General features: G+C 63.3%; 113 protein-coding genes, 3 tRNA genes, 1 other RNA gene, 1 pseudogene and 1 riboswitch (1 of these 119 running past the window's edge). Of the genes and pseudogenes, 61 read left to right on the top strand and 57 right to left on the bottom strand.

From position 1 onward, the window contains the following. Nucleotides 1–199, top strand: partial view of a TetR/AcrR family transcriptional regulator gene (locus GTP55_RS21840; protein WP_161046941.1) — the final stretch only. The gene continues 356 nt to the left of window position 1, outside the view; 199 of the gene's 555 nt are visible here — the last part of the coding sequence; its start codon lies beyond the left edge, outside the window; its stop codon occupies nt 197–199. A gap of 6 nt (nt 200–205) precedes the next feature. Here the strand turns inward: GTP55_RS21840 and GTP55_RS21835 are convergent, their stop codons facing one another. The 3 genes from GTP55_RS21835 to GTP55_RS21825 are packed head-to-tail and all read right to left on the bottom strand — an operon-like array spanning nt 206 to nt 3,419. After that, nucleotides 206–1,000, bottom strand: coding sequence for a response regulator (locus GTP55_RS21835; RefSeq protein WP_161046940.1), 795 nt, complete (start codon nt 998–1,000; stop codon nt 206–208). Then, the gene (locus tag GTP55_RS21830) at nt 997–2,694 is read right to left on the bottom strand and encodes a hybrid sensor histidine kinase/response regulator (protein WP_161046939.1); all 1,698 of its coding nucleotides are present in this window, start codon (nt 2,692–2,694) and stop codon (nt 997–999) included. Before GTP55_RS21830 ends, GTP55_RS21835 begins: the two co-directional genes overlap by 4 nt. Beyond that, on the bottom strand, nt 2,691–3,419 hold the full coding sequence (locus GTP55_RS21825; protein ID WP_161046938.1) for a Crp/Fnr family transcriptional regulator: 729 nt from the start codon (nt 3,417–3,419) through the stop codon (nt 2,691–2,693). Before GTP55_RS21825 ends, GTP55_RS21830 begins: the two co-directional genes overlap by 4 nt. 252 nt (nt 3,420–3,671) lie before the next feature. Here GTP55_RS21825 and GTP55_RS21820 point away from each other — a divergent pair, with 252 nt between their 5' ends. Together GTP55_RS21820 and GTP55_RS21815 are read left to right on the top strand one after the other, a co-directional pair. Then, on the top strand, nt 3,672–4,058 hold the full coding sequence (locus tag GTP55_RS21820) for a BPSL0067 family protein (protein ID WP_161046937.1): 387 nt from the start codon (nt 3,672–3,674) through the stop codon (nt 4,056–4,058). 1 nt (nt 4,059) lies between these two features. Next, nucleotides 4,060–4,500, top strand: coding sequence for an STY0301 family protein (locus GTP55_RS21815; protein ID WP_161046936.1), 441 nt, complete (start codon nt 4,060–4,062; stop codon nt 4,498–4,500). 15 nt (nt 4,501–4,515) lie between these two features. Here the strand turns inward: GTP55_RS21815 and GTP55_RS21810 are convergent, their stop codons facing one another. From GTP55_RS21810 to GTP55_RS21760, 11 genes are all read right to left on the bottom strand, one after another. After that, nucleotides 4,516–6,114, bottom strand: coding sequence for an OmpA family protein (locus GTP55_RS21810; RefSeq protein WP_161046935.1), 1,599 nt, complete (start codon nt 6,112–6,114; stop codon nt 4,516–4,518). Nucleotides 6,115–6,259: 145 nt separating this feature from the next. After that, nucleotides 6,260–6,335: transfer RNA gene (locus GTP55_RS21805), tRNA-Lys, on the bottom strand. A gap of 29 nt (nt 6,336–6,364) precedes the next feature. Then, a tRNA-Lys gene (locus GTP55_RS21800) sits at nt 6,365–6,440 on the bottom strand. Between the two features lie 58 nt (nt 6,441–6,498). Next, on the bottom strand, nt 6,499–7,254 hold the full coding sequence (ybgF, locus tag GTP55_RS21795) for a tol-pal system protein YbgF (RefSeq protein ID WP_161046934.1): 756 nt from the start codon (nt 7,252–7,254) through the stop codon (nt 6,499–6,501). Between the two features lie 107 nt (nt 7,255–7,361). Continuing rightward, nucleotides 7,362–7,895 carry a peptidoglycan-associated lipoprotein Pal gene (pal, locus tag GTP55_RS21790; protein ID WP_161046933.1) on the bottom strand — a complete coding sequence of 178 codons (534 nt, stop codon included), beginning with the start codon at nt 7,893–7,895 and terminating at the stop codon, nt 7,362–7,364. Between the two features lie 27 nt (nt 7,896–7,922). Further along, nucleotides 7,923–9,188, bottom strand: a complete 1,266-nt coding sequence (gene tolB, locus GTP55_RS21785; RefSeq protein ID WP_161046932.1) for a Tol-Pal system beta propeller repeat protein TolB — start codon at nt 9,186–9,188, stop codon at nt 7,923–7,925. Nucleotide 9,189: 1 nt separating this feature from the next. Then, complete coding sequence (gene tolA / locus GTP55_RS21780; RefSeq protein ID WP_161046931.1) at nt 9,190–10,131, bottom strand: cell envelope integrity protein TolA; 942 nt, start codon at nt 10,129–10,131, stop codon at nt 9,190–9,192. A gap of 15 nt (nt 10,132–10,146) precedes the next feature. Continuing rightward, entirely contained in the window at nt 10,147–10,584 is a 438-nt protein-coding gene (locus GTP55_RS21775) for an ExbD/TolR family protein (RefSeq protein ID WP_161046930.1), read from the bottom strand. Between the two features lie 5 nt (nt 10,585–10,589). After that, nucleotides 10,590–11,282 (bottom strand): protein TolQ, encoded by a 693-nt coding sequence (gene tolQ, locus GTP55_RS21770; RefSeq protein WP_161046929.1) that lies wholly within the window; start codon nt 11,280–11,282, stop codon nt 10,590–10,592. Between the two features lie 6 nt (nt 11,283–11,288). Continuing rightward, nucleotides 11,289–11,711 (bottom strand): tol-pal system-associated acyl-CoA thioesterase, encoded by a 423-nt coding sequence (gene ybgC / locus GTP55_RS21765; RefSeq protein WP_161046928.1) that lies wholly within the window; start codon nt 11,709–11,711, stop codon nt 11,289–11,291. A gap of 204 nt (nt 11,712–11,915) precedes the next feature. Further along, complete coding sequence (locus GTP55_RS21760; protein WP_161046927.1) at nt 11,916–12,662, bottom strand: SDR family NAD(P)-dependent oxidoreductase; 747 nt, start codon at nt 12,660–12,662, stop codon at nt 11,916–11,918. A gap of 130 nt (nt 12,663–12,792) precedes the next feature. Continuing rightward, nucleotides 12,793–12,929, top strand: a riboswitch (ZMP/ZTP riboswitch). 94 nt (nt 12,930–13,023) lie between these two features. Here GTP55_RS21760 and glyA point away from each other — a divergent pair. From glyA to GTP55_RS21710, 10 genes are all read left to right on the top strand, one after another. Further along, complete coding sequence (gene glyA / locus GTP55_RS21755) at nt 13,024–14,271, top strand: serine hydroxymethyltransferase (RefSeq protein WP_154368008.1); 1,248 nt, start codon at nt 13,024–13,026, stop codon at nt 14,269–14,271. Nucleotides 14,272–14,327: 56 nt separating this feature from the next. Continuing rightward, nucleotides 14,328–14,786, top strand: a complete 459-nt coding sequence (gene nrdR, locus GTP55_RS21750) for a transcriptional regulator NrdR (protein WP_161046926.1) — start codon at nt 14,328–14,330, stop codon at nt 14,784–14,786. 108 nt (nt 14,787–14,894) lie between these two features. Next, nucleotides 14,895–15,437 (top strand): type IV pilus modification protein PilV, encoded by a 543-nt coding sequence (gene pilV, locus GTP55_RS21745; protein ID WP_371868393.1) that lies wholly within the window; start codon nt 14,895–14,897, stop codon nt 15,435–15,437. Next, nucleotides 15,434–16,309: a PilW family protein gene (locus GTP55_RS21740; RefSeq protein WP_161046925.1), complete on the top strand. Its 876-nt coding sequence runs from the start codon at nt 15,434–15,436 to the stop codon at nt 16,307–16,309. The genes pilV and GTP55_RS21740 overlap by 4 nt, the downstream gene beginning before the upstream one ends. 24 nt (nt 16,310–16,333) lie before the next feature. Further along, a complete protein-coding gene (locus GTP55_RS21735; protein WP_371868399.1) occupies nt 16,334–16,897 on the top strand; it encodes a pilus assembly PilX family protein in 564 nt (187 codons plus the stop codon). Nucleotides 16,898–17,016: 119 nt separating this feature from the next. Next, nucleotides 17,017–19,008, top strand: coding sequence for a pilus assembly protein (locus GTP55_RS21730; protein ID WP_161046923.1), 1,992 nt, complete (start codon nt 17,017–17,019; stop codon nt 19,006–19,008). After that, nucleotides 19,005–19,451 (top strand): type IV pilin protein, encoded by a 447-nt coding sequence (locus GTP55_RS21725; protein ID WP_161046922.1) that lies wholly within the window; start codon nt 19,005–19,007, stop codon nt 19,449–19,451. Before GTP55_RS21730 ends, GTP55_RS21725 begins: the two co-directional genes overlap by 4 nt. Further along, nucleotides 19,448–19,984: a GspH/FimT family pseudopilin gene (locus tag GTP55_RS21720; RefSeq protein WP_229258095.1), complete on the top strand. Its 537-nt coding sequence runs from the start codon at nt 19,448–19,450 to the stop codon at nt 19,982–19,984. The genes GTP55_RS21725 and GTP55_RS21720 overlap by 4 nt, the downstream gene beginning before the upstream one ends. Nucleotides 19,985–20,055: 71 nt before the next feature. Beyond that, nucleotides 20,056–21,123 carry a bifunctional diaminohydroxyphosphoribosylaminopyrimidine deaminase/5-amino-6-(5-phosphoribosylamino)uracil reductase RibD gene (ribD, locus tag GTP55_RS21715; protein WP_202423821.1) on the top strand — a complete coding sequence of 356 codons (1,068 nt, stop codon included), beginning with the start codon at nt 20,056–20,058 and terminating at the stop codon, nt 21,121–21,123. An 8-nt stretch (nt 21,124–21,131) separates the two neighbouring features. Then, entirely contained in the window at nt 21,132–21,767 is a 636-nt protein-coding gene (locus GTP55_RS21710; protein ID WP_161046919.1) for a riboflavin synthase, read from the top strand. Here GTP55_RS21710 and GTP55_RS21705 read toward each other — a convergent pair whose 3' ends face one another. Together GTP55_RS21705 and GTP55_RS21700 are read right to left on the bottom strand one after the other, a co-directional pair. Further along, entirely contained in the window at nt 21,768–23,261 is a 1,494-nt protein-coding gene (locus GTP55_RS21705; protein WP_229258094.1) for a mannitol dehydrogenase family protein, read from the bottom strand. Then, entirely contained in the window at nt 23,258–23,515 is a 258-nt protein-coding gene (locus tag GTP55_RS21700) for a SemiSWEET transporter (RefSeq protein ID WP_161046917.1), read from the bottom strand. The genes GTP55_RS21705 and GTP55_RS21700 overlap by 4 nt, the downstream gene beginning before the upstream one ends. Nucleotides 23,516–23,651: 136 nt before the next feature. Between GTP55_RS21700 and GTP55_RS21695 the strand changes: the two genes are divergently transcribed. Next, nucleotides 23,652–24,761 carry an ROK family transcriptional regulator gene (locus tag GTP55_RS21695; RefSeq protein ID WP_229258093.1) on the top strand — a complete coding sequence of 370 codons (1,110 nt, stop codon included), beginning with the start codon at nt 23,652–23,654 and terminating at the stop codon, nt 24,759–24,761. On the opposite strand, the gene GTP55_RS21690 is transcribed toward GTP55_RS21695, so the two are convergent. Beyond that, nucleotides 24,736–25,146: a c-type cytochrome gene (locus tag GTP55_RS21690; RefSeq protein WP_161046915.1), complete on the bottom strand. Its 411-nt coding sequence runs from the start codon at nt 25,144–25,146 to the stop codon at nt 24,736–24,738. The genes GTP55_RS21695 and GTP55_RS21690 overlap by 26 nt on opposite strands. Before the next feature lie 209 nt (nt 25,147–25,355). Between GTP55_RS21690 and ribBA the strand changes: the two genes are divergently transcribed. The 4 genes from ribBA to GTP55_RS29920 all read left to right on the top strand — a co-directional run bounded on the left by ribBA (nt 25,356) and on the right by GTP55_RS29920 (nt 28,273). After that, the gene (gene ribBA / locus GTP55_RS21685; RefSeq protein WP_110849840.1) at nt 25,356–26,465 is read left to right on the top strand and encodes a bifunctional 3,4-dihydroxy-2-butanone-4-phosphate synthase/GTP cyclohydrolase II; all 1,110 of its coding nucleotides are present in this window, start codon (nt 25,356–25,358) and stop codon (nt 26,463–26,465) included. A 24-nt stretch (nt 26,466–26,489) separates the two neighbouring features. After that, a complete protein-coding gene (gene ribH, locus GTP55_RS21680; RefSeq protein ID WP_161046914.1) occupies nt 26,490–26,978 on the top strand; it encodes a 6,7-dimethyl-8-ribityllumazine synthase in 489 nt (162 codons plus the stop codon). A gap of 27 nt (nt 26,979–27,005) precedes the next feature. Then, complete coding sequence (gene nusB / locus GTP55_RS21675; RefSeq protein ID WP_110849838.1) at nt 27,006–27,476, top strand: transcription antitermination factor NusB; 471 nt, start codon at nt 27,006–27,008, stop codon at nt 27,474–27,476. 398 nt (nt 27,477–27,874) lie between these two features. Then, nucleotides 27,875–28,273, top strand: coding sequence for a hypothetical protein (locus GTP55_RS29920; RefSeq protein ID WP_161046913.1), 399 nt, complete (start codon nt 27,875–27,877; stop codon nt 28,271–28,273). A 53-nt stretch (nt 28,274–28,326) separates the two neighbouring features. On the opposite strand, the gene GTP55_RS21665 is transcribed toward GTP55_RS29920, so the two are convergent. Beyond that, complete coding sequence (locus GTP55_RS21665; protein ID WP_161046912.1) at nt 28,327–29,220, bottom strand: transglycosylase SLT domain-containing protein; 894 nt, start codon at nt 29,218–29,220, stop codon at nt 28,327–28,329. Nucleotides 29,221–29,706: 486 nt separating this feature from the next. On the opposite strand from GTP55_RS21665, the gene ubiD reads away from it, so the two are divergent. The 6 genes from ubiD (at nt 29,707) to GTP55_RS21635 (ending at nt 36,076) form a co-directional block, all read left to right on the top strand. Next, the gene (gene ubiD, locus GTP55_RS21660) at nt 29,707–31,191 is read left to right on the top strand and encodes a 4-hydroxy-3-polyprenylbenzoate decarboxylase (RefSeq protein WP_161046911.1); all 1,485 of its coding nucleotides are present in this window, start codon (nt 29,707–29,709) and stop codon (nt 31,189–31,191) included. Nucleotides 31,192–31,206: 15 nt separating this feature from the next. Continuing rightward, nucleotides 31,207–31,305: signal recognition particle sRNA small type (ffs, locus tag GTP55_RS21655), an RNA gene on the top strand. Nucleotides 31,306–31,413: 108 nt separating this feature from the next. Continuing rightward, nucleotides 31,414–33,906 (top strand): DNA polymerase III subunit gamma/tau, encoded by a 2,493-nt coding sequence (gene dnaX, locus GTP55_RS21650; protein ID WP_161046910.1) that lies wholly within the window; start codon nt 31,414–31,416, stop codon nt 33,904–33,906. 35 nt (nt 33,907–33,941) lie between these two features. Beyond that, nucleotides 33,942–34,268 carry a YbaB/EbfC family nucleoid-associated protein gene (locus tag GTP55_RS21645; protein ID WP_110849834.1) on the top strand — a complete coding sequence of 109 codons (327 nt, stop codon included), beginning with the start codon at nt 33,942–33,944 and terminating at the stop codon, nt 34,266–34,268. A gap of 6 nt (nt 34,269–34,274) precedes the next feature. Further along, a complete protein-coding gene (gene recR / locus GTP55_RS21640) occupies nt 34,275–34,865 on the top strand; it encodes a recombination mediator RecR (RefSeq protein ID WP_110849833.1) in 591 nt (196 codons plus the stop codon). After that, the gene (locus GTP55_RS21635; RefSeq protein ID WP_161046909.1) at nt 34,862–36,076 is read left to right on the top strand and encodes a CaiB/BaiF CoA transferase family protein; all 1,215 of its coding nucleotides are present in this window, start codon (nt 34,862–34,864) and stop codon (nt 36,074–36,076) included. Before recR ends, GTP55_RS21635 begins: the two co-directional genes overlap by 4 nt. 22 nt (nt 36,077–36,098) lie before the next feature. Here the strand turns inward: GTP55_RS21635 and GTP55_RS21630 are convergent, their stop codons facing one another. Next, nucleotides 36,099–38,237, bottom strand: coding sequence for a putative bifunctional diguanylate cyclase/phosphodiesterase (locus tag GTP55_RS21630; protein ID WP_161046908.1), 2,139 nt, complete (start codon nt 38,235–38,237; stop codon nt 36,099–36,101). 2 nt (nt 38,238–38,239) lie between these two features. Then, a complete protein-coding gene (locus tag GTP55_RS21625; RefSeq protein WP_161046907.1) occupies nt 38,240–41,095 on the bottom strand; it encodes a response regulator in 2,856 nt (951 codons plus the stop codon). Between the two features lie 131 nt (nt 41,096–41,226). Here GTP55_RS21625 and GTP55_RS21620 point away from each other — a divergent pair, with 131 nt between their 5' ends. After that, nucleotides 41,227–42,432: a glycosyltransferase gene (locus GTP55_RS21620; RefSeq protein ID WP_161046906.1), complete on the top strand. Its 1,206-nt coding sequence runs from the start codon at nt 41,227–41,229 to the stop codon at nt 42,430–42,432. A gap of 53 nt (nt 42,433–42,485) precedes the next feature. Here the strand turns inward: GTP55_RS21620 and GTP55_RS21615 are convergent, their stop codons facing one another. The 7 genes from GTP55_RS21615 to GTP55_RS21585 all read right to left on the bottom strand — a co-directional run bounded on the left by GTP55_RS21615 (nt 42,486) and on the right by GTP55_RS21585 (nt 49,720). Further along, a complete protein-coding gene (locus GTP55_RS21615) occupies nt 42,486–43,403 on the bottom strand; it encodes a PEP-CTERM sorting domain-containing protein (protein WP_161046905.1) in 918 nt (305 codons plus the stop codon). A 225-nt stretch (nt 43,404–43,628) separates the two neighbouring features. Continuing rightward, nucleotides 43,629–44,546 (bottom strand): PEP-CTERM sorting domain-containing protein, encoded by a 918-nt coding sequence (locus GTP55_RS21610; RefSeq protein ID WP_161046904.1) that lies wholly within the window; start codon nt 44,544–44,546, stop codon nt 43,629–43,631. 142 nt (nt 44,547–44,688) lie between these two features. Beyond that, complete coding sequence (locus GTP55_RS21605; RefSeq protein WP_161046903.1) at nt 44,689–45,363, bottom strand: DapH/DapD/GlmU-related protein; 675 nt, start codon at nt 45,361–45,363, stop codon at nt 44,689–44,691. Next, nucleotides 45,363–46,463 carry a nitroreductase family protein gene (locus GTP55_RS21600; protein WP_161046902.1) on the bottom strand — a complete coding sequence of 367 codons (1,101 nt, stop codon included), beginning with the start codon at nt 46,461–46,463 and terminating at the stop codon, nt 45,363–45,365. Before GTP55_RS21600 ends, GTP55_RS21605 begins: the two co-directional genes overlap by 1 nt. After that, the gene (locus tag GTP55_RS21595; RefSeq protein WP_161046901.1) at nt 46,460–47,329 is read right to left on the bottom strand and encodes a ThiF family adenylyltransferase; all 870 of its coding nucleotides are present in this window, start codon (nt 47,327–47,329) and stop codon (nt 46,460–46,462) included. The genes GTP55_RS21600 and GTP55_RS21595 overlap by 4 nt, the downstream gene beginning before the upstream one ends. A gap of 115 nt (nt 47,330–47,444) precedes the next feature. Beyond that, nucleotides 47,445–47,645: a YbdD/YjiX family protein gene (locus GTP55_RS21590; RefSeq protein WP_110849929.1), complete on the bottom strand. Its 201-nt coding sequence runs from the start codon at nt 47,643–47,645 to the stop codon at nt 47,445–47,447. Further along, entirely contained in the window at nt 47,645–49,720 is a 2,076-nt protein-coding gene (locus GTP55_RS21585) for a carbon starvation CstA family protein (protein ID WP_161046900.1), read from the bottom strand. Before GTP55_RS21585 ends, GTP55_RS21590 begins: the two co-directional genes overlap by 1 nt. A 172-nt stretch (nt 49,721–49,892) precedes the next feature. Between GTP55_RS21585 and GTP55_RS21580 the strand changes: the two genes are divergently transcribed. From GTP55_RS21580 to GTP55_RS21560, 5 genes are all read left to right on the top strand, one after another. Then, nucleotides 49,893–51,254, top strand: coding sequence for a cache domain-containing protein (locus GTP55_RS21580; protein WP_161046899.1), 1,362 nt, complete (start codon nt 49,893–49,895; stop codon nt 51,252–51,254). Next, nucleotides 51,251–51,868 carry a response regulator gene (locus GTP55_RS21575; protein WP_161046898.1) on the top strand — a complete coding sequence of 206 codons (618 nt, stop codon included), beginning with the start codon at nt 51,251–51,253 and terminating at the stop codon, nt 51,866–51,868. Before GTP55_RS21580 ends, GTP55_RS21575 begins: the two co-directional genes overlap by 4 nt. Nucleotides 51,869–52,089: 221 nt before the next feature. Continuing rightward, nucleotides 52,090–53,259 (top strand): EAL and HDOD domain-containing protein, encoded by a 1,170-nt coding sequence (locus tag GTP55_RS21570; protein ID WP_161046897.1) that lies wholly within the window; start codon nt 52,090–52,092, stop codon nt 53,257–53,259. 3 nt (nt 53,260–53,262) lie between these two features. Next, nucleotides 53,263–55,347 (top strand): putative bifunctional diguanylate cyclase/phosphodiesterase, encoded by a 2,085-nt coding sequence (locus GTP55_RS21565; RefSeq protein WP_161046896.1) that lies wholly within the window; start codon nt 53,263–53,265, stop codon nt 55,345–55,347. A gap of 41 nt (nt 55,348–55,388) precedes the next feature. Continuing rightward, a tRNA-Ser gene (locus GTP55_RS21560) sits at nt 55,389–55,478 on the top strand. A 192-nt stretch (nt 55,479–55,670) separates the two neighbouring features. Here the strand turns inward: GTP55_RS21560 and GTP55_RS21555 are convergent. The 6 genes and pseudogenes from GTP55_RS21555 to GTP55_RS21530 form a co-directional block, all read right to left on the bottom strand. Next, a complete protein-coding gene (locus GTP55_RS21555) occupies nt 55,671–56,045 on the bottom strand; it encodes a hypothetical protein (protein WP_161046895.1) in 375 nt (124 codons plus the stop codon). 55 nt (nt 56,046–56,100) lie between these two features. Further along, nucleotides 56,101–57,228 (bottom strand): SGNH/GDSL hydrolase family protein, encoded by a 1,128-nt coding sequence (locus GTP55_RS21550; RefSeq protein ID WP_161046894.1) that lies wholly within the window; start codon nt 57,226–57,228, stop codon nt 56,101–56,103. Between the two features lie 7 nt (nt 57,229–57,235). Continuing rightward, entirely contained in the window at nt 57,236–57,664 is a 429-nt protein-coding gene (locus tag GTP55_RS21545) for a hypothetical protein (RefSeq protein ID WP_161046893.1), read from the bottom strand. 54 nt (nt 57,665–57,718) lie between these two features. Further along, nucleotides 57,719–58,804: pseudogene (locus GTP55_RS21540) on the bottom strand (porin). A 17-nt stretch (nt 58,805–58,821) separates the two neighbouring features. Then, nucleotides 58,822–59,730 (bottom strand): LysR family transcriptional regulator, encoded by a 909-nt coding sequence (locus GTP55_RS21535; protein WP_161046892.1) that lies wholly within the window; start codon nt 59,728–59,730, stop codon nt 58,822–58,824. Nucleotides 59,731–59,811: 81 nt separating this feature from the next. Beyond that, nucleotides 59,812–60,765 carry a 2-hydroxyacid dehydrogenase gene (locus GTP55_RS21530; protein WP_161046891.1) on the bottom strand — a complete coding sequence of 318 codons (954 nt, stop codon included), beginning with the start codon at nt 60,763–60,765 and terminating at the stop codon, nt 59,812–59,814. A gap of 213 nt (nt 60,766–60,978) precedes the next feature. Here GTP55_RS21530 and GTP55_RS21525 point away from each other — a divergent pair, with 213 nt between their 5' ends. The 5 genes from GTP55_RS21525 to GTP55_RS21505 all read left to right on the top strand — a co-directional run bounded on the left by GTP55_RS21525 (nt 60,979) and on the right by GTP55_RS21505 (nt 66,521). Continuing rightward, nucleotides 60,979–62,370: an MFS transporter gene (locus tag GTP55_RS21525; RefSeq protein WP_161046890.1), complete on the top strand. Its 1,392-nt coding sequence runs from the start codon at nt 60,979–60,981 to the stop codon at nt 62,368–62,370. A 91-nt stretch (nt 62,371–62,461) separates the two neighbouring features. Then, complete coding sequence (gene paoA / locus GTP55_RS21520) at nt 62,462–63,115, top strand: aldehyde dehydrogenase iron-sulfur subunit PaoA (protein ID WP_161046889.1); 654 nt, start codon at nt 62,462–62,464, stop codon at nt 63,113–63,115. Then, entirely contained in the window at nt 63,112–64,065 is a 954-nt protein-coding gene (locus tag GTP55_RS21515) for an FAD binding domain-containing protein (RefSeq protein WP_161046888.1), read from the top strand. Before paoA ends, GTP55_RS21515 begins: the two co-directional genes overlap by 4 nt. Before the next feature lie 5 nt (nt 64,066–64,070). Then, a complete protein-coding gene (gene paoC, locus GTP55_RS21510) occupies nt 64,071–66,263 on the top strand; it encodes an aldehyde oxidoreductase molybdenum-binding subunit PaoC (protein ID WP_161046887.1) in 2,193 nt (730 codons plus the stop codon). 42 nt (nt 66,264–66,305) lie between these two features. Then, complete coding sequence (locus GTP55_RS21505; RefSeq protein WP_110848643.1) at nt 66,306–66,521, top strand: hypothetical protein; 216 nt, start codon at nt 66,306–66,308, stop codon at nt 66,519–66,521. 3 nt (nt 66,522–66,524) lie between these two features. Here GTP55_RS21505 and GTP55_RS21500 read toward each other — a convergent pair whose 3' ends face one another. Beyond that, nucleotides 66,525–67,724, bottom strand: coding sequence for a serine hydrolase domain-containing protein (locus GTP55_RS21500; protein ID WP_161046886.1), 1,200 nt, complete (start codon nt 67,722–67,724; stop codon nt 66,525–66,527). A gap of 2 nt (nt 67,725–67,726) precedes the next feature. Then, a complete protein-coding gene (locus tag GTP55_RS21495) occupies nt 67,727–68,866 on the bottom strand; it encodes an aminotransferase class I/II-fold pyridoxal phosphate-dependent enzyme (RefSeq protein ID WP_161046885.1) in 1,140 nt (379 codons plus the stop codon). A 53-nt stretch (nt 68,867–68,919) separates the two neighbouring features. Between GTP55_RS21495 and GTP55_RS21490 the strand changes: the two genes are divergently transcribed. The 6 genes from GTP55_RS21490 to GTP55_RS21465 all read left to right on the top strand — a co-directional run bounded on the left by GTP55_RS21490 (nt 68,920) and on the right by GTP55_RS21465 (nt 75,867). Then, complete coding sequence (locus GTP55_RS21490) at nt 68,920–72,393, top strand: DUF748 domain-containing protein (protein WP_161046884.1); 3,474 nt, start codon at nt 68,920–68,922, stop codon at nt 72,391–72,393. Nucleotide 72,394: 1 nt separating this feature from the next. Further along, a complete protein-coding gene (locus tag GTP55_RS21485) occupies nt 72,395–73,249 on the top strand; it encodes an EamA family transporter (RefSeq protein ID WP_161046883.1) in 855 nt (284 codons plus the stop codon). 55 nt (nt 73,250–73,304) lie between these two features. Further along, nucleotides 73,305–73,577, top strand: a complete 273-nt coding sequence (locus GTP55_RS21480; protein ID WP_161046882.1) for a hypothetical protein — start codon at nt 73,305–73,307, stop codon at nt 73,575–73,577. Between the two features lie 60 nt (nt 73,578–73,637). Beyond that, the gene (locus GTP55_RS21475; protein WP_161046881.1) at nt 73,638–73,955 is read left to right on the top strand and encodes a hypothetical protein; all 318 of its coding nucleotides are present in this window, start codon (nt 73,638–73,640) and stop codon (nt 73,953–73,955) included. Nucleotides 73,956–74,052: 97 nt separating this feature from the next. Further along, nucleotides 74,053–75,252, top strand: a complete 1,200-nt coding sequence (gene alaC, locus GTP55_RS21470; protein WP_161046880.1) for an alanine transaminase — start codon at nt 74,053–74,055, stop codon at nt 75,250–75,252. Between the two features lie 87 nt (nt 75,253–75,339). Next, on the top strand, nt 75,340–75,867 hold the full coding sequence (locus GTP55_RS21465; protein ID WP_161046879.1) for a hypothetical protein: 528 nt from the start codon (nt 75,340–75,342) through the stop codon (nt 75,865–75,867). Here GTP55_RS21465 and GTP55_RS21460 read toward each other — a convergent pair. After that, the gene (locus tag GTP55_RS21460; protein WP_161046878.1) at nt 75,864–76,880 is read right to left on the bottom strand and encodes a zinc-binding alcohol dehydrogenase family protein; all 1,017 of its coding nucleotides are present in this window, start codon (nt 76,878–76,880) and stop codon (nt 75,864–75,866) included. The two genes, GTP55_RS21465 and GTP55_RS21460, sit on opposite strands and share 4 nt — an antisense overlap. A gap of 98 nt (nt 76,881–76,978) precedes the next feature. Here GTP55_RS21460 and GTP55_RS21455 point away from each other — a divergent pair, with 98 nt between their 5' ends. Both GTP55_RS21455 and GTP55_RS21450 read left to right on the top strand, forming a co-directional pair. Next, nucleotides 76,979–77,878: a LysR family transcriptional regulator gene (locus tag GTP55_RS21455; protein ID WP_161046877.1), complete on the top strand. Its 900-nt coding sequence runs from the start codon at nt 76,979–76,981 to the stop codon at nt 77,876–77,878. Between the two features lie 86 nt (nt 77,879–77,964). Next, the gene (locus GTP55_RS21450; RefSeq protein WP_161046876.1) at nt 77,965–79,041 is read left to right on the top strand and encodes an AI-2E family transporter; all 1,077 of its coding nucleotides are present in this window, start codon (nt 77,965–77,967) and stop codon (nt 79,039–79,041) included. Nucleotides 79,042–79,113: 72 nt separating this feature from the next. On the opposite strand, the gene GTP55_RS21445 is transcribed toward GTP55_RS21450, so the two are convergent. Continuing rightward, a complete protein-coding gene (locus GTP55_RS21445) occupies nt 79,114–79,344 on the bottom strand; it encodes a hypothetical protein (protein WP_110848631.1) in 231 nt (76 codons plus the stop codon). Between the two features lie 167 nt (nt 79,345–79,511). On the opposite strand from GTP55_RS21445, the gene GTP55_RS21440 reads away from it, so the two are divergent. The 3 genes from GTP55_RS21440 to GTP55_RS21430 are packed head-to-tail and all read left to right on the top strand — an operon-like array spanning nt 79,512 to nt 81,922. Next, nucleotides 79,512–80,198, top strand: coding sequence for a phosphatase PAP2 family protein (locus GTP55_RS21440; RefSeq protein WP_161046875.1), 687 nt, complete (start codon nt 79,512–79,514; stop codon nt 80,196–80,198). Nucleotides 80,199–80,203: 5 nt separating this feature from the next. After that, nucleotides 80,204–81,094, top strand: coding sequence for a diacylglycerol/lipid kinase family protein (locus GTP55_RS21435; protein WP_161046874.1), 891 nt, complete (start codon nt 80,204–80,206; stop codon nt 81,092–81,094). A 9-nt stretch (nt 81,095–81,103) separates the two neighbouring features. Further along, nucleotides 81,104–81,922: a metallophosphoesterase family protein gene (locus tag GTP55_RS21430; protein WP_161046873.1), complete on the top strand. Its 819-nt coding sequence runs from the start codon at nt 81,104–81,106 to the stop codon at nt 81,920–81,922. Between the two features lie 9 nt (nt 81,923–81,931). On the opposite strand, the gene cls is transcribed toward GTP55_RS21430, so the two are convergent. Together cls and GTP55_RS21420 are read right to left on the bottom strand one after the other, a co-directional pair. Further along, entirely contained in the window at nt 81,932–83,323 is a 1,392-nt protein-coding gene (cls, locus tag GTP55_RS21425) for a cardiolipin synthase (RefSeq protein ID WP_161046872.1), read from the bottom strand. Further along, entirely contained in the window at nt 83,320–85,359 is a 2,040-nt protein-coding gene (locus tag GTP55_RS21420; protein ID WP_161046871.1) for a site-specific recombinase, read from the bottom strand. Before GTP55_RS21420 ends, cls begins: the two co-directional genes overlap by 4 nt. 175 nt (nt 85,360–85,534) lie before the next feature. On the opposite strand from GTP55_RS21420, the gene GTP55_RS21415 reads away from it, so the two are divergent. Continuing rightward, nucleotides 85,535–86,602, top strand: a complete 1,068-nt coding sequence (locus GTP55_RS21415) for a porin (RefSeq protein WP_161046870.1) — start codon at nt 85,535–85,537, stop codon at nt 86,600–86,602. Between the two features lie 10 nt (nt 86,603–86,612). Here the strand turns inward: GTP55_RS21415 and GTP55_RS21410 are convergent, their stop codons facing one another. The 3 genes from GTP55_RS21410 to GTP55_RS21400 form a co-directional block, all read right to left on the bottom strand. Beyond that, nucleotides 86,613–87,140, bottom strand: coding sequence for a DUF3617 domain-containing protein (locus GTP55_RS21410; protein ID WP_161046869.1), 528 nt, complete (start codon nt 87,138–87,140; stop codon nt 86,613–86,615). Nucleotides 87,141–87,203: 63 nt separating this feature from the next. Then, a complete protein-coding gene (locus tag GTP55_RS21405; RefSeq protein ID WP_019921959.1) occupies nt 87,204–87,350 on the bottom strand; it encodes a lmo0937 family membrane protein in 147 nt (48 codons plus the stop codon). A 79-nt stretch (nt 87,351–87,429) separates the two neighbouring features. Next, nucleotides 87,430–88,041, bottom strand: coding sequence for a glycine zipper 2TM domain-containing protein (locus GTP55_RS21400; RefSeq protein WP_161046868.1), 612 nt, complete (start codon nt 88,039–88,041; stop codon nt 87,430–87,432). A gap of 122 nt (nt 88,042–88,163) precedes the next feature. Between GTP55_RS21400 and GTP55_RS21395 the strand changes: the two genes are divergently transcribed. Continuing rightward, the gene (locus GTP55_RS21395; protein ID WP_161046867.1) at nt 88,164–88,883 is read left to right on the top strand and encodes a Crp/Fnr family transcriptional regulator; all 720 of its coding nucleotides are present in this window, start codon (nt 88,164–88,166) and stop codon (nt 88,881–88,883) included. A 70-nt stretch (nt 88,884–88,953) separates the two neighbouring features. Here GTP55_RS21395 and GTP55_RS21390 read toward each other — a convergent pair whose 3' ends face one another. Further along, complete coding sequence (locus GTP55_RS21390; RefSeq protein WP_154368736.1) at nt 88,954–89,178, bottom strand: YMGG-like glycine zipper-containing protein; 225 nt, start codon at nt 89,176–89,178, stop codon at nt 88,954–88,956. A gap of 107 nt (nt 89,179–89,285) precedes the next feature. Beyond that, the gene (locus GTP55_RS21385; protein WP_161046866.1) at nt 89,286–91,220 is read right to left on the bottom strand and encodes an AsmA family protein; all 1,935 of its coding nucleotides are present in this window, start codon (nt 91,218–91,220) and stop codon (nt 89,286–89,288) included. A 125-nt stretch (nt 91,221–91,345) separates the two neighbouring features. Between GTP55_RS21385 and GTP55_RS21380 the strand changes: the two genes are divergently transcribed. The 7 genes from GTP55_RS21380 to GTP55_RS21350 all read left to right on the top strand — a co-directional run bounded on the left by GTP55_RS21380 (nt 91,346) and on the right by GTP55_RS21350 (nt 95,628). Next, nucleotides 91,346–91,729 carry a DUF4398 domain-containing protein gene (locus tag GTP55_RS21380; protein ID WP_371868392.1) on the top strand — a complete coding sequence of 128 codons (384 nt, stop codon included), beginning with the start codon at nt 91,346–91,348 and terminating at the stop codon, nt 91,727–91,729. A gap of 31 nt (nt 91,730–91,760) precedes the next feature. After that, nucleotides 91,761–92,675, top strand: coding sequence for an OmpA family protein (locus GTP55_RS21375; protein WP_161046865.1), 915 nt, complete (start codon nt 91,761–91,763; stop codon nt 92,673–92,675). A gap of 82 nt (nt 92,676–92,757) precedes the next feature. Further along, a complete protein-coding gene (locus tag GTP55_RS21370; RefSeq protein WP_161046864.1) occupies nt 92,758–93,303 on the top strand; it encodes a ferritin-like domain-containing protein in 546 nt (181 codons plus the stop codon). A 61-nt stretch (nt 93,304–93,364) separates the two neighbouring features. Then, complete coding sequence (locus GTP55_RS21365) at nt 93,365–93,667, top strand: ElaB/YgaM/YqjD family protein (protein WP_161046863.1); 303 nt, start codon at nt 93,365–93,367, stop codon at nt 93,665–93,667. A 6-nt stretch (nt 93,668–93,673) separates the two neighbouring features. After that, a complete protein-coding gene (locus tag GTP55_RS21360) occupies nt 93,674–94,057 on the top strand; it encodes a phage holin family protein (RefSeq protein ID WP_371868391.1) in 384 nt (127 codons plus the stop codon). Between the two features lie 9 nt (nt 94,058–94,066). Continuing rightward, nucleotides 94,067–94,474 carry a hypothetical protein gene (locus GTP55_RS21355; protein WP_161046862.1) on the top strand — a complete coding sequence of 136 codons (408 nt, stop codon included), beginning with the start codon at nt 94,067–94,069 and terminating at the stop codon, nt 94,472–94,474. 32 nt (nt 94,475–94,506) lie between these two features. Further along, nucleotides 94,507–95,628, top strand: a complete 1,122-nt coding sequence (locus GTP55_RS21350) for a patatin-like phospholipase family protein (RefSeq protein ID WP_161046971.1) — start codon at nt 94,507–94,509, stop codon at nt 95,626–95,628. A gap of 15 nt (nt 95,629–95,643) precedes the next feature. Here the strand turns inward: GTP55_RS21350 and GTP55_RS21345 are convergent, their stop codons facing one another. Genes GTP55_RS21345 through GTP55_RS21335 form a run of 3 tightly spaced genes read right to left on the bottom strand, consistent with a single transcriptional unit; the run spans nt 95,644 to nt 96,621 of the window. After that, nucleotides 95,644–95,970 carry a hypothetical protein gene (locus tag GTP55_RS21345; protein ID WP_161046861.1) on the bottom strand — a complete coding sequence of 109 codons (327 nt, stop codon included), beginning with the start codon at nt 95,968–95,970 and terminating at the stop codon, nt 95,644–95,646. Between the two features lie 10 nt (nt 95,971–95,980). After that, the gene (locus tag GTP55_RS21340; protein WP_090192273.1) at nt 95,981–96,133 is read right to left on the bottom strand and encodes a DUF3309 domain-containing protein; all 153 of its coding nucleotides are present in this window, start codon (nt 96,131–96,133) and stop codon (nt 95,981–95,983) included. A 47-nt stretch (nt 96,134–96,180) separates the two neighbouring features. Next, nucleotides 96,181–96,621, bottom strand: coding sequence for a glycine zipper 2TM domain-containing protein (locus GTP55_RS21335; RefSeq protein ID WP_161046860.1), 441 nt, complete (start codon nt 96,619–96,621; stop codon nt 96,181–96,183). Nucleotides 96,622–96,836: 215 nt separating this feature from the next. Here GTP55_RS21335 and GTP55_RS21330 point away from each other — a divergent pair, with 215 nt between their 5' ends. Both GTP55_RS21330 and GTP55_RS21325 read left to right on the top strand, forming a co-directional pair. Next, nucleotides 96,837–97,151 carry a BON domain-containing protein gene (locus GTP55_RS21330; protein WP_110848613.1) on the top strand — a complete coding sequence of 105 codons (315 nt, stop codon included), beginning with the start codon at nt 96,837–96,839 and terminating at the stop codon, nt 97,149–97,151. 53 nt (nt 97,152–97,204) lie between these two features. Beyond that, complete coding sequence (locus tag GTP55_RS21325) at nt 97,205–98,401, top strand: AI-2E family transporter (protein WP_161046859.1); 1,197 nt, start codon at nt 97,205–97,207, stop codon at nt 98,399–98,401. On the opposite strand, the gene GTP55_RS21320 is transcribed toward GTP55_RS21325, so the two are convergent. Both GTP55_RS21320 and GTP55_RS21315 read right to left on the bottom strand, forming a co-directional pair. Beyond that, on the bottom strand, nt 98,387–99,250 hold the full coding sequence (locus GTP55_RS21320) for a YihY/virulence factor BrkB family protein (RefSeq protein WP_161046858.1): 864 nt from the start codon (nt 99,248–99,250) through the stop codon (nt 98,387–98,389). The two genes, GTP55_RS21325 and GTP55_RS21320, sit on opposite strands and share 15 nt — an antisense overlap. A 48-nt stretch (nt 99,251–99,298) precedes the next feature. Next, nucleotides 99,299–100,345, bottom strand: a complete 1,047-nt coding sequence (locus tag GTP55_RS21315) for an OmpA family protein (protein ID WP_161046857.1) — start codon at nt 100,343–100,345, stop codon at nt 99,299–99,301. Nucleotides 100,346–100,626: 281 nt separating this feature from the next. Here GTP55_RS21315 and GTP55_RS21310 point away from each other — a divergent pair, with 281 nt between their 5' ends. Together GTP55_RS21310 and GTP55_RS21305 are read left to right on the top strand one after the other, a co-directional pair. Next, nucleotides 100,627–101,256: a winged helix-turn-helix domain-containing protein gene (locus tag GTP55_RS21310; RefSeq protein WP_229258092.1), complete on the top strand. Its 630-nt coding sequence runs from the start codon at nt 100,627–100,629 to the stop codon at nt 101,254–101,256. 116 nt (nt 101,257–101,372) lie between these two features. Further along, nucleotides 101,373–102,245, top strand: a complete 873-nt coding sequence (locus GTP55_RS21305; protein WP_161046856.1) for a M90 family metallopeptidase — start codon at nt 101,373–101,375, stop codon at nt 102,243–102,245. On the opposite strand, the gene GTP55_RS21300 is transcribed toward GTP55_RS21305, so the two are convergent. Genes GTP55_RS21300 through GTP55_RS21285 form a run of 4 tightly spaced genes read right to left on the bottom strand, consistent with a single transcriptional unit; the run spans nt 102,246 to nt 106,458 of the window. Continuing rightward, nucleotides 102,246–102,746 carry a response regulator gene (locus tag GTP55_RS21300; protein ID WP_161046855.1) on the bottom strand — a complete coding sequence of 167 codons (501 nt, stop codon included), beginning with the start codon at nt 102,744–102,746 and terminating at the stop codon, nt 102,246–102,248. Next, entirely contained in the window at nt 102,743–104,119 is a 1,377-nt protein-coding gene (locus GTP55_RS21295; protein WP_161046854.1) for a PAS domain-containing sensor histidine kinase, read from the bottom strand. Before GTP55_RS21295 ends, GTP55_RS21300 begins: the two co-directional genes overlap by 4 nt. Before the next feature lie 9 nt (nt 104,120–104,128). Next, a complete protein-coding gene (locus GTP55_RS21290; protein ID WP_161046853.1) occupies nt 104,129–104,944 on the bottom strand; it encodes an HDOD domain-containing protein in 816 nt (271 codons plus the stop codon). Further along, nucleotides 104,941–106,458 (bottom strand): EAL domain-containing protein, encoded by a 1,518-nt coding sequence (locus GTP55_RS21285; protein ID WP_161046852.1) that lies wholly within the window; start codon nt 106,456–106,458, stop codon nt 104,941–104,943. Before GTP55_RS21285 ends, GTP55_RS21290 begins: the two co-directional genes overlap by 4 nt. Nucleotides 106,459–106,619: 161 nt before the next feature. On the opposite strand from GTP55_RS21285, the gene GTP55_RS21280 reads away from it, so the two are divergent. Then, nucleotides 106,620–107,171 carry a glycine zipper domain-containing protein gene (locus tag GTP55_RS21280; protein ID WP_161046851.1) on the top strand — a complete coding sequence of 184 codons (552 nt, stop codon included), beginning with the start codon at nt 106,620–106,622 and terminating at the stop codon, nt 107,169–107,171. A gap of 139 nt (nt 107,172–107,310) precedes the next feature. Next, on the top strand, nt 107,311–107,673 hold the full coding sequence (locus tag GTP55_RS21275) for a hypothetical protein (RefSeq protein ID WP_161046850.1): 363 nt from the start codon (nt 107,311–107,313) through the stop codon (nt 107,671–107,673). Nucleotides 107,674–107,724: 51 nt separating this feature from the next. On the opposite strand, the gene GTP55_RS21270 is transcribed toward GTP55_RS21275, so the two are convergent. Genes GTP55_RS21270 through otnI form a run of 4 tightly spaced genes read right to left on the bottom strand, consistent with a single transcriptional unit; the run spans nt 107,725 to nt 110,200 of the window. Next, nucleotides 107,725–108,102 carry a TraR/DksA family transcriptional regulator gene (locus GTP55_RS21270; RefSeq protein WP_161046849.1) on the bottom strand — a complete coding sequence of 126 codons (378 nt, stop codon included), beginning with the start codon at nt 108,100–108,102 and terminating at the stop codon, nt 107,725–107,727. 45 nt (nt 108,103–108,147) lie between these two features. Continuing rightward, nucleotides 108,148–108,573 (bottom strand): hypothetical protein, encoded by a 426-nt coding sequence (locus tag GTP55_RS21265; RefSeq protein ID WP_161046848.1) that lies wholly within the window; start codon nt 108,571–108,573, stop codon nt 108,148–108,150. 9 nt (nt 108,574–108,582) lie between these two features. After that, nucleotides 108,583–109,353: a hypothetical protein gene (locus GTP55_RS21260; protein ID WP_161046847.1), complete on the bottom strand. Its 771-nt coding sequence runs from the start codon at nt 109,351–109,353 to the stop codon at nt 108,583–108,585. Between the two features lie 34 nt (nt 109,354–109,387). Continuing rightward, complete coding sequence (gene otnI, locus GTP55_RS21255) at nt 109,388–110,200, bottom strand: 2-oxo-tetronate isomerase (RefSeq protein ID WP_161046846.1); 813 nt, start codon at nt 110,198–110,200, stop codon at nt 109,388–109,390. Between the last annotated feature and the right edge of the window lie 226 nt (nt 110,201–110,426).

Below are 110,426 nucleotides of genomic sequence, written 5' to 3'. Positions count from 1 at the left end.
GTCGATGCGGGCCTCGGGTTCGCAACTGCTGGCGCGCGCGCAAGCGCAGGGCGAGGCGCGGCTGGATATCGATGGGGCGGATTTGTTCGCGCTGGTCAGCGCGCTGGCGTGGCTGAACGATCAGCCCTTGTTCGCGTCCCGCGTGGACCGGCTGTTCCAGCTGATCGCCAGCGCGATCCTGGTGCCGCCGGCCAGCTGAACTGACTTAATCCGGACGGGCGAACATCGCCGCCATCGCGGTGACGTCACGTCCCACGCCGCGATAGCCGATGAAGCGGCTGGCCTCGTCAAACATCGGCTCGCCGCTGACTTGCAGATACTGCACCGCGCCCGCTGTCGTGGCCCGGCTGTACACAAAGTCCAGGAACGGCTTGCGCTCGGCGATATTCGACTGCAACAGCGCGCGTTCCTCGACATCCCAGCCATCGGTCTCGGTGCCGCCGATGCCCACCATGTCAGCGACTGGGCCGGACCAGTTGGTCAGCTCGCCCTCGGCATCCTGTTCCCAGTACCAGTCGGTCGACAATTCCGCGAAGCGCTGAAAACGTGCTTCACTGGCGCGCAGCTGCGCGGTGCGCTCCTCGACCATCTTTTCCAGATTGCGGTGCAGCAGCCGCACCTCCAGCATATTGCGGATGCGCGTCTCCACTTCGATCAGCTCGAACGGCTTGCTGACGAAGTCGCGCGCGCCGGCTTGCAGCGCGCGCAGTTTATGGCCCGGCTGCGCGGTGACCACCAGCACCGGCACATAACCGTCCGGCTCGACTTCCTTGAGCGCTTCCAGTACCGCAAAGCCATCCATGCCGGGCATCTGCAAATCCAGCAGGATCAAGTCGTAGTGATGGGTGCGATGCAGGCCGGACACGGCAAACGGGTCCATCGTGCTGCTGACGTTGGTGTAGCCGGCGTTCGCCAGCATCTGCTCGAGCAGCATCACGTTCGCTTCCTGGTCGTCAACAATCAGGATGCCCGCAGCGGCTATTTCGGAAGATTCAATCATGATGGGACTCCTGTGTGGGCGGCGGAAAATTCAAGGGCCACATCCAGCGCGCTCATGAACTCGACTACATTGATCGGCTTGGTCAGATAACGGAAGAATCCCGCCGCCATCCCTTTTTCTATGTCGCGCGGCATGGCGTTGGCCGACAGGGCCAGCACCGGAATATGCGCTGTCGCCGGATTGTCTTGCAGGATTTTCAGGCAGCCATAGCCACTGATGCCCGGCAGATTGATGTCCATTAAAATCATGTCTGGCTGGTAGGTTTGCGCCAGCTGGATACCGGTGTGGCCATCGATCGCGGTTAGCAGCTTGAGGTCGCTGCGGCGCAAGATCAGCTGCTCCACCAGCGCCAGATTGGCCGGGTTGTCTTCGATGTACAGCAAGGTCGCCAGCGAGGCGGCGTCCTGCGTCTCCGCCGGCAGCAAGGCATCCAGCGCCATCGGCTCCAGCGTTGGCTCATCGCTGGCCACCAGTTCAATCCAGAACGTGGTGCCCACGCCTTCGCTGCTCTGGACGCCGATCGAGCCGCCCATCAACTCGGTCAGCTGCTTGGTCACCACCAGACCGATACCGGTGCCTTCCTCGGCGCCGTCCTCCTGTCCGAGCCGGTTAAAGGGCTGGAATAATTTGTCGACCTGTTCGGGCGACAAGCCGGCGCCGCTATCGGTGACGCTGATGCGCACCATGCCCTCATGGCCTTCTTCGCATCCGACCTCTACCGTGCCGCCGCGGCGGTTGTATTTGACGGCGTTGGAGAGCAGGTTGATCATCACCTGTTTTACACGCGTGCGATCCGCGTGCACAAAGAAGCGCCGGCTCAACGTGGGGAAGACCAGGTGAATGCCGCGCTTGTCGGCCAGCGGACCGATCATCGCCTGGCAGTCCTTGAACACCTCGGCCAGGCCCATGGATTCCTGCGACATGGTGACCTTGCCGGATTCGATCATGGCCAGATCGAGAATCTCGTTGATCAGCTGGAGCAGATACCAGCCGCCCTTGAGAATCTGGTCGAGCGAACGCTGTTGCGACACCGACGGCGGCGGCTTCTCGGACGCCAGTAACTGAGCAAAACCCAGCACTGCATTGAGCGGCGTGCGCAGCTCGTGGCTCATGCTCGACAGGAAATCGGACTTGGCGTGATTGGCCTTCTCGGCCGCCGCGCGCGCGGCTTCCAGCGCCACATTGGTTTCTTGCAGTGCGAGCTGTTGTTGGCGCAGACGCTGGTCCAGCAGAGACTGCTCGGCTTCGACCCGCTTGCGCGCCGTGTTGTCGGTGCCCATCAGCAGATAGCCGATGATCTTCTCATGCGCATCGCGCAGCGGGCTGACCGAGACGATGGCGGGGAAGCGGCTGCCATCCTTGCGGATATACGTCAGCTCGTAAATGTCCTCGATGCCGCGCGACGCCTTGAACACCAGCGCCTCAAAGCCGGGCTGAATCGTCATGCCTGCTTCCAGGCTGAGCGCAGCGGCGCGGGCGATAATTTCCTGGGCGTCGGAGATGCCGGCCGGCGTGATCTGGTTGACCACTTCCGCCGCGCTGTAGCCCAGCATGCGCTCGGCGCCGACGTTGAAGATCTGGATCACGCCATGGGCATCGGTGGCGATGCTGGAGAAGGTGGCGCTGTTATGTATCGCCGATTGCAAGGCATCGGCCTTGAGGGCATTGCCTTCGGGGGGAAGCACGGTGTTCATTTGACGCCCTGGCGTTGGCGCACGTCCGACATCAGCCGCGCGAATTCTTTTTTGACGACGTCATAGCATTCGCAGGCGTCTTTTTCCAGGCCAATGCGATCGATGACCGAAATGTGGCCGCGGCGGCAACTGATGTAGCCCTGCGTCTGCAACCGGCCTGCCGCCACCGTCACGCCTTCGCGCCGCACACCGAGCATGTTGGAGATGAGTTCCTGCGTCATGGTCAGCTCATTGGTCGGCAGACGGTCCAGCGTTTGCAGCAGCCAGCGGCACAGCTGCTGGTCCAGGGTGTGATGACGGTTGCAGATGGCCGTTTGCGACATCTGCGTGATCAAGGCTTGCGTGTAGCGCAGCAGCAGGCGCATCACCGGCCCGGCCCGGTTGAATTCTTCCATCAGAATGTGCGACTTGAGGCGGTAGCCGTGGCCGGCCGTCTGCACTACCGCGCGGCTGGGCGTGGTGTTCCCGCCCATGAATAGCGAGATGCCGAGAATGCCTTCATTGCCGACGCCGGCAATTTCCGACGAACTGCCGTTCTCCAGCACGTAATGCAGCGAGACGATGGCGGAGGTCGGGAAATACACATGATTGAGCACGCCGCCAGATTCATATAGCACATCGCCGAGGCGCATCATGATCGGTTCGAGGTACGGCGAAATACGGTCGAACTCGGCGTCCAGCAGGGCGGCCAGCAAATGGTTTTGATTGGGGTTGTTGAGACGCATGGAGATATTGGTTATTCCAGTCGTCAACTAGGCGGGCGGCGAAGACGGCAAACGATGGCCGTCTTGCAGACTAACACAGAAGCCTTGGCACCGTGCGCTTGGATCGAAACATGGCAAGGGGAGCGAGGGCGGCCGACCGATAATCGCATAGCTTTGATATTGAACACAGCGCTCGGCATTGCGGCCTGAGCGGTCGCAATAGCATCGCTTTGGCTAGCGGCAAGATGGTCTTCCCATCCAGAGGAGAACGTCATGCCATATCGCTACCCTGACGCCCGCCTGCTTGATAAGCAACCCAAGGTCGGTGATTTCGAATGTGTTACTTTAATTCGTCGATACACGAATGCACCGCCAGCCAGAATGTGGCGACAAGGTGCGAAGGTGCTTGGAAATAAAGAGATCTTGCCCGGTACCGCCATAGCCAATTTCGAGAATGGGCGCTGGCCAGGCCGAAGCAAGGGTAATCATTCTGCGTTTTATCTCGGACAGGTATCGGATGGAATTTATGTCATCGATCAGTGGCCCAGCGTGGAAAAAGAAAAAATCTCCATCCGATTCATTCGAAAACTACGCAGCAACCCTGACGGAAGCTATGCCAATCCTACCGATAATGCAGACGCATTCTGGGTCATTGAATAATATGAAAGCTTACGCAAAAGTTGTGCTCGTCACGATGCCTGTGCTTGTGGCGCCGTCAGTTTGCGGTGCCGAGCAGAGCGTCATCTGCCCGACCGAAATTTCGCAGGCATCAATCAAACTGACCGGAGTACCGCCGCAGTGGACGCCATATGTCGCGTCACCACTTTATCTGTTTTCGGCAGGCGCCGCTGCCGGGCCGCCCGAACAACTGGCAACCCTGATGGGCGACTCTACTTGGAAGAAAGGGGCGAGCGAATGGACAACGACTTATGATCTGAACGACGCCAGTTTCTCCGCCGGCAAATGGATGGAATGCCGTTACGGCGAATATGGGCAGGTCGTGCTTTCAAGGCAGTTGGACGCGAAGACCAACTCGTGTACGGTCCAATTCAGCAAAGGCGAAAAAGCAGGGCAGCGAACCTTGAAAATCATATGCCAATAGATTGTTCTCGCGCAGTTACTTTGGTTTTGCCTCTGCCTTTTTGATGATTTCAAGTTCCACGCGCCGATTAGGGGCTTCGCATTTGATGCGTTCTTTCAGCGCCGTAAGCACGCCGCAATCTTTCATCACGGGGTGCGTGCTTCCTTCGGATGTGGCGCTGATTTTTATCTCCGGCACCAAATTAATTAACCGCTTATCCATGAACAGTTTTACTTCCTGAGCCCGCCGCTCTGACAACCAAATATTGCGTTTGGTTTGGCCGATCTGGTCTGCATGGCCTGTCACTCGGACTTCTTGTATGCCCAATACGCCGCTCTTGATCTCCTGGACAAAAGTCAGCAACTGCGTCTTGCCGCTGTCGGTTAATGTGAAGTCATTGAAGTCGAACGCAGAGTCGCCATGGAGAGTCGTCAGGGTAGCGTCGCAAACAGAACTACGTCCAGCGAGATCGTCGTCGATGAGGTTCAGGCGTCTGTTCTTGATCTCGAAATTCACTTCCATTGAGGTGATGTCGGACGTGGGGAGGAAGATGCGATGAATTGGGTATTTCCCATCCGTCCCCGCTTTTCGGTCGGCGATGCGCAAGTAAGTTTCAGGGCCAACGCGCGACATGATGTGCACATTGCAGAGTTGTATTGGTGGTGAAGTTTTTTCGTCGCAGTCGATGCCAAAAATCGGCGCGATGCTGCCACAAGCCTTGGGGGACAGCACGAGTTTTTCCGCGCGGAAGTTGCCGATCTTGGTCAGTTGGGCCATGGTCATGGGCAGCATCCCGGTGGCGCGTACAACAATACTTAGAAATAACGGTAAAACGAGAATCAGGAACAGTGCAACCCACCAGAACTTTCTCCGTCGCGGGATAAATGCAACATACAACACCGCGCCGCCGACAAAGGCGGTAAACATCGCGCTCTGCGTCAGTATCGCGAAAAAATCCATGTAGCTGTCCTGAGCCATTTCTGAGGCGCGACTGAACACTAACAATAGCGCCCATAGCGGCATCAGTTGCAGCGCACCGCTTAGGGCAGCGATGCCAAGCTGGCTGGCAAGGAGTGATCGGAGTTTTTTTATATTCCATAGCCGGGCGACACTGCTACTGTGCTTTTTCTTGATTTTTTTGACGCAATAAAAAGTGCGCACTGCGCACAGTAGCGTGTTAACGGCCAGTCCTATTAGCAGCCCCAAAATCGGTTTCCACGTCAGCCAGGTGACCAACAAAATACCTGCACTCCAGCCTATGAGCGACAGCATGCCAAAGCCCATCCAGACGATAATTGTCGCGGTTAATCTTCGTTCGCTCCTTATTGATTTGCTGGGCTCAAGCGCCATTCCTATGACGATATTTGGCACGATCAATATGAGTGCCAAGAGAATTAACAGTACCGCCAACACCCATACAACCGAAAATAGGTAGCTGGACGCTGCCTGCAGATCGAACAACGGGAAATAATCGATGTAAAAAAAGTAGCTGAATAGCGAGGCCACACCGACTGCTGTAAGCGATATCGCTCGAATTTTACTCAAAACACCGCCACTGTTTTTATCAGCCGTGATATCGGCCGCAGCAGCAGGAGTCGAGGACGTCGAGGAGGCCGGAGGTGTTGGCGTTTGCATAGGGAGTGGCGTGCAAATAAAGCTAATCAATTTACACTATTTCCATAGGGGAAAAGTGCGTAGATTGTCACACCTTTATGCGGGCCAGAAATAGATCAAAAAAAAAGCCCACGAACCGAAATTCGTGGGCTTCCTTGATAATTCTTGGTAGGCCGTGCGGGATTCGAACCTGCGACCAACGGATTAAAAGTCCGCTGCTCTACCAGCTGAGCTAACGACCCATAGGCATCTCACCTAGGTGCTTTCGGAATGGTAGGCCGTGCGGGATTCGAACCTGCGACCAACGGATTAAAAGTCCGCTGCTCTACCAGCTGAGCTAACGACCCCCGAAAGAAGCGAGATTATAGAGGATCTGTCACCCAGCTGTCAAATACCCAGCGGTAATTATTTGCCGCCGAGACGCTGTTTCGCCGTCTCTGCCGCCGTCGAGTCCGGATACTGCTTGATCAGGTCTTGCAGCGTCTTCTTGGCGGCCTTGTCCTTCAGCTCGGTCTGGCAGCTGGCGATGTTCAGCATCGCGTCCGGCGCTTTCGGGCTGTCCGGGTAGTTCTTCAGCACCACCAGCTGGGCCGTGATGGCGCTCTTGCAGTCGCGCTGGGCGAAGTAGGAGTTGCCCAGCCAGTACTGCGCGTTCGGCGCGTAGCTCGAGCCTGGATAGCGCTGGACGAATTCCTGCAGCGCGGTGGCGGCCGCCTTGTAGTCGCCGCCGGTGAACAGTTTGGTGGCGGCGTCGTACGAACGCTGTTCGCCCGGATCGACTTGTGCGGTCTTGCCGTCGATGGTCACTTCGCGCGGCTCCAGCTTGCGCAGGCGGGTGTCGAGGTCGACGTAGAAGTCTTTCTGACGCTTCTGGGCGTTGGCGATGTCGTTGGCCAGCACTTCGATCTGGCCGCGCAGTTGCGCGATCTGCTGTTGCAGCTGTTCGTTCTGGGTGACCAGGTCCAGCGTGCTGGACTTGTCGGACTTGGTGTCGAGGCGGGTGTTCAGGTCGCTGCGCATCGCTTCGACCTTGGCGCGCAGGTCGAGCAGGGCTTTGCGGGCTTCGTCGTCGTCGAACAGGCCGGCATGGGCTTGCAGCGGCAGCCAGGTCAGTGCGGCCAGCAGGGCGGCGCTGAGGCCGGATTTGGTCAGTTTCTTCATGTCAGGCGCTTTCACACTAATCTAAATGGAAACGGGGCAGAGCGCGGTTGAATCCGCGCGCCGCCCCGTATTATGCCTGTGACCCGGCAAAAGGGTAGTGCTTTTGATTACTTGTAGACGATGTCAGCACGACGGTTCTGTGCCCATGCCTCTTCGTTGTGGCCTTCGGCCTTTGGTTTTTCTTTACCCAGGGACACGGCTTCGATCTGCGATTCCGGCACGCCCAGGGTGGTCATGGACTTGCGCACGGCTTCCGCACGTTTCTGGCCCAGCGCCAGGTTGTACTCGGAGCCACCGCGTTCATCGGTGTTACCCTGGATCAGGATCGAGCGGGCTTTATTTTTGACCAGGTAGGCCGAGTGGTTTTCCACCACTGGCTTGCCGTCGGCGCGCACCACGAAGCTGTCGAAGTCAAAGTAGACGCTGCGGTTGGCCAGCACGCCTTTTGGATCGTCCAGCGGATCCAGCGATTTGGTTTCCACTGGCGCCACGGTACGGGTGTCGGCTTGTGGCTGGACTGCCTTGTCGACTGGACGCTCAACCACTGGGGCTGGCGCGGTATCTTTCACCGGGGTCGACGAGCAAGCGGCGAGGATGGCGGCGGTGGTGATGGCAAAGGCTAAGCTGCTGAGTTTACGCATAATCATTCTCCTAGTAGTGACACAAAATTACTGCATGAACGGACCCCAGGTGGGCTCCTTGATATTGCCCGCCTGAGTGGTCAGGCGTTGCTTGACACGTCCGTCGACCGAGACCACGGCCAGCGATTTGCGGCTGCCTGCCTGGGTGGCGTACATGATGTATTTGCCGTTCGGCGCAAAGCTCGGCGATTCGTCGTTGGTGGTGTCGGACAGGCGCAGCTCCTGGTTGCTGGCCAGGTCCAGCACGTACAGCTGGAAGTTGTTGTCGCGGCGCGAGATGTAGGCCAGCGTCTTGCCGTCGGCCGAGATGCGCGGGCTGATGTTGTAGGCGCCGCCGAAGGTGATGCGCTTGGCGTCGCCGCCGTCCGGGTTCATGCGGTAGATTTGCGGGCCGCCGCTGCGGTCGCTGGTGAAGTAGATGCTGTTGCCATCGGCCGACCATTGCGGTTCGGTGTCGATGCCAGGGCTGTTGGACGCGCGGCGCAGGTTGCTGCCGTCGGCGTTCACGGTGTAGATCTGCGTGTGGCCGTCTTTCGACAGCGCCACCGCCAGCTTGTTGCCGCTCGGGGCCCAGGCCGGCGCCGAGTTGCTGCCTTTTTCGTTGGCCACCACGGTGCGTGCGCGGGTAATCAGGTTCTGCACGTAGACCACCGGTTTTTTCTGTTCAAACGACACGTAGGCGACCTTGGTGCCGTCCGGCGACCACGATGGCGAGATGATCGGCTCGTTCGAGCGCAGCGCCAGCTGTTCGTTTTCGCCGTCGGCGTCGGCCACCATCAGCTGGTAGGTGCGGCCTTCCTGCTTGACGTAAGCGATGCGGGTCGAGAACGCGCCGCGGATGCCGGTCAGCTTGAAGTAGACGTCGTCGGCGATCAGGTGGGCCGACAGGCGGGTGAACTGGGCCGTGACGGCCTTGTCCAGGTTGGAGATCTTGGTCTGCTTGACGTTGTCCAGCAGCTTGTAGCGGACGTCGTAGCGGCCGTCGGCCAGGGCGTCGACGGTGCCGACCACCAGCGCGTCGGCGCCTTTGGCTTTCCAGCCGCTGTAGTCGATGTTGTTGACGTCGTTGATGACGCCGGCGTCGATGATCTTGAAGGCGCCGCTGCGTTCCAGGTCGGCCTTGATGATTTCGGAGATTTTCTGTGGCGACACGCCTTCATTGGCGAAGCCGGCCACCGCCACCGGGATCTGGTTGCTGCCGACGCCGGAAATCTCGATCCGCATCTGGGCATGTGCGCTGCCCATGGTGGCGGCGATGACCAGGCCGGTGTAGAGCATATTCAGTTTTTTCATATCAGTGCATTTCCTTCAGCTTGAAGTCCAGGGTAATTTCGCGCTCTACCGTACCATCATTTTTTGTTGGGAGTGGTGACGATTTGCTAATCGCGTTTTCAATCGCGTTGTCGTAGGCGGACGAACCGCTGCTTTTTACCTTGCGGATACCTATGATTTCCCCGGTCGGCAGCTGGGTAATCGTGTAGCTGGCGGCCAGGCTGTCATCCTGCGAGCCGTAGACCAGATTGCTCTTGATCTTGGCCCGGATTTTGGACGCATAACCGCCGTCAACCTTGCCGCCGGTCGATTGCGCGGCCGTGCCGGTGGTGCCTTTGGCGGCGGACCCGGTAATGCGGCTCATCTCGGCGGCGAAGGCTTTGTCCTTGGCGGCTTTGTCGGCCTTCTCGGCTTTTTCCTTGGCCAGTTTTTCGGCCGCGGCTTTTTTCTTGTCCTTCTCTTTCTCAGCGGCCAGCGCTTTGTCCTTCTCTTCCTGCTCGGCCTTTTCTTTCTCTTCCTTGGCTTTCTGGTCGGCCTTTTTCTTGGCTTCCAGCTTGGCCAGTTTCTCGTCAGCTTCTTTCTTCAGGCGTGCCTGTTCCAGTTTCTCTTGACGGTCTTCTTCTTTTTTCTTGGCCTTCAGGCGTTCCAGCGCGATTTCCGGATCTTCCTTCGGCACCGGCGGCGCCTGCACCGGTTGCGGTGGCGGCGCCTTGACGGGCTCCGGCTCAGGTTGCGGCTCCGGCTCGGGCTTCGGTTCCGGCGGTGGCGCTGGCGGTGCGGCGTCCTGCACCTTCATGTCCCAGATTTCGGCCTGGACTTCGGTCGGTTCATTGTTCTGCCAGCTCACGCCCACCCACAGGAACAGCAGCAACACGGCGTGCATCGCCACGGCCAGCAGGCCGGAGCGGAAGCCATTGTGTTGTCGCGGAACCTTGTAGGGACCGTCGGCGGTTGCGGGTTTCATCGTTTGCACTGTGTTTTACTTGGTGGACAAGCCCACCCGGTTAATGCCCATCTTCTTCGCTTCCGAGATCAGCTGGATCACGTCGTCGTACTTGCTTTCCTTGTCGCCGGCAATCAGCACCGGGTAGTCGGGATGGTCGTTGTGGATGGCGCGCAGTTTCTTGACCAGCGCGTCGCGGTTCGGCGCGGTTTCCGGCGCGTCTTCGTCCTTGCCCTTGACGCCGATCGACAGCGCGCCGTTGGGCTTGATGACGATCTGCACGTAGTCGCTTGGCGGCTTGGTGGATTTTTCCGCCTTCGGCAGGTCGACCACGCTCGGGTCGTTGGCCGACGGCATCACCATGAAGATAATCAGCAGCACCAGCATCACGTCGATGTATGGCACGACGTTGATTTCGGATTTCAGCTTGCGCGTGCGGCCGCTGCGCATGCCGCCGGAGGAAGAGGAGCCCATGATGATTACCGCGATTGACGTTGCAGGATGTTGGAGAATTCTTCCACAAAGCTCTCGAAGCGGATCGCCAGGCGGTCGACGTCGTACGAGAAGCGGTTGTAGGCGACAAACGCCGGAATCGCCGCGAACAGGCCGATGGCGGTGGCGATCAGCGCTTCGGCAATGCCGGGCGCGACGGCGGCCAGGGTTGCCTGCTGTACGTTGGCCAGGCCGCGGAAGGCGTTCATGATGCCCCATACGGTGCCCAGCAGACCGATGTACGGCGACACCGAACCGACCGAGGCCAGGAAGGCCAGGTGCGATTCCAAGGCATCCATTTCGCGCTGGAAGGCCGCCTTCATGGCGCGGCGGGCGCTGTCGAGGATGGCGCCGGTGTCCATGGTTTCGCGGCTGGCGGTGTAGGTCGCCTTGGACTTGATGAACTCGCCCATGCCGGCTTCAAAGATGCGCGCCAGCGGGCCGCTGTTGGCGCGGTCCTTGCCGGCGTTCTGGTACAGCGCGTGCAGGTTGCCGCCGGCCCAGAAGGTCTTTTCAAATTCCACCGTCAGGCGGCGCGCCGATTTGATGGCGAACAGTTTGCCGAAGATATAGGTCCAGCTGGTCAGCGAGATGACGAACAGCAGCGCCATGATCAATTGCACGATCAGGTGCGCATGGGTGATGAGGGACAGGAAAGAAAGGTCTTGAGTGACGTTCATTGTTTATCAGTCGGTTTGGGTGGTGACACTGGTTTGGCGCATTTTGTCGGCAACGGCCGCTGGGACGGCGCGCGGACGCAGGGCGGAATCGACGCAGCCCACCTTGACCCGCGCCGTGTTCAGCAATAGTTGGCCGCACCAGGCTTCCTGCCGGAAGACGATGGAGGCGCGGCCGAGCTTTTCGATGCTAACTGTTAATTTTAGTTCATCGTCCAGCTTCGCAGGCGCATGATACTCCGCGCTGACGCTTTTGACGACGAACAAGGTATCGTGTTCCGCCAGCAGTGTGTGCTGGTTCACATCGAGGGCGCGCAGCCACTCGGTGCGGGCGCGCTCAAAGAACTTGAGGTAGTTTGCGTAATAGACGATACCGCCGGCGTCGGTGTCTTCGTAGTAGACCCGGACGTTCCAGATGAAATCTGCTGGCATGTTGTTTGGACTTTTATTAGTGAGCAACATTTTACGCGATATTGTTGTTTTGGTTGAACTTTATCAACTGGCGCGCAAGGGTGCCTGACGGTAGTAAAGCGGTTTACTTGCAACTTGCCAAGTATTGTAACAACCCTTTACCAATTATTTCACGGCTGAAATGCTTGATAAGCCTCCCTTAAGCCAAGGGAGGTGGTGTCCGTGTTAGAGACTGCGCTTGACGTTCAGCGGGCCGTAGCCCTGGCAGGTTGGCATCATGTCAATCCGGTTGATGTTGACATGAGGAGGAAGGGTGGCGATCCAGTAAGCAGTGTTGGCGATGTCGTCGGCCGTCAGCGGGGTGGTGCCTTCGTAGACCTTGGCCGCTGCGGCGTCATCCTTCAGGCGCACGTTGGAGAACTCGGTGCCGCCGCACAGGCCCGGCGCCAGGTTGGTGGTGCGCACGCCGGTGCCGGCCAGGTCGGCCCGCAGGTTTTGCGTGAACTGGTTGACAAACGCCTTGGTGGCGCCATATACGTTACCGCCAGGGTAGGGCGTCGATCCGGCGATCGAGCCGATATTGATGATGGTGCCGCTGTTACGTTCCACCATGCCCGGCAGGATGGCGCGGGTCATGGCCACCAGGCCGCTGACGTTGGTGGCGATCATGGTGTCCCAGTCTTCCAGCGACGAGGTCTGCGCCGGCGTCACGCCCAGCGCCAGGCCGGCATTGTTGACCAGCACGTCGATGTCGCGCCATTCGGGCGGCAGGCCGTCCAGCGCGGCCTGGATCGAGGCCTTGTCGGTGACGTCCAGCACGATAGCCCGCACGGCGTCGCCCAGCTCGGCCGACAGCGCCTGCAGGCGGTCTTCGCGGCGGCCGCTGATCAGAACCTTGTGACCGTTGCTGGCGAAGATGCGCGCCATGGCGGCGCCGAAGCCGGCGGTGGCGCCGGTAATGAAGACGATCATGATCTGTCCTTGGGGTGAGTGATGAGGTGGACAAAATTGTAGCCGCAAACGCGGCCTGCCGCCGAATTGCTTTTAATGCAATACATATTCTTGCTCAAATCTGGCGCATCAAATACAATTTGGGTTCCATTACGTCTCACGTAACTGGCGAAAAGCTGGAATGATCCTCAAAACCGCCTCATAATGGTGCGTTTTGGTCAAACGGCGAAAGGTGGGCATCCACCGGGAAACGTGAGATTTCAACAGCCGTTCGCCTGGGCAGCCCTCGATGGAAAGCACGAAGAGGCTGCCGGTCCGCTATGGCTTCTCTCTTTCGATCCAACTGCCAGTAACAAGTTACTCATTCGATTGGAGTTTTTTCATGTTCGCAAAAGATCACACCCTCGCCAGCGTAGACCCAGAGTTGTTCGGCGCAATTCAAAACGAAAACACCCGTCAGCACGATCACATTGAACTGATCGCCTCGGAAAATTACACCTCGCCAGCCGTGATGGAGGCGCAAGGTTCGCAACTGACCAATAAATACGCCGAAGGCTATCCAGGCAAGCGCTACTACGGTGGCTGCGAATACGTCGACGTGGTCGAGCAGCTGGCCATCGACCGCGTGAAAAAACTGTTCGGCGCGGAAGCAGCCAACGTCCAGCCTAACTCGGGTTCGCAAGCCAACCAGGGCGTGTTCTTCGCCGTGCTGAAGCCGGGCGACACCATCATGGGCATGTCGCTGGCCGAAGGCGGTCACCTGACCCACGGCATGCCGCTCAATATGTCCGGCAAATGGTTCAACGTGGTGTCCTACGGCCTGACCGCTGCGGAAGACATCGACTACGACGCCATGGAAGCGCTGGCCAAGGAACACAAGCCCAAGCTGATCATCGCCGGCGCCTCGGCGTTCTCGAAAAAGATCGACTTCGAGCGCTTCGCCGCCGTGGCCAAAGCCGTTGGCGCTTACTTCATGGTCGACATGGCGCACTACGCCGGCCTGATCGCTGCTGGCCTGTATCCTAACCCGGTGCCGCACGCCGACTTCGTCACCTCGACCACGCACAAATCGCTGCGCGGCCCACGCGGCGGCATCATCCTGATGAAGGCCGAGCACGAGAAAGCCATCAACTCGGCCATCTTCCCTGGCATCCAGGGCGGCCCGCTGATGCACGTGATCGCCGGCAAGGCCGTGGCGTTCCAGGAAGCGCTGCAGCCCGAGTTCAAGGAATACCAGCAGCAAGTGGTGAAAAACGCCGACGTGCTGGCCAAGACCCTGATCAAGCGCGGCCTGCGGATTGTGTCGGGCGGCACCGAGTCGCACGTGATGCTGGTGGACCTGCGGCCGAAAAACCTGACCGGCAAGGAAGCGGAAGCGATCCTGGGTTCGGCTCACATCACCACCAACAAGAACGGCATTCCTAACGATCCGCAGAAGCCATTCGTGACTTCGGGCATTCGTCTGGGTTCGCCGGCGATGACCACCCGCGGCTTCAAGGAAGCGGAAGCGGAACAAGTCGGCAACCTGATCGCCGACGTGCTGGATAACCCGCACGACGCGGCCACCATCGAGCGCGTTAAAGCGGCGGTGAAGGTTCTGGCTGACAAGTTCCCTGTCTACGCCAAGTAATACCAACGCACGTCGTTCCCGCCGGCGCGGGAACGACGGCACTAAAGTTAGCGCTTATGAAATGTCCGTTCTGCCAGCATGAAGATACCCAAGTCCTCGATACCCGCGTATCGGAGGAGGGGGATTCTATTCGCCGGCGGCGGCGCTGCGGTAAATGTGATAAACGATTTACCACGTATGAGCGCATCGAACTGGTGATGCCGTATGTGGTCAAGAAGAACGGCAGCCGTACCGAGTACGCGGCGGCCAAGTTGCGCGGCAGCCTGGAGCTGGCCCTGCGCAAGCGCCCTGTGGCGGCGCCGGCAGTGGATGCCGCGATTGCCTCGATCGAAGAAAAGCTGCTGACCAGCGGCCAGCGCGAAGTGGAAACCGGCTATATCGGCGAACTGGTGATGCAGGAGTTGCAGCGTCTCGATAACGTGGCGTACATCCGTTTTGCCTCCGTGTATAAAAACTTTGAAGATCTGGCCGAGTTCCAGAATGCCATTGCCGAAGTCGGCAAGCCTGCGCGCTGAGTGCAGCTGGTGCGCGCCACTGCTGGCGCACGTTTGATACACCTCATATTCTCATCAATTAGCACTGCTACCTTCTGACATAGTCTTTGCGACTTGCGGAGGTGTGCCGTGCGCGCCCGTGGCTTTACGCTGCTGGAAATCCTGATCGCCATGCTGGTGCTTGCCCTGGGCATTCTCGGCGGCGTGGCGTTGCAGCTGGCCGCCTTGCGGGCGCGGCAGCAATCGGTGCTGCTGTCGCAGGCGACACAGATGGCCACTTCGCTGGCCGAACGCATGCGCGCCAATCCATCGCAGCGCGATACTTATCTCACTCTTGATTACGATGCTGTTGTCGAGCCGGCGCCTGGCGCGCCTGCCGCACTTTGTTACGCCGGCGCCGGCGCTTGCTCGGCGGACCAGCTGGCGCTCGCCGACCTGTATGAAGCCAAGTCGCAATTGCGGTCGCATCTGCCCGCCGGCCGCATCGTCATCTGCCGTGATGCAGGCTTGTGGAGCGGAGGCAAGCTGCACTGGTCATGCACAGGCGACGGTGCAGCGCCCGCGGTGGTGAAAGTCGGCTGGCGCGGCAAGCGTCCAGACGGCGCGCAGGACAAGACCGCCGCCGGCGAGTATGTGCCCAGTGTGGCGCTGGTGGTGGGAGCGTCACCATGAAGCCGGCATCTTTTGGCGGCTGGGGCGTGGTCGAATTCCTGATCGCGGTTGCGCTGGGCTTGCTGGTGACCTTGCTGGCTAGCGGGATGCTGGTAGCGGCCGGCAGCAATTACCGCCATCACAGCGACACCATGTGGCTCAACGACGGCGGCCGCTACGCGCTGCAGGTGATGGCGCAGGCGATACGGCAGGGCGCTTATATCAACTGGGAGCGCGACGGGGTGCCGCCGGAACTTGATCCGGCAATGCCTGCCTCGGTAGACGGCCTGGATGCCGCCACCATTGCGCGCAACAGCGAAGGCATCAGCGCGCCGCTTCCACCGGTGGTGGCTGGCAGCGATGTGCTGGCATTGCGCTTCAGCGGTTCCGGCGATGGCGCGAGCGGTGACGGTTCCAGTGTCAACTGCGGCGGCTTCGGCGTGGCCGGCGACACGCGCGGCTGGAGCATTTTCTATGTCGGCGCGGATGCCGATGGCGAACCGGAGTTGCGCTGCAAATACCGCAGCGCGTCCGGCTGGGGTGCGGATGCGGTAGTGCGCGGCGTCGATTCTTTCCAGGTGCTGTATGGCGTCGATACCGATATGCCGATGGATGGCGTGCCTAATGTCTACCTGAATGCAACAGCGGTGGCTGCCGCTGCGCATTGGAAACGCGTTTGCACCATCAAGCTGGCTTTGCTGCTGCATGGCGAAGGCAATACGCGGCTGGATACAGTGAGCGCGACCTTTGATCTGTTTGGCGCGGCATATGCCGATGCACATCCGGGCGACATCGGCGCGCGCGTGTTGGAGGCGGATTTGCCGCCGGCGCAGCGCTTGCGGCCGCGTGGCATCTTCAGCGCGACGGTGGCGTTGCGCAATCGGGATGGCTGAATCATGCGCAGGCAGCGGGGGATTGTGTTGTTGGTCAGCCTGGTGCTGCTGATGATGGTGCTGCTGCTGGGCGTCTCGGCGGCGCAGTTGTGTCTGCAAGGCGAGAAGGCGGCGCGCGCGGAGCGCGATCGGGATGTGGCGTTTCTGACGGCGGAGGATGCCTTGGCAGATGCGGAGCGGGATATTCAGGATAGCAACGATCCTTCGCGGCGCGCGGCGTTTGAGGGCGGGGATGCGTTTGGCGCGACGTGCGGCGCGGGTGGCGTGGGCTTGCGGTTGCGCGCGGCGCCTGGGGAAAAGCCGGTTTGGCAGGTGGTGGATCTGTCCGGTGCTACGGACGATGGCGCGTGCACGGTGACGCATGGCGCCTACACGGCAGCGGCTTTGCCGACCGGCGAAGGCTTTTTGCCCTTCAAGAAGCCGCGCTATTTGATTGAGCGGATGGAGTGCCACCAGCCCGGTGATGACGCGTCGGCAGGAGCCGAGCCGCAGTACTGCTACCGCGTCACCGCCATCGGCTTTGGCGCCAAGCCGGGGACAGATGTGGTGTTGCAAAGCGTATTCAGCAAGCCAGAGGAGAAGCCATGAGCAAGATGACGCGCATGCGGCAAGGTGGGCAGGACCGGCGATGCACCAGCAACCCAGATGGCTCAGGGGAGGCAGGCGGCCCGCAATTGTCACAGGCGACCGCCTGGCGTCGGTGCTGGATGGTCCTGCTGCTCGTCCTGTCGAAATGCGTCGGCGCGCCAGCGCACGCCGCACCGGCGGTGGATATCGACAGCCAACCGCTGGCGGCTTCATGTAAGCCAGGCAAGGTGGTGGCCGGCACGGCGAGCGGGCCGATGCTGCTGCGGCCTTCGTCCCCGTCTGCGTCAACATCGACATCGTCCTCGCCGCCCAGCGCGGGTGACCTGTATCAGTCCACGATGGACATCGCCGACTGGAGCGGCCATTTCTCGCGCTACGTTTTGCCGGCTGGCGCGGCGGGCAGCGGCGGGGCGTCTGTGCTGGCTTGGGACGCTGGCGCCATTCTCACTGGCAGCACCGGTAAGCCGCCAACACCCGCGCCAGAGCAGCGCAACATCTACACCGCCATCATTCAACCCAACGGCGCGCTGACCATGACGCCCTTCACCTGGCAGACGCTGTCCGCCGAGCAGCAAGCCGCGCTCAACCAGGCCGACAACGCCGGCGAACAACGGCTCAACTACCTGCGCGGCGACCGCGCGCTGGAAGGCAAACCGTTCCGCCAACGCACCAGCATCCTTGGCGACGCCGTCCATAGCACCGCCGTCTACGTCGGCGCCATCGATCACCGCGAAGCAGTCTATCTGGGCGCCAACGACGGCATGCTGCATGCGTTTGACGCCATCACCGGCATCGAACTCTTCGCCTACGTGCCGGATGCACTGATCGCCCAACTGCATCACCTGACCAAGCCCGGCTACGTCCACCGCGCCTACGTAGACGGCCCGGCCAGCGCCGGCCAGGCCGGCATCAACGGCCAGCAAAAAAACATACTCATCTCCGCCATGGGCGGCGGCGCACGCGGGCTGTTCGCGTTGGACGTTACCGATCCGGCCAACTTCGCCGCCGGCCTTGGCGTACTGTGGGAATTCACGGATCGGGACGACGTACTGATGGGCAACGTCATCACCATGCCGCAGATCGCACAGGTGCGAGTCCAAGCCGGCGGCTTGCGATACTTCGCCATCGTCGCCAGCGGCATCAATAACGACGGTGATGGCGCCTTGTTCCTGTTGGCCCTCGATAAACCACGCAACCAAGGCTGGAAGCTCAACAGCAACTACTACCGCATCACCACGCTGGACAGCGCACTCAGCGCGCCGGTGCTGCTGAGAGACAGCGACGGCGCCTTGCTGTACGCCTACGCCGGCGACCAGCAAGGCAACCTGTGGCGATTCGATTTCAGCGGCAAGGCGCCGTGGCCCGACGCCATCGGCAAACCGCTGTTCGTGGCGCGTGACGCCCAAGGCCAGCGCCAGCCGATCACCGAGCAGCCATTGCTGGCCTACGCCAAAGTGCGCGGCTATGTAGTCCTGTTTGGCACCGGACGGCTGATAGAAAAAGCCGACCGCAGCGCCTCGCCGGTCACCCAGTCGTACTACGGCATCATCGATAGTCTGCAGACGCCGCAGGAAGTGATCACCAGCCGCAAGCAACTGACGCCGCGTTTCCTCGACGGTAGTGGCGCGCTGCTGACCATCAGCGGCGCCCCCATGGATGCGCAGAGCAAAGGCTGGTATGTCGACTTTGTGCAGACCAACGAGCGCAGCACCAACGCCGGGGTGCTGACCGACGGCGCCGTCCTGTTCAACACCGTGTTGCCCGGCGCTGATCTGTGCGCGGCCACCCGCAGTCGTAGCTACGCGCTCAGCGCAGTGACCGGGCTGCCGGACGATGGCCGCTTCACCGCTCTCCTGCCAAACAACGATGCGATTGTCGGCCTGATGCTGCCCGAGTACACGCCGCTGCCGCTACTGCTGCCGCAATCGGCAACGGCGGGACCGCGCGATGCGACGGGACGCATTCTGCAAACAAAAAACGCAGCGCTGGTGCAGGCCGGCGGCGCAGGGCAGATCACGCCCACCGGCAGCATCAAGGCCACGCGCCGCACCGGCCGACTCAGCTGGCGTGAGATCAGCAATTGGCACGAACTGCACGAGGCCGCAAAATGAAACCCGCCGGCTTCAGCCTGATCGAATTGCTGGTGGTGCTGGTGATCCTGGCCGTGCTGGCGGCGCAGGCCATGCCGGCGTATCAGCAGCACATCATTCGCACCAAGCGCGGCGAAGCGCAATCGGCGTTGCTGAAACTGATGATGCAGCAAGAGCGCTTCCACTCCCAGAACAACACCTACATTGCCTTCTCGGCCAGCAGCACCGAGCCGGAGGCACGGCTTTTCCAGTGGTGGAGCGGCGCCAATCCGCAGAACAGCGCCTACGAAATCGAAGGCAAGGCCTGCGACGGCGAGACCATCCGGGAATGCGTGCAAATCGTCGCCACCCCCGGCACCCGGGCAGTCGATGTGCACTTTCACGATGACGACTGCCAGACGCTGATGTTGACCAGCAATGGCCTGCGTCTCGCCAGCGGCCCGGCTTCCGGATGCTGGCTATGAAACATGCCGGTCTCACGCTGATCGAGCTGCTGATCGTGCTGGTCATCGCCAGCGTGCTGCTCGGTGCGGCGGCGCCATCGTTTCAGCAGTCGCTGCAACGCCTGCGCCTGCAAGCAGCCGTCAATGATTTGCTGGCCGCCATTGACCTGACGCGCACGCAAGCGCTGGCACGCGGCGGCAAGGTGCTGATGGCGCCGCTGCAGCAGGAGTGGCAAAGCGGCTGGGTCGTGTTCCTCGACCAAAACGGCAATCGCCGCCCAGACCCGGAGGAAAAAATCATCTACCGCCACGACCCGCTGCGCACCGATATCGTCATCACTTCCAAATTCACCTCCGGCAATATCCCGGCCTATCTGGCCTACAACGGCACAGGCCGCACTTGCGCCGCTGGCAACAGCATGGCCGCCCGCTGGGGCACGCTGTCGGTGACGCAGGGCGACCAGGCGCGCCACATCAAGATCAACATGCTCGGCCGCGTGCGCGTCTGCGATCCGGCTACCGCCTCCGCCAACTGCACCGGAGCCGACGATTGAACTAGCCTTTATAATGGCGCGATACCCAACTCGGCAGGAGCAATGTGAACATCCGTAACGATCTTGAAGGCATGACGCTGGCGCTGGAATGGGCCGCCAAGGGCCTGTACAGCACCGCGCCGAATCCGCACATCGGTTGCGTGATCGTGCGCGACGGGGTCGTGATCGGCGCCGGCGTCACGCAACGGGCCGGCAGCGACCATGCCGAAATCCAGGCGCTGAAGGATGCGCAGGCGCGCGGTCATGACGTGCGCGGCGCTACCGCCTACGTCACGCTGGAGCCGTGCAACCACCACGGCCGCACGCCGCCCTGTTCGGACGCGCTGGTGCGCGCCGGCCTTGGCCGCGTGGTGGCGGCGATGGAAGATCCGAATCCGCTGGTGGCCGGGCAGGGCTTGGCCAAGCTGGCCGCCAATGGCATCGACACCAGCGTCGGCCTGCTGGCCGATCAGGCGTATGAACTGAATATCGGCTTTTTCTCGCGCATGACGCGCGGCCTGCCGTGGGTGCGCATGAAAACCGCTGCCAGCCTGGACGGCATGACGGCGCTGCACAACGGCGTCAGCCAATGGATTACCGGCCCGGAGGCGCGTGCCGACGGCCACCACTGGCGCGCCCGTGCCGATGCCATCCTGACCGGCATTGGCACCGTCAAGGCCGATAATCCGCAACTCAACGTGCGCGCGGTCGAGACGCCACGCCAGCCGCGCCGCATTGTGGTCGACAGCAGGCTTGATATTGACCTTTCCGCCAAGATATTAGAGGGGGGCGGGACGTGGATCGTTGCCGCCGTTCGCCATCCCGAGAAGGAAGCGGCGCTGGCCGCCGCCGGTCACGAAGTGATTGTGCTGCCCAACGCCAGCGGCAAGGTCGATCTGCCGGAGCTGATGCGCGAACTGGGCCGCCGCCAGATCAACGAATTGCATGTGGAGGCCGGCGGCAAGCTGAACGGTTCGCTGATCCGCGAAGGCTGCGTCGATGAGCTGCTGGTGTATCTGGCCCCGGCGCTGATCGGTGACGCGCAAGGCATGTTCGCCTTGCCGGCGTTGACCGACCTGGCCCACAAGAAGATGTTGAAATTTCACGAGGTTAAGCAGATCGGCGAAGATTTGCGTATCCTTGCCCGCTTCACTCATTAGGAAAAACTATGTTTACTGGTATCGTCGCCGCAGTCGGCAAAATTGAATCGGTCAAACCGCTGGAAGGCGGCTCTTTCGCAGGCGTGCGCCTGGACATCAACGCCGGCGGCCTGCCGCTTGCCGACGTCGGCCTGGGCGACTCGATCGCCATCAACGGCGCCTGCATGACGGTGGTGGAGAAGGACGCCACCAATTTCCGCGTCGACGTTTCGCGCGAAAGCCTGAACAAGACCGTCGGTCTCGATACGACCACCGAAGTGAACCTGGAAAAAGCCCTGACGCTGAACGAGCGCCTGGGCGGCCACCTTGTATCCGGCCACGTGGACGGCCTGGGCGTGGTGCGCAAGTTCGAGCCGGTGGGCGAATCGTGGGAACTGGTGATCGAATCGCCGCACGAACTGGCCAAGTTCCTGGCCTACAAAGGCTCGATCGTGGTCAACGGCGTGTCGCTGACCGTCAACCGCGTGACCGACATCGGCACCGGCGCCGACCTGGTGTGCCAGTTCTCGATCAACCTGATCCCGCACACCATCGCCGTCACCACGCTGAAGCACCTGAAAGTCGACGCCAAGGTCAATCTGGAAATCGACCTGATCGCGCGCTACGTCGAGCGCATGGTGTCGGTCGGCGCCGCTACCAAGTAACTACTTCATCAGCGATTGCAAGGTCGCGCGCACGCCGCTGCGCGTGACCGCTATCCACAGGCTGTTGTAGGTGGTGACCATGCGGGCGTGCTGCGTCAGCTTCATGCCGCGGAAGCAGCTCAGGTCGAGAATCGCCGACGGCGGGCCGTTGCGCACCAGTGACCAGTCCGCGTTGCTCAGGCGCGGTTCGTTGACGTCGTAGCGGTCGCCGCGCGCATCCAGTCCATTCAAATACAGGCGGAAGCAGGCCAGCAGGAAGGCCACGCGGCGGGAGTTGAAGCCCCGGCTCAGCATGCCTTTGACGGTGGCGGTGTAAAACACCGGAATCTTGGCCGCGCCATCGTGCGCCACGCGCGTCAGCTGGTCGGCAATGGCCGGATTGTTAAAGCGTTCCAGCACGCTGTTTTTGTACTCCTCCAACACCAAACCTTCAGGCTCATCGAGCAGCGGCATGGCGTCGTGTTCCATGAAGTTGTGCAGCAGCTGGCGCAGGTCGTCATCGGCCATGGCTTCCGGCACGGTGCGGTAGCCCAGCAGCAGGCCCGGATACGCCAGCATCATGTGCGAGGCGTTCAGCATGCGGCCTTTGATCGCTTCGTGCTGCGTCACGTCGTCCAGCAGTTCGACGCCGGCGGCGGCCAGGTCGGGGCGGCCGGCGCTGAAGCGGTCTTCGATCACCCATTGCGTGTACGGTTCGGCCAGCGCCGGCATCTGGTCGTTGACGCCGCTGGCGCTGTTCAGCGCATCCGCCTGGCCGGCCGGAACGCCGGGCGCGATGCGGTCCACCATGCTGTTGGGGAAGGTCACTTCGGTGGCGATCCAGTCGGCCAGTTCGGCATCCACCGCTTGCGCGTAGCTCAGCACGGCCAGGCGGGCGGTGTCGCCGTTGTGGCGCAGGTTGTCGCAGGACACCACAGTGTAGCCACCGCTGCCGTTGTCGCGCCGGCGGCGCAGCGATTCGACCAGGTAGGCAAACGCCGAGCGCGGTGCGCCGCCCGCCAGTTCGGCGGCGATGTCGGGCGCGGTCAGGCGGAATTCGCCGGTCGCTTCGTTGAGGTTGTAGCCGCCTTCGGTGATCGTCAGCGTGACGATGCGGATGGCGGGATCGCTCAGGCAGCGCAGTACCGCTTCCGGATCGGCCGGCGCATGCAGGTAGTCGATCATGGCGCCGATCACGCGCGCGTTGGCGCTGCCGTCGGCGCCGGTTTCGGTCACGGTGTACAGGCCGTCCTGCAAGGCGAAGGCGGCGGCTTTGGCTTGCGCCTGCTCGCTGTCGCCCAGGCCGATGCCGACGATGGCCCAGTCTTCATGACCCGGCAGGTGCAGGCACTGGTCGATGTAGGCGGCCTGGTGCACGCGGTGGAAGTTGCCGACGCCGATGTGGGCGATGCCGGCGGTCAGCTTGCTGCGGTCGTAACCGGGCAGGGCCAGTTCAGGGTTGTGCTGTTGTAGCGCGTCCAGCGTGGCGCTGGACAGGGGCGTGGTGTTCATCATCGGAACCGCCATTTCATGATCAGCACCGAGCACGCCAGCACCAGGGTGATGCCGTTGTTGATGGCGATCGGCCAGGCCTGGATGCTGATGCCGTACACCAGCCACAGGAACACGCCGAAGCAGAAAACGCAATACATACCGGTCGAGACGCCTTCCGCCGAGCGGCGGCGCCAGATGAGAATCACCTGCGGCACAAAGGCAAGGGTGGTGCAGGCGGCGGCAATCAAGCCGAGAAGGTTGGAATCAATTTGCATGGTTCTCCTTTCGTATTGAATTAATAAATCAACTTGATTTATTAATTAAACGAGAATTATACTACATAAATAAAATAGCCTCCCATTTCTTGCCATGAACGCAATACAACGCCGGCTCGGGGCCAATGAGCGCCGCATGCTGCACGAGATCCGCCGCCACGGCAGCCTGGCCAAGGCCGAGCTGGCGCGCGTGACCGAGCTGAGCACGCAAACAGCGTCGGTCATCATCAACCGGCTACTGGAAGAGCAACTGGTGCGCAAGCTGGAAGTGCAGCGCGGCAAGGTCGGCCAGCCGTCGCAGCCGATTGCGCTGAATCCGGTGGGGGCGTATGCGATCGGCATCCAGATCGGCCGCCGCACGCTGAAAGTGGTGCTGGTGGATTTGCTCGGCACGGTGCTGGAACGCTGGGAACTGGCCTACGCCAGCCCGGACGTCCGGTTGATATTCCCGGCCATCGAGCAGCAACTGGCGCAGATGCTGGGCACGCTGGGGCCGGAAGCGGCGGCGCGGCTGTGCGGCGTTGGCGTCTCGGCGCCGCGCGATTTTGGCCAGTGGGAAGAGCTGCTGCGCATGCCGGCTGCCGATGCAGCCGAGTGGGGCGGGATGGTCATCGGCCAGCGCGTGCAGGCAATGACGCCGTTGCCGGTCAGCCAGGCCAAGGATACCGCCGCCGCCTGCATGGCCGAACTGCTGGTCGGCCGTGGCCGCAGCCTCGCCAGCTATCTGTACATTTACGTCGATACGCTGGCTGGCGGCAGCCTGGTCATCAATGGCTGGCCGCATGCCGGCGTGCATGGCAATTCCGGCGCGGTCGGGTCGATGCCGATGCAGGCCGCGCGCGACGGCGTGCCGCAGCAGTTGCTCAGCATTGCCTCGCTGGTCACGCTGGAGCAGCGCTACGAAGCGGCCGGTCTGGCGTCGGACGCCATGGCCGATGAGCGCGCCATACAGCAGCCGTGGCTGCCGCTAACGCAAGCCTGGCTGGCCGAAGCGGCCAATGCCATCGCCTACGCCATCTGCAGCGCCGCCTGTTTGATCGATCTGGACGGGGTGGTGGTGGACGGCCGGTGCCACCGCGCCTTGCTGACGTCGTTGCTGGCGCTGGTGGAACAGGAACTGGGTCGCTACAACTGGGCGGGTGCCGCGCGGCCCGCGCTACAGGCCGGCGAGGTGGGTGATGACGCCAAGGTGATCGGCGCGGCCTATTTGTCGCTGCACGCTAGTTTTGCGCCGCTACAGGGCTAGCGGCAGCCGGGGCCGACAGGCTTTTCAGGTAGACAATCAGGGCGGCGCGCTCTTCCTTGCTGCGCACGCGGAAATCCATGTTCTGGCCGGGGAGGAATTTTTCCGGATCGGTCAGCCAGCGGTCGAGCGAGGTTTCATCCCACACCAGGTTGGCCTTGCGTAGCGCGCGCGAGTAGTCGTAGCCCTTGACACTGCCGGCACGGCGGCCGAACACGCCGCGATGGTGCGGGCCGGTGTCGTCAACGTCCAGCGTGTGGCATTCGGTGCAGCGTTTCTGCCAGACGCGCTGGCCTTGGGCGATTTGCCGATTGTCCTGCGCTTGCGCGGTTGCTGCCAACAGGGCCAGGCAGAGGGGTAGAGCGCGGATGAGTATGGTCGTTTTCATAATCTGACTGGCGCTTTTTGGTTGTATCTTGCTTATACGCAAGGCCGCTGCTAATGGATTCACGTCGTTGCCAATAGTCATCTTAGCGGAATTTGATGGGATTTTTACAAGTTCGGTGGATAAAAGCGGGCTTTTGCGGTGGGGCGGGCGTAAATCCTTTAAAATAGCGGGTTAAGAAATACTCATGCACAGTCTTGAAGGAATAAAAAATGTCAATTTCCAGCACCGAAGAAATCGTCGCCGAATTGCGCGCTGGCCGCATGGTGATCCTGGTCGATGAGGAAGACCGGGAAAACGAAGGTGACCTGGTGCTCGCGGCGGACTTCGTCACGCCGGAAGCCATTAATTTCATGGTCAAGTACGCACGCGGCCTGGTGTGCCTGACGCTGACCGAAGAGCGCTGCAACCAGCTGGAACTGTCGATGATGTCGACCAAGAATGGCACCGCGTTCGGCACCAACTTCACCGTCTCGATCGAGGCGGCGGAAGGCGTGACCACCGGCATCTCGGCCGCCGACCGCGCCAAGACCATCCAGGTGGCCGTGGCCAAGGATGCGCAGCCGGCCGACATCGTCCAGCCGGGCCACATCTTCCCGCTGAAGGCGCAAAAGGGCGGCGTGCTGATGCGCGCAGGCCATACCGAAGCCGGTTGCGACCTGACCGCCATGGCCGGCCTGACGCCGGCCTCGGTGATCTGCGAGATCATGAAGGATGACGGCACCATGGCGCGCCTGCCGGACCTGCTGGAATTTGCCAAGGAACACGATCTGAAGATCGGCACCATCGCCGACCTGATCCACTACCGCAGCCGCAATGAATCGCTGGTGGAAAAAGTCGGCGAGCGTCCGCTGAAGACCGCGCAAGGCGAGTTCCGCATGATCGCCTACCGCGACAAACCGAGCGGCTCGGCCCACCTGGCGCTGGTGCATGGCCAGATCGAGAAGGGCAAGGAAACGCTGGTGCGCGTGCACCAGCCGGTGTCGATCCTGGACGTGCTGGAATCGGAGGCCACCACCCACTCGTGGAACCTGCCGGCCTCGCTGGCGGCGGTAAAGGCGGCCGACAGCGGCGTGATCGTGCTGCTCAACTGCGAGGAAACCGCCGAGCAGTTCTTCGCCCAGTTCGACGCGCTGGACAAGCCGGAAGCCCGGCCGAAAGGCCGCGCGGCCAGCATGGACCTGCGCAGCTATGGCATCGGCGCGCAGATCCTGCGCGAAGTCGGCGTCTGCAAGATGCAGTTGCTGGCCAGCCCGCGCAAGATGCCGTCGATGACCGGCTTCAATCTGGAAGTGACTGGCTATGTCGCCAAACCCGAATAATCAACCAACATACAAGAGGCCATCATGACCGTAGGAAGTTACGAAACCAACCTGAACGGCGAAGACCTGCGCATTGGCGTGGTACAAGCCCGTTTTAACGAAGACATCTGCCATGGCCTGCTGTCGGCCTGCCTGGCTGAGCTCAAGCACCTGGGCGTGGCGGACGAGGACGTGCTGCACGTGACCGTGCCGGGCGCGCTGGAAGTGCCGCTGGTGCTGCAGAAGATGGCCGAGTCGCAGCAGTTCGACGCGCTGATCGCGCTGGGCGCCATCATCCGGGGCGAAACCTACCACTTCGAGCTGGTGTCCAACGAATCGGGCGCAGGCATCACCCGTATCGGCTTAGACTACGGCATCCCGATCGCCAACGCGATCCTGACCACCGAGAACGACGAGCAAGCCGAAGTGCGCATGGCCGTCAAAGGCGCCGACGCGGCGCGTGTCGCGGTCGAGATGGCCAACCTGACCATCGCCCTGGAAGAGCTGAACCAGGATCACGGCGACGACGAATAAATAGCACCAATATACGAAGGTAAGAATATGACTGAGAACACTACGCACGCTAACCCCAGCAAGAACCGCACGCCGCGTCACCGCGCGCGCGAGTTCGCGCTGCAAGGCTTGTACCAGTGGCTGCTGAACAATGAGTCGGCCTCGACGGTGGTCAACCACATCCGCGGCGCCCACGGTTTCGACAAGGCCGACGCCGAGCATTTCACCGTGCTGCTGAACGGCGCCATCGGTTCGTCGGTCGAGCTGCGCGCGACCTTTGCACCGCTGGTGGACCGTGGCATCAATGAGCTGTCGCCGATTGAACATGCGGTGCTGCTGATTGGCGCTTACGAGCTGAAGAACAACCTGGAAATTCCTTACCGCGTCGTCATTAACGAAGCGGTGGAACTGACCAAGTCGTTCGGCGGTATCGACGGCCACAAGTACGTCAACGGCGTGCTGGACAAGCTGGCGCCGCGCCTGCGTCCGGACGAAGTCGCTGCCGACAAGAAGCGCTAAGCTTCCCCGGTATCGTTAAAAGCCACTCACGGTAGCGTGTAGTGGCTTTTTTTATTTGCGGGTTGACCGTGCAGGCGCGTGCCACACAGAATTGATTTTTAGGTAATTCTGGAGTTGTCATCGAACCGCATCCCCCTGGCTGGAAACGGCGTGGCTGGCTGGCGCTGATCGCCGGCGCGCACGTGCTGGCGTTTTTGTGCTGGCAGACGCCCCCGCGGCCACTGGCGGCGCCCGTCGGGCCGCATGAGGCCATCACTTATATATTAGCGCCCATCAAGCCGCCTCCGCAGCGCCAGCCGTTGCCGACGGTGGAGCGGCCGCCGCGCGTGGCGGCCCAGGCGGGCAGGGCAGCGCCGCCGGCGCCTTCCGTTCGGGCTCAGCCGATTACGGCGCCGCCGGTGGCGGAACCCGAACCCGCGCCGCCGCAAGCCATCACGCAAACCACGCCGCCTGCCGACCCGTTCGCGCTGCCGGTCAAGCCGGAGCTGGATCTCAAGCAGCGCGCCATTGCCGGCGCTGCGGCGGCCGACAAGGCGGTACTGAAGGAGTCCTTCACCCAGCGCGACCGCAAGCTGGTCAACGATGAAACCGCGCTAGCGGCCGCCATGGGCAAAGCCTATCGTGGCGGAGCGATGCGTCAGGTGGAAATGATTGCCGCCGATGGCAGCCGGATCACCAAATTCATTTTGCCGGGCGGCGGGGAGGTCTGCTACAAGGCGGCATCCAACAACTTCAGCGGTGGGCGTGACCCGTTTCGGGATAGCGGGCGTATAGTTGTCAGCAACTGTCCGCGCTGAGGACGAAAAAAAAGCCACTCGACCAGAGTGGCTTTTGGTTGTGCGCGGTGCGCTTACAGACCAGCGATCTGCGTGTCGTTGACCGATTTGTCGGCAACAGCGACCGGCGCGGCTGGTTTGGTCGCCGAAGCAGTCATCACCGGATTGGTGGTTGGCACCTTCTTACCCGCCGAAACCTGCTTCAGACGGTTGTACTCGGCCATGACCTTGCTGCCGTAACCATCATCGGTTTCGAACGCAGCGGCGCCGACGTAGCTCTTCAGACCAGCTTCCACCGAACCGCCACGGGTCACGTAATCCTTCAGGATCAGCGCGCCGACGCGGATGTTGGCGACCGGATTGAGCGCGGCTTGCAGGCCGCCCATGTCCTGGAACTTCTCATGGTGCACTTTCGACATCACTTGCATCAGGCCTTGCGCGCCGACCGGGCTTTCCGCGAACGGATTGAGGCCGGATTCGATCGACATCACCGCCAGGATCAGCAGCGGATCGAGTTTGATCTCGCGGGCCGTCAGGTAGGCGGTCGACACCAGCATGTTGGCGGCGTCACCGGCAACGCGGTAACGCTTGGACAGCCAGGTGGTGACCCATTGTTGCTGCTTCTGCGTGCCCAGCAGGGCTTTTTCTTCGGCCGTCAGCGGTGCGGCGGCGCTAGCCGGCGCGGACGCTGCTGGCGCCTCCATCAGGGCCGTCAGCGGCGGTGCGGTGACGGCGACAGCTTCAACGTCCGGCGAATGGTTCAGGCTATTGCTCAAGGCCTTGGCCAGATCCGGACGGACAAACAGTACTGCCATGACTACCAAAGCGGTAACGCCTACGACGGTCAACGTGTGTTGGGCGGTGGTCAGCACACCCTTTGCCGAAATGCGCGTCGTGGAGATCCACGCGGCTGGCTGGCGAGCCATCAGACGGGCAAACGAAATTGCGCCGGTATTGCTATTAATCATATAGTTCCCCTGAAATGTCCGTAAAAGCGGGTCCCTGCCAGCGTTATACGCAGCTAACCAGGTGCTAATGCCGTGCATCAGAAATATCTCGTTCGTCGCCGCTGTAGAAGAGCGCGCGAGAACGCCATCATTGCTTGCTTGTTGCTGATCTCTCCCGCAGGAGTCAACCAGAATGCAATACAACTATTTTCGGGGAGGAAGGCAGACGCCTTTCGAAAACACTCCTTAAAATGTCATGTGGAGCCCCGACTCCGTGAATGAATGAGCGACAACTTAGGTAGTCCGCATGAGGTCCAGAGACCTGTCTCTCTTCAAGTAGGGTGGATTGTATGAGGCGTTTTATATCAAGTCAATACTAACGCGAACCGTCTTTATAACTTTTAAATCTAGAATTTTGCCTTGTGTTCGGTGGAAAACCAATAAAATCAACCACTTGACCTGTATTTTTAAACAGTGCGCTTTAATGTAAGAAAATATTAAAAAACGATGAAATATTCCGATCTGCGAGATTTTATTTCTCAATTGCAAGCAATGGGTGAACTTACACCCATTTTGACCCCTGTTTCGCCGCATTTAGAGATGACCGAGGTGTCCGACCGGGTTTTGCGGGCTGGCGGACCGGCGCTGCTGTTCCAGCATCCGACCGGCCACAGCATGCCGGTGCTGACCAATCTGTTCGGCACGCCGAAGCGCGTGGCCTTGGGCATGGGCGCCAGCGACGTCAGCGAACTGCGCAAGATCGGCCACGTGCTGTCGCGCCTGAAAGAGCCGGAGCCGCCCAAGGATTTCAAGGACTTGATGGGCCTCGGCTCGCTGGTCAAGGCGGTGTGGGATATGGCGCCGAAGGAATTGCGCGGCGCGAAGTGCCAGGAAATCGTCTGGGAGGGCGCCGATGTCGACTTGTCGAAATTGCCGATCCAGCACTGCTGGCCGGGCGACGTTGCGCCTTTAATTACCTGGGGCCTGGTCATTACGAAAGGCCCTAATAAGAAGCGCCAGAATCTGGGCATTTATCGCCAGCAGGTGCTGGGTCCGAACAAGGTCATCATGCGCTGGCTGGCGCATCGCGGCGGCGCACTGGACTTCCGCGAGCACGCCATCCAGAGCAAGGGCAAGCCGTATCCGATCTGCGTGGCGCTGGGCGCCGATCCCGCTACTATATTAGGTGCGGTGACGCCGGTGCCGGACAGTCTGTCCGAATACCAGTTCGCCGGCCTGCTGCGCGGCAGCCGCACCGAGCTGGTAAAGGCCATCGGCAGTGAGCTGCGGGTGCCGGCGTCGGCCGAGATTGTGCTGGAAGGCCATATCTATCCGGACGAAAACCATCCGACCGGTTACGAGCATGCGCTGGAAGGGCCGTATGGCGACCACACTGGTTACTATAATGAGCAGGACTCGTTCCCGGTGTTCACCATCGACCGCATCACCATGCGCCGCGATCCGATCTATCACTCGACGTATACCGGCAAGCCGCCGGATGAGCCGGCCGTGCTGGGGCTGGCGCTGAACGAAGTGTTCATCCCGCTGCTGCAAAAGCAGTTCAGCGAGATCACCGATTTCCACCTGCCGGCCGAAGGCTGCAGCTACCGCATGGCGGTGGTACAGATCAAGAAGCAGTATGCCGGCCACGCCAAGCGCGTGATGTTCGGCGTCTGGAGCTTCCTGCGCCAGTTCATGTACACCAAGTTTATCGTTGTGGTGGACGAGGACGTCAATATCCGTGACTGGAACGAGGTGATCTGGGCGATCACCACCCGCGTCGATCCGACCCGCGACACCACGCTGGTTGACAACACGCCGATCGATTACCTCGACTTCGCCTCGCCGGTAAGCGGCTTGGGCAGCAAGATGGGCATCGACGCCACCAACAAGTGGCCGGGCGAAACCACCCGCGAGTGGGGCACGGTAATCACCATGTCGCCCGAGGTGAAAACACGGGTGGATCAAATTTGGCAGGAGCTCGGGCTGTAAGGTATAATTATGTCTGGCGGGCCCCTGCGCATTGTGGCATGGCCAACCTGGTCAGGTCGGGAACGAAGCAGCCACAGCTATTCACCATAAGTGCCGCAGATCAGGCTCGCCTCCTTATACTAAAAGCTGCCCTCGGGCAGCTTTTTTCAATTCTACTCAATCCGTTCTCGACTTGTTACAATGGTCGCTTTGGCATCCAGCTATCTACGGTAAAATCCCAGCATGTCCTATCAAGTCCTCGCCCGTAAATACCGCCCTCGGAACTTCGAAACGCTCGTCGGCCAGGAGCACGTGGTTCGCGCGCTGACCCATGCTTTGCATAGCGGCCGGCTGCACCATGCTTATCTGTTCACCGGCACCCGTGGTGTGGGTAAGACCACCTTGTCGCGGATTCTGGCCAAGTCGCTCAACTGCATCGGTCCGGATGGCAATGGCGGCATCACCGCGACGCCGTGCGGCGTGTGCGAGGCGTGCACGGCGATCGATGCGGGCCGTTTTGTCGATTACATCGAGATGGATGCGGCGTCGAATCGCGGCGTGGACGAGATGGCGCAGCTGCTGGAGCAAGCGGTGTACGCGCCGAGCAATGCGCGCTTCAAGGTCTATATGATCGATGAGGTGCACATGCTGACCAACCACGCCTTCAACGCGATGCTGAAGACGCTGGAAGAGCCGCCGGAGCACGTCAAGTTCATTCTGGCCACCACCGATCCGCAGAAGATTCCGGTGACGGTGCTGTCGCGCTGCCTGCAATTCAATCTGAAGCAGATGCCGCCGGGCCACATCATCGGCCACCTGGAAAATATTCTGGGGCAGGAAGGCATTACCTTTGAACATCCGGCGCTGCGCTTGCTGGCGGCCGGCGCCCACGGTTCGATGCGCGATGCGCTGTCGCTGACCGACCAGGCGATTGCCTATGCCGCCGGCGAAGTGACGCTGGATGCGGTGCAGGGCATGCTGGGCGCGCTGGACCAGTCGTATCTGATTCGTCTGCTGGATGCGCTGGCGGCGCAGGATGGCGCCGATCTGCTGGCGGTGGCCGATGAGATGGCGGCGCGCAGCCTGTCGTACAACGGCGCGCTGCAGGATCTGGGCACCTTGCTGCACCGGATCGCGCTGGCGCAGACGGTGCCGGCTGCCTTGCCGGAGGATTTGCCGGAGTATGCGGATATCGTGCGTCTGGCCGCTGCGTTCGATGCGGAGGAGGTGCAGCTGTATTATCAGATCGCGGTGCATGGCCGCAATGAGCTGGGCCTGGCGCCGGATGAGTATGCCGGCTTCTCGATGACCTTGTTGCGGATGCTGGCCTTTCGTCCCGGCATAGGCGGGGCAGAGGGACAAGCACCTGCGGCGCCGGCGGTGTCGCGCCAGGCGGCGATGGCGTCGGCGCGAGCCGCTGCCGGAGCCGGTGCAGCGCCGGCCCGCGCGGCCGCCAATGTTCAGGCGAATCACGCCAGCGTGGTGCCGCCGTCGGTGATCGCCGGCGCGGCCGCCATGGCGCGCAATGAAGCACCACCAGCAGCACCAGCACCGGCCGCGTCGATGCAGCGCCCAGCGCCACCAGCCGTCGCACCGACATCGCACGCCGCTGCATCTGCGCCAGCGCCACACGCCGGTGCGCCGACGCAAACGGCCCCTGCGCCAGCACCGACGGCATACGCCGCTGCACCAACGCCGGCGCCACAGGCCGCGGCACCGGCGCCGATGCCGCATGCCGCTGCACCGGCGCCAACATCCGGCGCACCGATCAGCACCGCACGCGCCGCCATTACTGCGGCTTTGGAAGCGGCTCGCGCGGCTTCCCGGCCGGGCGGACGTCCGTCGGCGCCAGCGCCGGCCAGCGCGCCGCAAGCCGCGCCAAGCGGTGCGGCCGCCGCATTCGCACCGCCAACGCCGGCCTCGTCACCAGCAGTCGCGCCGCAAGCGCCTTCGGCTGCGTACACGCCGCCTGCCGCACCGTTACGCCCTGCACCGTGGGAAGACATGCCGCCAGCCGCCGATGGTGGCGCGGCTGTCCTGGAAGCGCCGGTCCGCGTGGCACCGCCAGTGGCCGCGCCGCAGCAGGTCGCGCCAGCCCCGCAGGCCAGACAGCAAGCCGTTGAAGACGACGTGCCGTCCTGGGTCACCGAATTCTCGGACGACAGCGCAGTCGCCGCACCAGCTTCGTCGCATCCCTACGCGCCGGCGCCATCGGCGCCCCCAGCGGGACAGCCTGACGACCCGCACGCCATCGCCATGCCAGCCCGCGCCGCGCCGGCGCCCGCCAAGGCGCCTTACGCCTACGTGGTCACGCCTGTCCCGGAACTGAATTGGGACGGCAACTGGCCCGCCGTGGCCGCCGCCTTGCCACTGCGCGGCACCGCCCAGCAACTGGCCATGCAAGCCGAGATGGTCAGCTGCACCTTTGAAGGCAACGCCGCCGTGTTCACCCTGCGCGTGCCGATCGAAACCTGGCGCACCTCCGGCAACCTGGAAAAACTTACCGCCGCGCTGACCGAACGCTTCGGCCGCACGGTGCGCGTCGATAGCGAACTGGGCGCCGTCTGGTACACCGGCAGCGCCGAGGCGCAAGCCTACCGCGACGCCTGCCAGCGCGCCGCCGAGGACATCGTCGCCAACGATCCTTTTGTGAACAGCATGATCCGCGAACTGGATGCCTGGGTCGTCCCGGGCACCGTGGTACCGCCGCAGTTTAGTGCGGCAGCGGCCGGCTGATCGCCATCTTTAACTAACACTCGGAGAACTCCATCATGATGAAAAACCAACTCGCCGGCCTGATGAAACAAGCCCAGGCTATGCAGGACAATATGAAGAAAGCCCAGGAATCGCTGGCGCTGATCGAAGTGGAAGGCCAATCGGGCGCCGGTCTGGTCAAGGTTGTGATGACCTGCAAGAACGACGTCAAGCGCGTCTCTATCGACCCATCGCTGCTGGCCGACGACAAAGACATGCTGGAAGACCTGGTCGCCGCCGCCTTCAACGACGCCGTGCGCAAAGCGGAAGCCACCGCCGCCGAAAAAATGGGCGGCCTGACCTCGGGCATGAATCTGCCGGCCGGCTTCAAGATGCCTTTCTAAGGAACCATGGCCAAATCGCTGGAATTCCTGACCGAGGCACTGCGCCGCTTGCCTGGCGTCGGCCCCAAGTCGGCCCAGCGAATGGCGTTCCACCTGCTGCAGCATGACCGCGAAGGCGCGGACATGCTGTCGCGCGCGCTGCATCAGGCGGTCAACGCCGTGCATCACTGCGCACTCTGCAATACCTTCACCGAAGAAGAAGTCTGCGACACCTGCAACGACGAGCAGCGCGACCGTCGTCTGCTGTGCGTGGTCGAGACGCCGGCCGATCAGCTGATGATCGAGCAGACGCTGACCTACAAGGGCCTGTACTTTGTGCTTATGGGCCGGCTGTCGCCGCTGGACGGCATCGGGCCCAAGGACATCCATCTGGAAAAACTGGTGGCGCGCGCCGCCGACGGGCTGGTTACCGAAGTGGTGCTGGCCACCAACTTCACCAACGAAGGCGAGGCCACCGCGCACTACATCAGCGAGATGCTGAAGGCGCGCGGCTTGCACGTCAGCCGCCTGGCGCGCGGCGTGCCGGTCGGTGGCGAACTCGAATATGTGGACGCCGGCACCATCGCCCGCGCCATGCTGGACCGGAGAGCGACTTGAGCAAGAACACTTCCGGCCCACTGGCCGGCATCAAGGTACTGGAACTGGGCACGCTGATCGCGGGCCCTTTTTGTGCGCGCATGCTGGCCGAGTTTGGCGCCGAGGTGATCAAGGTCGAGTCGCCCGATGGCGGCGATCCGATCCGCAAATGGCGGGTGCTGAAGGATGGTACCTCGCTGTGGTGGTCGGTGCAGTCGCGCAACAAGAAATCGCTGACCCTGAACATGAAGCATCCGCAGGGCCGCGAGATCGCGCGCAAGCTGGCGCTGGAAGCCGACATCATCATCGAGAACTACCGCCCCGGCGTGCTGGAGAAGTGGGAGCTCGGCTACGAACAACTGAAGGCGCTCGACCCGTCCATCATCATGGTGCGCCTGTCCGGCTTCGGCCAGACTGGGCCGATGAAGGATTTGCCGGGCTTTGGCGCCATCGGCGAATCCATGGGCGGCCTGCGTTACGTGTCCGGCCATGCCGACCGGCCGCCGGTGCGCGTCGGCGTGTCGATCGGCGACTCGGTGGCGGCCTTGCACGGGGTGATCGGCGCCATGATGGCCTTGCGCCACCGCGACGCCACCGGCGGCAAGCTGCAAGGCGAGGGCCAGATGGTGGACGTGGCCTTGTATGAATCCGTCTTCAACCTGATGGAATCGCTGGTGCCGGAGTTTGACCACGCCGGCGTGGTGCGCGAGCGCACCGGCGGCTCGCTGCCGGGCATCGTGCCATCCAATACCTACACCACCAGCGATGGCGAGAACATCGTTATTGCCGGCAATGGCGACGCCATCTTCAAGCGGCTGGTGCTGGCCATGGGCCGCATCGACATGGCCGGCAATGCCGAGCTGGAGCGCAACGACGGCCGCGTCAAGCACACGCAGATGATCGACGACGCCATCCAGGCCTGGTGCGACACGCAGACCATCGACAGCGCGCTGGCGGTGCTGAAAGCAGCCGACGTCCCGGCCGGCAAGATCTACTCGGTGCGCGACATGATGACCGACCCGCAATTCCTCGCGCGCGAGATGTTTGAGCAGCACCAGTTCGCTGACGGCACGCCGGTCAAGCTGCCGGCCATCTCGCCCAAACTGTCGGCCACGCCGGGCCACACCAAATCGCTGGGCCCGACGCTGGGCCAGCACAACGATGAAGTGCTGCAATCCCTCGGCTACACCGCCGCCGCCATCGCCGCGATGAAGCAGGATGGGGTGTTGTGAGCGAACTGCTGGCTGATGCGGATCACGTCATGGCCAGCGCGGTTTGGCTGGCCAGCATGCGGTGGATGGTGTCGGGCGGCGAGGGGTGGCCGAGGTAGTAGCCTTGCACCATGTCGCAGCCATATTGTTCCAGCAGCACCAGCTGGGCGTCGGTCTCCACGCCCTCGGCCACCACGGCCATCTTCAGGCCGTGCGCCATGGCGATGATGGCGCGGGTGATGGCGGCGTTTTCGGAGTCCAGCGGCAGCCCGCTGATGAAGCTCTTGTCGATCTTCAGCGCGCGCACGTCGAAGCGCTTGAGGTAGTTCATCGACGAATAGCCGGTGCCGAAGTCGTCGATGGACAAATATACGCCGATGCCGCGCAGCTGTTCCAGCGTGGCCATGGTGGCGCGGGCGTCGTCCATCAGCGTGCCTTCGGTCAGTTCCAGTTCCAGCAGCTCGGCCGGCAGGCCGGTGTCGTGCAGCACCGACAGCACGATCTGCATCAGGTTCTCGTCCTTGAACTGCTTGGCCGACAGGTTGACCGCCACCCGCACCGGCGGCTTGCCCGCCGTCTGCCACGCCATCGCTTGCTGGCAGGCGGTGCGCAGCACCCATTCGCCGATCGGCACGATCAGCCCGGTCTCTTCGGCCAGCGGAATAAATTCGGTCGGCGAGATGACGCCGCGCTCCGGATGGCGCCAGCGCACCAGCGCTTCAAAGCCCGTGATCTGCGCGCTGGCGACGTCGATCTGCGGCTGGTACAGCAGGTACAGCTCGTCGTTCTGCAAGGCCTTGCGCAAGCCCACTTCCAGCTTGACGTGGCTCATGATCTGCATCGTCAGCGACGAGCTGTACAGCTTGGCGTTGTTCTTGCCGCAGTTCTTGGCGTGGTACATGGCGGTGTCAGCATACTTGAGCAGCGAGTTGCAGTCCTCGCCATCCTCCGGATACAGCGAGATGCCGATGCTGGCGGTGACGAAGATTTCGTGCGCGTCCAGCAGGAATGGCCGGCGCATGGCTTCCTTGACGCGGTGGGCGACGTTGAGCGCGTCTTCCACCCGTTCCAGGTCGGGAATCAGGATGGTGAATTCGTCGCCGCCCAGCCGCGCCAGGTTGGTGGCGGCCTCGGTGCGCGAGATCAGGTCGCCCGGCCGCGTGGTTTCGCGCAGGCGCTCGGACACGGCCTTGAGCAGATGGTCGCCGACGTCGTGGCCCAGCGTGTCGTTGATGCGCTTGAAGGCGTCCAGGTCCATGAACAGCACGGCGAATTTCTTGTTGGCCTTGCGCGAGCGCGCCAGTTCGGCCTCCAGCGTTTCCAGGAAGGCCTGGCGGTTGGGGATGCCGGTCAGCGAATCACAGTAGGCCAGGCGGCGGATCTGCTCCTCGCTGCGCTTGCGCTCGCTGATGTCGCGCACCAGGCCCAGCACCTCGTCCGGCCCGGTGGCCACCAGCCGCGCCTCGAAGTGGCGCACCGGGCGCGGCGCCGGATGCTCGCCCTGGCGCACCCGCGGCGCCGGCCCGGGCAGCGGCAGTTCGTAGTCGAGCGAGCGGATGTGCTGGGTGTCCAGCACCGTCTGCACCTGCTCCAGCATGTGGCCGGCGATGTCGGCCGGTAGCACCTGGCTCAGGTGATGGCCGACGCAGCGCTCGGTGGAGAAGACGCTGCTGGCCTCGTGGCCTTGTTCGTAGTCGAGGTAGTAGCCGTCCTTATTCATGCGGAAGAAGGTGTCGGGAATGGCCGCCAGCACGGCGCGGTGCTGGGCGTCGGCGATGCGCAGGCGGCTGATGGCGTCGCTGGCGCGCAGCACGTACAGCACGCGGTGGCCGAGGATCGGCCAGTTGATCGGCTTGGAGACGAAGTCGGTGGCGCCGGCCTCGTAGGCGCGGGTCACCGATTCCAGCTCGTCGCCGCCGGTGACCATGATGATGGGTACGCTCGCCTGGGTTTCCAGCCGGCGGATTTCGCGGCACACGCTAAAGCCGTCCATGCCGGGCATGTCGACGTCCAGCAGCACCAGGTCGGGCGCCACGCTGTGGTAGCAGGCCAGCGCCTTGACGCCGTCCTCGGCCTCGATGGCGTCGAGGCCGACCTGGGCCAGCATCTCCAGCATCAGCAGGCGCATGGTGGGATCGTCGTCGGCGACCAGTACCAGGCCGCGTTTGGGGGAAGTTGCCATGATCAGGTTTCCTTTTCCAGCATTGCTCCCAACGCCTGCCGCGCGGCCTGGAAAGATCGTTCCATGTCAGCCAGCAGGACAGCGGCGCCGGCGGTGGTATCGTTGCGTCCCAGTTGTTCCAGTTCCTTGCTGCGCTGGGCCAGGGCAGTGGCGCCGACATTGGCGGCGCTGGATTTGAGGCTGTGCGCGGTCTTGCGCAGTTGTTCGGCATCGCCGGCGGCAAGCGCCTGGCGCAGGGTGTGCAGGTGGCCCGGCGTGTCGTGCAGGAAGGCGTGCAGCACGCGTTCCAGCAGCGCGTCGCCATTGGCCGGGCTGAGGGCGCGGATGTTGTCCAGCGCCTGCTGGTTGATCGGCTCGTCATCGGGCGGCGGCGCTTCGGCCAGCGCGGCGGCGGGACCCGGCACGCGCGGCAGGCTGATCCAGCGCGACAGCGTCTGGCCCAGCGCCTGCTGGGTGAAGGGCTTGCTCAGGTAGTCGTCCATGCCGGCCGCCAGGCAGGATTCGCGGTCGCCTTGTAGCGCGTTGGCGGTGATGGCGATGATCGGCAGGCTGCGCGCGCGGCCGCGTTGCTGTTCGTGACGGCGGATTTCGGTGGTGGCGGCAAAACCGTCCATCACCGGCATCTGGCAATCCATCAGGATCAGGTCGAAGTCGTCGGCCTGCACCGAGTGCAGCGCTTCCTCGCCGTTGCAGGCGCGGCTGACGTCCAGTCCCAGTCCCTCCAGCATCGCGCTGGCGACTTCGACGTTGACGGGATTGTCTTCCGCCAGCAGCACCTTGCGGCGTTTGCGCGCCCGCGTGCCCGGCACCGCGCCGCTGCTGAGCACGCTAACCGGCGGCGCGACCGTCGCCACCGCATCGGCGCCGTTGGGCAGGCGCGCTGGCGCCTCGGCCGCTGGCGCATCCGTTGCCGGCCGGTTCTCGCGGCCGCGCACCGGGGTGACAATGGCGTCGTACAGGTCGCATTCGCGTGGCGGCTTGATCAGCTGGAAGGCGACGCCGGCGGCGCGCCGTTGCACGCCGTCGGCGGCGTTGCGCTCGGTGCTGAGCAATAGCAGGCGGGGGGGCGTCAGCGTGCTGTCGGCGCGGATGGCGGCCGCCAGCGCCAGGCCGGAGGTGCGCGGCTGCTCCATGTCGAGCAGCACCACGTCGTAGGCCTGGCCGCGCGCGGCCGCCTGCCGCAACTGGGACACGGCCTCGGTCGCGGTGGCGCTGGCATAGCTGAGGCGCCAGGCCGCCAGTTGCCGTTCCAGCGCGGCGCGGCTGGCCGGATGTTGATCGACAATCAAAGCACGGATTCCCTGTGTGGCGGTGGATGGATCGTCGATATCGATACGACGTTTGTCAAAATTTACGGCAAACCAAAAGATCGATCCTTGAGTTAGCGCATGGTCGATGCCGATTGCCCCGCCCATTAATTCCACCAGCTGCTTGGAGATCGCCAGGCCCAGCCCGGTGCCGCCATGCTTGCGGGTGGTCGAGCCGTCGGCCTGCGAGAACGAATCGAAGATGCGCGCGCGCGCTTCGGCCGAGACGCCGATGCCGCTGTCATGCACCTCGAAGCGCAGGCCGACCGATTGCGCATCTTCCTGCGCCACGACCACCTTGAGCATGATCTGGCCGCGGTCGGTAAACTTGATGGCGTTGCCGAGCAGATTGAAGAGCACCTGCCGCAGCCGGTTGGGATCGCCGCAGATGCTGAGCGGTATGTTGTAGGCGATATCCAGCTCCAGCCGCAGCCCCTTGGCCTGCGCCTGCGGCGAAAACACATTGTCGATGTCGTCCAGCAGGTCGCGGAAATTGAAGTGGATGTACTCCACCGTCAGCTTGCCGGCTTCAATCTTGGAAAAGTCGAGGATGTCGTTGATGATCACCAGCAGATGCTCGCCCGAGCGCTTGACCATGCTGGTGTAGTGGCGCTGCTGGTCGGTCAGGCGCGTGGCCAGCAGCAGCTCGGTCATGCCCAGCACGCCGTTCATCGGCGTGCGGATTTCGTGGCTCATGGTGGCGAGGAAGGCGCTCTTTGCCTGGCTGGCGGCCTCGGCCGAGTTCTTGGCTTTTTCCAGCTGCTCGGTGCGCACGCTGACCTGGCGTTCCAGCTGGTCGCGGTATTCGGCCAGCGCGGCGTCGCGGCCTTCCACCTGCGCCAGCATGTCGTTGAAGCTGTCGATCAGCGCACCGAGCTCGTCGCTGCGCTGGTGGGCGATGCGCGGCGTGGCCTGGCCGCGGCTGACCTGCTGCGCGGCGGCGATCAGCTGCCCCACCGGTTCGGCGATGCTGCCCTTGAAGCGGGCCGCCGTCAGCAGCGCCATCATGAACGATAGCGCGGCGGCGGCGATGGCGGCGCCGAGGTTTTTCAAAATGTCCAGCCACATCCGCAGTTGCGAACTTTCCAGCATCACCACGCCGACCGCCGCCTCGCCGTCACGCAGCACGCGGTAGACGCGCAGCGCCGGCGACCATGGCGGACCGCTGTGTTCGCTGCGGACGTCGGCCGCGGTGGCGCTGTCACCCAGTTCGTCCGGCCCGGCCTGGTTCTGCGGCAGGCGCGGCGCGGTGTAGCGCGCCAGCAGCTTGCCGTCGCTGCTGTACAGCGCCGCCTGCACGATGTCTTGCTCGACCGCCAGCGTGGCCAGTGTCTGCTCGGCCTGGTGGCGGTCGGCGTACAGCAGGGCGGTGCGGCTGTTGCTGCCGATGACGCCGGCCAGCGAGGACAGTTGCTGGCGCGCGTCTTCGCTGTGGCTGAGGACGGCGGTGGCGGCAAATGCGACAAACACCAGCAGCAAGGCGCTACCAGTGGACAACACGGACATGATCGTGAGCTTTTGGCTCAGACCGGAACGTTCAAAGTTGAACATCGCGCGCGCCTCTCCATAAATTCCAATAAGAAAAATATATGCATCTGGCAAGCTCGACATTGATCCTGGTCTAAGGCCGCACGTTTGCGCTGCCTCAAACAACCTGCGCGCGGGCGTCGCAAGCTACGGGGATGGAACGCAAAAAAATCCTGTTCGTGGCCGAGGCGGTCACACTGGCCCACGTGGGCCGTCCGTTGGCGCTGGCGCAGACGCTGGACCGCCAGCGTTACGACGTGCACTTTGCCTGCGCGCCCGGTTACGAACGGTTCTTGCAGGGCAGCCAGCTCAGCAACTGGCCGCTGACCAGCATCGCCAGCGCGCGCTTCCTGGCTGCGCTGGCCGCCGGCAAACCGGTGTATGACGCGCCGACGCTGTCGCAATACGTGCTCGACGATATGCGGCTGTTGCAGCAACTGCGGCCCGATGTGGTGATCGGCGATTTCCGGCTGTCGCTGTCGGTCAGCGCGCGGCTGGTGCAGGTGCCGTATGTCAGCGTCATCAATGCCTACTGGAGTCCCTACGTGACGCAGCGCTACCAGGTGCCGGCGATCGCGCTGGCGCGCATCTTGCCGATTCCGCTGGCCGACACCCTGTTCAACCTGGTGCGGCCGCTGGCGTTCGCCTTGCATAGCCGGCCGCTGAACCAGGTGCGGCGCGCTTACCGCATGCCGTCGTTGGGACGCGATCTGCGGCGCATCTACACCGACGCCGACTACGTGCTGTACGCCGATATCCCGGAGATGTTTCCGCCGAGTGATTTGCCGGCGTCGCATAGCTACCTCGGGCCGGTGTTGTGGTCGCCGCCGGTGGCGTTGCCGGCGTGGTGGGATGGCGTCTCCGGCCTGCGCGACATCGTCTACGTGACGTTGGGCAGCTCGGGGCAGGGCGCCTTGCTGCCGCGGGTGCTGCAGGCGCTGGCGCCGCTGCCGGTGACGGTGATCGCCGCCACCGCCGGCAATGCTGACGTCGGCGTGGTGCCGGACAACGCGCTGGTGGCCGACTACCTGCCCGGCGAATTGGCGGCGGCGCGTGCGCGGCTGGTGATCTGCAACGGCGGCAGTCCCACCAGCCAGCAGGCGCTGGCGGCCGGCGTGCCGGTGCTGGGCATTGCCGGCAACCTGGACCAGTACCTGAACATGGATGGCGTGCTGCGCGCCGGCGCCGGCGCCTTGTTGCGCTCGGACCGTCTGGCGCAGGACCGCTTGCGCGAGACGGCGCTGCAGCTGCTGTCACACCCTGAGCCACGCGCCGCAGCGTCCAGGGTGGCGCAGCAATTCCAGCGTTACGATGCCGGCGCGCGGCTGGCCGGCTGTCTTGCGCGCATTTTGCAGCAATAAAAAAAGCGGACCGGCGTGGTTACGCCGATCCGCTGTCAATACCGCTGTTGCGCTCAGCACTGCACTTTGCGACGCGTGCCCAGCGCGAGACCCGCAAAGCCCATCCCGATCAGCGCCAGCGTGGCAGGTTCCGGAATCGTGGCGAAGCTTTGCGACGAGTCGACTTTCAGGAACGGCACGGTGGTGGGGGTGGCGCCGTCCCACATGGTGGTGGGCGTGAAGAACGATGGAACGTTGGTGGTGCCGGTGAATTTGTCGACAAAGATGGAGCCGGTGACCGCATCCAGGTACAGCGGATCCACATAGTCGAGCATGAAGCGCGAGTCGAACGAGCCGGTGCCGACCGCGCCGCTGGCGCTGAAGCTGGAGGCGTTGAAGACCAGGTGGCCGGACATGATCAGGATGCCGTCGCCGTCGCCGCCGGCGCCGCAACCGGCCGAGGTGCTGCCGGCGCCGTAGCAGCGCACGCTGTTAGGGCCGTTGCCGGGAATAGCGCGGCTGCCGTCGGTGATGTTATCGAGATAGATGGCCATGTTCTGCACGCCGGCGTGCAGCGGATCGACATCCATCGCCGCCGATTGGGACGGCGGCAGGCCGAAGTTGATGGTGCTGGTGTTTTGCGACGTCACCAGTTCCTGAAAGCGCACCAATTTGCTGATCTCGAAAGTGCTGTTCAGTCCGGCCGGCGTCACGATGGCCGGGATGTTGCTGTTCGACATGGTGCCGACCACCATTTGCGAGCGCAATTCGGTCAGGTACGGCGCGGTGGCGCCCGGGCCGACGATGCGCCCGGGAATGAAGCCGCTGGACAGCCCGGTATCGGTGACGTTGGTCCACAGGTCGGCATAGGTGGTGTAGTTGCCCGTACCGGTCGGGTCCAGGCCGAGCGTGGGACCGGCGCTGGCGCTCAGAGGTGTCGCCAGCGCGCCGGCCAGGATGGCGAGCGTCAACGCGGGGGAATAGGCTTTCATGTGCACTCCTCGAAAAGGGCCGCGGGAATCGGGCCGTACCGTACCAAGAGCAAAAGCCTTGCCAGTGGATGTAAATGCCGTCAAATCAAGCACTTGCGCCTAACCGAGGCTTGTCTGTAGCGGCAGGTGTAAAAAAAACCGGCGCAGCCATAAACCATGCAACAGGCGAAAAAAAAAGCGGGCCGGCGCTGTTCTGCCGGTCCGCTGTCAATACCGCTGCTGCGGTCAGGACTGCACTTTGCGACGCGTGCCCAGCGCGAGGCCCGCAAAGCCCAGCCCGATCAGTGCCAGCGTGGCAGGTTCCGGAATCGAGGCGAAACTTTGCGACGAATCGACCTTCAGGAATGGCACTGTGGTGGGGGTGGCGCCGTCCCACATGGTGGTGGGGGTAAAGAACGATGGCACGTTGGTGGTGCCGGTCACCTTGTCGATGAAGATCGAGCCGGTGACCACGTCCAGGTACAGCGGATCGACGTAATCAATCATGAAGCGCGAGTCGAACGAGCCGGTACCGACCGCGCCGGTGGCGCTGAAGCTGGCTTCGTTGAACACCAGATGGCCGGACAGGATCAGCAGGCCGTCACCGTCGCCGCCCGCGCCGCAACCGGCCGAGGTGACGCCGGCGCCGTAGCAGCGCACGGTGTTGGCGCCGTTGCCGGGAATCGCGCGGCTGCCGTCGGTGATGTTATCGAGGTAGATCGCCAGGTTCTGCACGCCGGCGCGCAGCGGATCGACGTCCATGGCCGCCGACTGGGTCGGTGGCAGGCCGAAATTGATGGTGGTGGGGGTCTGCGCGGTCACCAGTTCCTGGAAGCGCACCACTTTGCTGATCTCGAAAGTGCTGTTCAGCCCGGCCGGCGTGACGATGGCGGGGATGTTGCTGTTCGACATAGTACCGACCACCATTTGCGAGCGCAGTTCGGTCAGGTAGGGCGCCGAGGCGCCAGGGCCAACGATGCGGCCGGGAATGAAGCCGGTGGCCAGGCCGGTGTCGGTGACGTTGGTCCACAGGTCGGCGTAGGTGCTATAGGCGCCGGAACCGGTCGGGTCCAGGCCGAGTGTGGGGCCGGCGCTGGCGGTCAGTGGCGCCGCCAGCGCGCCGGCCAGGATGGCGACCGCCAGCGCGGGTTGATAGGTTTTCATGTGTGCTCCTCGAAAAAGGCCACGGGAATCGAGGCCGTATCGTATTAAGAGCAAAAGCCTTGCCAGTGGATGGAAACGCTGTGGAATCAAGCACTTGCACGCGTGGATGGGGCGCTGGCGGCGGCCGGTGTAAAAAAAGCCGTCAGGCCGCGTCCGCTGCGGATTTGAGCTTGCGCGCCGGGATGCCGCCCCACACTTCGCCGGCGCCGATGCGGGTATTTTTGGTGACCACAGCGCCGGTCGAGACGATGGCGTTGTCGCCGATCTGAACGCCGGCCATGACCACCGCCTTGGCGCCGATGGTGACGGTGTTGCCGATCTGGACTGGCCACAGTTCCAGCCGCGCACCTTCCACCACGTGGGCGAAGACGACCGCTTCGTGGCCGATGATGGTGTTGCTGCCGATGCGCGTCAGCGGCGGATCGAGCAGGGCGCCGGCGCTGTAGGTGTTGGTTCCCAGCCGCGCCCCCAGCGCCAGATAGATCAGGCGCTGGAGCGGCACCGGGATGAAGTGGGTGCAGATCAGCGAGTTGAACAGCAGCAGGTAAAACAGGCTGTTGACGTTGGCCGCCAGTTCGTCGCGCGAGTGCTCGACCACCTCGCCTTCCGGCAGCGGCAGCGCCAGCAGGAACAGGCGGTACACCAGGAAGGCGTACAGGTAGATCAGCAGCACCGCCGCCAGCACCAGCGTCACGCCGCGAAAGTCGCCCAGCGGCAGGCGGTCGATCACCAGCAGCGTAGTGCCGATGGCCAGCGCCACAATCACCAGCAGCAGCCACAGGAACACCGCCACCTGGCAGAATTTGATGGCGCGCATCAGCCGCCTCCGTGCACCGGCACCAGCAGTTCGCGCAGGGGCCGCCGCAATGAGCGCGCCGTGGCCGCCTGGCCGGCGCCAATGCGCGCCATGAACACGGCCGTGTCCCAGTCCTGCTGGCCGAGCAGCGCCGCGCCGGCGCGCGACAGTTCCGCCGCTTGTTCCTGCATGCCGGCGGTGCCGGAAAACACGCGATGCTCGCGCACGTAGCGGGAGAAAATCAGCGGCGTCATCTCCGGCTGCATCTGCAAGCCCAGCGCGGTGGCGGTCAGCCACAAGCGCTGCATGGCGCGGCCGGCGGCGATGTAGTCGTCCATGCGCTGCGGCCGTTGCTCGGCCACCAGCACCAGGTGCGCGGCGCAGGCCAGCGACGGGATCAGGTCCATCTGCAGGCGCGGCGCCAGCGTGCCGGCCAGCCAGGTGTTGAAGAAGCGCACACGCTGCCAGTCCTGCATGATCCAGCGCATCAGCCTGGTGGTCATCGGATCGGCGCCGAGCGCCTGGTCGGGGATGCGGTCGTCGCTGTATTGGGCGTTCCACTCGATGATGGCCTGATGCACGCGGTGCGCTTCCGGCATGGTCAGGCGCAGCTTGGCGTTGCGGAACATCAGGCGGGCGGCGGCCACGCGCTGGCGGCCTTCCAGCCAGTGCACGCGGTAGCCGTCCGGCAGCGCGGCGCTCAGCGTGGCTTTTTCCGTCACCGTCAGCGGCCGCCGGCTCAGCGGGCGGCGCTGCACCGCGCGCGGCAGGATGGCGTCGGCCAGCGGATCGGCCGGCAGGCCGGGCGCGGGCACGAATTCGACGCTGATGGTGGGCCGCGCCTCCGGCGTGTCGGTATTGCGCGCGGCGCGCATCGCCAGCCCGAACGTGCTGGCGGCGATGGCCATGGTTTCCAGCAGCGCGCCGATCGACATCTGGCTGGGATGGCCGTCGAGGTCGTAGACGCAGTGGTCGCGCGTATCGTGGCCGTGGACCACCAGCCGGCGCTCGTCCAGCACGGCAAAGCGCCACGGCTGGGTGTTGTCGCCGCTGGGCGCCCAGCGCGCCAGGTCGAGGATTTGTTCGAGTGTGGCGTCCAGTTGCTGCTCCGTTCTGTTCATGGTTCCCCTCCTGGCCGACGCCGCCGGGCCAGCATCATCATCAGCCGCTGTAGCGGATGGCGGTTGCCGCCGGGACGCCAGGTGCGCACCAGCTTGTTACGGAAGGCGTCGAACTGGTAGCCCCATGGGGCCGGCCGCACGTCGCCGCGGTTGAGTAAAATCTTCAGCGCTTCGGTGGCGGCGGCGCCGGCGCACAGCTCGCAGCCCATGATGGTGGACGGGCCGCGCTGCTCCTTCAGGTTGATGGCCGACGGATCGACCAGGTAGCCGCCGTGCAGTCCGGCCGGCGCCAGCCCGACCAGGAAGCGCAGGGCTTTTTCCATGTCCGGCCGGTCGCCCCAGCCGAAATAATCCTCGAACGTCATGCGGCCGGGCAGAAAGCTCAGCACGGCCGTGCCCATGCCCAGCGGCGCCGCCGTCACGGCCGGAATGCCGAGCCGGGCGCAGGCGGCAAAGGTGGCCTGGCGCGCGCCGAAGGCAAAGAAATCCAGGCCGTCCACGTACAAGTCTACTCCTTCAAAGAAGCTGGCGAGGTTGTCCTGGCGGATGCCGTCGGGAAAACGCACCAGCTTGACTTCCGGGTTGATCTCCTGCGCCATCTCGGCCAGCACGTCGACCTTGGGCCGGCCTAGCGTGCCCATGGTGGCGCCGACCTGGCGGTTGAAGTTGGCGAGGTCGAAGGTGTCGAAATCGGCGATGTGAAATGCGCCAATGCCCAGCCGCGCCAGCGTCAGCAAATGCACGCCGCCGACGCCGCCCATGCCGGCAATGGCGATGCGCTTGTTGCGCAACGTGGCCTGTTCGTCGCTGGTCACCCAGCCGATGTTGCGCGCAAACGCCTGTTGGTAATTGAATTGATGTGCCATGCGTCTCCTGTTTTACTGGTTGGACACATGGGGACGGTCGAAAGTTCCGCCGTGAATGAAAAAAAAGCCGGCTCCCTGGGAGCCGGCCTGGAATCAGCAACGGATCAGCAACGGATCAGCAGCAACCGCCGCGCTTGCCTGCGCCGCCGTAGCGGGCCTCCTGCCGTTCGCGGAAGAATTCCTCGTACGTCATGTACGGCTCGCCCGGATGGGTGGTTTCCCGGTGCGTGACGTAGACGTCGTAATCAGGCAATCCCATCATCAGGCGCATGCTTTGCCCGAGGTAGCGGCCGGCCTTGGCGATGTCGCCCAGCATCATGGCACCTGCGGCGTCACCACCAGCGGGCTTTCGTTGGCGGTCGGCTTGCTGTTGGCGCGCGCCGCCAGCACAGTGCGGGCGCCGAAGATCAGCACGCTCAACACGACGAGCACGAAGAAGCCGGCCAGCGAAGCATCCAGGTAATCGTTGAAGATCACTTGCTGCATCTGGGCGATCGACTTGGCCGGGGCCAGGATCTTGCCTTCATCCAGCGCCGCCTGGTACTTGGCCGCGTGGGCCAGGAAGCCGACTTTCGGGTTGGCGGCGAAAATCTTCTGCCAGCCGGCCGTCAGCGTGCACAGCAGCAGCCAGATGGTCGGCACGATGGTGACCCAGGCGTACTGGCCGCGCTTCATCTTGTACAGCACGCAGGTGCCGAGGATCAGCGCGATCGCCGCCAGCATCTGGTTGGCGATGCCGAACAGCGGCCACAGCGTGTTGATGCCGCCCAGCGGATCGACCACGCCCTGGTACAGGAAGTAGCCCCAGGCCGCCACGCACAGGCCGGTGGCGACCAGGTTGGCGAAGGTGTTCTCGGTTTTCTTCATGGCCGGCACGAAGGCGCCTAGCAGATCCTGCAGCATGAAGCGGCCGGCGCGGGTGCCGGCGTCGACGGCGGTGAGGATGAACAGTGCCTCGAACAGGATGGCGAAGTGGTACCAGAAGGCCATCATCTCGCGTCCGCCCAGCACGCCGGACAGGATGTGGGCCATGCCCACCGCCAGGGTCGGCGCACCGCCGGCGCGGGAAATAATGCTGTGCTCGCCAACGTCCTTGGCGGTCTGGATCAGCATCTCCGGCGTGATGTAGAAGCCCATCTGCGACACCGCCTGCGCGGCCGACTCGGCGGTGGTGCCGAGCAGCGCGGCCGGCGAGTTCATGGCGAAGTAGACGCCCGGATCAATGGTCGAGGCCGCTACCAGCGCCATGATGGCGACGAACGATTCCATCAGCATCGCGCCGTAGCCGATGAAGCGGGCGTGGCTTTCGTTCTCGATCATCTTGGGCGTGGTGCCGGACGAAATCAGCGCGTGGAAGCCGGACACGGCGCCACAGGCGATGGTGATGAACAGGAACGGGAAAAGCGAACCCGACCATACCGGGCCGGTACCGTCGATAAACTTGGTGAAGGCCGGCATCTGCAGGTGCGGCGCGACGATCAGGATGCCCAGCGCCAGGCCGACAATGGTGCCGATCTTCAGGAAGGTCGACAGGTAATCGCGCGGCGCCAGCAGCAGCCACACCGGCAGCACCGAAGCGACGAAGCCGTAGCCGATCAGCATCCAGGTCAGCTCGGTGCCGGTGAAGGTGAACATCGGCGCCAGCGCGGCGTTTTCCTGCACGTACTGGCCGCCGAAGATGGCGCCCATCAGCAGGATGAAACCGATGATCGACACTTCGCCGATGCGGCCGACGCGGATGAAGCGCGAGTACACGCCCATGAACAGCGCGATCGGAATGGTCGCCATCACGGTGAAGCTGCCCCACGGCGAGCCGGTCAGCGCCTTGACCACGATCAGCGCCAGCACCGCCAGGATGATGACCATGATCATGAAGGTGCCCAGCAAGGCGATGTTGCCGGGAATCGGCCCCAGCTCGGCCTTGATCAGGTCGCCCAGCGAGCGGCCGTCGCGGCGCATCGAAATGAACAGCACGATGAAATCCTGCACCGCGCCGGCAAACACCACGCCGGCCAGGATCCACAGCATGCCGGGCAGATAGCCCATCTGCGCGGCCAGCACCGGGCCGACCAGCGGACCGGCGCCGGCGATGGCGGCGAAGTGGTGGCCGAACAGCACGTATTTATTGGTGGGGACGTAGTCGAGGCCATCGTTGAGCTTGCCGGCCGGGGTCTGGCGGCGGGCGTTCAGGCCCAGCACCTTGTCGGCGATGTACAGGCTGTAGAAACGGTAGGCGATCAGGTAGACGCAGACGGCGGCGATGACGATCCAGATCGCGCTGATCGACTCGCCGCGGTGCAGGGCGACGACGCCCAGCGCCGAAGCGCCGGCGAGGGCCATAGCGGCCCACCCCAGCTTGCTAGCCAGGGTATTCGGTACAGTGGTACTCATGCTTCCTCCAAGGTTCTCTTTGCCGCTTTTTGCGGCTTATGACTAGTATTCATCAAGCTGATATCAGTAACAAGCGCACCAATACGCACGGCGGCTGCGTATAACTACGTAGGCTGCGAGACGGGCAGGGGCGTAAAATCGCGGCTGCAAGACGATAAATGGAGATGGCTTGATGAAGTTGCGGCAAAAGGTGATTTTTCTGGCGATCACGCCGCTGATTCTGGCGCTGTGCGCGATCGCGCTGGCGGTGCGCCACCAGTCGGTGCTGCTGGCCGAACAGCAACGCGCCACCATCCAGCAGGCTTACCTGAGCAGCAAGGAAGCCGAACTGAAGCATTACGTGGCGCTGGCCTCGCACTCGATCTCGCACCTGTACGAATCTGGCCGCGACGATGACGCCACGCGCCAGGAGGCGATGCGCATCCTGTCCTCGCTCAGCTATGGCGACGACGGCTATTTCTTCCTCTACGATATGCAGGGCAACACGCTGATGCATCCGCGCCAGCCGGAGCTGGTCGGCCGGAACCTGATCGGCCTGCGCGACGAATATGGCCAGCTGACCATTCAGAACCTGCTGCAGCGGGCCCGCGCCGGTGGCGGGCTGGAGCGGTATATGTGGGTCAAGCCGTCCACCCATAAGCCGGTCGCCAAGCTCGGCTACGTGATCGCCATGCCGAAGTGGGGCTGGATGATGGGCACCGGGATTTATCTGGACGACGTCGACCAGGCGCTGGCCAAGATCGACGTCCAGCAGTCCGGCAACATCCACAACACCATGCTGTGGATCGCCGGCATTGCGATTGCCGCCGCGGTGGCCGTGGCCAGTTCCGGCTTGGCGCTGAATATCAGCGAACTGCGCGTGGCCGACGCCAAGCTCAAGGTGCTGGCGCAGCGGGTGGTGGAGTCGCAGGAAGAGGAACGGGCGCGGCTGTCGCGCGATCTGCATGACGGTATCAGCCAGTGGCTGGTGTCGATCAAGCTGCAGATCGAGGCCGGGATTATCCGGCTCACCAGCGGCCAGCAGCCGGCGGCGCAGGCGGTGTTCGAGCACGCCGCCGACCAGCTCAGCAACGTGATGGCCGAGGTGCGCCGCATCTCGCACAATCTGCGTCCGGCCATCCTGGACGACATCGGCCTGGCCGCCGCGCTGCATCACCTGGGCCAGGAGTACACGCTGAGCAGCGGCACGCCGGTCCACTTTGAGGCATCCGGCTGCACCGATGCCTTGCCGGATGTGGCCAACACCGTGCTGTTCCGGCTGGCGCAGGAGGCGCTGACCAATATCGAGCGCCACGCCGGCGCCAGCCGCATCGACATCACGCTGACCGGCGAAGCGCACGGGGTGTCGCTGCGGATCCGCGACGACGGCCACGGTTTCGACGCCGAAGGCATCGCTCTGCATCCGCAGCGCGGCATCGGCTTGCGTAATATGATGGAGCGGATGGACGCCATCGGCGGCCGCTTCGCGATCCAGTCCTCGACCGACGGCACGGTGGTGACCGCCTATGCCGCTAACAACAGCCCAATGCCATGACGAAAACGATCAAAATCCTGCTGGTAGACGACCATCCCCTGGTGCGCGACGGCCTGCGCGCGCGGCTCGAAGCGATGCCGCAATTTGAAGTGGTGGCCGAGGCCGGCGGCGCGGCGGAGGCGCTGGAACAGGCCGCGCGCCATCCGGTCGACCTGGTGCTGATGGACATTAATATGCGCGGCGCCAACGGCATCGAGGCCACCGCGCTGTTCAAGCAGGCGTTTCCGCAGATCGCGGTGCTGATTCTGTCGATGCACGACAAGCTGGAATACGTGTCGCAGGCGATCCAGGCCGGCGCGCGCGGCTATGTGCTCAAGGATGCGCCCGGCAAGGACATCGTGGTGGCGATCGAGACCGTGATGTCGGGCGGCATTTATTACAGCACCGCGCTGGCGCGCCAGCTGGCCCAGCCGCAAAATCAGGACAACCAGCTGACCTCGCGCGAGCACGAGGTGCTGCGCCATATCGCCCATGGCGAGTCGAACAAGCAGATCGCCCGCGCGCTCGACCTCAGCGTGCGCACCGTGGAAACCCACCGCCTCAACATCAAGCGCAAGCTGGGCATTGAAGGGCAGGCCGAGCTGATCCGTTTCGCGGTGCAAAACGCTCAATAGAAGTGTGGCAAAAAAACCCATATTGTGACGGGAAACCTTAAGCAATGGTCAACAGAGCGTGTTTGTACGGCAATATCTGCTATATTCCTGCACCGACTGCCGCACCATCGACTGGTCTTGAATTGGTCATATTGCTTATCACATTACTATCTTCATGGTATCTGATTGCTTAAAGTCAATTGTTGATCTAAGATGGGGCGGATAACCCTGATGAGATATTGATGTCTGCGCCTGAAATCAGCCCGTTTCCACTGGTGGAATTACATGCGGTATCCAACGCTCATAACGAGTGGGTGGCACTGCTGTTCGAGGTTTCGCCCGACGCCGGCGACGCCTTCCAGGCCACGTTGACGCTGCTGAAAACGCCCGACGTGTTTGCCGCCCTGGCGCCGCTGGAGTGCATCCTGCCGGTGCCGCAGCCGCATCTGCTGGAGCAATCCCAGCTGGAGAACCTGCCGGCCAACCGCATCATCCTGCGCGTGCCGGCCGGCGCTTGCGCCGACGTCGCCGTGCAGCGCAAGCTGGCCAGCTATGCCGACGCCGGCTACCGCATCATGGTCGACGGTGTGGCCGAAGGATCGGCCGCCACCATGTGCAGCGCCCGTTCGCTGATGGTGGACGCGTCGCTGACACTGCCGCCGATGCTGGCGCTGGTGGCCCAGCCGGGCCCGCATCTGGCGACCGGCATGCGCAGCGAAGAACGCATCGCCGACTGCGCCAAGGCCGGCTTCAGCTGGTTCGCCGGCGACTTCGCCCTGTTCCCGTCACCAGACAACAACGCCGGCGACGGCACCTCGCGCAAGCGTCTGCTGGCGCTGCTGGGCCTGCTGGCGCGCGACGCCGATTCGCGCGAGCTGGAAGTGCTGCTGAAGCAGGATCCGGCGCTGGCCTACCACTTGCTCAAACTGGTCAATTCGGCCGCGTTCGCGCTGAGCTCGCCGATCCACAGCTTCGGCCAGGCCATCAACGTGCTGGGCCGCCGTCAACTGCAGCGCTGGCTGCAACTGCTGTTGTACGCGCGTCAGCAGGACGACGGCCTGGCCAATCCGCTGCTGCCGCTGGCGGCGGTGCGGGCGTCGATGATGGAAGGGCTGGCCCGCGAACTGGGCTGGGACCGCGACCAGCAGGACATGGCCTTCGTGGCTGGCGTGTTCTCGCTGCTGGACGTGCTGCTGGCGATGCCGATGACCGAAATCGTCGCCGCCCTCAGCCTCGACCTCGACGTGGTGATGGCGCTGCTGGACCGCGCCGGTCCGCTGGGCGACCTGCTCAAGCTGGTCGAGCAGCACGATGGCGCCAGCCTGGAGCAGGCCGGCATTTCCCGCGAAACCTATTGGGAAGCGCAGTTGCAGGCTTACCACTGGGCGATTCAGGTGAGCAGGAACATCTAACCCATGCTCGCGCAACCCGGCTCCGATTTCCTGACCAACAGCGCGGCCTTGTGCGACGCGGTGTTGCGCTTGCGCGGCACCGCCCTGACCGAAGAACTGGGCCGCATCCTGCGTGCCGTACTCAACAGTCCGCTGGGCGAATACATCCCGGCCGATGCCGCCGCGCTGCTGCTGCGCCCGCCGATCGGCCCCGCGCAGGCCGCCAACGACGACGCCGTGCCCAGCCTGAGCCAGGACCTGTACTTCGACCAGCATTTCTTCGGCCGCTTCGTGGTCTCCGGCCGTACCGCCTACAGCGATCTCGACCGCCAGCACCTGAGCAGCCTGGCCAGCCTGGCGGCCAGCGTGCTGCAAGTCCATTCGGTTGCCCAGCGCACCACCCACGCCTACGTGCAGGTGGAAGCGCAGTTGCAGCACCAGGCGCAGATCCTCGACCAGATCCATGAGTCGGTGCTGACCATGGACATGAACGGCTTCATCATCAGCTGGAACAAGGGCGCCGAACGGCTGTTCGGCTACACCGCGGTGGAAGCGGTGGGGCGCAACATCCTGTTCCTGTACGATGATGAAGACATGGGCTTTCACGACGCTTTCCTGGAGCAGGGCGGACGGCTGATGGAGGTACGCCGCAAAAAGAAGAGCGGCGAAGTGTTCTGGGCCAGCCTGTCGCTGTCGCCGCTGTGCGACATCAACGACCGCTCGATCGGCCTGATCGCCTACCTGACCGACATCACCGAACGCAAGATGGCCGAGGAGCGCATCCACCACCTGGCCTACTACGACGCCCTGACCGGCCTGCCGAACCGCACCCTGCTGACCAAGCTGGTCGACCAGGCCTTGATGGTGGCGCAGCGCAACAAGGCGCATGGCTGCGTGCTGTTCATCGACCTGAACCGCTTCAAGATGATCAACGACACGCTGGGCCGTCATATCGGCGACGCCCTGCTGGTCGAAGTGGCGCACCGCTTCCGCTCGGTGCTGCGCGACCAGGACCTGGTGGCGCGGCTGGGCGGCGACGAATTTGCCGTTGGCCTGTTCGACATCGGCCAGCACTTCGAGGCCAGCATGGTCGCGCAAAAACTGCTGGCCACGCTGAACACGCCGATCTTCATCGACGGCCATGACCTGCGGGTGGGCGGCAGCATCGGCATCAGCGTCTTCCCGCAGGATGGCGGCGACGCCGAAACCCTGCTGCGGCTGGCTGACATCGCCATGTACCGCGCCAAGCAGGAGGGCGGGGCGGACGGCGACCACATCGCCTTCTACAGCCAGGACATGAACCAGGGCATGCAGGAACGCATGCGCATCGAAACCGGCCTGCGCAACGCGCTGGGCAATGGCGAGTTGCTGCTGCACTACCAGCCCAAGTATTCCATCCCCGACGGCAAGATCATCGGCGCCGAAGCGCTGGTGCGCTGGCGCCACCCGGTGCGCGGCCTGGTGCCGCCGTCCGAATTCATCCCGCTGGCCGAAGCGACCGGGCTGGTGGTGCAGGTCGGCGAATGGGTGCTGGAAACCGCGTGCGCGCAGGCGCAGGTATGGAAAGACGCCGGCCTGCCGCCGATCCGCCTGGCGGTGAATGTGTCGGCGCGCGAGTTCACGGCGGCGCTGCCGGGCCGCGTCAGCGAGACCTTGAAGCGCTACGGCCTGGAGCCAACGTGGCTGGAACTGGAAATCACCGAAAGCACGCTGATGCACAACATTGACCGCGTGATCGGCATCATGGACCGGATTACTGCGCTGGGCGTGACCTTGTCGCTGGATGATTTTGGTACCGGCTACTCGTCGCTGTCGTACCTGAAGCGCTTCCCGATCGACACGCTAAAGATCGACCGCTCGTTCACCATCGGCATCCCGGAGGACACCAATGACTGTGCGATTGCCAACACCATCATCAGCATCGCCCAGCAGCTCAAGCACAAAGTGATTGCCGAAGGCGTGGAAACCGAAGCACAGCTGGCATTCCTGAAAAATTCCGGTTGCGACGAAGTGCAGGGTTACCTGTTCTCCAAACCGCTGGAAGCGGACGCGTTCGAGCGGGCGTTGCGGGAAAATTGGTTACCCAATAGTGGCTACCGGGCGGCGTAGGTGGTCTTGGCTGTAGAAATCTGTATAATGCTGCACACTTAGGAAGCGTGGCCGAGTGGTTGAAGGCAGCAGTCTTGAAAACTGCCGACGGTGTGAGCCGTTCGTGAGTTCGAATCTCACCGCTTCCGCCAGAACAATAAAAAAGCCGCCGGCACTGAGCGCGATCTTGATCGCGTTCAGTGCCGGCGGCTTTTTTATTTCTTGGTGGAAGCGAGCAAGGCCCCTGCGGGCCTTGCGTGTGAGATTCGAAGGGCATGGCCCTACCGGCCATCCCGCTCCGAATCGCCCATTCTCAACCCTTCTTATCAGCTGCTGCACCGACGTCACCGTGCCGCAGGCGTCGCTGTGGCCGGCTGGGGATAAATTACGATGGGAGCAGGTGCCGTTGCGGGCGGCTTCGGCGCTGAATTGACCAACAACACGGCAATGGTGGAGACCGACACTGCGGTGCTGGCCAGGATGGCGCCGACCACCCATTTGATGACTTCACTTTGCCCGCGATGAAAGCTCGCTTCCAGTTGTGCGTATTTGGTGCTGGATTCTTCTCGCACTGACTTCAAACCTGCGTCGATCGTCTGGTTGAGCTTGTCCAGGCGGGCATCGGTCGCGAGTTGGTGGGCTTTTGCTTCGCCGTTCAGTCGCTCGATAAACGCATGCAGCTTTGCATCGATGTAGTCTTTTTCGTTGGGCGTGTCCATTGCAACATGGTCTGCGCAGGGAAAAGCGGTGTCAATGACCTCGCTCAATAGTGCTTCATCGCCTCGCCAAGAATCCCAATTCGTGGAAGCGTTCGCCAATGAGCTGGTGTGTGGCTGCATCGGGATGCAATGCGTCCGGCAGCGGCAGGCGGGCGTTGTCGTCCGGGCCGTAGAGTCGGGTACCGTCGAGGTAGTGGATGTTGGGATCGGTCGCTTGCCGTTGCTTGATGATGGCTTGCAGGTGTTCGCGGATGACGCGCAGTGTCAGCTTGCCCTGGCGGATTTCGCTTTGCTTGCCGACGGCGCGGAACAGCAGGCGGCCTTCGCTCAGCGCGCCTGCATCGAACAGGCACGGGCCGGGCGTCTCCTCGTGGATCGGGCAGTACAGCGGCGAGATCACCAGCAGCGGCGTGGTCGGATGGCCGTCGCGGATTGTGTCCAGGAAGCCGTGCACGGCGGGCGCGAAGGCGCGCAGGCGCAGCAGGTCGGTGTTAACCAGGTTGATGCCGAGTTTCACGCTGATCAGGTCGGCCGGCAGATCGCGCATGGTGCGGGCGGTGAACGGGTCCAGCAGGGCGTTGCCGCTGAGGCCGAGATTGAGCAGGTCGACGCCCGCCAGTCCGGCCGCGACCACCGGCCAGATGCCGGATGGGCTGGCGGCATTCGAACCCGCGCTGATGGAACTGCCGTGGTGCAACCACTTGCGCTTGCCGGTCGCGGTCAGCGGCGTGATGGCGGCGTTGGCGCGCAGGTCGACCAGTTCGGTGGTTTCGTCGTGCGGCAGCCAGATATCGATGGTCTTGTCGCCGTCAGGAAGATCGGTGAAGTACAGCGTTTGGGTTGCGCCCGGTTCGATGGCGGAGGCGCCGGCGGCCAGGTCGATCTTCATGATTTTGCCGCCGGGGGCGCTGAGCTGGCGCGCCAGCTTGCCGTTGATGTGCAGATCGTAGACCCCATCCGGCCGCGCCGCCATGCCGGCGTAGGCGCGCTTGGTGGGCAGCGTATCCAGTTCGATGGAGGTCGCCGCCGTCTGGAACGACAGGCGCACGCCGGAGGGCTGCGATTCCGCCATTGCCAGTTGCGCGTCGGGACATTGGGCGCGGGCCCAAGCAGGCAGGCGATGGGGCAGCAGGCCAGCTGCGGTGCGCTCGACTTCAACGGCGCCGTGGATGAGATTGATCATCCCGGGATTATTTCCGAGCACCGTCGGGTTTGTCAATTTCCGGTGCTGCCGCAGGCGGAGACGGCTGGGCATAAATCACGATGGGTGCGGGCCCCTTGGGCGTGGATTGCGTCACCAGCAACGTGGTTGCCGAGATCGTGATGGCAGCGCTGGCGATGGAGATGCCGGCCACCCATTTGATGAGTTCGCCCTGGCTTTTGGTGATTTCACTCTGGCTTCTGGTCACTTCGCTTACGACCTTTTGCAGATACGCTTCGGTTTGGGCCCGTTGGAGTTCGTTTTCTTTCTGTGTGGACTTTAATCCAGCCTCCAATGTTTGGTTGAGCTGGACGAAGCGCGCATCGGTTGCGAGTTGATGCGCGCGGGCATCGCCGTTCAGTCTTTCGATGACTGCTTGCAGCTTTGCATCGATATAGTCTTTGTCGGTGGTCTCCATCGCGCCATTTTGCGCGCGCTATCCAGCTTGTCAATGATAGCGCGCAAGCGTCGCTTAGAAGGTGTGTCGCAGGCCGAGGTTGTAGGCGCGGTCGCCGGTGCCGGCTTCGCTGTTGTTGGCCACGGTGTAACCGGCGCCGTTGCGGTTGCGGATGCTGCCGTAGGCCACATACAGCGCGGTGCGCTTCGACAGCGGGTGGACGTAGCCGACGCCCCAGGTGCTGGCGTCCTGGTTGTACGCGGTGCGGTCATCCTTGCGCATGACGGAGGCCATCAGCGTTCCCTGCGAGATCCGCGCCGCGATGCCGATCAAAACTTCGCGGCCATCGGTGGAGGCGGTCGGCGCCGCGCCGCCGTACGGATTGCTGGTGTTGCCCAGCGGCGCGCTGTTGTAGCCTTTGTCGACGCCGACCGCGAAGTACATCCGGACGATGCCGACCTCGTAGTTCGCGGCGAACAGTTTGTTGCTGCCGGTGCCGCGCGTGACTGCCGGCGTCCCCGCCGCCGCGACCGTGTCGCCATTGCGGCCGTTGTAGGCTAGGCGTAGGTTAAGTGGGCCGGCGCTGTAGCCCAGCGATGCGCCAATCTGCCGCCCGGCCGTGGCATCGCCCGCCTGTTCGCCGGGGCTGTAGGCAATGTCGCCGCTCACACCGTTGGACTCAGGCATGGCGTACATGATGGTGTTGTTGCTGCGGGCATTGGTGCCCCAGTCGGGGAAGGCGTTCTTGATGGTGCCGGCATAGCCGGTGCCGAACGGATCGGCGACGCTGACCAGAGCGTTGTGGTACGGCGTGGTTTGCCTGCCCAGTGTCAGCGTGCCGGCGCTGCTGCGCAAGCCCACCAGCGACTGCCGGTTGAACAGCACGTTGGCGCTGGCCAGCGTGCCGGTGTCGATGCTGTAGCCATTTTCCAGAATGAAGAAGGCGGAGACGCCGCTCCCCAGATCCTCCTAACCTTTGAAACCTATGCGCGATGACGATGCCGGTCCGCTGGTGATCCGGGTGACGTTGCCGGCGCTGCCGCCGCTTTCGCCCACCAGGCCAACGTCGGCGATGCCGTAGATGGTGAGCGAGGACTGCGCATGGGCTGCCTGCGCAGCAAATAAGGCCGTCATGGCAGCCGCGATCGTCATTTTTTTCATAGGTCTCCTGTTTGGTTTTATCCGGGGCCAGCCCGCTGTTTGTTGGCAAAGTGTTCGATGGCCAGCAGCCGGAAAGCGTTGACGGCTGGGTTGTCCTGGTCTGTGCGCCAGGCCATGCTCATTTCTGCCGGCGCCACCACATCGGCGATGGGGCGGAATGCCACATTGTCGTAATGGAAGCGCTGTGCCGACGACGGCAGGATCGACACGCCCAGGCCAGCGCGCACCAGCGACAGAATCGTCGGGCTCTGGTCGATGTATTGGGCGATATTGACCTGCACATCCTGGCTGGCAAAAATGCCCATCAGGCGGTCATAGAAATACTTGCCCTGCACCGGCGCGTGCATGATGAAGGGCTGGTTGTTCAACTGCTTCAGTTCAATCTGCTGATGCGCGCACAGTGGATGGCCTTGGGGCAGCGCCACCACCAGCGCTTCTTCCGCCACCAGTTGCATCTCCAGCTGCTGGCGCGAGGACACCGGCCGCATGAAGCCGAGGTCGATGGTGTTGGCGTAGAACGCTTCGATCTGCGCCACCGAGATCAATTCAAACAGCACCACGTCGATATCGGGCAAGGCTTGCCTGGCGGCGGCCAGCAGCTCCGGTATCAGCTCATAGCCGGCGGCGCCGGTGAAGCCCACGCGGACCCGGCCGGTCTTGCCCTTGCTGGCGCGGCGCACCGTGGTCTCGGCCTGTTCCGCCAGATTCAGCAGGCGGCTGGCGTCGGCCAGGAAAATGCGGCCTTCGGTGGTCAGCTTGACCGTGCGGCCGATCCGTTCAAACAGCTCGACGCCGAGGTTGTGCTCCAGCAGCTGAATCTGCCTGCTGAGTGGCGGTTGTGTCATGTTCAGCAATGCGGCGGCGCGCCGGAAATTCAATTCCGTGGCGGCGGCGACAAAGCAGCGTACCTGTCCCAGATCTAACATAGCGTGTCCTGTAAGGCGTAAGTAGTCGGCCATGATTATAGGTTTATTGGCCGCAGGACAGGTTTCGCGTGCTTCATCGGATCAGGTGGTCAGGCTGCCTTCGGGACGTTGACCGGCCAGACCGGCCGCCAGGCTGGCCAGCACCATCTCGCCCATGGCGGTGCGCGACTCGACGGTGGCGCTGGCGCGGTGCGCCTGCAATACCACGCGGTCGTGGTTGAACAACACTGCCGGCACATTCGGCTCATCGACAAACACGTCCAGTCCGGCGCCGGCGATGGCGCCGCGTTGCAGCGCTTCGACCAGATCGCTTTCCACCACCAGCTTGCCGCGCGCGATGTTGATCAGGTAGCCGTCCTTGCCCAATGCATCCAGTACGGCGGCGTTGATGATGCCTTGCGCCTTGTCGGCGGCGGCCGCCAGCACCAGGATGTCGCTGTCGCGCGCCAGTTGCAGCAGGTCCGGCACGAAGCGGTGCGGCACCTCGTTGATCTGGCGCAGGTCGGTGTAGGCGACCGGGCAGTCGAACGCTGCGGCGCGCTGGGCGATGGCGCGGCCGACCTTGCCCATGCCGACGATACCGACCCGCTTGCCGCTGAAGCGGCGCGACAGCGGCAACGCCCCCGGATTCGGATTGCGCTGCCAGTTGCCCGAGGTGACGAACTGATGGCCGGCGCAGATCTGGCGGCAGGCCGACAGGATCAGGCCGATGGCCAGGTCGGCCACATCCTCGGTCAGCGCGCCGAAGGTGGCGGTGACAGGAATGCCGCGCGCCTTGGCAAACGTCAGGTCGACCGCATCGGTGCCGACGCCGTTGACGGCGATCACCTTCAAGGCCGGCAGCGCGGTGATCATGTCGTTGCTGATGCCGGTATGGCCGCCGGTGATCACGCCCCGGATCACGCCGCCGTGCTGCTTCAGATACGCGGGCTTGTCTTCTTGCTCGAACAGGCGGTGCATGGTGTACAGCGTGTTCAACTGGTCATTGATGGCGGGCACGAGAATCGGGTTCAACTGCAAAATATTCGGCTTCATTCAGGAGCTCCTTGTTGGTCGTTGGCGCATGATCTGCGGTTTTTGACAACGCGTCCAATCCGAATACGCTATCAGTTGATACAAGCTCTGCGTGATTCAATTTGCGGATCAACGGATGTCCAGAAAAGATTGGACAGCGTTGTCGGCCGGTGGGAGGATTTGCTGGACCGATAAAAATAACAATCTTTTAAAAAACAAAAATGGAGACACCGCATGCGCCCACAACGCGTCACCAGCATCCCGCAGCCGATCGTCACAGCGACGGCAGCGGCGCCCGAGAAAACCAGCAACTACCGCTGGGTCGTCATGGGCCTGATTTTCTGCATCTGGGCGATTGCCTGCGCCGACCGCGCCAACTTCGGCATCGCCTTGCCGTACATGAAGAAGGAATTCCACATCACCAATACGGAAGCGGGCCTGATCGTCAGCCTGTTTTCGTTCGCCTATGCCATTGTGCAGATTCCGGTCGGCCTGCTGTATCGCCGTCTCGGTGAAAAAGCCAGCCGGTATTTCCTGGCCATCTGCATGGTGTTGACGTCGGTATTTACCGGCTTGATGGCGACCACGTCGTCGGTCTTGCTGTTGCAGCTTTACCGGGTGGGACTCGGCCTGTCCGAAGGGCCGCTGGGCATCGGTTGCACCAATGTGATCAACCGCTGGTTCCCGCCACAGGAGAAGGGGCTGGCCACCGGCATCTGGATCGCCGCCTCCAAGCTCGGCCCGCTGATGGTGCCGTCGATCGGCCTGATCGTCATCGCCATCTGGGGCTGGCGCGAGATCTTCTACGTCTTCGCGGTGCCGGGCTTGCTGTTCTCGGTGCTGTGGATGCTGCTGGTTACCAATTCGCCGGACCAGAGCCGCTACTGCACGCCGGCCGAGCGCCGCTACATCCAGGGCGAGGGCGATCCCGCCGCCGGACAGCGCCTGCATCCGACCGCCGAACGCATGCAACTGCGCAAGATGCCGCTGCTCGACTTCATCAACCGCACCAAGCCGGTGACGCGCCTGAATACGGTGCGGCAAGTGTGCCTGTCGTGGAATATCATCGGCGTGGCGCTCGGTTACGGCTGCATGATCGGCATCAGCAACATCTTCATGTCGTGGATTCCAACTTACCTGATCACGGTGAAAGGCTTTGCGGCCGTGAAGATGGGCTTCCTGGCGTCGGCGCCGTTCATCGGCGCGGTCAGCGGTAATATGATCGGCGGCCTGATTTCCGACCGCCTGCTGGACGGCCGCCGCAAGCCGATGATGCTGCTGGGAGCGGTCGGCACCACGCTGATGATGTGCCTGCTGGTGGAAGCGCCGGACAGCGCTGTGTATCTCGGCTGCACGCTGCTGGTCTCCGGCCTGATGCTGGGCATCGGCTTCGCCGGCTACTCGGCGTATGCGATGGGGCTGGCGACCAAGGCCACGTATCCCACCGCGTTCGGTATCGTCAATTTCCTCGGCCAGATTGGCGGGGCGGTGGCTCCGCTGGCGGTCGGCATGCTGCTCGATCACTATGGCTGGAGTAGCGTGTTCCTGTACATGGTCGGCACCGCCTTGCTGTGCGTGGTGCTGGTGCTGAGCGTGGTGGAACCGGTGGCCGAGCCGGATCGCTGATCAGCTTCGTTATGTGCGCTCCCTAACATTGGGATGCTCGTCACGCATTTACTATAAGCCTTGGACCCGACAGGCTAGAGGATGCGACGACATGAATAACCACAGCGACATCAATATGACGCGCCGCAATGTATTGATTGCGGGCGCGATTTCAGCGACGGCGGCGACGGTGCCGTTGTCTGCTGCGGAAGCGCAGCCCACCACGGCCAAGCCCGCGACCACGCCGCCGCCGACCCCGGCCAAGTTCTCTTTTGAAGTCAACGGCAAGCAGCAGACGCTGGAAGTCGACACGCGCACCACGCTGCTCGATGCCCTGCGCGAACATCTGCATCTCACCGGCACCAAGAAAGGCTGCGATCACGGCCAGTGTGGCGCCTGCACCGTGCACGTCAATGGCCGCCGCATCAATTCCTGCCTGTCGCTGGCGGTGATGCACAATGGCGACAAGATCACCACCATCGAAGGCCTCGGCACGCCGAACCAGCTGCATCCGATGCAGGCGGCCTTCATCAAGCACGACGGCTACCAATGCGGCTACTGTACGCCGGGGCAGATCTGTTCCGCCGTCGCCGCGCTGGACGAGATCAAGCAAGGCATCCCGAGCCACGTCAGCGGCGATCTCAACGTCCGGCCGTTGCTGAATGAAGCCGAGCTGCGCGAGCGCATGAGCGGCAATATCTGCCGATGTGGCGCCTACTCCAACATCATCGACGCCATCACCGAAGTGGCGGGGAGGACGGCATGAGGGCCTTTACCTATCAGCGCGCGCAGACGCCGGCCGAAGCCGCCGCAGCGGCGCAACGCACGCCCGGCGCCCGCTTCATCGCCGGCGGCACCAATCTGCTGGACTTGATGAAGCTGGAGATTGAAACGCCGCAGCACCTGATCGATGTCAACGGCCTGGCGCTCGACAAGATCGAAGCGATCCAGGGTGGCGGCCTGCGCATTGGTGCACTGGTGCGTAACACCGACCTGGCCGCCGACCAGCGCGTGCGGCGCGATTACGCCGTGTTGTCGCGCGCCTTGCTGGCCGGTGCCTCGGCGCAGCTGCGCAACAAGGCCACCACGGCCGGCAATCTGTTGCAGCGCACACGTTGCCCTTACTTTTACGATACCAACCAGCCCTGCAACAAGCGCCAACCGGGCAGTGGTTGTTCGGCGATTGGCGGCTACAGCCGCAATCATGCCATCCTCGGCGCCAGCGATGCCTGCATTGCAACGCACCCGAGCGACATGGCGGTGGCCATGCAATTGCTGGACGCCACTGTCGAAACCATCAAGCCGGACGGCGCCACCCGCACCATTCCGATTGCCGATTTTCACCGCCTGCCGGGCAACACCCCGCAGATCGACACGACGCTGATGCCGGGCGAACTGATCACCGCGGTGACCTTGCCCAAGCCGCTGGGCGGCGTGCACGTCTACCGCAAGGTGCGTGACCGTTCCTCGTATGCGTTTGCGCTGATTTCGGTGGCGGCCGTGGTGCTGCCGGACGGCAGCGGCCGCGTGGCGCTCGGCGGTGTCGCCCACAAGCCATGGCGCGTTCCGGGCGCTGACGCCAGCATGCCGCAAGGCGCCAAGGCGGTGTCCGAGCAATTGCTGGCCGGCGCCAAACCAAGCGCCGAGAGCGCGTTCAAGATTCCGCTGGTGCAGCGTACGCTGGCCTCGGTGCTGGCTGATGTGAAGAAAGGCTGAACAACATGAAATTTGTCACTCCCGCCACCACCAATCCCATCGACCAACTCAAGGTGATTGGCCACGCCACCGACCGTATCGACGGCCCCTACAAAACCACCGGCACCGCGCCGTATGCCTATGAGCACCAGCAAGCGAACGCCGCCTACGGCTATGTGGTCGGCGCTGGCATCGCCAAGGGCCGCATCACGTCCATCGATGTGAGTCAGGCCAAGCGCGCGCCCGGCGTGCTGGCGGTGATCACCGCCGACAACGCGGGCAAGCTGGGCAAGGGCAACTTCAACACCGCCAAGCTGCTGGGCGGGCCGGACATCCAGCACTATCATCAGGCGATTGCGCTGGTGGTGGCGGAGACTTTCGAGCAGGCCCGCGCGGCCGCGCAGCTGGTCAACGTCCAGTACAGTCAGGAGAAGGGTTCGTACGACCTGGCCAAGGTCAAGGACAAAGCCAAGGAGCCGGACGACAAGGAAGCCAAGGACAAGAAAGTCGGCGACTTCAACGGCGCTTTCGCTGCGGCGCCGGTCAAGCTCGACGCGACTTACACCACGCCCGACCAGTCGCACGCGATGATGGAGCCGCATGCGTCCATCGCCAGCTGGCAGGGCGACAAGCTGACGCTGTGGACCTCCAACCAGATGATCGACTGGGGCCGGGGCGATATGGCGAAAACGCTGGGTATCCCGAAAGACAATGTGCGGCTGGTGTCGCCCTACATCGGCGGCGGCTTCGGCGGCAAGCTGTTCCTGCGCTCGGAAGCCTTGCTGGCGGCATTGGGCGCCAAGGCGGTGCAGCGGCCGGTCAAGGTGGCGTTGCAACGTCCGCTGATGATCAACAACGCCACGCACCGTCCAGCCACCATCCAGCGCATTCGCATCGGCGCCACGCGCGAGGGCAAGATCAGCGCCATCGGCCACGAGAGCTGGTCCGGCGACCTACCGGGCGGTCAGCCGGAAACCGCAGTCAATCAGACGCAGCTGCTGTACGCCGGCCCGAACCGCATGACGAAAATGCGCCTGGCGGTGCTCGATCTGCCGGAAGGCAATGCGATGCGCGCGCCGGGCGAAGCGCCGGGTCTGATGGCGCTGGAAGTGGCCATGGATGAAATGGCCGAAAAGCTGAAGATGGACCCGATCACCTTCCGCATCATCAATGACACCACGGTCGATCCAGCCAAGCGCGACCGCAAATTCTCCACGCGCCGCTTTGTCGATTGTCTGCGCACCGGCGCCCAGCGTTTCGGCTGGGACAAGCGCCAGGCGCAACCGGGCAAAGTGCGCGACGGTCGCTGGCTGGTCGGCATCGGCGTGGCCTCGGCTTTCCGCAACAATTTGGTGCAGAAGTCCGGCGCGCGCGTGCGGCTGGACGGCAAGGGGCTGGTCACGGTGGAAACCGATATGACCGACATCGGCACCGGCAGCTATACCATCATCGCCCAGACGGCGGCGGAGATGATGGGCGTGCCGCTGAACCAGGTGCAGGTCAAGCTGGGCGATTCGGACTTTCCGGTATCGGCCGGCTCGGGCGGGCAGTGGGGCGGCAACAGTTCGACGGCGGGCGTGTATGCGGCGTGCGTCAAGCTGCGCGAACTGGCGGCGCAAAAGCTCGGCCTCGATCCCAATCTCGCCGAGTTTTCCAACGGTAATGTGCGCGCCGACGGCCGCTCCTTCCCGCTGACGCAGGCCGCCGCCAATGGCGAACTGGTGGTCGAGGACACGATGGAATACGGCGACCTCGACAAGAAGTTCCAGCAGTCCACCTTCGGCGCGCACTTTGTCGAAGTGGGCGTGGATGCGGCCACCGGCGAGACCCGCATTCGCCGCATGCTGGCGGTGTGCGCCGCCGGGCGTATTCTCAATCCCAAGGCGGCGCGCAGCCAGGTGATCGGCGCCATGACCATGGGGGCGGGAGCGGCGCTGATGGAGGATCTGGTGATCGACCATCGCGGCGGTTTCTTCGTCAACCACGACCTGGCGGGCTATGAAGTGCCGGTGCATGCGGATATTCCGCATCAGGAAGTAATCTTCCTCGATGAGACCGACCCGGTGTCTTCACCGATGAAAGCCAAGGGCGTCGGCGAGTTGGGCATTTGCGGCGTGGGCGCGGCGGTGGCGAACGCCATTTACAACGCCACCGGCGTGCGGGTGCGCGATTATCCGGTCACATTGGATAAACTCATCGCAAAAATGCCGGAAGTGTGAGTTAGTGCTATCCTGTTTGGACGGTATGAACAAGGAGGATATATGCCTGCTTCTCACGACACCTATACTCGCACCCAGGGCCTGAAGAAAACCTACGAGGTCGAATATACGGCTTTGCGTTACAAAATCTCGCTGGGCGATAAAGTGCTCAAGGATATCGAGCTGGGGCTGCAGTCGGCCCCGGTCTACGATCCGGAAATCGCCTGGCGGCACGCGGTGGCCGACATCGAAAATCTGCGGGGCATGACCGAGCAATAGCATTCAGCGGCAGCCGGGGCTGAGCTCCGGCCGTTCGCGCGCTTGCAATCCCATCAGGTCCGGCCGGTCGTAGGGGATGTAATTCATCCAGAACCACGGCAGGCAGGTCTTGCCGTAGACGTATTCTATGGCCGGGAAGAACATATTGTTCGCGTTGGAGCTGTTGCTCAGCATGACGATGCCGTTGCGCGACTGGCGAAAGCCCAGCGCGATGTTATTTGTGCCATCGTCCGCGCCTTCCTTGAAGAACGCCGGCCCCAGCGGTGAGTTGTACAGCGGCCAGCCGATGCCGATCGACAGGCCGCTGCCGCGCCATAAATCCGTATCGCCTGGCCAGTGCGAGGGAAACTGCTGCACCGAGACGATGGCCATCTGCGGCGACAGCATTTCCTTGTACCCGGCGGCCGACAGGCCTTCGCCGCGCAGTACGCCGGCCATGAAGGCGGCGTAATCTCCAATTGTCGTATCCATCGAACCGGCGGCGCGGGCATCACTCCGGCGCTTGTGCGGGATGACCGTGCCGTCTTTGCCGTAGTGCGTGGTTTCGCGGCCGGCCCATTCTTTGCGCCAGACCATGCTGGTGTCGCGCATGCCGAAGCGGTCGAACACGCGCTGCTGCATCAGCGTTTCCAGCGGGACGCCGGTACGCTCTTCCACCACGATTTGCAAAATGTTCAGGCCTTCGCCCGAATACACGTAGCGGCTGCCGGGCGGATATTTGAAGTCCAGCTTGTTGTTCTCGTTGATGTAGCGCCAGTTGATCAGGCCACTGGTGTGGGTCAGCAGCATGCGCGGCGTCAGTAGCTGCCAGCGCGGATCGTCCTTCAGGTCGGCAAATTTGGGATAGTCGGGAAGCGGCTTTTTCAGCAGCGTGGGCAGCGGCGCGTCCAGTGTCAGCACGCCTTCGTCCACCAGCTGCATTACGGTGTAGGCGAATACGGCCTTGGTGAGCGAGGCGGCGTACATGATGGTGTCGGTGCGCAAGGGCTGCCGCTGGTCGAGATTGGCGTAGCCGTAGGCGTGGGTGTAGCTGACCTTGCCGTCCTGGATCAGCGCCAGCGACAGGCCGGGCACGCGCGCCGCGCTCATCAGACGCTGGACTTCGGCGTCCAGCCCCGGCGGCGCGGCAGGTGGCGCTGCGCATCCTCCAAGCATCACAACGGCAATCAATGCAGCGTAGCGGGGCAGGGAGGAGAGGCGCATGATCAGTCCTTTCTGGGTTGCGCCGCGAACCAGGGTTTGAGGCGGCGGATGGCTTCTTCGATTTCCGCCGTGGAGACGGCGAAACTGAACCGGATGAAGTATTTGCCGTCGACCGGATCGAAGTCGATGCCGGGCGCGCTGGCGATGCCGGTGTCTTGCAGCAGGCGCTTGCAGAAGGCCAGGCTGTCGTCGGTCAGGTGGGCGATGCTGGCGTAAATATAGAACGCGCCATCCGGCGGCGCCACCGTGGTCAGGCCCAGCTCGGGCAGTGCGGCCAGCAGCAGGCGGCGGTTTTCGCGGTAGACGTTGATGTGGCCGTCTAGCTCATCCAGCGCGTCGAAGGCGGCCAGGCCGGCGTGCTGGCTCAGCGACGGCGCGGTCAGGAACAGGTTGCCGCAGTAGGCCTGCGCGCGGTCGACGTGTTCCGACGGCGCCAGCAGCCAGCCCAGTCGCCATCCGGCCATGCTGAAGTATTTGGAGAAGCTGCTGACCACCAGCGCCTGCGGTTCGTAGGCGAGGACGGTTTGCGCCGGCTCGACGTAGCTGAGGCCGTGGTAAATCTCGTCCGAAATGATGCGGATGCCGCGCGCGCGGCAGACTTCCGCGATGGCCTGCAGTTCCTGGGCCTTGATCAGCGTGCCGGTTGGATTGGCCGGGCTGGCGATGATGACGCCGTGCGGCGCCGGCTCGACGGCAGCCAATGCAGCGGCGGTCAGCTGAAAGCCGACGTCGGCGCCACAGGCGATTTCCACCGGTTCCATGTGCAGCGCTTTCAGCGTGTTGCGGTAGGCAACGTAGCCGGGCCGCGCCATGGCGATGCGGTCGCCCGGCGAGAACATCGAGCTCAGCGCCAACACCAGCGCCGGCGAGGCGCCGCAGGTCAGGATCAACTGGTCGGCGTGGACGGTGACGCCGTAGCGCTCGTCGTAGAACTGCGCCAGCCGCTGTTTCAACGGCGCGCTTTCCCAGTAGCCCATGCTTTCCGCGTCCAGCACGGCGTGTGCCCTGGCGATGGCGGTTTTTGGCGCGCCGGTGGACGGCTGACCGAATTCCATGTGGATGATCGAACGGCCTTCAGCTTTCAGGGCGTGAGCCTGTTTGCTGATGGCGATGGCGTGGAAGGGTTCAAGTTCTGCTTTCATGGCATCGATTATACTGTTGCTTGTTACATAAAAATAGTAAAGGCTGGCTGGGTATGGCAATACGGTGGAAGCGGTGGGGTATCGGTGCGGTCGGCGCTGTCGGTGTGTATGCATTGGCGGGCGCATGGCTGTTGCCGAGTGTGATCAAAAGCCAGCTGCCCAAGTATGCCGAGACCGAACTGGAACGCAAGGCCAGCATCGGCCAGCTCAGTTTCAACCCTTTCACGTTGCGTCTGGAGGCGGAGGATGTGCGCTTCACCGAGGCCGATGGCGCACCGCTGTTCGCGGTTGGCGGGCTGGCGGTGGAGATGCAGTGGCGCTCGCTGTTCCGCCGCGCCTGGAGTTTTGCCGAGATTCGCATCACGCAGCCGGCCGTGCAGCTGGCGATTGCCAAGGACGGCAAGTTCAATATCGCCGAGTTCCTGAAGACCCTGGAAAAGCATAAGAAGCCGGATGAGCCGGATTCGCCGATGCCGCGTCTGGTGATCGAACATTTTGTGCTGGATCACGGCCAGGTGGCGATGCATGACCAGCACGCCGGCTACAACGATATTTTCGCGCCGATCACTTTCGCGCTGAACAACCTGAGCACGCTGCCGGATGAAAATGGCGATTACACGCTGAACGCGGATGCGGGGCTGGGCGGCAAGCTGTCCTGGAAAGGTGTGGCGGCCGTCAATCCGATCAGCGGCAGCGGCTTGCTGACGCTGGAAAATGTGGCTTTGCCGGGCCTGGCGACCTATCTGAAGTCGTTCTCGCGGGTGGTGGTGGAAGAGGGCAAGTTGTCGGCCAGGCTGCCGTACAAGTTTGGCTACAAGGATGGCAAGCTGGATGCCAGTTTGGCTGGCGCAGGTCTGACGCTGCGCGATCTGTCGCTGAAGCGTGGCGCGGATGCGGCGTTTGTGAAGGTCAAGCAGCTGGCGGTTGGTGACGTGGGCGTTGATTTGCTGAAGCAGTCGGTCAGCGTTGGCAGCTTGCAGTTGAGCGGCGGCGCACTGACCGTGCGGCGCGATGCGACGGGTGAGCTGGATGTGGCGAATTTGACGTTGCCGGCGCAGGCAGCCACGCCAACGCCAACGCCGGCCAAGCCCGCGCCTGCGCCCACCAAGGGCAGCTGGAAACTGCAATTCAAGCAGATCGGGCTGGATGCAGTGGCGATCAATTATTTCGACCAGACCGTTAGTCCGGCGCTGAAAGTCAGCACCGACAACGCCAAGCTGAAACTGGCATTGCAACTGGACGGTAGCAAGCTGAATATCGCCGATGCCGATTTTTCGATGGATAACCTGTCGATGAACGCCGGTTCGCAAGCGCCGCTCAAGCTGTCGCGCATTGGCTTTGAAGACGCTTCGCTGGATCTGGATGCGCACAAGGCCAACGTCGGGCGTTTGTATGCTGACGGTGGCCAGCTCGATCTGTCGCGCGATGCCAAGGGCCAGTTCCTGTTCCTGAACACGCTGCCGAAGGCGGGCAGCAGCGCAGGGGTGGCCAAATCGCCAGCGCCAGCGCCTGCATCGGCCAGCGCACCCTGGGAAGCCGTCATCAGGTCGGTCGAGCTGAACAAATTCGGCGCGCGTTTTGATGATGCCGGCACCGGCATCAAAATCAATTTGCAGGACTTTAATCTAAAAGTCCGTGACGCCAGCACCGATCTGAAAAAGCCATTGGTATTCGAGGGCGGCGTCGGCCTGCGCGAAGGCGGGCAACTGGCCGCCCAGGGCAAAGTCGTGCCCTCTACCGGCGCGGTCGATACCGATCTGAAGCTGAGCAAACTGGCGCTGGCGCCAGTGCAGCCGTTGCTCGCCAAGTACATCAAGCTGAAAATCGCCGACGGCGCCATCAACGCGCAGGGCCACTTGCGTACCGGCGCGGGCGACAGCAAGACCGATCCGGCGCTGCGCTATGACGGTTCGTTTGAAGTGGCCCAGCTGTCGCTCAACGAACTGGATAACGACCGTTTCGCCCACTGGTCCAGCGTGCGCGCCGACAAGCTGGCGCTGAGCCTCAAGCCAGATTTGCTGGACGTGGCCGAACTGCGCGTGATCGAGCCGACCGCAATTTTGATTATCGAAAACGACCGCAGCTTCAACGCCCAGCGCTTGCTGGTGGAGGCGCCGGCCCCGGCCGCTGCATCCGCCCCAGCGGTTGCCGCAACGCCAGCCGCCAGTGAGCCATTTCCGGTCCGCATCCGCCGCGTGCGCCTGCAGGACGCCAAGCTGGACTTCACCGACCTCAGCCTGCGTCCCCAATTCGGCGCCCACATTTATGAACTGAACGGCGTCATCACCGGCCTGTCCTCCAAGCGCGATGCGCGCAGCCAGATCGAACTGGATGGCCGCGTGGACGACTACGGCCAGGCCCGCGTACGTGGTCAGCTGAACCCGTTCGTGCCGGCCGATAACACCGACCTGAACGTGATCTTCAAGAACATCGACATGGTGGCCGCTTCGCCGTACAGCATGAAGTTTGCCGGCTACAAGATCGCCCAGGGCAAGATCTCGCTGGACCTGCAGTACAAGGTGCGCAATGGCCAATTGGATGGCAACAATCAGGTGGTGCTGGATAACCTGACCTTGGGCGAGCGCATCGACAGTCCTGACGCGCTGAAGCTGCCGCTGGAGCTGGCGCTGGCCATCCTCAAGGACAGTAACGGCCGCATTGACCTGGGCATTCCGGTGGCCGGCAATATGAACGATCCGAGCTTCAGTTATGGCGCGGTGGTATGGAAGGCGCTGGGCAACATCATGACCAAGGTGGTGACGGCGCCGTTCCGTGCGCTGGGTAATCTGTTTGGCGTGAGCGGCGACAAACTGGAAGCGGTGGAGTTTGATGCCGGCAGCGACGTTGTGCTGCCGCCGGAGCGCGAGAAGCTCAAGCAGGTCGCGCAGATTCTGGCCAAGAAGCCGGACTTGAAACTGTCCGTGCCAGGCCTGTACAGCGAAGCCAATGATGGCGCGGCGTTGCGCGCACAGGCGTTGCGGCGCGCTGTGCTGGCCAAGGCAGACATCAAGCTGGCGGCAGGGGAGCAACCGGGGCCGCTCGACATCGGCCAGCGCAAGGTGCGCACCGCGCTGCGTGACCTGTACGCCGAACGTTTCGGCGCCGCCGAGTTGGACAAGGAGAAGAAAGCGGCCGAGGCCAGCGCCGGCGTTACCAATACGGCTCCTGCCGCCGCCCCGGGCATCCCTGGCGCGTCCGCTGGCGACAGCGCCTCGGACACGCCCATGGGCACCGCCGGCGCTGCCGCGAATAAGCTGCCGATGTTGCAGCGTCTGGGCAAGCTGGTGCAGGGCGAGCCGCAGGTGGCCGACGCCACAGCCTTTTACGGCAAGCTGCAAACGCGACTGGAGCAGAATCAGCCCTTGGCCAAGGACGCCTTGCCGCAACTGGGTGCGCAGCGTGCCGCAGCGGTGATCGCGGTATTGAAGGAAGCCGGTGCAACCACGGTGTCGACCGCCGCACCGAGCACCACCGACAGCGGCGCCGGCAAGCCAGTCGCGCTCAAGCTGGAACTGTCGGCGAAATAGGATGAGTGAAGTGCATAAACATCCCGCCGGCAGTCCCGTGTTGGCGGGGCTGGCGTTGCTGTGCAGCCAGCTGTCGTTGAACCTCGGCGCGGCGATCGCCAAGCAGCTGTTCCCCAGCATCGGCGTGGAGGGCGTGACGGCCTATCGCGTCGGCATGTCGGCGCTGGTGATGCTGCTGATCTTCCGTCCATGGCGCACGCCGCTGACGCTGAAGCAGGTGCTCAACGTCGCCATCTACGGTTCGGTGATTGGCCTGATGAATCTGCTGATCTACCGCGCCTTCTCCCGCATCCCGATGGGTATCGCGGTGGCGATTGAAGTGGCGGGGCCGCTGACGGTGGCGGTGCTGTCGTCGCATCGTCCACGCGATGTCGTCGCGGTGTGCCTGGCGGCGGCGGGCCTGTATTTCCTGTTGCCGATTCATGGCCATGTCGATCAGCTCGATCCGGTGGGCGTGGCGTATGCGGCCGGTGCGGCGGTGTGCTGGGCCTTGTATATTGTCTACGGCAAGCGGGTGTCGTCGATGTCGGGTGGACAGTCGGTCGCGTGGGGCATGCTGGCGGCGTCGCTGTTCATCGTGCCGATCGGCGTGGCGCATGCGGGGGCATTGTTGCTGACGCCGTCGTTCATGCTGGTCGGAATGGCGATTGCCGTGATGTCCAGCGCGCTGCCTTACACGCTGGAGATGCTGTCGATGCGCAGGTTGTCGTCGCGCACCTTCAGCATGTTCAGCAGCGCGGCGCCGGCGCTCAGCGCGCTGGCCGGCATGGTGGTGCTGGGCGAACATCTGACGCTGACGCAATGGCTGGCCATCGGCGCCATCGTGACGGCGTCGGCACTGACTTCCTTGCGCTAGCTCAAACCGGCTCAGCTTGCCTGAGCCGTGCGCAGCGGCCTAAGATGCAACCATTATGGATATCGAAGCCCGCCTCGACAAACACGACGAACTGTTCGTCGATGTGCTCGGACGTCTGGCGAAGATAGAGTCGCAATTGGAGCACACGGCCACCAAGGAAGACTTGGCGGAAATGGGGGCCACACTGGTCAAATGGATGATTGGCCTCGTTTTTGGCGCCAGCGTGGCCGCCATCACTATCATGACGTTCGTTCTGAACAACGCCGTACCCAAAGCTCCGCCCGCGCAGCCGGCGCCCATCGTCATCCAGATGCCGCCCTACAAATAGCTGCTTGTTGCTTTTACAATGCGTTCGTGGCAGCATGGATGCTTCTTCCAAGGAGGTGTCATGCAAGTCGCTCGTGCCCAACAACCGATTGCTGCCGCTGCCGTCACGCTGGTGCTGTGGATCTTCGGCGTGGCGTCGTTTATGCCGCCACTGTTCAAGTACACCAGCCAGTCCGTGCTGCTGATCATCGCCGCCGGCATCGGGATTTTCGTCTGCCTGGTGCTGCACCTGTTCTTCATCGCCATGGCCGCCAAGCGCCTGGGCCGTTCGCCGGTGGTGTGGGTGCTGGTGTCGCTGTGCTTCATGCCGGTCGCCTCCATCATCGGCCTGATTTTGTTCGAGTGGTTCAGCGAGCAGGAAAAACAAGCCGCCGCATAAGGCGCTTGCCAGACGTGGACGGGATCGTCTAGTATCGATCCCGATGCAACTGCATCAGCGTCGCTCGGACGGTTCCGGGCGCTTACGTGAGACATCCATGACTGACACCCAAACTCCGCGCAGCTTTGCGCGTATCGATCGCCTGCCTCCCTACGTTTTCAATGTTACCGCCGAGCTCAAGCTGGCGGCGCGCCGGCGCGGCGAAGACATCATCGATATGTCGATGGGCAATCCAGACGGCGCCACGCCGCCGCACATCGTGAACAAGCTGGTCGACACTGTGCAACGGCCCGACACCCACGGCTACTCGGCCTCCAAAGGCATCCCGCGCCTGCGCCGCGCCATTGCGCGCTGGTACAAGACGCGTTACGACGTCGAGTTCGATCCGGACTCGGAAGCCATCGTCACCATCGGCTCCAAGGAAGGCCTGGCGCACCTGATGCTGGCTACGCTGGACCAGGGCGACACCGTGCTGGTGCCCAATCCCAGCTACCCGATCCACATCTGGGGCGCGGTGATCGCTGGCGCGAATATCCGCTCGGTGCGCATGACGCCCGGCATCGATTTCTTCGACGAACTGGAACGGGCGGTGCGCGAAAGCTACCCGAAGCCGAAGATGATGATCCTCGGCTTCCCGTCGAATCCCACCGCGCAGTGCGTCGAACTGGAGTTCTTCGAGCGCGTGGTGGCGCTGGCCAGGCAGCACAGCATCCTGGTGGTGCATGACCTGGCCTACGCCGATATCGTCTTCGACGGGTGGAAAGCGCCGTCCATCATGCAGGTGCCCGGCGCGCGCGAGGTGGCGGTAGAATTCTTCACACTGTCCAAGAGCTACAACATGGCCGGCTGGCGCGTGGGCTTCATGGTCGGCAACAAGGAGCTGGTGGCGGCGCTGGCGCGCATCAAGAGCTACCACGACTACGGCAGCTTTACGCCGGTGCAGGTGGCGGCGATCGCCGCGCTGGAGGGCGACCAGTCCTGCGTCAGCGAGATCTGCGCGCAGTACCAGAGCCGGCGCGACGTGCTGCACAAGGGGCTGCTCGAAGCCGGCTGGCCGGTGGACAAGCCGAAAGCCTCGATGTACATCTGGGCCCGCATTCCGGAAGGCTATCGCCATCTCGGCTCGCTGGAATTCGCCAAGCTGCTGCTGGCCGAGGCCAAGGTTTGCGTCTCCCCCGGCATCGGCTTCGGGGAGTACGGCGACGAGTACGTGCGTTTTGCGCTGATCGAGAACGAGGCGCGCATTCGCCAGGGCTTGCGTGGTATCAAAGCCATGTTGCGCAAAACTTCCGCATAAATTTGCGGTGAGTTTAAGCCGCATCAAACCCTGTGCTTGATGCGGCGGCTACTGTAGCTCACTGGACCCATCAGAGGAGCTACCATCATGTCCCAATTTCCTACCGGAGCCAGCGCGCGACGCCTGGTCAGCGCTGTCCAAAAACTCGAGCGCAACCTGTCTACTGCCGGCCTGCCGCGGTTTGTGGCGCGGCTGCCGACCTGCTGGCTGAGTTGGCACTATTGCCGCATGCTGGATCAGAAGATTGCGCGCATCAAGCGCATCCGCGGCAAGTTCGACCGCTGGGGGCCGGCCATCCGCGAGGCCTCGCCGGTGGCACAGGAAAAAATGGAGATGCTCGATCTGGACCACAGCATGCGCACCGACATCGAATTCACCAAGAGCACCATGATGGACCTGCGTGACTATTGCGTCGACATCGGCCGCATGTTCGATGAACTGGGCTACGACTCGGCGGCGCTGAAGCGACGCCAGACCGCCTTCATCGACATGCTGGAAGCATCCTGCGCCTCGGCCAGCCGCATGCAGGAAGCGCTGACGCGCCATGACGATGCAGTACTGGCCAAATTGCGGGCCGAGGCGGATGCCACCGCGGCCCACTCCGCCCGGGCTTAAAAGCCTTCCAGCACCACTTTTCCTTTGGCGCGGTTGCTCTCGATGAGGGCGTGCGCCCGTTTCAGGTTCTCGGCATTGATGTTGCCGAAGCGCTCCGCCAGCGTGGTCTTGACCGCGCCGGTTTCCACCAGCGTCGCCACGTCATTTAGCAGTTGATGCTGCTGCTGGATGTCGTCGGTCTGGAACATCGAGCGGGTGTACATGAATTCCCAGTGCAGCGACACGCTCTTGCGCTTCAGCGTGCGGACGTCGATGCTGGCCGGATCGTCGATCAGCGCGACCTTGCCTTGCGGCGCCACCAGCTCGCTGATCGCCGCCCAGTGGTGATCGGTCTGGTTCAGCGACGCCACATACGTTACCGGCGGCAGGCCGAGGCGGGCGATTTCTTCATTCAGCGGTTTGCTGTGGTCGATCACGTGGTGCGCGCCCAGCTGTTTGATCCACTCGCCGGTTTCCGGACGCGACGCGGTGCCGATGATGGTCAGGCCGGTCAGCTGACGCGCCAGCTGCACCAAAATCGAACCGACGCCGCCGGCCGCGCCGATCACCAGCAACGACTTGCCGCTGGTGGCGGCCGCATCGCGGCTCACGCCCAGTCGGTCGAACAGCAATTCCCACGCGGTGATGGTGGTCAGCGGCAGCGCGGCGGCCTGCGCGAAGTCCAGGTTCTTTGGTTTGAAGCCGACGATGCGCTCGTCCACCAGGTGCAGTTCGCTGTTGGTGCCGGGGCGGGTCAGGTCGCCTGCGTACCAGACTTCGTCGCCGACCTTGAACAGGCTCACGTCCGGGCCCACCGCTTTCACCACGCCGGCCGCGTCCCAGCCGATCACCTTGGCCTGGCCCTCGGCCGGCGCCACGTTGCGGCGGATCTTGGTGTCGACCGGATTGACCGAAATGGCGCGCACTTCGACCAGCAGGTCGCGCCCGGCGGCCTGTGGCGTTGGCAGTTCGATGTCGATCAGCGATTCAGCGTCTTCGATAGGGAGCGATTTGCGGTAGGCGATTGCTTTCATGGGATTCTCCGATGAAGTTAGGATGGAACTATGATATTTTGTTTTATAACGAGAAAAAAGCGCCTTTTGGCGAAACTCTTTCAAAGGAATGAAGAAAATTGCTGCGTCTAGATGATCTCAATGTATTTGTGCGCACTGCCGATCGCGGCAGCTTGTCGGCCGCCGCCCGTGAACTGGAGATCTCGCCGGCGCTGGCCAGTGCCGCGCTCAAGCGGCTGGAAACCGAGTTGAAACTGCGCCTGTTCGCGCGTACCACGCGCTCGCTGCGGCTAACGGAGGAGGGCGAGCACTATCTGCGCCATGCGAGCGAGGCGCTGCGCATGCTGAAAGAGGGACATGATGCGCTGATTCAGGGCAAGGAAATCCTGGGCGGCACGCTGAAAATCTCCATGCCGTCCGACCTCGGGCGCAATCTGGTGGTGGGCTGGCTGGACGAATTCCAGGCGCAGTATCCGAAAGTGGTGCTGCAACTGGGCATCAGCGACCGCGTGTCGGACATGTACCGGCAGCCGATCGACATCGCCATCCGCTACGGCAAGCAGGAAGATTCCAGCCTGGTCGCCTTGCCGCTGGCGCCGGAAAACCGCCGCGTGCTGGTGGCTTCGCCCGAATACCTGAAGCAGCACGGCAAGCTCCATTCGCTGGACGACCTGGCGCAGCACAACTGCCTGCGCTTCATGCTGGACGACGTCATCCATGACCGCTGGAGTTTTTACAGCGAACAGCACGCCGCGCCGGACGTGGTGCACGTCCGCGGTAACCGCACTGCCGACGATGCCGACGTGGTGCGGCGCTGGGCCGTGGCCGGGGTCGGTATCGCCTACAAGTCGCGTCTGGACGTCAGCGCCGACATTCGCGCCGGCCGCCTGCAAGTGCTGCTGCCCGATGCGCTGGGCGAACCGACCCCGCTCAATATGGTCTGCATGCACCGCGCGCAGATCACGCCGACCGTGCTGCAACTGCGCGACTTCCTGCGCGCACAGTGCGAGAAAGCTTAAGACCACCTGAAATTGGCCAGCAGTGTGGTTGCACCGCGACAAAATGCGCTTACCATAGCGTTAATAAAAATGATCGGGAGAGAGTTATGACCGAAACCCAGCGCGATTTTCTCAGCGCCGGTTTTTCGCTGACGCTGATAGCGTTGGCGGCATTCGTGATGCAGCGTTTCTTCCTGCCGCTGGTATGGGCCGGCATTCTGTGCGTGGCCACGTGGCCGATGTATTTGCGGCTGCGCGCGCGCATCGGCCACCCCATCCTGTCGGCTGCCTTGCTGACCTTGTTGGTAGCGGCAATGTTCATCGTGCCAGCGCTGCTGGGCGTGACGCAGGCGGCACGCCAGGCGCCGGAACTCGCCAACTATATTGTCAGCGCCAATACCGACGGCGTGCCGGTGCCGAACTTCCTTGCCCATCTGCCGGTGGTCGGCGATTCGATCGCCGAATGGTGGCAGGCGACCTTAAGCCAGCCGCATGGCCTGGCGCATTTGTTCTCCGACCGCGAAATCAACGGCTTCCACTCGGCCAGCGACATCATCAAGGTGGCCGGCGTCGGCTTCATGCACCGGCTGGTGGACTTCGGCCTGGCCTTCCTGTGCCTGTTCTTCTTCTACAAAGACGGTGAAGTGCTGAACCGCCAGATCATGAATATCGGCAGCCGCTGGTTCAGTGAACAGCGCTGGGCACAATATTCGGAAAAAATCCCGACCGCGATCCGCGCCACCGTCAACGGCCTGGTGCTGGTCGGCCTGGCGGAAGGCGTGTTGATCGGCATCGCCTACTGGCTGGCCGGACTCAAGTCCGCCGCACTGTGGGCGGCGGCGACCGGCATCCTGGCCATCATTCCTTTCGGTGCGCCGATCGCCTTCGTCAGCGCGGCAGCCGTGCTGGCGTTTGGCGGTGCGCTGCCCGCCGCCATTGCCGTGGCAGTGTGGGGCACCGTGGTGCTGTTTGTGGCGGATCACTTTGTACGGCCTGGCATCATCGGCAACGCAACGCGCTTGCCATTCCTGGCCGTCCTGTTCGGCATCCTGGGCGGGGTCGAAACCCTGGGCCTGGTCGGACTGTTTATTGGTCCGGTGGTGATGGTGCTGTTTGTAACGTTATGGCACGAGGCGCAAAGCCATCATGCGGATGTCGGCTCGCCAGTTGCCAAACCCAGGTGAGGAGCGCAAGCGAGGCAGCGGCATCGGCCGGCCTGTCCTGTGCATGGGTAGGGCAACTGGCACCGGCAACCATTAGTGCGCCTTCGACTTCGACAGGATCAGCAGCCAGCGGCGGAACATCAGTACTTCCAGATGGCCAGCCTGCACGCCGGTATCGCATTCGATAATCGGGTTCACCGCGTAGAAACGCTTGCGGAAGTCACGGCACACCATCATTTCGCGCCGACCCATGCGAACCATAAACGAGGTAGGCAGGTATTCCAGACCGAAGCGGGAGCCAAAGCTGCTATTCAGAGTGCTCATGACAGTTCCTTTTTGTGGGAAGTGGTGTTTAACGAGGAGTTCAGAATAGCATAACTACTGTATGAATAAACAGGTACTGTGCAAATAAACAGTAAATTTGTTATTTTGTGATTTTTACGCCAACTTCATCGGCGACCAGGCGGGGAGGACCAACTATTAGCAAACTCATGAGTTTCGTCGAGGCAAGACTGTCTCCGGGCGGCGAATTTGGCCTGCATTTAACCGTCGGCATGGCGCTGCTGCTGGCTTCCGGGCTGGTTTTCCATGAACTGGCAGAGGCAGTCATGGGCCAGGAGGCCATCACCGTATTGGACGTACAGGTAGCGCACTGGTTCAATGCGCATGCTGTTGAGCCGCTGACCAGCCTGATGGTCGGCGTCTCGGCCATGCATTCGGTGGCCGGCATGCTGCTGCTGTTTTGCCTGCTGGCCGGGTATCTGTGGCGGCAGCAGGCGCGTTACTGGCTGCTGGCGCTGGCGTTCGCGGTGCCGGGCGGGATGGTGCTGAACGTGGCGCTGAAGTTTTTCTTCCAGCGCGCGCGGCCAGTGTTTGAAGATCCGCTGGTGACGCTGACCACCTACAGCTTCCCCAGCGGCCATACTACCGCCGCCACCTGCTTTTACGGTCTGCTGGTCAGCTACCTGGTGATGGCGCGGCCGGCGTGGAGTGTGCGCGTGGGAACAGTCGCCTTCTGCCTGACAATGGTATTGTTGGTGGCATTCAGCCGTGTGTATCTGGGCGCGCACTATCTCAGCGACGTGCTGGCGGCCATGGCCGAAAGCGTCGCGTGGCTGGCGGTGTGCATCACGGCGATCTCCACGCTGCGCCGCCGGCGCGAGGGTAAAACGGTATAAATCATATGAATAAAATCGTCGTCATTGTTAATGCGGGCGCCGGCCTGGGCTACTGTGGCGGCTGGACTGCCGCGCTGGAAGAAAAGTTCCGCAGCCACGGCGTCGAGCCCGATATCACGCTGGCCAAGAGCGGCGACGAAATGATCGCGCGTGCCGAGCGGGCGCTGAAGGAGGGCGCGCCGGTGGTGGTGGCGGGCGGCGGCGACGGCACCATCAATGCGGTGGCCTCGGTGCTGGCCGGCACCGAGACGCTGCTGGGCGTGCTGCCGCTCGGCACGCTGAACCACTTCGCCAAGGATCTGAAGATCCCGCTGGAGCTGGACGACGCAGTTGCCAACGTGGTGCATGGCCAGCCCGGCAAGGTCGATGTGGGCGAAGTCAACGGCCGCATCTTCCTGAACAACTCCAGCCTCGGCATCTATCCCGATATCGTGCGCGACCGCGAACAGCAGCAAAAGCATCTGGGCCGCGGCAAATGGCCGGCCTTCGGCCGCGCCCTGTTTGCCGCGCTGCGGCGTTTCCCGTTCATGAACGTGCGGCTGAAGATCAACGGCGACGAGCACCTGCGCCGCACGCCCTTTGTCTTCATCGGCAACAACGAATACCTGCAAGGGCTGACGCTGGGCGCGCGCGAGCGGCTCGATAGCGGCAAGCTGTGCCTGTACGTGGCGCAGAAGCCGACCCGGCTCGGCCTGCTGCGCTATGCGGCCCACGCGCTGTTCGGCAAGCTGGAAGCGGCGCGCGATTTCGATGTTTTGTCGGCGTCGTCGCTGGAAATCGAAACCCGCCATCATCATCTGCGGGTGGCCACCGACGGCGAGGTGACGGTGATGACGCCGCCGCTGCGCTACCGCTCGCGCGCTGCGGCGCTGTCTGTCATCGTCCCGGCCGTCTAGGAGAAGCGCATGCGCACCATCGTCCATTTATCCGATCTGCATTTTGGCCGCGTCGATCAGGACTTGCTGCGGCCGCTGCAGGAACTGGTGGTCAAGCTGGCGCCGGACGTGGTGGTGGTGTCCGGCGACCTGACCCAGCGCGCCAAGACCGAGGAATTCAAGGCGGCACGCGCGTGGCTGGACACCTTGCCGGGGCCGCAGATCGTGGTGCCGGGTAATCACGACATCCCGCTATACAACGTCGCCAGCCGCTTCCTGACGCCGCTGCGCAAATACCTGCGTTACGTCACGCTCGACCTGGCGCCGGAATATGTGGACGATGAAATCGCCGTGCTCGGCATTAACACCGCGCGCTCCCTCACCTTCAAGGATGGTCGCGTCAACCAGGAGCAGCTGGCGCAGATGCGCCAGCGCATGCAGTCGGTCGGGCCGGAGCATACGCGCATCATCGTCACCCACCATCCCTTTGATTTGCCGGACACGTTCGACAAGGACGACCTGGTCGATCGCGCGCCGATGGCAATGCAGGCGTTTGCCGAATGCGGCGTCGACGTGCTGCTGGCTGGCCACCTGCACGCGAGCCACGCCGGCAACAGCGCGCAGCGCTACAAGATCAGCGGCTACGCGGCGCTGGTGGTGCAGGCCGGCACGGCGACCTCGACCCGCGGACGCGGCGAATCGAATTCCTTCAACGTGCTGCGGGTGGCGCCGGACGATGTCCAGGTCGAGCGCTACAGCTGGGTTGAAGGCACCCGCAGCTTCGAGCCGGTGCACACCGAATGCTTCCGCCGCAGCGGCGACGTCTGGTCGCTCGCCGCCGAGTCTTAGAACCGAGTCCTAGAGCCAGTAGTCCATAAAGCGCGCCGCCCATTCTTTCATGCGGTTGGCCCACGGGCGGTGGCGCCATTGTTCCAGCGTGATCAGGTTGGAGTCGCGCATGTCCTCCTGGAAGGCTTTTTCCATTTCAGTGCCGAACGGTTCGCCCATGACGATCACGTTCAGCTCACTGTTGTGCAGGAAGCTGCGGGTGTCGATATTGGTCGAGCCGACCGTCGACCAGTTGCCGTCGATGACGGCGGTCTTGGCGTGCAGCACCGCCAGCTTGAGCTGGTAGATCTTGACGCCGGCCGCCAGCAACTCGTCGTACAGCGCGTGGCCGGCATAGAACACCAGCCCGCTATCGGACACGCCCGGCAGCACGATCTTGACGTCCACGCCGCGCTTGGCGGCGGCGATCAGTGCATCCACCGTCTGCCGGTCCGGCACAAAATAGGCCGAAGTGAGGTGGATCGATTTCTTCGCTTCCTGGATCGCCAGCGCGTACGCCTTGTAGATTTCGAAATGGCCGCCCGGATCGCTGCCCAGCACCCGCACCACCTTGTCGCCGGCAATCACCGGCTGCGGGAAGTAGTCGGCCTCGCGCAAATCATCCTTGTCCTGCGACGCCCACTGGCGCACGAACAGCCACTGGAAGGCCTGCACCGCCGGTCCCTCGACCTTGATGTGGGTGTCGCGCCAGCCGACATCGCTCTTGGTGGTCGGCTTCGACTTCGAGCGGAACAGCGAACTCTTCGCATAGGTGGCGCTGATGTTGATGCCGCCGGTAAACGCGGTTTTGCCGTCGACGATCAGCACCTTGCGGTGATCGCGGTTGTTGAGCTTCCAGTCGTTACCGCTGACCTTGGCCGGATTGACCGGATTGAATTCGATCAGCTTGATGCCGGCATCGCGCATGCGCTTGAAGAACTCGGCCGGCACGCCGATGGTGCCGACGCTGTCATACAGAATATTCACCGTCACGCCTTGGCGCTGCTTGTCGATCAGCGCGTCAGCAAACTTCAGCCCCAGTTCGTCCTGGTCGAAGATGTAGGTTTCCAGGTTGATGTTGTTGCGCGCCGAGGTGATCGCCTTCAGCATTTCGGTCATGGTCTGCGGACCGTCGAACAGCAAAGTGGTTTTGTTGCCGGCGATCAACGGCACGCCGGTTGCCGCTTCCTCCAGCGCCGCCTGCTGTTGCAGGTCCAGCGAGCCTTTGGGCCAGCGTTTGCTCAGCAGCGCCTTGCTGCCCGCGTTGCTCAGTTCGCCATGTGTCCCTTTGACGGTGGGCGTGGCGGCCGGGTCCAGCTGGTCGCCCAATGCCTTCACGTTCGGCAGCGATGCACACGCACCCAGCAACCCCCAGCACATCAAGCCGAGGGGAATCCAGAAACGCATGCGCAAGACTTTCATTGTGAGCCTTTGTCTATCAGTTTAATGTCATCGGAGCCGCCGAACAGGAAGCTGATCGGGCCGCTGCGGAAGCGCCGTCCCAATGCCTTGGTCAATTGCCAGCCCTGCTTGAAACGCACCTGGCGCGAGCGCAGCGCCACCCATAGCGCCAGGCCGAAGCTGACCAGCAGATTGACTGTCCCGATGGAAAGGAAACCTGCCACCGAGGTCACAACCAGTTCCCAGCTGACATTGTGATCGAGTCCAACAATTGCTGTCGCAAAGTTGGCTGACGAGAACGTCACATGGCGGATGTCCAGCGGTATGCCCAGCACGAAGCCGAGGAAGGGCATGATGCCGAGCAGGATGCCGAAGCAGAAATTGCCCATTAGCCCGCCCAAATTGTTTTCCAGGTAGACGCCCAGCCGCGCCAGCCGTTCCTGCCCCAGCAGCCAGCGCAGGCCGCGCAGTTGGGCGATGCGCTGGGCCCAGCGCGTGTACAGCGCCTTGTTGTCGTAGTAGCCCGAGATCAGGCCGGCGACAAACAGGCAGACGCCGGCAATCGCGGCGTAGATCAGCGTCGGCGCGTGGATCGGGTCGATGTCCTGCAGCAGGTGCATGGCCTTCTCCGGCGTCACCAGGTGGTGGCCGGTCATGTGCGGCCACGCCATGGCAATCAGCCACGCGGTGGGGATGCAGACCGCCAGGTTGCCCAGCACCGCCATGTTTTGCGTGCGGATCACCTTGGCGCAGAGTTCGGCCATGGAGTCGATGTCGATGTTGCGGCCGTCCTTGCTGTGCAGGCCGGAGGCAATGCGCGAGGCGGTCATGGCCGGCTGCTTGGTGGCCACCGTGAAATGCAGCAGGTGGATCAGCACGAAGCCGAGCGAGTAGTTCATGCTGAACAGGAAGGCTTCCACCAGCGGCGCCGCGCGCAGATAGGACAACAGGATCTTGAACAGCGCCATGAAGCCGATGATCAGGCCGGCGCCGGCCGACGACACGAACATGCCGCCCAGCTCGCGCCGGGTGTCGGCCACGTAGTGTTCGCCGGTATGGCTGGCGTTTTCGGTGACGTTGCGCGCCAGCAGGTTGATGTTGTCGCGCAGCAGGTCGCGCACCATGTATTTGTTGTTGTGCGCGTCGATCAGTTCGCGCGCCAGCGCGATCGCGGCCAGGCGGCGCGCGCTGTCGTGTTCTTCGCCCGGCTGGTGCACGTCCACCAGGAACAGCAGTTTGCGCATGCGGTCCAGGCTTTGCGTCAGCGACACCAGCAGGTAGGTGAGGGCGATGCTGGTGCCCTGGCTCAGCGCTTTCTTGCGGATCTTGCCGATCACGGTGTCGCACTGGTCCAGCATCACCAGCAGGTGGCGGGCATCGTCGAGGTCGACTTCCTGGCCGGCCAGCCGGCGGTGGTAGGCGTCCAGATAGGTGTTGACTTCAAAGTTCTGCACCATGAACGGCGACTCGTAGGTCTCCATCTCGGTGTGGAAATTGGTCAGGCGCGGTTCCAGGCCGATCGCGCAGACGCGGTAGGACAGCGTGCGCAGCGCGTCCAGCAGGCCGGGCAGCATGATATTGCTCAGGTGAGACTGGCCGGCGTCTTCAGCCCTGGCGTTGGCGCGTTGTTCGGCGTTGATCACCACATCGATCAGTTGCAGCCAGTCCTCGGCCGGCACGGCCGACATCCAGAGGTGATCGGTGCGTTTGTAGGCGATCTGGTCCACCGCCTCGCTCAGGTAATCGTTGCCCAGCGCGGGCGGCAGGATGCGGTAGGCGATGCGGGTCTTCAGTTCGCTGAAGAAGCCGTCGTTGGACAGCACGCCGATCTCGGTGTACAGGCTGGCGTGGCGGCGCGCGGCCAGCAGGTTGCGCAGGTAGTTGCGCAGCGCGATGGCTTGCGCCGGATTGCCCTTGAGTAGTTGGCACAAGGTGCGCACATTGGCGGTGGCGCGGGCGCCATCGGTGGCGCGCTTGGGACGCAGGGTGTCAAACAGCGCGACCAGCGGGCCGATGTCATTGCTGTCTGCGTCGATGCGTTCCAGAAGTTCGAGCATGGAGATAGCCTCGTCAGATAAAACAGCAGTATAGCGGCAGCGTCGCCCTATGTATGTACGCCAACGAACATAGGTTTCCGCGACGAAATACAACAGCTGCGTGGTCATGCGCACAGAAAGGACCAGTGGCGCCGACTACACTGGTTCTTAACCACTCACCGATTTTTGGCCCCTTATGAAACCCGCACTCATCACGTTGGCTTTGCTTGCCCCGCTGAGCGCCCTGGCGCAGACAGAGGTGTATGGCGTGGTGGATGCCGGCGTGGTGGCCGACGGCGGTTGCCGCAGCGACTGCACCCGCACCAGGGTCGATAGCGGGATCGACAGCGGTTCCCGCCTCGGCGTGCGCGGCCGCGAAGACCTGGGCAATGGCACGGCGGCGGTCTACACGGTGGAGGCCGGATTCCTGAACGATACCGGCGTCTCCGATCAACATGGCCGGCTGTTCGGCCGCCAGGCGTTTGTCGGACTGGATGGCCCGCTGGGGCTGGTCACGCTGGGCCGCCAGTACAACCTGGTCTACACCACCCTGACCGATGTGGCCGATCCTTTCCACGGCGGCATGGCGGGCAGCGCAGCCAATCTGGTCGGCTACACTACCAAGCGCTACGACAACACCATCAAGTACACCTCGCCGCGTTCGCGCAGCGGTCTGATCGGGTCCGTCATCTACAGCTTTGGCGAGTCGCCCTTCAACAGCAAGGTCAACCGCGCGTATGGCGCCACCATCGGCTACGAAAAGGGACGCGTCAATCTGAGCATCACCCACCAGCGCAAGGACAACCTGCTGGACGCCACCGGCACCACGCCGGCGGTCGACCAGTCGGCCAGCAATTCGCTGGTGGCGGCGAATGTGGATTTCGGCCGTTTCGTCGGCTACGCGGCCTACGGTCACAGCAAAGGCGACGGCAGTTCGCAGTGGGACGAAACCAATCCTTATGGCGCCGTGGCGCAGCGCGACCCCTCCACCAACAGCCGCGATGTGCTGCTGGGGGTGGCGGTGCCGATGGGCGCCACCACCTTGCTGGCCTCGGTTATCCATAAGGATGATCGTGGCCTGGCCAATCGCGACGCCAACCAGATCGCCATCGGCGCCAGCTACGCGCTATCCAAGCGGACCAATGTCTACACCTCGGTCGCCAAGATCCAGAACCGCAACGGCGCCGGCTACACGGTCGGCAATGCCAGCAACCGCGGCAGCGGCGACCGCGCCATCAACATCGGCTTGCGGCACGCCTTTTAATCGACTGGTCTCAAGGTCTGGCCGGGCAGCTGGCTGCTAGCCAGCGTCCGCTCGACTCCACCGTCGCCTGCTGCGGACCGGTGCCGCTGTTGTTGGTCACCTGCAGGCTGGCGGTGTAAGCGCTGTCACCTTGCATGCGCACCTGGCCGCTGCCGCTGGAGGCCGGATCGGTGCAGCTGAACGTCACATCCACGCCGCCCGCCACCGGGGTTTGTTGCGCGCTGCATTTGCCTTGCTGGCCGAGTGGCAGCTCCCGGCGCGCGGCCATTGCCGGCGTGACGCAGGCGGTCACGCGCAGGCTGCCGTCGGCGCCGGCTTGCGGCACCGAGACGCCGTTTTGCGCCATCATCGACTCCACCTGCGCGCGTTGCGCCGGCGGCAGCGCGGCCAGCTGCGACAGCGCCGCGCTCACCGCCTGGTCGGTCTGGGCGTTGCCGGTGCGGACCTTGCTGTTCAATTCCCACAAGCCGGGCTTGATGGTCTGGGCCTGCGCCTGGATGGCCGTCAGCACGGCCAGCGCGATCAATACTCGTTTCATGAAGATCTCCAGTAGAAATGAAAACGGCGCCCCAGGCGCCGTTTAAACCAAATGCGGAGAAGGCTACACGCCGCGTCCGCTAATCAGGCGCAGCAGCACCATGATGATGGCAACTACCAGCAGGACGTGGATGAAGCCGCCGATAGTGTACGAAGTAACCAGGCCCAGCAGCCACAGGATAAGCAGAACGACAGCGATGGTATAAAGCATGATTAATCTCCTCGGGTTGTGTTGAATTCATTATCAACAATACAGCGCCGTTCTTCTGTACGTTGCCGTACTAAAATCCTCAGTCCAGTGGACGCAGTTGGCCTTTGACGATGCGCACAGCGTCGCCGTTGCGCCATTCAGGCTGGTGCGAAGTGTGGATCACGCGGCGGCTGCCGTTGTCCATGCGCACGCTGACGTCCCAGCTGGTGGTCTTCTTCATGTTGCCTTCGATCTGGTTGCCGGCCACTGCGCCGCCGACCGCACCGGCCACCGTCGCCAGTTGACGGCCGTGACCGCTACCGACCTGGTTGCCCAGCAAGCCGCCCAGCACGGCGCCACCGACCGCGCCGGCGCCGCTACCCTGGGCGCGGTGTTCGATGGCGCGCACCGATTCGACCACGCCGCAGTTGCTGCAGGGGGCGTTACGCGCTTCCTGTTGCTGCAGTTGGCCCGGACCTTGCGACACGGCTGGCGCCACGGCGGACGAAGCGGCCGGCGGCGCATCGTTGTAGGCCAGTTGCTGCGCTGGTTGCGGCGCCGGCGGCATGCCGCTCACTTGGGGCGGCACGGTGGCGTTCGAGGTTGGCAGCCAGCCCAGTATGGCGGCGCTGCCGACGCCGCAGAACAGCACCACCGCCACGGCGGCAATGACCATGATCGGATGGGTTTTTGGTTTATTTGGGGTGTCCATGTGGAGTGTCCTTTGTTATTAGGTGGGGTAACGCATTGCAGTCGATATTCTGCTTGAGTGCATCCATTGTCTCCGTGCGTCACCGTACATACAGGGTGTTTTATTGCCTTTACGCTGATTCCATGCATACCTCTATCTCACATTCTCCCGACGATGACCGTGGCCAGCTGCGTCTGGCCAATAATCGCTTGCTGGCCAGCCTGCCGGACGACGATCAACAACAACTCGCGGCCAAGTGCGAGACGGTGCGGGTGGACAACGGCCAGATCCTGTCCGAACCGGGGCAGGAGGTGCGTTACATTTATTTCCCCATCGATTGCCTGGTGTCGCTGCTGGGCGTGGCCGAGGGCCGCATGACGCTGGAAGTGGGTTCGATCGGCCGCGAAGGCATGCTCGGCGCCGCGGTGGTGTTGGGCCATGAACTGGCGCAGGTACGGGCGGTGGTGCAGCGTTCCGGCCGCACCTATCGCATGGGGGCCGGCGACTTCGTCACCGAATTCCACCGCATGGATTCGCTGCAGCGCCTGCTGCACCGCTACACCGACATCCAGCTCGCGCAGGCGATCCAGATCGCCGTGTGCAGCCGCTTCCATGTGCTGGAGGCGCGGCTGGCGCGCTCACTGCTGATTACGCGCGACCGTCTGCAATCGGAAAAATTCCATCTGACCCACGAGTTCCTGGCGCACGCGCTGGGGGTGCGGCGGGTCGGCGTGACCAAGGCCGCCAGCGCCTTGCAGAACCAGCGTTTGATTACCTACAGCCGCGGCAATATCGAGATCCTCGATTCGACCGGGCTGGAATCGGCTTCCTGCCATTGCTACGAAATGTTCAAGGACAAATAAGCGCAGCATGCAAAGCGGGGAGGCATAAAAAAACAGACCCGCAGGTCTGTTTTTTTATGCCGGCGTCAGCTTAACGCGGTGGCTTTTGTACTTGGTTACCGATCACGCCGCCCACGGCTGCACCGCCCACGGCGCCCACGGCGCTACCGCCGGTCAGTACCGAACCGGCCACTGCGCCGACGCCGGCGCCGACGGCAGTGTTGCGGTCTTGATTCGACATACCTGCACAAGCGCTCAGGCCCAGGGTCGCCGCCAGGACAGCGGCGGTTGCTGCGATTCGTTTGACGTTGTTCATGATTTTTCTCCTCTGGCAGGCAAGTCGCGGTATTGCGCCTCACCGATGGACACAGATTACGAAAATCCCGCCCGTGCTTCCGTTCGTCATCGCACATTAACGCCGAATCAACGCCGGCAGCCGCTCGTCTCGCCGGGACCGGTACTGACCAGCGGCACGATGGCCGCCACCGGCGCCACCACCGCCAGCGCCAGCGCGCTGCCGGCCCGCAGGGCCAGCGAGCCCTTGTCGACGCTGACCTCCGGGTCCTTGAAACTGCCGCGCACGTAAATCGGCGAGCGCAGCGAAATCACCCGCACCGACTTGGCGTCCGGCTGCAGCGTCAGGTCCAGCTTCTCGTTGCCGAGGTTGACCGTGCCGTTGATGTCGATCCGCGCTTCCGAGGTATCCACCACAAACAGCCGCGACTTCATCACGCCATTGGTGACGGCGAAGTCGGTCACCATGCAATTCAGCTTGACCTGCTTGTCGCCGACCAGCTTGGTCAGCACCACGCTGCCGATATTCAATCCCATGGTTTCCAGCATCAGCTTGCTGACGCTGCCCTGGCTGACCGCGCCTTTGAGTTCGCCGTTGGACGAGCCGAGCAAGCTGGCCACCGAATTGCCGTTGGCCGCCAGCGCCACATTGGCATTGATTTCGCCGACCGTGGCCTGCATGCCGTCGATCGACGGGAACAGCTGCTTGAGCTGCAGATGGCTGGCGTTGGCCTTCAGCGTGGCGCGGATCGCGTGGGCGTTGACCTTGCCGCTGCCGTCCAGCATGACGGTGGAGGTGAAGCGGCCGCCGGCGATGTCGAAGTTCATCGGCGTCAGCGACAGCACGCCGTCCTTCAGGTGAATTTGCGTTTCCAGGTGCTGGATCGGCAGGTTCTTGTCACGCGTGATTTGTGCCGCCTTGAAGTTGACGTCGGCATCGATGGCGGTCCAGCGGTCGGTGCGGAAGGTTTCCACCGGCAGCACCTTGTTGCCCGGCTGGCGCTCCTCGGCGCCGCGCGCCTCTTTGCTGGCGTTGGAGTCGGCGCCGATCAGCGGGCCGAGGTCGGACACCTGCAGCAGCTTCGATTGCACGGTGCCGCTCAGGCGCGCGCGCGGCTGGCCGGTCTGGAAATCCAGCTTGCCGGCGATGTCGCTCTGGCCGACCTTGCCGGTGAACTGGTCGTAGATCCAATGGCTGGCGTTGGCGCCGAGGTTGGCGGTCAGGTGGCCCTCGGTGGAGAAGGGCGGGGTTTCCGGCAGCAGCACGCCGGTCAGCGCGTACAGCCGTTCCAGGCTGGCGCCGGACAGCTTGAGCTGCAGATCGAGCGCGGTCAGCGCCGCCGGTTTGGTCAGCGTGCCGGCAAAGACGATGTGGGTGCCGCCGAGGTCGAGGTCGGCCGACAGCGGGAAGGGCGCCGTTTGCTGCTGCAAGGACAGCACCGCGCCGGCCTTGCCGCTGCCGCTGACAGGCTGGTTATTCCACTTGCCTTGCAGCTGCCAGGCGACGCCGTAGCGCGGGTCGTTCACCGTATCGACGTTGGCGCTGGCGTCCACATGGGTCACGGCGTCGATGTAGCGCACCGTGCCCTTGGAGAACACCACGCGCTGCAGGTCCAGTTTCCACGTCGACGGCTGGTCGTCGCGGTGGAAGGTCCAGTTGTTATTGCCGCCGGCGTCGCGCTGCAGCAGCAGTTCGGGATGGTCGAAGCGCAGCTCGGGAATGGCGATGCGCTGGCGCAGCAGCGGCAGCAGCTCGACGGCAAAGGCGAACTGGCGGACGCTGAGCATCTCGCTCGGCGCCTGCATTCCGCGCGGATTGCCGATGTGGACGTCCTTCGCCACCAGATGCGGCATCGGCAGGACCTGGCCTTGCTGGCGCCACGCCAGCGCGAGCTCGCCGCGAATCTCGAACGGCCGCGCGATGGCCGTGCTGATGCGCTCGTTCAACCACGGCCGCGCACGGTTCCAGTCGATGCTGGCGAGGGCGATGACCGCGATGGCGGGAACGGCAACGACGACGCTGCCGGCGGCGAGGGCGATGCGGGTGCGGCGGGGAAGGGGCATGGCGGACCTGGTGTCTGGTAGTTGCCTCATTTTACACACTCCGGCTTTTGTGCGTCACCGTACTGATGCCGATCCGGCGCCGGTTTATAAAGTCACATCGCTTTCATATTTCGAGGAGAACAATAATGATGAACATGAATAAGCAATTGCTGATTGGCGCCGCCCTGTTGGCTGGTCTGGCCGGTTGCGCCAGCGACAAAACCCCGGCCACCGCCGACGTCGCGGTGTCGCGTGAGGCAGTATCCGCTGCGACCGCCGCCGGCGCCGCCGATCTGGCGCCGGCCGAAATGACCTCGGCCCGCGAGAAACTGATGCGCGCCAACCAGGCGCTGGCCGCCAAGGACTACAAAACCGCGCAAGATCTGGCTACCCAGGCTTCGGCCGATGCCCAGCTGGCGCAGAGCAAGGCCAACTCGGCCAAGGCGACCGCCGCCTCGGATGAGCTGCAACAGAATATCCGCCTGCTGCGCGAAGAACTGGCGCGCGCCAACGCCAACGCGCAGCAATAATCCCTAACAATAAATAAACGGAGAATCCACCATGAAAAAATTCATTCTGCTGCCAGCCGCCTTTGCCGTATCCGTGATGTTTGCCGCGTGCAGCAGCACGCCGACCACCACCAGCCAGCTCGACCAGGCACGCGGCGACTTCCAGGCCGCCCAAAGCAACCCGTCGGTCGCCGCCAACGCGCCGCTGGAATTCAAAGCCGCCGCCGATGCGCTGGACCGCGCCAACGCCGCCGCCGCCAAACGCGAGAGCCTGGACGAAATCGACAAGCTGGCCTATATCGCCAAACAGAAAGTCGCCACCGCGCAGGAAGCCGCCAAGGCCAAGCAGGCTGAGGGCGAAGTCGCCAACGCTGCCCGCCAGCGCGATGAAATCCGCCTGCAGGCCCGCACCGCCGAAGCCAACCAGGCCCGCAACGCGGCTGACCGCGCCAAGACCCAGGCCGAGCAGGCCAAGGCTGATGCCGACGCCGCCCGTGCCCAGGCTGACGCCGCCGCCGGTTCGGCGCGCGAAGAGCAAGCCAAGAACGCCGCCCTGCAACAGCAGCTGGCCGACCTGCAAGCCAAGCAAACCGAACGCGGCCTGATCATCACGCTGAACGACGTGCTGTTCAATGTCGACCGCGCCGAACTGAGCCCGGAAGGCATGCGCACCGCGCAAAAGCTGGCCGACGTGCTGATGCAGGAACCGCAAAGCGTGGTGCTGGTCGAGGGCTTTACCGATAGCACCGGTACCTCGGCGCACAACCTGGACCTGTCGCAACGCCGCGCCGAGTCGGTGCGCAATGCGCTGATCGGACTGGGTGTGCCGGCCGCCAAGATCGCCAGCCGCGGCTACGGTGAAGCTTATCCGGTCGCCAGCAATAGCGATGCCGGCAGCCGCCAGCTGAACCGTCGTGTGGAAATCGTGCTGTCGCAAAACGGCGCACCGATCGCGAATCGTCGTTAATTCGCGTCGTTATTTGCGTCGTTAAGTCGCGTCGTTATTTACACCGTTTTATTTGTACCTCTTACTTAGGAAGGAAAGACTCATGGCTGAATCCAATCCCACCCAACCGGCAGGCATCGATAAAGAAGCAATCCGTGCCGCCGCCCGCAATCTGGAAGACGGCCCGGTCACCGCAGGCTACCAAGGCAACCGCGCCGAAGTCATCAAGATGCTGAACGATGCGCTGGCTACCGAGCTGGTGTGCATCGCCCGCTACAAGCGCCATTACTACACGGTCAGCGGTCGCGAGAACGCCGCCATCAAGGCCGAGTTCCTGGAGCACGCCAACGAGGAAGCAGAACACGCCGACTGGCTGGCCGAACGCATCGTTCAGCTGAATGGCGATCCTGATTTCAATCCGGCAACGTTGCTCGAGCGCAGCCATGCCGAGTATGATGCGTCAGACGACGTCCAATCGATGGTGCGCGCCAATCTGATCGCCGAGCGCGTGGCGATCGAGTCGTACCGCCAGATGATTGAAAAAATCGGCGATAGCGACCCGACCACGCGTCATCTCTTGATCAAGATCATGGCGGTCGAAGAAGAGCACGCGGACGATATGCGTGACATGATGACCGAACACGGTTGACACAGTCTTTTGCAATTTGCTGTACAGTTTTCACATCGACAACCAAAACAGGAGCTTAATCATGCTGGAACAAAATATCAGTACCGTAAATAATGACGTGAAAACTCTGGTGAAAGACGCCCAGGCGCTGTTCACCGCCGCCACCGCCCTGACCGGCGAAAAAGCGGACGAACTGCGCGGCCGCGGCATGCGCGCGTTGGACACCGCCCTGGCCAAGGCCCACGAAGCCCAGGTCAGCGCGCTGGCCGCCACCAAGGAAGCCGCCAAGCACGCCGATGAATACGTCAAGGAAAACCCATGGCGCTCGATCGCAGCGGCAGCCAGTATCGGCCTGCTGGTCGGCGTGATCATCGGCCGCAAGTAAGCTGCCGTGTCGCACGACGAAGGCAATCGTCCGCCAGGGCTGATCGCATCGCTGGGTCTGGTGACCCGCAATGCGATCGCGCTGTTGCTCAACCGGCTGGAACTGGCCGCGCTGGAGCTGGCCGAGGTGCGCAACCACCTGCTGCAACTGGTGCTGGTGTTCGCACTGGCCGTGCTGTTGGGCGGCTTTGCGCTGATTTATGCGTCGGTCACCGTGGTCTACCTGGCGTGGGCGGCCATCGGCTGGGTTATCCTGCCGATCATCACCGCCGTGTTCCTGGTGGTCGCCATTGGCCTGATCCTGTATGCGCGCGCACTGATCCGGAGTGGCAAGCTGGCGTTGCCAGCCACCATGGCGGAACTCAAGTCCGACCGCGATATGCTGTTGTAAGGAGAGGCTGTGAGCAAGCATGAAGATGAGGCCGCACTGGCGGCCGAGAAGCTAAGAGTCATCCGGGAAGGCGAGTTGTGGCGCATCAAGCTGGTGCACTCGAAAGCACTGGTGGGCCAGGCGCTGCAACCGGATGCCCTGATGCACGGCGCCATCGACCATGCGGTCGGTCTGGCGCAGGCGCGGCTGGGCGGACTGTTGCACTCCGGTGATGGTGGCGGCTTCAGTTTGAAGTCGCTGACGTCGCTGGTGTCCCTCGGCACGCTGAAAACGGTGATGCCGTATGCGCTGACGGTGGGCTCGTTCATCGCCCGCCGCCGGCTGATCAAGCCGGTGCTGGTGCTGGCCACCGTGGCCGGCGTCGGCGTCGCTTGGCTGATGCGCCGCAAAACCCCACCGCAACAAGAGCAGCTTTGAGCACCGCGCCCAATCCGCTGAACCCCGCAGGCATGCGCATCGTGCTGGTCCTGCAAGGGGGCGGCGCATTGGGGGCTTACCAGGCCGGCGTGTTCCAGGCGCTGCACGAACATCAACTGGCGCCGGATTGGATCGTCGGCACCTCCATCGGCGCCATCAACGCCGCCATCCTGGCCGGCAATCCCTTTGAAGACCGCCTGACCCGGCTGCGCCAGTTCTGGCAAGGCATCGCCCACCGCGACAGCTACGACATGCGCCAGGTGCCGGATGCGCAGCGCCGTTCGAACATCCTGCTGCAAACCTGGGACACGCTGCTGCGCGGCGTGCCGGGCTTCTTTACGCCGCGCCTGTTCAGCGCCTTTGCCGCCGGCGCGCCGGTCGATCCGGAACAGGCCAGCTTCTACGACACCACCGATCTGCGCGATACCCTCAACGAGCTGATCGACTTCGATTACCTCAACGCGCCGGGCGGCATCCGCCTGACCGTGAATGCGCTCAAGGTCACCAGCGGCACCCTGCGCAGCTTCGACAACCGCGACCAGACCATCCACGCCGACCACGTGCGCGCCAGCGGCGCGCTGCCGCCGGGCTTCCCGCCGGTGCGCATCGATGGCGACCTGTACTGGGACGGCGGGCTGTATTCGAACACGCCGCTGGAAACCGTGCTCGACGAGAGCAAGCAGGTCGACACGCTGTGTTTCATGGTCGACCTTTGGAGCGCCGACGGCGAAGAGCCGACCACGCTGGACGAGGTGCAGACGCGCCAGAAAGACGTCACCTTCGCCTCGCGCTCGCGGCGTCACCTGGACGATTACGTCGCCACGCACCAGATGCGGCAAAAGCTGCGCGAGCTGTACGCGGCGCTGCCGGCCGACCAGCGCACGCCGGCGCAGACCGCCGAACTGGAAGCGCTGGGCTGCGGCAGCACGCTGCACGTGGTGCGGCTGCCATATGCCGGCCGCGACTGGAATATGGCCGCCAAGGACATCAATTTCTCGCAGGGTTCGATCGACTGGCGCTGGGACCAGGGCTATCAGGATGCGCTGCGTGCCATCACCGCTGCAGGCTGGCTCAGCTTCGTCTCGGAAGACACGCCGCTGGTGGTGCACGAACTGCCGCCACTGGCGGTCCCAAAAACCGAACGGGCCGCCTGAGCGACCCGTTGGGTTTTACTTCTGTGCCACCAGCTGCGGCACCTTGGCCATATCGTCCTGGTAAGTCTGCTGCGCCTCCTTGAGGCAGGCGCTGCGTTCGCTGGCCGGGCCTTGCTTGCAGGCTTGCCTGGCTTCCGCCAGCGCCGCGCCGATTTCCTTGCGCAGAATGCGCGTGCGCTCGGCGGTGCTCTGGTCGCCTTCGGTCCAGCGGGCCGGTTCGCCGCGGGCGATTTCCTGGCGTTGCAGCTGGACGTTTTGCGGTGGCGTGGTATCGGTTTGCTGGGCGTGTGCGGCCAGCGCCACGCCCACCATCATCACGCCGGTAACGATGCGATGAATCATGATGTCCTCCTTAGAGTCGACCGGTCAGCAGCATGATCAGCAGGATGACCACGATCAGGCCGGTGATGCCGCTGGGCGCGTAGCCCCAGTTGCGGCTGTGCGGCCAGGTTGGCAGTGCGCCGATCAGGGCCAGAACCAGAATAATCAGAATGATGGTACCCATGTAATTCTCCTTGTTTTAACGTGCGATGGTGGTTTGAGCAGCGGGGATTAATAGCGATACAGGCGGCCGTCGATCAGGCGCACGCGGTTGCCCACGCGCAGGTCGACAATGCTGTCCTGTTGAATGATGCGGGTGTCGCCGTTATCCATGCGCACGCTGATCTGGTATTCCTCTTTGCCGGCATTGCGGTTGCCTTCGACATTGTTGCCGACCACTGCGCCGCCCACTGCGCCGGCCACGGTGGCGACTGCGCGGCCGGAGCCGCCGCCGACCTGGTTACCCAGCAGGCCACCGATCAGGCCACCGGTCACGGCGCCGACGCCGGAACTGCGCTGGGCCTGCATGATCTGGATCGAGTCGATGGTGCCGTAGGTGGACGAGTCGTTGCTGATATAGCCGATCTGTTGCGGCTGCTGGTTGCTGGCGCAGCCGCTCAAGGCAGCAACGCCGGCGAAGATGGCGGCGGCAAGCGTAGTTGAGCGTTTCATGTTGTTTCTCCTGAAAAAGTGTGGGTTCAGAATAAACAACGGTGCAAGGCGGGTCTGTGCGCTTTCGCACGATGCTGCGCCGTGGCGAGTTTGGTACGCTAACGTACAGAGCAAGTTCCGGAAGCAGCGTTTAATGGCGTCATCGGTAGCAGAGACGGTAAATCAAACGTCCCGCTGGCTGACAAACTCATTTAATTACTCTAAGGAGAATCGCCATGAAAATCGCACATAAAATCGCTACTGCCCTGTTCACCGTATCGCTGCTGGGCGCCATGACCGGCTGCGCATCGACCTCGACCAAAGAAGGCACCGGCGAGTATGTCGACGATTCCGTCATCACCACCAAAGTCAAAGCCAGCATCTTCAATGAGCCGAGCCTGAAAACCACCGAAATCAACGTCGAAACCTTCAAAGGTACCGTACAGCTGAGCGGTTTCGTGGCCCAGCCTGAAGATATCGCCAAAGCTGCCCAGGTGGCACGTGGCGTCAAAGGCGTGACCGCAGTGAAAAACGACCTGCACGTCAAGTAATTCCCCCGGCCGGCGCGCAGCAAACGCGCCGGCGCTTTACCCTGTGAGTCATCATGAACCAGCCTGTCGATCTTCCCCGGACTCACGCACAGGCGCTCCCCGCCGATGCTGACGTTCCTGCTGCCGCCACCCCTCCCGCTGTTCCCGAATCTCCCCGTATTCCCCTGCATGTCAACGCGCGCGGCCTGGCGCTGGGCGTGATTGCGACCGTCGCCTTTGTCTGGGCGCTGCAATGGTCGCGCAACTTCCTGGTTCCCTTATTGCTCGGCATCCTGATCAGCTACACGCTGAGTCCGCTCGTATGCTGGCTGGAGCGCATCCGCATTCCGCGCGTGATCGGCGCGACGCTGATTACCGCCGCCATTCTGGGCGGCTCAGTGGTGGTGGCGGAAAAGCTGCAAGGCGAGTTCCAGGCGATTGTCGAAGAATTGCCCACCGCCGGGCACAAGCTGTCCAAACTGGTCTCGGAACACTTGCACAGCGGCGGGCCGAGCGCCTTGCAGCGCATCCAGGACGTTGCCACCGAACTGCAACAGGCCACCGCCGGCGCGCAGGAAAAGCGCGCCGCGCGCCGCGCCAGCGCCGCCGCGCCGCCGGATACCTTGCCGGTGATGGACTGGCTGTGGGCCGGTTCGATGGGCGTGATGGGCTTTGTCAGCCAGGCCACCATGGTGATCTTCCTGGTGTTTTTCCTGCTGCTGTCGGGGGACACCTTCAAGCGCAAGCTGGTCAAGCTGACCGGGCCGTCGTTGACCAAGAAGAAAATCACCGTCCACATCCTGGAAGACATCAACAGCTCGATCCAGAAATACATGCTGATGCTGCTGGTGACCAATGGCGCGCTGGCGCTGCTGATGTGGATCGCGCTGCGCTGGATCGGGCTGGAGAATGCCGGCGCGTGGGCCATCGTCGCCGGGCTGCTGCACCTGATGCCTTACTTCGGCCCGCTGCTGATCATGATGGCGACCGGCATCGTCGCCTTCCTGCAGTTCGAATCCTTGCAGATGAGTTTCCTGGTGATGGGCGCTTCGCTGGCCATCGCCACGCTGATCGGCACCGTGGTGGCGACCTGGATGACCGGCCGCTTCGCCCGCATGAACGCGGCGGCGGTGTTTGTCAGCCTGCTGTTCTGGGGCTGGCTGTGGGGCGTGTGGGGCTTGTTGCTCGGCGTGCCCGTGATCGTCATCATCAAGGTGGTCGCCGAGCGGGTGGAAGGCATGGAAGTGGTGGCCGAGCTACTCGGCGAGTGAGGTCTTGCGCAGGCTGCCCAGCTGCAGCGCATACTGTCTGGCAAACTCGGCGCCGAGAAAGAAAATCTGCGCCGAGTAATACACCCACATCAGCACCGCAATCATCGATCCGGCCGCGCCGTAACTGCTGGCTACGCCGCTGTTGCCGATGTAGGCGCCAATCGCATATTTTCCGATCGTGAACAAGGCTGCGGTGCCGATGGCGCCGATGGTCACGTCATGCCATGACAGTGTGACGCGCGGCAGCATCTTGAAGATCACGCCAAACAACGCGGCAATCACCACAAAGCTGATCGCCAGATTAATCACCGTCAGCACAAGGCCGGCGTCGCTCCAGTAACTGTCCCAGAATTTTTCCAGCAAGGTCAGCGCAGCGCTGACCACCAGCGACACCATCAGCAAGAACGCCAGCACCAGCACCATGCCGAACGACAGCAGGCGGGTGCGGATGGTGTCCCATACCGTGCCCTTGGTCAGCGGCGGCACTTGCCAGATGGCGTCCAGGCTCGCCTTGAGCTCGGCAAACACGGTGGTCGCGCCGAACAGCAGCAGGGCGCCGGCGACCATGGTGGCGAGCTGGCCTTCTTCCTTGTTGCGCGCGCCGGCCAGCACCGCCTGGATCGCTTCCGCGCCCTGTGCCCCGACCAGGCCGCGCAGTTGCGCGAACAGTTCCCCCTGGGCTGCCTGCGGGCCATAGAACCAGCCGGCCACGGCCAGCACCAGTACCAGGATCGGCGCCATCGAAAACAGCGTATAGAACGCCAGCGCGGCGCCCATGCTGCTGCCGCGATGCTCGAACCATTCCAGCACGGTGCATTTGAGCACCGAGAAAATATTTTTTTTGTTCATAAAAAAAAGCCCCGCAACTTTCATTGCGGGGCTGTTGGTTGCGAGGGTTTATTGCACGCGGCGTTCGATGGTGATTTGTTCCACTTCGACGCGACGGTTAGGCTCCAGGCACTTGATCAGGTCGGCGCGTTTCTTGTCGTTGCATTCCACCACAGGATTCGACTCGCCTTTGCCGACAGCGTTCAGGCGGTTGGCGGCGATGCCTTTGCCGACCAGGTAGTCCTTGACGGCGTTGGCGCGGCGTTCGGACAGTTTCTGGTTGTACTTGTCGCTGCCCAGACGGTCGGCGTAGCCGCTGATGACCACGTTGTCGATGCTGCTGTTGTTGTTCAGCACGTTAGCGATCTCGTCCAGCTTAGGCTGGTTCGGATTCAGCTTGGCGCTGTCGAACGAGAACAGTTCGGTGGCCGACATCGTCACTTTTTCGAAGCGCGCTGGCGGTGGTGGTGGCGGTGGCAGCGGTGCTGGTGGTGGCGGTGGTGGTTCCGACACTTGCGGTGCTGGCGGCGGTGCGGCTGGCGCTGGACGCGGTGGCGCGTTGAACGCAAAGTTCAGGCCGACGGTCAGCAGGTAGTTGTTGCTCTTGCTGTTCGGGAATTCGTCACCGCGGATGAAGCCATGCACGTCACGGATGTCGGCCTGGAAGGTGGTGCGGTCGTTGATGTCGGCCTGGAAGCCCAGACCGGCGCTGACGTATGGCGAGTTTTTCTTGCGCTCGATGTAGTTAGGCAGGTTGGCCTTGTCGCGCTCGGCGCCGATACCGACCAGCAGGAATGGACGGAACGATTTACGCGAGAACATGTACAGGCCATCTACGCCCAGCGTGTCTTGCTGGTAGCGGTTGACGCCGTCACGGGAGCGGCTGTAGGTGTAGCCACCTTGCACATCCCAGTATTCGTTGACGGCTTTGCCGAATTTCAGACCAGCGCCGTAACCGCGCTTGCTGGTGGCGCCAAAGTCGGAGTCAGGCTTGATGCCGTTGACGCTCGGTTGGATGTACCACGAAGGGTTGATGACCGGATCTTGTTGGGCCATGGCGGAGAACGACGCGCAGAGTGCTGCTACGGCGAAGGCGATTTTCTTGGATTTATTCACAGGGTGGCTCCCGATAGTTTAAAAGTTTCATCGTCAGCAATGTTGTTGCATCGCTGTTGGACCGAAGATTAGGCGACAAGGTGCGGTTCTTCCGTTCGCTACCGCACCAAAGTTTGCGCTGTATCAAATTTGTCACAAATCCCAGAACTAACGCGCCTCCCGATTGTCCCAACGTAAAGCAATAGATGCTTCGCTAATGTTCGTTGACGCACAGACTGAAACCCTACAAACCGGCATTCTTGCGTCAAAGCCGTACCAATCCAGTTTAAAGGAGCGTTCCCATGCATGCAGTCAGCAAACAACAAACCATGGTTCAAAACGAGATGAAAGCCTCGCCGGAGATGCATTCCACCACGGCACGCTTGACCTCGTTAATGGACCGGTCGACGCCGGCACCGCTGGATCGCAAGCCAAGCCTGTCGATGGCGTCGATTGAACGCGTGCGGTCGACCTCGGCCACGCTGCGCCGCATCGAAAACATGCAAAAACTGATCGGCGAACTGTCGCTGCACGAGATGCTGGCTGACGAAATCGCCTGGTTCCTGAAGTTTTCGCCGTCCGGCGCCCGCAAATACATCCGCGATCTGCGCGAAGCCGGCGTGATCGAACTGGCGCGCTACGTTGAAGGCACCGCCACCTACCTGGGCAAAGCGGTGTACCAGCTGACCCCTGACCCGGAACGCATCGCCGCCTTCCTGGCTGCCATCGCCCAGCCGAAGCGCGAAGGCGTGGCGCCACGCAAGGAACGTCCAGGCCTGCGCGAGCAAGCCATGGCCGGCAGCGGTCGCCATTTCCACATCCTGGCTGACGACACCCACTACGCCATCCGCGTCAACCGTGGCCCGGTGATGCGCGATCCGCTGGTGGCCGCCCTGTTCGGCAGCGCGCCGTCGCAGCAAAAAGCAGAATAAACCGCGTCGCAGCGGGAGTATGATGAACAGCCGGCGCTTGCGCCGGCTGTTTTCGTATTGAAATGTTGATATGCAGCCCCACCTAGCTGGCATCACATCTCACGGACCTGCGGCACATGGAAGCTTTGATCTGGATCGGCCTGACGGCGCTGGCGATCGCGCTGCCCTTCATTTACCCGCGCTGGCGCTTGCAGCGGGTACTGGCGCGGCCGTTGCCGCCCGAGGCGGTCGCCGTCCTGCAGCGCAATATCCCGGTGTACCGCAACATGCCGGCCGACTTGCAGCAGCAGTTGCGCAAGCTGGTGGTGCAGTTCCTGCATCAGAAGAAGTTTGTCGGCTGCGCCGGGCTGGAAGTGACCGATGAAATGGCCGTTACTATCGCCGGGCAGGCCTGTTTGCTGCTGCTGAACCGGCCCAGCAAGGTGTATCCGGCCTTGCACACCATCCTGGTTTATCCCTCCGAATTCGTGGCGCAGCGCGCCGAAGTGGGGCCCGGCGGCGTGATCACGCCGGGCCGCCAGAGCATGCTGGGCGAGTCGTGGGATGATGGCCGGGTAGTGCTGTCGTGGGACGACGTGCAGCGCGGCGCCGGCGACTGGACCGATGGCCACAACGTGGTGCTGCACGAGTTTGCGCACCAGCTGGACAGCGAATCGGGCCGCGCCAACGGTGCGCCGTATCTGGGCAACCCCGCCAGCTACCGCGAATGGTCGGAAGTATTATCGCGTAACTTCCAGAACCTGCGCCTGCACGCCATGCACCGCATGGAGACGGTGATGGACCCGTACGGCGCCACCAATCCGGCCGAATTCTTCGCCGTGGCCACCGAAACCTTCTTTGAAAAACCGTACCAGATGGCCGAGCATCACGCCGAGCTGTACGAGGAATTCCTCAAATATTACCGGGTCGATCCGCGTGCCTGGATGTCGCCGCCGCCACCGCCTGCGCCGCCGGAACCGCCGCCGGTATCGTTTGCCTACAGCTGGTGATCACAGGATGATGGAGCCGTCGTCGGTGCGCTTGACGTGCAGCAGGCCTGGCTCCTCTTCCTCCAGCCGCCGCGCTTCCTGATCCGCCGCGCTCGGCGTCTTGCCGGCCTCGGCCAGCAGGCGCTGGCGCTCTGCCAGCCCCTGCAGGATATTCTGCTCCAGTTCCGACTGCTCCCACGGCTTGGAAATGAAGCGGAACACATGCGCCTCGTTGATGGCGGTCATCGCCGTCTTGAAGTCGGTGGAAGCGGTCAGCATGATGCGCACCGTGGTCGGCGCCACGTCCTTCAGCGCCTGCAGGAAGTCGCCGCCGGTCATCTCCGGCATCATGAAATCGGACACCACCAGGTCGAACTCGCACACGCAGATGCGGTTCAGTGCGTCGAACGGATTGGTGAAAGTCTCGATCTGCGCGCCGGCCAGCGCCTTGCTTTGGCGGAGCGCCCGTTGCAGCGCGCTCAGCATGTTCGGTTCGTCGTCCACCAGCAGTATGCGGCTCATGATAATTCCTCGGTATGGCGCACCGGCAGCAGCACACGGAAGCAGGTGCCGCGCCCCAGTTCGGTATCGACTTCGATGCGGCCCTTGTGTTTTTGCACGATGCCATAGGCCAGCGACAGGCCCAGCCCGGTGCCTTTGCCGACCGCCTTGGTGGTGAAGAAGGGATCGAAGATGCGCGACAGTGCGTCCGGCGCGATGCCGTTGCCGGTGTCTTCCACTTCCAGCTTGACGGTGTCGGCGTCGGCCATGCCGGTGCGCAGCGTGATGGTGCCGCGCTGCTCGCCCATGGCCTGGGCGGCGTTGACCACCAGGTTCAGCACCACCTGGTTGATTTGCAGCGGCAGGCATTCGATGGCGGGGATGTCGCCATAGGCCTTGACCACGTCGGCGTGATACTTGACTTCGTTGGCGACGATATTCAGCGTCGAGTCGATGCTCTGGTGCAGGTCGGCGCGGCTCCATGCCTGGTTGTTGTCGGCGCGCGAGAAATCCTTCAGGTCTTCGACGATGTGGCGCACCCGCACCAGTCCTTCACCCGATTCGCGCATCAGCGCCGGAATGTCCTGGCGCAGGAAGTCGAGGTCGATGCGTTCGCGCATGGCGCGCAGCTTGCTCGTCACGTCCGGCTGGGCGATGCTGGCCTCGGCCGCCTGGTAGGCGTCCAGCATCTCGAACAGCTGCTCCAGGTAATTCTGCAAGGTGCCGACGTTGGAGAAGATATAGCCGATCGGGTTGTTGATCTCGTGCGCCACGCCGGCCGCCAACTGGCCGATCGAGGCCATTTTTTCGGCCTGCACCAGTTGCTGCTGGGCCGCCGACAGCAGGTCGTTCAGTTCGGTCAGCTGGCGGATGTCGTCTTCCAGCCGGTCGTTGGCCTGCGCCAGCTGGGCGGTGCGCTTCTCGACGATATGCTCGAGGCTGTCGCGCGACTGGCGCAGCGCGTTTTCCGCCACGCGGCGTTCGGTGACGTCACGCATGGTCTCGATGGCGCCCACCACGTGGCCCGCAGCATCGCGCAGCGGCGCGGCGGTGAAGTGCAGCCAGTGGCCGCTGGCGCCGATGTTGGGAAAAAAGTCTTCCGACTCGTAGGCGCCGGGTATCAGCGTCGACGGGTGGCTGTGGCCGGGATAATGGTCGGCGATATTGTCATCGCCGTCGACGATCAGGTCGCACAGCAGCGGCCGCTCCTTGATGTAGAACGGCTGCCATTGGTTGCGGGTGCCGACCATGCAGGCGCGGGTCCAGCCCAGTAGCTGCTCGCATGCCTTGTTCCAGTGGGTGATGACGTGGTGGCGGTTGACGGCGAAGGTGGCGACCGGATGGCCGTCAAAGAATTCGTCCAGCGCGACCTCGGCCTGTGTAGGGAGTTTCATCGTGGGTTCCTAACTTACCAGTATCTGGCACATGTCGTTGACCATCAGCGGACACTTTTCGCTCAGCTGCCGGCGCTGCTCGTCGTCGAAGGCGAGGGTGGTCCAGGCCTGTTCGCGCTGTTCGGCGCTGGCGTCGGACGGTTCGGCCAGCAGGTGCGCCAGGCCGATCGCCAGCGCCAGGCCGGTGGCCGTGGCGCTGTGCTGGTGGCAGATGGCGTCCTGGATCGCCGGCGGGAATTTCCAGTGGGCCGCCAGCGCGCTGCCGGCCTGGGCATGGTCGACGCCGAACACGGCCAGCTCGGCCTCGGCCACGCTGGCCTCGGCATGTTCGGCGCGCCACAGCGGCACCGCCGCGTACTCTTCGGGAAAGCGGGTGGCCAGCACCAGCGTGCCGAGGTTGTGCAGCAGGCCGGCGGTGAAGGCGGTGTCCGGACTTTGCCGCAGGTGGCGCGCCAGCGCGCGCGCCCAGACGGCGGTGGCGATGGCGTGGCGCCAGAACAGGCCGAAGTCCAGCGCCGGCCCGGCAGCGGCCGGCACAACGCCGATCACGCCGCAGGCGGTCACCAGCGTGCGCACGCTGTGCAGGCCCAGCACCGACATCGCCTGCTGGATGCTGGTGACCTTGGACGGCATGCCGTAAAAGGAGGAGTTGGCCAGGCGCAGCGTCTTGGCCGTCAGCGCCTGGTCGAGCGCGATGCGGCCGGCCAGGTAGTGCAGGTCGATATCGTCCTCTTCCATGCTGGTCATCAGTTCGGCCACCACCGCCGGCAGCGACGGCAGGTCGTGCACGCGGCGGATCACGTCATCGAGGGCGATGCGGCTCATGTCGGCGCTCCCTGGCTGAGCGTGATCAGGCTGCCGCGCGAGGCCGAGTGCAAACCCATCGGATAGGTGGTGACGGTGTAGCGCACGCCGCCGATGTCGGCCAGGTGGCCGGCCGGCGGCAGGCAGCCGTCGCCGGCGAACAGTTGCGGCAGCATGGTGCACGCCTCGTTGCCCAGCAAGGCGCCGGCATGCTGGAACAGGCGGCCGGCGGCGCCGTTGACGAAGGCAATCATGCCGTTGTCGTCCATGCCGATCACCGGCAGCGGCAGTTGCTGCAGGATCTCGCGGGCGACGCCCAGGCTGATCTCGTCGCGGTCGATCTGGCGCTGCATCTGGTGCAGCAGTTGCTCCATGCGGCGGTTGGCGCTGGCCAGCTCGTGGTTGGCGTTGCGCACTTCCATGTTGAGGCGGTGGTTGTCGTCGGCGATTTCCTTGAGGCGGAAGGCGTCGCGCAGGTGGTCGCGCAGCTGCTCGTCGTTCCACGGCTTGGTCAGGAATTTGTAGATCGCCCCTTCGTTGACGGCGTCAGTCACCGATTGCAGCTCGGTATAGCCGGACAGCATGATGCGGATCGTGTCCGGCCGCAGCTTGCGCGCCTGGCGCAGGAAGTCGGCGCCGCTCAGGCCGGGCATGCGCTGGTCCGAGATGATCACGTCCACCGGCTGCTGCGCCAGCAGTTCCAGCCCCTGTTCGCCGGAACTGGCGGTCAGGATCTGGTAGCCTTCCGGGCGCAGCAGGCGCTTCAGCGCCGATACGATGTTGACCTCGTCGTCCACCAGCAGCAGGCTGCGATGGCGCGCCTGCACCCGCAGCAGCTGCGGCGGCAGGCGGCGGTCGTCGCGCAGCAGCGCGCCTATATCGGCCGGCAGCAGTGGGGCGGCGTACAGCTCACCCTGGATCAGGTCGCACAGATTGTCGCGCAGGAAGGCGCACTGGGCTTCGGTCTGCACGCCGTCGGCCGCCACGCGGATGCCGAGATGCAGCGCCATCGCCATCAGCGCCTGGCATTGGGCGGCGGCGGCGTTGCTGTCGCTGTCGCTATCGCTATCATTCAGCGCGCGCACCACGGCGCTGTCGAGCTTGATGTAATCGAAGGGATAGCGTTGCAGATTGCTCAGGCAGGCCGGGCCGGCGCCGAACTGGTCCAGCGTCAGGCTGACGCCCAGCTGCTTGAACCAGGCCAGCGCCGTGCCGGCGGCGGCCGGATCGCGCATCAGCACCGCTTCATCCAGCTCCAGCGTCAACGCCGCCGGGGCAATCGCATACTGCTCCAGCAGCGCCGCCACACCGGCGCCGAAGCGCGCGTCGTGCAGCTGGCGCGCGCTCAGGTTGAGGGCCACTTGGAGATCGTTGCCGTGCAGCACGCCGCCTTGCCACAGCTGGCGGTCTTCGCAGCTACGGCGCAGCAGCTCTAGCGTGTCGCCGCGCGCCGGCCATGCTTCGACAGCGGCGACCGCGCCGTTGCGCAAATCGACCAGCGGCTGGTAGCGCGGCGGCGAATCATCGAACTCCATCAGGCGTTCCTATCGATATGGAAGCTGGCTGCTCGAAAATACTATCGACTGATTATTACGGATAAGCCCGCGGCATTCAACCTTTTTCATGGTGCGCGCGCGAACGGAAGCCACTGGCCATGCGGGGCACACTGGGGCCACGTTAATCCAGGAGAACACCAATGAGCACGATTATTGCGGGCCATTTTCAGTTGCAGGATGAAATCGCCGATGCGCGTCTGGCGTTGCTGAGCGCCGGTTTTGCGGCGGCGCGCATCAGCGCCTTTTACGTCAATCCGGCCGGACAGCACGATATGCACGAGCTGGGCGGCGACCATGACAAGTCGCCCGGCGCCAGGGAGAGCGACGAGGGCGTGGTCAAGGGCGGCGCCACCGGCGCCGTCGCCGGGGCGGTGATCGGCAGCGCCACCATTCCGATTGCCGGCCCGGTGGGTCCGGTGGTCGGCGCGCTGGTCGGCGCCCACGTCGGTTCGCTGTACAGTCTGCACAAGATGAAGGAAGCGGGCGAGCCGGACGAGGACGGCAGCAATGTGCAGCCGCCGCGCAAGGCCGGCATGCTGATCGCGGTGGCGGTGGACGACACGGCGCAGGAGGACAAGGCGCTGGACATCCTGCGCCGCCTGCACGCGGTCGACATCGAACGGGCCGAGGGCACCATCAGCGGCGGCGACTGGGGCGATTTCAATCCGAATTCGCTGCCGGTGCCGGCCTGATGGCCGCTGGCTAACGCAACAGTGTCAGCTTGTTATCTGCCATTTGGCTGGCGCTGTTGCTTATCCGAGACGATGGCGGCGCAGCATGCAATTTTCGGTATGATAGTCTGCACAGATCAACCGAAGAGCGGAGGCGGCAATGACCCAGGCATGGCTAGTGCTCACTCGTCCGGATGGGCGCGACGTTGCCGCGCCGTCCGAAGCCCAACTGGCGGCGGCGCTGTCCGACGTCTACGGTGGTAACACGGTCAGTCCCGATGGCGGCCCCGGCAGTGCGGTGCTGCGCTTCGGCTACGATGACGGTCTGATGTACGAAATGGAAGTGTCGAGCGGCGGCGCGGTGCGCTTTGCCGAATGGTCGGACCGCGACTGCGAAATCGCGCTGGCCTCGCCGCGCACTATGACCGTCAAGCAGCCGGCCGACGCCTTGCAGCTATGGCGCTTGATGGCGCAGCGGCAGGTGGCCAAGATCCGCAGCCAGCCCTGGCTCAGCGACGATTAGCTGGCGATCAGCTAACGATCAGCTGACGATCAGCTGACAATTAAGTGGACATCAGTGTCTGCCGTATTGTTCCAGCCGCGTCTGGCACTTGATGCACAGCCGCGCTTCCGGCCGCGCTTCCAGCCGCGAATAGCCGATCACTTCGCCGCAGTTTTCGCACAGGCCGTAGCTTTGGTCCATAAACTTGCCCAGCGCGTGGCGCACGATGCCCAGTTGCAGCGACGTCAGCGTGGCGGCGTCGTGTACGGCGGCGTGCAGCAGGCGCTGACTGGCGTTGTCGGCCGGCGACGCCTCCGCCACATGCGGCTGCGGCAGGCGCAGGTCGGTGCTGCGGTCGAGGTCATCCGCCAGTTGACTGAGCAGCGCGGCGCAGGCGTGTTCCAGCCGCGCCTGCAGGGTTTGCCATTGGTGATCGTCCAGTCCGTTCATAGCGCGACCTCCTTACGGCTTGGACTTGCGCCGGCACGATTGGTTCTATAGCGCCTCGATGTGCTGCTTGAGTTTTTCCAGCGGCTTGAGCACCTGCTCCGGCTTGCCGGCCGCCACCGCCGCACCGAGCGACAGCAGTTCGCCGGCCAGGTCGACCAGATCCTTGAGGCGGTCGATCTGGTCGATCTTTTCCTGCGCGCGCGCGGTCAGGTCCAGCAACTGCTGCTGTTGCGGGCCGAGGCCGGACGCGGCCAGCACCGCCGCTTCCAGATACAGGCCGTTGGCGCGCTGGCGCAGCGCCACCTCGTTTTCAAACAGCGCCTGCGCCACGCCTTGCGAAATGCCGGGCAGGGCGCCGTCCGCCGCCGGCTGGCGGATCGCGCGCATCAGGCGCCGGTGCAGCGCGTCGGCGTTGGCCGACAGATGATCGGCCAGCAGCTCGATCTGGGCTTGTGGGGTCGGATTTGCCATGGCCACTCCTTACTGTTTGGTCGGAAGCTGTTCGACCAGCGCCCGGTGGCGCTGTTCGATCAGGTCCAGGTTCTTGCGCGCCAGCGTGTAGCGCAGGCCGATCAGGCGGTACTCGGCCTGCTTCTCCTGCTGCTGCGACCTGGCGAGCGCCAGCAGCAGGCGCTCGCGCTGCGGATCGACAAACGGGATGGCGGACTCCAGCATGCCGAGGACGATTTTCTGCTCGTTGTCATTGCTCTTATCGTACAGGCGCAACAGCGTGCGCATGGCGTCTAGTACCTCCGCCACCGGCTGCTGGCCGTCGCGCAAAATGTCGTTGACGGCGTTCTCCTGCAGCGGCCGCGTCAGGCCGCGCGCGATCAGCCGCGTCAGGCCGGCGAAGGCGTTGACGTGGCGGCTGTCCAGGCCCGAGTCCGGCCACTCCTTGATGCCGCTGCCAATCGCCTTGACCTGGTCTTCCAGATCGTACTGGTTGTCGCCGGCCAGCCTGCCCAGCGTTTGCATATACGCTTGCAGGCCGTATTGCAGCTTGACGAAATCGTCGCAGGCCTGCTGGCGGTTGGCGTCGAGCTGGCGTTCGCGGGCATCGGCGTCGGGCGACAGGTAGGGCTGTTCGCGCTGATAGGTGTTGCGGTAGCGCTCGGTCAACTCATGGTAGGCGCCCAGCTTGGGCGAGTCGGCGGCAAAGGCGCGCACCTCGGCCATGCGCGGCGTGCTGCTGGCGCAGCCGGTGAGGATGGCCAGCAGGCCCAGCATCAGGAATAAACGGGACAGTTTCATGGGCACTCCGCAGTTGGTGGGACGATTGTTGCCGTTAGTGAATATCTCCGTGTTGCGCGGGCGCAGACCAGGTGGTCAGCGCCTGCCGCCAGCCGAGGCCGGCGTTGGTGTCGCCGGCCGGGATGTACTCGCAGCCGAGCCAGCCGTCGTAGCCGAGCCGGTCGATGTGGGCGAACAGGTGGCGGTAATTGATCTCGCCGGTGCCGGGCTCGTGGCGGCCGGGCGTATCGGCGACTTGCATGTGCTTGATGAAAGGCAGGCTGGCGGCGATGGTGTTGGACAGTTCGCCCTCCATGCGCTGCATGTGATAGATGTCGTACTGCAGGAACAGATTCGGCGCCGCGACCTCGGCGATGATCTGCAGCGCCTGGCTGCTGTGGGTCAGCAGATAGCCGGGCATATCGTAGTGATTGATCGGCTCGATCAGCAGATTGATGCCGGCCGGCTGCAATTGTGCGGCGGCGTAGCGCAGGTTATCGAGATAGGTGGTGCGCGCCAGCTCAAGGGGCGTGTCGGGCGGCAGCTTGCCGGCCATGCAGTGGACTTGCGTCACGCCGAGCGCGGTGGCGTAGGCGAGGGCGCTGGCCACGCTCTGGCGGAACTCGTCAACGCGGCGCGGATCGCAGGCCACGCCGCGGTCGCCGGCGTTCCAGTCGCCTGCGGGCAGGTTGAACAGCACCAGCTTGAGCTGATAGCGTTGCAGCAGCTCGGCAAGTTGCGTTGCTTCGTAAGGATAGGGGAACAGGAATTCAACCGCCTCAAAGCCGGCCTGATGGGCAAGGGCGAAACGGTCCAGGAACGGCGTGTCGGTGTACAGCATCGACAGATTGGCGGCGAATTTGGGCATGGCGAATAGCGCGTTGACAGATTCGCTATCCTAATCCAAATCCGGGGTCAGGTCTCACAAATGAACACGGCCCCAGCTGTAGCGTGCTGCTACAGCTGGGGCCGTGTAGAAATGGGAGACCTCGTATATTGAACGTACCGCGTCGCCATCAGATAATCAGAAAGGTGAAGCGGTCAGGCAGGGTGATGCCGACCAGACTGTGGGCCATTAAGCCCGTGGGTCAGAT

This window comes from Duganella margarita (assembly GCF_009857535.1).
GTDB lineage: Bacteria > Pseudomonadota > Gammaproteobacteria > Burkholderiales > Burkholderiaceae_D > Rugamonas > Rugamonas margarita.
This window is presented reverse-complemented; position numbering and strand designations above follow the sequence as displayed.

Bases quoted from the DNA above. Each gene is read 5' to 3' on its own strand.
- GTP55_RS21620 (WP_161046906.1), top strand. From the start codon at position 41,227: ATGGAACGCAAAAAAATCCTGTTCGTGGCCGAGGCGGTCACACTGGCC.
- GTP55_RS21575 (WP_161046898.1), top strand. From the start codon at position 51,251: ATGACGAAAACGATCAAAATCCTGCTGGTAGACGACCATCCCCTGGTG.
- GTP55_RS21265 (WP_161046848.1), bottom strand. From the start codon at position 108,573: ATGGCAAATCCGACCCCACAAGCCCAGATCGAGCTGCTGGCCGATCAT.
- GTP55_RS21825 (WP_161046938.1), bottom strand. From the start codon at position 3,419: ATGCGTCTCAACAACCCCAATCAAAACCATTTGCTGGCCGCCCTGCTG.
- GTP55_RS21335 (WP_161046860.1), bottom strand. From the start codon at position 96,621: ATGAAACGCTCAACTACGCTTGCCGCCGCCATCTTCGCCGGCGTTGCT.
- dnaX (WP_161046910.1), top strand. From the start codon at position 31,414: ATGTCCTATCAAGTCCTCGCCCGTAAATACCGCCCTCGGAACTTCGAA.
- ybgF (WP_161046934.1), bottom strand. From the start codon at position 7,254: ATGAAGAAACTGACCAAATCCGGCCTCAGCGCCGCCCTGCTGGCCGCA.
- GTP55_RS21285 (WP_161046852.1), bottom strand. From the start codon at position 106,458: ATGGAGTTCGATGATTCGCCGCCGCGCTACCAGCCGCTGGTCGATTTG.
- GTP55_RS21505 (WP_110848643.1), top strand. From the start codon at position 66,306: ATGCCTGCTTCTCACGACACCTATACTCGCACCCAGGGCCTGAAGAAA.
- GTP55_RS21555 (WP_161046895.1), bottom strand. From the start codon at position 56,045: ATGGACACGCCCAACGAAAAAGACTACATCGATGCAAAGCTGCATGCG.
- GTP55_RS21450 (WP_161046876.1), top strand. From the start codon at position 77,965: ATGACCGAAACCCAGCGCGATTTTCTCAGCGCCGGTTTTTCGCTGACG.
- GTP55_RS21775 (WP_161046930.1), bottom strand. From the start codon at position 10,584: ATGGGCTCCTCTTCCTCCGGCGGCATGCGCAGCGGCCGCACGCGCAAG.
- GTP55_RS21490 (WP_161046884.1), top strand. From the start codon at position 68,920: ATGGCAATACGGTGGAAGCGGTGGGGTATCGGTGCGGTCGGCGCTGTC.
- GTP55_RS21410 (WP_161046869.1), bottom strand. From the start codon at position 87,140: ATGAAACGAGTATTGATCGCGCTGGCCGTGCTGACGGCCATCCAGGCG.
- recR (WP_110849833.1), top strand. From the start codon at position 34,275: ATGGCCAAATCGCTGGAATTCCTGACCGAGGCACTGCGCCGCTTGCCT.
- GTP55_RS21580 (WP_161046899.1), top strand. From the start codon at position 49,893: ATGAAGTTGCGGCAAAAGGTGATTTTTCTGGCGATCACGCCGCTGATT.
- GTP55_RS21330 (WP_110848613.1), top strand. From the start codon at position 96,837: ATGAAAATCGCACATAAAATCGCTACTGCCCTGTTCACCGTATCGCTG.
- GTP55_RS21700 (WP_161046917.1), bottom strand. From the start codon at position 23,515: ATGCAAATTGATTCCAACCTTCTCGGCTTGATTGCCGCCGCCTGCACC.
- GTP55_RS21590 (WP_110849929.1), bottom strand. From the start codon at position 47,645: ATGCTGGGCGACATCGCCAAGGCCGGCCGCTACCTCGGGCAAAGCATG.
- GTP55_RS21500 (WP_161046886.1), bottom strand. From the start codon at position 67,724: ATGCGCCTCTCCTCCCTGCCCCGCTACGCTGCATTGATTGCCGTTGTG.
- GTP55_RS21480 (WP_161046882.1), top strand. From the start codon at position 73,305: ATGGATATCGAAGCCCGCCTCGACAAACACGACGAACTGTTCGTCGAT.
- GTP55_RS21725 (WP_161046922.1), top strand. From the start codon at position 19,005: ATGAAACCCGCCGGCTTCAGCCTGATCGAATTGCTGGTGGTGCTGGTG.
- GTP55_RS21445 (WP_110848631.1), bottom strand. From the start codon at position 79,344: ATGAGCACTCTGAATAGCAGCTTTGGCTCCCGCTTCGGTCTGGAATAC.
- GTP55_RS21320 (WP_161046858.1), bottom strand. From the start codon at position 99,250: ATGAACAAAAAAAATATTTTCTCGGTGCTCAAATGCACCGTGCTGGAA.
- GTP55_RS21485 (WP_161046883.1), top strand. From the start codon at position 72,395: ATGAGTGAAGTGCATAAACATCCCGCCGGCAGTCCCGTGTTGGCGGGG.
- GTP55_RS21345 (WP_161046861.1), bottom strand. From the start codon at position 95,970: ATGATTCATCGCATCGTTACCGGCGTGATGATGGTGGGCGTGGCGCTG.
- GTP55_RS21475 (WP_161046881.1), top strand. From the start codon at position 73,638: ATGCAAGTCGCTCGTGCCCAACAACCGATTGCTGCCGCTGCCGTCACG.
- GTP55_RS21625 (WP_161046907.1), bottom strand. From the start codon at position 41,095: ATGTTCAACTTTGAACGTTCCGGTCTGAGCCAAAAGCTCACGATCATG.
- GTP55_RS21815 (WP_161046936.1), top strand. From the start codon at position 4,060: ATGAAAGCTTACGCAAAAGTTGTGCTCGTCACGATGCCTGTGCTTGTG.
- GTP55_RS21545 (WP_161046893.1), bottom strand. From the start codon at position 57,664: ATGGAGACCACCGACAAAGACTATATCGATGCAAAGCTGCAAGCAGTC.
- GTP55_RS21570 (WP_161046897.1), top strand. From the start codon at position 52,090: ATGTCTGCGCCTGAAATCAGCCCGTTTCCACTGGTGGAATTACATGCG.
- GTP55_RS21495 (WP_161046885.1), bottom strand. From the start codon at position 68,866: ATGAAAGCAGAACTTGAACCCTTCCACGCCATCGCCATCAGCAAACAG.
- GTP55_RS21390 (WP_154368736.1), bottom strand. From the start codon at position 89,178: ATGAACAACGTCAAACGAATCGCAGCAACCGCCGCTGTCCTGGCGGCG.
- GTP55_RS21720 (WP_229258095.1), top strand. From the start codon at position 19,448: ATGAAACATGCCGGTCTCACGCTGATCGAGCTGCTGATCGTGCTGGTC.
- GTP55_RS21550 (WP_161046894.1), bottom strand. From the start codon at position 57,228: ATGATCAATCTCATCCACGGCGCCGTTGAAGTCGAGCGCACCGCAGCT.
- GTP55_RS21430 (WP_161046873.1), top strand. From the start codon at position 81,104: ATGCGCACCATCGTCCATTTATCCGATCTGCATTTTGGCCGCGTCGAT.
- GTP55_RS21835 (WP_161046940.1), bottom strand. From the start codon at position 1,000: ATGATTGAATCTTCCGAAATAGCCGCTGCGGGCATCCTGATTGTTGAC.
- GTP55_RS21515 (WP_161046888.1), top strand. From the start codon at position 63,112: ATGAGGGCCTTTACCTATCAGCGCGCGCAGACGCCGGCCGAAGCCGCC.
- ubiD (WP_161046911.1), top strand. From the start codon at position 29,707: ATGAAATATTCCGATCTGCGAGATTTTATTTCTCAATTGCAAGCAATG.
- GTP55_RS21760 (WP_161046927.1), bottom strand. From the start codon at position 12,662: ATGATCGTCTTCATTACCGGCGCCACCGCCGGCTTCGGCGCCGCCATG.
- paoA (WP_161046889.1), top strand. From the start codon at position 62,462: ATGAATAACCACAGCGACATCAATATGACGCGCCGCAATGTATTGATT.
- tolB (WP_161046932.1), bottom strand. From the start codon at position 9,188: ATGAAAAAACTGAATATGCTCTACACCGGCCTGGTCATCGCCGCCACC.
- GTP55_RS21340 (WP_090192273.1), bottom strand. From the start codon at position 96,133: ATGGGTACCATCATTCTGATTATTCTGGTTCTGGCCCTGATCGGCGCA.
- GTP55_RS21535 (WP_161046892.1), bottom strand. From the start codon at position 59,730: ATGTTAGATCTGGGACAGGTACGCTGCTTTGTCGCCGCCGCCACGGAA.
- GTP55_RS21380 (WP_371868392.1), top strand. From the start codon at position 91,346: ATGATGAACATGAATAAGCAATTGCTGATTGGCGCCGCCCTGTTGGCT.
- ribBA (WP_110849840.1), top strand. From the start codon at position 25,356: ATGTCAATTTCCAGCACCGAAGAAATCGTCGCCGAATTGCGCGCTGGC.
- nusB (WP_110849838.1), top strand. From the start codon at position 27,006: ATGACTGAGAACACTACGCACGCTAACCCCAGCAAGAACCGCACGCCG.
- GTP55_RS21405 (WP_019921959.1), bottom strand. From the start codon at position 87,350: ATGCTTTATACCATCGCTGTCGTTCTGCTTATCCTGTGGCTGCTGGGC.
- GTP55_RS21260 (WP_161046847.1), bottom strand. From the start codon at position 109,353: ATGAAACTGTCCCGTTTATTCCTGATGCTGGGCCTGCTGGCCATCCTC.
- ribH (WP_161046914.1), top strand. From the start codon at position 26,490: ATGACCGTAGGAAGTTACGAAACCAACCTGAACGGCGAAGACCTGCGC.
- GTP55_RS21630 (WP_161046908.1), bottom strand. From the start codon at position 38,237: ATGGCAACTTCCCCCAAACGCGGCCTGGTACTGGTCGCCGACGACGAT.
- GTP55_RS21595 (WP_161046901.1), bottom strand. From the start codon at position 47,329: ATGGCACATCAATTCAATTACCAACAGGCGTTTGCGCGCAACATCGGC.
- GTP55_RS21295 (WP_161046854.1), bottom strand. From the start codon at position 104,119: ATGAAACTCCCTACACAGGCCGAGGTCGCGCTGGACGAATTCTTTGAC.
- GTP55_RS21440 (WP_161046875.1), top strand. From the start codon at position 79,512: ATGAGTTTCGTCGAGGCAAGACTGTCTCCGGGCGGCGAATTTGGCCTG.
- GTP55_RS21615 (WP_161046905.1), bottom strand. From the start codon at position 43,403: ATGAAAGCCTATTCCCCCGCGTTGACGCTCGCCATCCTGGCCGGCGCG.
- GTP55_RS21690 (WP_161046915.1), bottom strand. From the start codon at position 25,146: ATGAAAACGACCATACTCATCCGCGCTCTACCCCTCTGCCTGGCCCTG.
- pal (WP_161046933.1), bottom strand. From the start codon at position 7,895: ATGCGTAAACTCAGCAGCTTAGCCTTTGCCATCACCACCGCCGCCATC.
- GTP55_RS21325 (WP_161046859.1), top strand. From the start codon at position 97,205: ATGAACCAGCCTGTCGATCTTCCCCGGACTCACGCACAGGCGCTCCCC.
- GTP55_RS21350 (WP_161046971.1), top strand. From the start codon at position 94,507: ATGCGCATCGTGCTGGTCCTGCAAGGGGGCGGCGCATTGGGGGCTTAC.
- GTP55_RS21530 (WP_161046891.1), bottom strand. From the start codon at position 60,765: ATGAAGCCGAATATTTTGCAGTTGAACCCGATTCTCGTGCCCGCCATC.
- ybgC (WP_161046928.1), bottom strand. From the start codon at position 11,711: ATGCCAGCAGATTTCATCTGGAACGTCCGGGTCTACTACGAAGACACC.
- tolA (WP_161046931.1), bottom strand. From the start codon at position 10,131: ATGAAACCCGCAACCGCCGACGGTCCCTACAAGGTTCCGCGACAACAC.
- GTP55_RS21830 (WP_161046939.1), bottom strand. From the start codon at position 2,694: ATGAACACCGTGCTTCCCCCCGAAGGCAATGCCCTCAAGGCCGATGCC.
- cls (WP_161046872.1), bottom strand. From the start codon at position 83,323: ATGAAAGTCTTGCGCATGCGTTTCTGGATTCCCCTCGGCTTGATGTGC.
- GTP55_RS21375 (WP_161046865.1), top strand. From the start codon at position 91,761: ATGAAAAAATTCATTCTGCTGCCAGCCGCCTTTGCCGTATCCGTGATG.
- GTP55_RS21695 (WP_229258093.1), top strand. From the start codon at position 23,652: ATGCTGCACGAGATCCGCCGCCACGGCAGCCTGGCCAAGGCCGAGCTG.
- otnI (WP_161046846.1), bottom strand. From the start codon at position 110,200: ATGCCCAAATTCGCCGCCAATCTGTCGATGCTGTACACCGACACGCCG.
- GTP55_RS21270 (WP_161046849.1), bottom strand. From the start codon at position 108,102: ATGAACGGACTGGACGATCACCAATGGCAAACCCTGCAGGCGCGGCTG.
- GTP55_RS21585 (WP_161046900.1), bottom strand. From the start codon at position 49,720: ATGAGTACCACTGTACCGAATACCCTGGCTAGCAAGCTGGGGTGGGCC.
- GTP55_RS21820 (WP_161046937.1), top strand. From the start codon at position 3,672: ATGCCATATCGCTACCCTGACGCCCGCCTGCTTGATAAGCAACCCAAG.
- GTP55_RS21305 (WP_161046856.1), top strand. From the start codon at position 101,373: ATGGAAGCTTTGATCTGGATCGGCCTGACGGCGCTGGCGATCGCGCTG.
- nrdR (WP_161046926.1), top strand. From the start codon at position 14,328: ATGAAATGTCCGTTCTGCCAGCATGAAGATACCCAAGTCCTCGATACC.
- GTP55_RS21740 (WP_161046925.1), top strand. From the start codon at position 15,434: ATGAAGCCGGCATCTTTTGGCGGCTGGGGCGTGGTCGAATTCCTGATC.
- GTP55_RS21565 (WP_161046896.1), top strand. From the start codon at position 53,263: ATGCTCGCGCAACCCGGCTCCGATTTCCTGACCAACAGCGCGGCCTTG.
- GTP55_RS21275 (WP_161046850.1), top strand. From the start codon at position 107,311: ATGACCCAGGCATGGCTAGTGCTCACTCGTCCGGATGGGCGCGACGTT.
- tolQ (WP_161046929.1), bottom strand. From the start codon at position 11,282: ATGAACGTCACTCAAGACCTTTCTTTCCTGTCCCTCATCACCCATGCG.
- GTP55_RS21460 (WP_161046878.1), bottom strand. From the start codon at position 76,880: ATGAAAGCAATCGCCTACCGCAAATCGCTCCCTATCGAAGACGCTGAA.
- GTP55_RS21730 (WP_161046923.1), top strand. From the start codon at position 17,017: ATGGTCCTGCTGCTCGTCCTGTCGAAATGCGTCGGCGCGCCAGCGCAC.
- GTP55_RS21300 (WP_161046855.1), bottom strand. From the start codon at position 102,746: ATGAGCCGCATACTGCTGGTGGACGACGAACCGAACATGCTGAGCGCG.
- GTP55_RS21365 (WP_161046863.1), top strand. From the start codon at position 93,365: ATGCTGGAACAAAATATCAGTACCGTAAATAATGACGTGAAAACTCTG.
- GTP55_RS21385 (WP_161046866.1), bottom strand. From the start codon at position 91,220: ATGCCCCTTCCCCGCCGCACCCGCATCGCCCTCGCCGCCGGCAGCGTC.
- GTP55_RS21370 (WP_161046864.1), top strand. From the start codon at position 92,758: ATGGCTGAATCCAATCCCACCCAACCGGCAGGCATCGATAAAGAAGCA.
- GTP55_RS21465 (WP_161046879.1), top strand. From the start codon at position 75,340: ATGTCCCAATTTCCTACCGGAGCCAGCGCGCGACGCCTGGTCAGCGCT.
- paoC (WP_161046887.1), top strand. From the start codon at position 64,071: ATGAAATTTGTCACTCCCGCCACCACCAATCCCATCGACCAACTCAAG.
- GTP55_RS21525 (WP_161046890.1), top strand. From the start codon at position 60,979: ATGCGCCCACAACGCGTCACCAGCATCCCGCAGCCGATCGTCACAGCG.
- GTP55_RS21415 (WP_161046870.1), top strand. From the start codon at position 85,535: ATGAAACCCGCACTCATCACGTTGGCTTTGCTTGCCCCGCTGAGCGCC.
- GTP55_RS21280 (WP_161046851.1), top strand. From the start codon at position 106,620: ATGAGCACGATTATTGCGGGCCATTTTCAGTTGCAGGATGAAATCGCC.
- GTP55_RS21600 (WP_161046902.1), bottom strand. From the start codon at position 46,463: ATGAACAGAACGGAGCAGCAACTGGACGCCACACTCGAACAAATCCTC.
- GTP55_RS21705 (WP_229258094.1), bottom strand. From the start codon at position 23,261: ATGATGAACACCACGCCCCTGTCCAGCGCCACGCTGGACGCGCTACAA.
- GTP55_RS21610 (WP_161046904.1), bottom strand. From the start codon at position 44,546: ATGAAAACCTATCAACCCGCGCTGGCGGTCGCCATCCTGGCCGGCGCG.
- GTP55_RS21310 (WP_229258092.1), top strand. From the start codon at position 100,627: ATGCATGCAGTCAGCAAACAACAAACCATGGTTCAAAACGAGATGAAA.
- ribD (WP_202423821.1), top strand. From the start codon at position 20,056: ATGACGCTGGCGCTGGAATGGGCCGCCAAGGGCCTGTACAGCACCGCG.
- GTP55_RS21400 (WP_161046868.1), bottom strand. From the start codon at position 88,041: ATGGACACCCCAAATAAACCAAAAACCCATCCGATCATGGTCATTGCC.
- glyA (WP_154368008.1), top strand. From the start codon at position 13,024: ATGTTCGCAAAAGATCACACCCTCGCCAGCGTAGACCCAGAGTTGTTC.
- GTP55_RS21395 (WP_161046867.1), top strand. From the start codon at position 88,164: ATGCATACCTCTATCTCACATTCTCCCGACGATGACCGTGGCCAGCTG.
- GTP55_RS21810 (WP_161046935.1), bottom strand. From the start codon at position 6,114: ATGCAAACGCCAACACCTCCGGCCTCCTCGACGTCCTCGACTCCTGCT.
- GTP55_RS21435 (WP_161046874.1), top strand. From the start codon at position 80,204: ATGAATAAAATCGTCGTCATTGTTAATGCGGGCGCCGGCCTGGGCTAC.
- GTP55_RS21710 (WP_161046919.1), top strand. From the start codon at position 21,132: ATGTTTACTGGTATCGTCGCCGCAGTCGGCAAAATTGAATCGGTCAAA.
- GTP55_RS21665 (WP_161046912.1), bottom strand. From the start codon at position 29,220: ATGATTAATAGCAATACCGGCGCAATTTCGTTTGCCCGTCTGATGGCT.
- alaC (WP_161046880.1), top strand. From the start codon at position 74,053: ATGACTGACACCCAAACTCCGCGCAGCTTTGCGCGTATCGATCGCCTG.
- GTP55_RS21290 (WP_161046853.1), bottom strand. From the start codon at position 104,944: ATGAGCCGCATCGCCCTCGATGACGTGATCCGCCGCGTGCACGACCTG.
- GTP55_RS21645 (WP_110849834.1), top strand. From the start codon at position 33,942: ATGATGAAAAACCAACTCGCCGGCCTGATGAAACAAGCCCAGGCTATG.
- GTP55_RS21605 (WP_161046903.1), bottom strand. From the start codon at position 45,363: ATGCGCGCCATCAAATTCTGCCAGGTGGCGGTGTTCCTGTGGCTGCTG.
- GTP55_RS21420 (WP_161046871.1), bottom strand. From the start codon at position 85,359: ATGCTCGAACTTCTGGAACGCATCGACGCAGACAGCAATGACATCGGC.